The 115,343-nt window shown below is 37.1% G+C and carries 103 protein-coding genes and 9 pseudogenes (1 of these 112 only partly in view); 91 read left to right on the plus strand and 21 right to left on the minus strand.

Annotation, left to right across the window (positions count from 1 at the left end):
• The 8 genes from yneA to HNQ85_RS06040 form a co-directional block, all read left to right on the plus strand.
• On the plus strand, positions 1 to 204 hold the 3' portion of the coding sequence (gene yneA / locus HNQ85_RS06005) for a cell division suppressor protein YneA (protein ID WP_181536848.1). It extends 102 nt beyond the left edge of the window; 204 of the gene's 306 nt are visible here — the last part of the coding sequence; its start codon lies off the left edge, out of view; the stop codon is at positions 202 to 204.
• Between the two features lie 14 nt (positions 205 to 218).
• Entirely contained in the window at positions 219 to 893 is a 675-nt protein-coding gene (locus HNQ85_RS06010) for a YneB family resolvase-like protein (RefSeq protein ID WP_181536849.1), read from the plus strand.
• A gap of 48 nt (positions 894 to 941) precedes the next feature.
• Positions 942 to 1,172, plus strand: coding sequence for a DUF896 domain-containing protein (locus HNQ85_RS06015; protein ID WP_181536850.1), 231 nt, complete (start codon positions 942 to 944; stop codon positions 1,170 to 1,172).
• A gap of 234 nt (positions 1,173 to 1,406) precedes the next feature.
• A complete protein-coding gene (gene tkt, locus HNQ85_RS06020; RefSeq protein WP_181536851.1) occupies positions 1,407 to 3,416 on the plus strand; it encodes a transketolase in 2,010 nt (669 codons plus the stop codon).
• A gap of 179 nt (positions 3,417 to 3,595) precedes the next feature.
• Positions 3,596 to 4,042 carry a sporulation inhibitor of replication protein SirA gene (gene sirA, locus HNQ85_RS06025; RefSeq protein ID WP_181536852.1) on the plus strand — a complete coding sequence of 149 codons (447 nt, stop codon included), beginning with the start codon at positions 3,596 to 3,598 and terminating at the stop codon, positions 4,040 to 4,042.
• Between the two features lie 85 nt (positions 4,043 to 4,127).
• On the plus strand, positions 4,128 to 4,340 hold the full coding sequence (locus HNQ85_RS06030; protein WP_111643833.1) for a YneF family protein: 213 nt from the start codon (positions 4,128 to 4,130) through the stop codon (positions 4,338 to 4,340).
• A gap of 164 nt (positions 4,341 to 4,504) precedes the next feature.
• On the plus strand, positions 4,505 to 6,253 hold the full coding sequence (locus tag HNQ85_RS06035) for an ABC transporter transmembrane domain-containing protein (RefSeq protein ID WP_181536854.1): 1,749 nt from the start codon (positions 4,505 to 4,507) through the stop codon (positions 6,251 to 6,253).
• 3 nt (positions 6,254 to 6,256) lie between these two features.
• A complete protein-coding gene (locus HNQ85_RS06040) occupies positions 6,257 to 8,044 on the plus strand; it encodes an ABC transporter ATP-binding protein (protein WP_181536855.1) in 1,788 nt (595 codons plus the stop codon).
• 39 nt (positions 8,045 to 8,083) lie between these two features.
• Here HNQ85_RS06040 and HNQ85_RS06045 read toward each other — a convergent pair whose 3' ends face one another.
• Positions 8,084 to 8,263, minus strand: a complete 180-nt coding sequence (locus tag HNQ85_RS06045) for a Spo0E family sporulation regulatory protein-aspartic acid phosphatase (protein WP_181536856.1) — start codon at positions 8,261 to 8,263, stop codon at positions 8,084 to 8,086.
• Between the two features lie 244 nt (positions 8,264 to 8,507).
• Between HNQ85_RS06045 and HNQ85_RS06050 the strand changes: the two genes are divergently transcribed.
• The 3 genes from HNQ85_RS06050 (at position 8,508) to HNQ85_RS06060 (ending at position 10,233) form a co-directional block, all read left to right on the plus strand.
• Positions 8,508 to 9,215 carry a cytochrome c biogenesis CcdA family protein gene (locus HNQ85_RS06050; RefSeq protein ID WP_181536857.1) on the plus strand — a complete coding sequence of 236 codons (708 nt, stop codon included), beginning with the start codon at positions 8,508 to 8,510 and terminating at the stop codon, positions 9,213 to 9,215.
• Between the two features lie 133 nt (positions 9,216 to 9,348).
• Positions 9,349 to 9,711 carry a response regulator gene (locus HNQ85_RS06055; RefSeq protein ID WP_181536858.1) on the plus strand — a complete coding sequence of 121 codons (363 nt, stop codon included), beginning with the start codon at positions 9,349 to 9,351 and terminating at the stop codon, positions 9,709 to 9,711.
• Between the two features lie 60 nt (positions 9,712 to 9,771).
• Positions 9,772 to 10,233 carry a CcdC family protein gene (locus HNQ85_RS06060; RefSeq protein WP_181536859.1) on the plus strand — a complete coding sequence of 154 codons (462 nt, stop codon included), beginning with the start codon at positions 9,772 to 9,774 and terminating at the stop codon, positions 10,231 to 10,233.
• Between the two features lie 60 nt (positions 10,234 to 10,293).
• Here the strand turns inward: HNQ85_RS06060 and HNQ85_RS06065 are convergent, their stop codons facing one another.
• Entirely contained in the window at positions 10,294 to 10,728 is a 435-nt protein-coding gene (locus tag HNQ85_RS06065; RefSeq protein WP_181536860.1) for a DUF2621 domain-containing protein, read from the minus strand.
• Between the two features lie 440 nt (positions 10,729 to 11,168).
• Here HNQ85_RS06065 and HNQ85_RS06070 point away from each other — a divergent pair, with 440 nt between their 5' ends.
• The 4 genes and pseudogenes from HNQ85_RS06070 (at position 11,169) to HNQ85_RS06080 (ending at position 13,703) form a co-directional block, all read left to right on the plus strand.
• Complete coding sequence (locus HNQ85_RS06070; protein ID WP_181536861.1) at positions 11,169 to 11,810, plus strand: cell wall hydrolase; 642 nt, start codon at positions 11,169 to 11,171, stop codon at positions 11,808 to 11,810.
• A 527-nt stretch (positions 11,811 to 12,337) separates the two neighbouring features.
• Complete coding sequence (locus HNQ85_RS17805) at positions 12,338 to 12,472, plus strand: hypothetical protein (protein WP_281363424.1); 135 nt, start codon at positions 12,338 to 12,340, stop codon at positions 12,470 to 12,472.
• Positions 12,468 to 12,777 (plus strand): annotated as a pseudogene (locus tag HNQ85_RS06075) (IS1595 family transposase); the annotation flags it as partial. The gene HNQ85_RS17805 and the pseudogene HNQ85_RS06075, both read left to right, overlap by 5 nt.
• Before the next feature lie 176 nt (positions 12,778 to 12,953).
• Positions 12,954 to 13,703, plus strand: a complete 750-nt coding sequence (locus HNQ85_RS06080; RefSeq protein WP_343046484.1) for a CPBP family intramembrane glutamic endopeptidase — start codon at positions 12,954 to 12,956, stop codon at positions 13,701 to 13,703.
• Positions 13,704 to 13,892: 189 nt separating this feature from the next.
• On the opposite strand, the gene HNQ85_RS06085 is transcribed toward HNQ85_RS06080, so the two are convergent.
• Positions 13,893 to 14,276, minus strand: a complete 384-nt coding sequence (locus HNQ85_RS06085) for an Hsp20/alpha crystallin family protein (RefSeq protein ID WP_181536862.1) — start codon at positions 14,274 to 14,276, stop codon at positions 13,893 to 13,895.
• 167 nt (positions 14,277 to 14,443) lie between these two features.
• On the minus strand, positions 14,444 to 14,590 hold the full coding sequence (locus HNQ85_RS06090; protein WP_181536863.1) for a small acid-soluble spore protein P: 147 nt from the start codon (positions 14,588 to 14,590) through the stop codon (positions 14,444 to 14,446).
• A gap of 121 nt (positions 14,591 to 14,711) precedes the next feature.
• On the opposite strand from HNQ85_RS06090, the gene HNQ85_RS06095 reads away from it, so the two are divergent.
• Positions 14,712 to 14,972: a hypothetical protein gene (locus HNQ85_RS06095; protein ID WP_181536864.1), complete on the plus strand. Its 261-nt coding sequence runs from the start codon at positions 14,712 to 14,714 to the stop codon at positions 14,970 to 14,972.
• Between the two features lie 113 nt (positions 14,973 to 15,085).
• Here the strand turns inward: HNQ85_RS06095 and sspO are convergent, their stop codons facing one another.
• Positions 15,086 to 15,235 (minus strand): small acid-soluble spore protein O, encoded by a 150-nt coding sequence (gene sspO / locus HNQ85_RS06100; RefSeq protein WP_181536865.1) that lies wholly within the window; start codon positions 15,233 to 15,235, stop codon positions 15,086 to 15,088.
• A 220-nt stretch (positions 15,236 to 15,455) separates the two neighbouring features.
• Between sspO and acnA the strand changes: the two genes are divergently transcribed.
• A complete protein-coding gene (gene acnA, locus HNQ85_RS06105) occupies positions 15,456 to 18,185 on the plus strand; it encodes an aconitate hydratase AcnA (protein WP_181536866.1) in 2,730 nt (909 codons plus the stop codon).
• A 55-nt stretch (positions 18,186 to 18,240) separates the two neighbouring features.
• Here the strand turns inward: acnA and sspL are convergent, their stop codons facing one another.
• Positions 18,241 to 18,378, minus strand: coding sequence for a small, acid-soluble spore protein L (gene sspL / locus HNQ85_RS06110; RefSeq protein WP_181536867.1), 138 nt, complete (start codon positions 18,376 to 18,378; stop codon positions 18,241 to 18,243).
• A 99-nt stretch (positions 18,379 to 18,477) separates the two neighbouring features.
• On the opposite strand from sspL, the gene HNQ85_RS06115 reads away from it, so the two are divergent.
• Together HNQ85_RS06115 and HNQ85_RS06120 are read left to right on the plus strand one after the other, a co-directional pair.
• The gene (locus tag HNQ85_RS06115; RefSeq protein WP_181536868.1) at positions 18,478 to 18,939 is read left to right on the plus strand and encodes a divergent PAP2 family protein; all 462 of its coding nucleotides are present in this window, start codon (positions 18,478 to 18,480) and stop codon (positions 18,937 to 18,939) included.
• Positions 18,940 to 19,016: 77 nt separating this feature from the next.
• Complete coding sequence (locus HNQ85_RS06120; protein WP_181536869.1) at positions 19,017 to 19,292, plus strand: DUF6123 family protein; 276 nt, start codon at positions 19,017 to 19,019, stop codon at positions 19,290 to 19,292.
• A 30-nt stretch (positions 19,293 to 19,322) separates the two neighbouring features.
• Here the strand turns inward: HNQ85_RS06120 and HNQ85_RS06125 are convergent, their stop codons facing one another.
• Together HNQ85_RS06125 and HNQ85_RS06130 are read right to left on the minus strand one after the other, a co-directional pair.
• Positions 19,323 to 20,249, minus strand: a complete 927-nt coding sequence (locus HNQ85_RS06125) for a DMT family transporter (RefSeq protein ID WP_181536870.1) — start codon at positions 20,247 to 20,249, stop codon at positions 19,323 to 19,325.
• A gap of 15 nt (positions 20,250 to 20,264) precedes the next feature.
• Positions 20,265 to 20,654: a reverse transcriptase-like protein gene (locus HNQ85_RS06130; RefSeq protein ID WP_181536871.1), complete on the minus strand. Its 390-nt coding sequence runs from the start codon at positions 20,652 to 20,654 to the stop codon at positions 20,265 to 20,267.
• 390 nt (positions 20,655 to 21,044) lie between these two features.
• Between HNQ85_RS06130 and HNQ85_RS06135 the strand changes: the two genes are divergently transcribed.
• Entirely contained in the window at positions 21,045 to 21,710 is a 666-nt protein-coding gene (locus HNQ85_RS06135) for a reverse transcriptase-like protein (RefSeq protein ID WP_181537011.1), read from the plus strand.
• A 10-nt stretch (positions 21,711 to 21,720) separates the two neighbouring features.
• Positions 21,721 to 21,933: a zinc-finger domain-containing protein gene (locus tag HNQ85_RS06140; protein WP_181536872.1), complete on the plus strand. Its 213-nt coding sequence runs from the start codon at positions 21,721 to 21,723 to the stop codon at positions 21,931 to 21,933.
• A 271-nt stretch (positions 21,934 to 22,204) separates the two neighbouring features.
• Here HNQ85_RS06140 and HNQ85_RS06145 read toward each other — a convergent pair whose 3' ends face one another.
• Both HNQ85_RS06145 and cspD read right to left on the minus strand, forming a co-directional pair.
• A complete protein-coding gene (locus HNQ85_RS06145) occupies positions 22,205 to 22,465 on the minus strand; it encodes a DUF2564 family protein (RefSeq protein WP_181536873.1) in 261 nt (86 codons plus the stop codon).
• 121 nt (positions 22,466 to 22,586) lie between these two features.
• Positions 22,587 to 22,787, minus strand: a complete 201-nt coding sequence (gene cspD, locus HNQ85_RS06150; protein ID WP_003398931.1) for a cold-shock protein CspD — start codon at positions 22,785 to 22,787, stop codon at positions 22,587 to 22,589.
• A 352-nt stretch (positions 22,788 to 23,139) separates the two neighbouring features.
• Between cspD and HNQ85_RS06155 the strand changes: the two genes are divergently transcribed.
• The 7 genes and pseudogenes from HNQ85_RS06155 to HNQ85_RS06185 all read left to right on the plus strand — a co-directional run bounded on the left by HNQ85_RS06155 (position 23,140) and on the right by HNQ85_RS06185 (position 29,219).
• Positions 23,140 to 23,391 (plus strand): hypothetical protein, encoded by a 252-nt coding sequence (locus HNQ85_RS06155; protein WP_181536874.1) that lies wholly within the window; start codon positions 23,140 to 23,142, stop codon positions 23,389 to 23,391.
• Positions 23,392 to 23,764: 373 nt separating this feature from the next.
• On the plus strand, positions 23,765 to 24,166 hold the full coding sequence (locus tag HNQ85_RS06160) for a sporulation protein (RefSeq protein WP_181536875.1): 402 nt from the start codon (positions 23,765 to 23,767) through the stop codon (positions 24,164 to 24,166).
• 152 nt (positions 24,167 to 24,318) lie between these two features.
• Complete coding sequence (locus HNQ85_RS06165; protein WP_181536876.1) at positions 24,319 to 25,257, plus strand: alpha/beta hydrolase; 939 nt, start codon at positions 24,319 to 24,321, stop codon at positions 25,255 to 25,257.
• A 74-nt stretch (positions 25,258 to 25,331) separates the two neighbouring features.
• Positions 25,332 to 25,895 (plus strand): glycerol-3-phosphate responsive antiterminator, encoded by a 564-nt coding sequence (locus tag HNQ85_RS06170; RefSeq protein ID WP_181536877.1) that lies wholly within the window; start codon positions 25,332 to 25,334, stop codon positions 25,893 to 25,895.
• A gap of 191 nt (positions 25,896 to 26,086) precedes the next feature.
• The gene (locus HNQ85_RS06175) at positions 26,087 to 26,911 is read left to right on the plus strand and encodes an MIP/aquaporin family protein (protein WP_181536878.1); all 825 of its coding nucleotides are present in this window, start codon (positions 26,087 to 26,089) and stop codon (positions 26,909 to 26,911) included.
• Between the two features lie 39 nt (positions 26,912 to 26,950).
• Complete coding sequence (glpK, locus tag HNQ85_RS06180) at positions 26,951 to 28,441, plus strand: glycerol kinase GlpK (RefSeq protein ID WP_181536879.1); 1,491 nt, start codon at positions 26,951 to 26,953, stop codon at positions 28,439 to 28,441.
• 222 nt (positions 28,442 to 28,663) lie between these two features.
• Positions 28,664 to 29,219 (plus strand): annotated as a pseudogene (locus tag HNQ85_RS06185) (GNAT family N-acetyltransferase).
• A 260-nt stretch (positions 29,220 to 29,479) separates the two neighbouring features.
• Here the strand turns inward: HNQ85_RS06185 and HNQ85_RS06190 are convergent.
• A complete protein-coding gene (locus HNQ85_RS06190) occupies positions 29,480 to 32,023 on the minus strand; it encodes an EAL domain-containing protein (RefSeq protein ID WP_181536880.1) in 2,544 nt (847 codons plus the stop codon).
• A gap of 261 nt (positions 32,024 to 32,284) precedes the next feature.
• On the opposite strand from HNQ85_RS06190, the gene HNQ85_RS06195 reads away from it, so the two are divergent.
• The 3 genes from HNQ85_RS06195 to HNQ85_RS06205 all read left to right on the plus strand — a co-directional run bounded on the left by HNQ85_RS06195 (position 32,285) and on the right by HNQ85_RS06205 (position 34,610).
• Entirely contained in the window at positions 32,285 to 32,782 is a 498-nt protein-coding gene (locus HNQ85_RS06195) for an RNA polymerase sigma factor (protein WP_181536881.1), read from the plus strand.
• 6 nt (positions 32,783 to 32,788) lie between these two features.
• The gene (locus HNQ85_RS06200) at positions 32,789 to 33,715 is read left to right on the plus strand and encodes a hypothetical protein (RefSeq protein ID WP_181536882.1); all 927 of its coding nucleotides are present in this window, start codon (positions 32,789 to 32,791) and stop codon (positions 33,713 to 33,715) included.
• A gap of 262 nt (positions 33,716 to 33,977) precedes the next feature.
• A complete protein-coding gene (locus tag HNQ85_RS06205) occupies positions 33,978 to 34,610 on the plus strand; it encodes a LysE family translocator (RefSeq protein WP_181536883.1) in 633 nt (210 codons plus the stop codon).
• Between the two features lie 487 nt (positions 34,611 to 35,097).
• Here HNQ85_RS06205 and HNQ85_RS06210 read toward each other — a convergent pair whose 3' ends face one another.
• Positions 35,098 to 36,168 carry an AbrB family transcriptional regulator gene (locus HNQ85_RS06210; protein WP_181536884.1) on the minus strand — a complete coding sequence of 357 codons (1,071 nt, stop codon included), beginning with the start codon at positions 36,166 to 36,168 and terminating at the stop codon, positions 35,098 to 35,100.
• Positions 36,169 to 36,333: 165 nt separating this feature from the next.
• On the opposite strand from HNQ85_RS06210, the gene HNQ85_RS06215 reads away from it, so the two are divergent.
• The 4 genes from HNQ85_RS06215 (at position 36,334) to HNQ85_RS06230 (ending at position 41,360) form a co-directional block, all read left to right on the plus strand.
• Positions 36,334 to 38,268, plus strand: a complete 1,935-nt coding sequence (locus HNQ85_RS06215) for an electron transport protein (RefSeq protein ID WP_181536885.1) — start codon at positions 36,334 to 36,336, stop codon at positions 38,266 to 38,268.
• A gap of 34 nt (positions 38,269 to 38,302) precedes the next feature.
• A complete protein-coding gene (locus HNQ85_RS06220; RefSeq protein ID WP_181536886.1) occupies positions 38,303 to 38,557 on the plus strand; it encodes a DUF1292 domain-containing protein in 255 nt (84 codons plus the stop codon).
• A 177-nt stretch (positions 38,558 to 38,734) separates the two neighbouring features.
• Entirely contained in the window at positions 38,735 to 38,872 is a 138-nt protein-coding gene (locus HNQ85_RS06225; protein ID WP_181536887.1) for a hypothetical protein, read from the plus strand.
• Between the two features lie 370 nt (positions 38,873 to 39,242).
• Positions 39,243 to 41,360, plus strand: coding sequence for a GDYXXLXY domain-containing protein (locus HNQ85_RS06230; protein WP_181536888.1), 2,118 nt, complete (start codon positions 39,243 to 39,245; stop codon positions 41,358 to 41,360).
• A gap of 250 nt (positions 41,361 to 41,610) precedes the next feature.
• Here HNQ85_RS06230 and HNQ85_RS06235 read toward each other — a convergent pair whose 3' ends face one another.
• Complete coding sequence (locus tag HNQ85_RS06235; RefSeq protein WP_246326789.1) at positions 41,611 to 41,790, minus strand: hypothetical protein; 180 nt, start codon at positions 41,788 to 41,790, stop codon at positions 41,611 to 41,613.
• Between the two features lie 335 nt (positions 41,791 to 42,125).
• Between HNQ85_RS06235 and HNQ85_RS06240 the strand changes: the two genes are divergently transcribed.
• The 4 genes from HNQ85_RS06240 (at position 42,126) to HNQ85_RS06255 (ending at position 48,659) form a co-directional block, all read left to right on the plus strand.
• Positions 42,126 to 44,183: a BglG family transcription antiterminator gene (locus HNQ85_RS06240; protein WP_181536889.1), complete on the plus strand. Its 2,058-nt coding sequence runs from the start codon at positions 42,126 to 42,128 to the stop codon at positions 44,181 to 44,183.
• Between the two features lie 31 nt (positions 44,184 to 44,214).
• Positions 44,215 to 44,481: a PTS sugar transporter subunit IIB gene (locus HNQ85_RS06245; RefSeq protein ID WP_043904352.1), complete on the plus strand. Its 267-nt coding sequence runs from the start codon at positions 44,215 to 44,217 to the stop codon at positions 44,479 to 44,481.
• Between the two features lie 162 nt (positions 44,482 to 44,643).
• On the plus strand, positions 44,644 to 45,906 hold the full coding sequence (locus HNQ85_RS06250; RefSeq protein WP_181536890.1) for a PTS ascorbate transporter subunit IIC: 1,263 nt from the start codon (positions 44,644 to 44,646) through the stop codon (positions 45,904 to 45,906).
• Between the two features lie 791 nt (positions 45,907 to 46,697).
• Positions 46,698 to 48,659, plus strand: coding sequence for a DUF2075 domain-containing protein (locus tag HNQ85_RS06255; RefSeq protein ID WP_181536891.1), 1,962 nt, complete (start codon positions 46,698 to 46,700; stop codon positions 48,657 to 48,659).
• 636 nt (positions 48,660 to 49,295) lie between these two features.
• On the opposite strand, the gene HNQ85_RS06260 is transcribed toward HNQ85_RS06255, so the two are convergent.
• A complete protein-coding gene (locus HNQ85_RS06260; RefSeq protein WP_181536892.1) occupies positions 49,296 to 49,490 on the minus strand; it encodes a hypothetical protein in 195 nt (64 codons plus the stop codon).
• Between HNQ85_RS06260 and HNQ85_RS06265 the strand changes: the two are divergent.
• A pseudogene (locus HNQ85_RS06265) lies at positions 49,476 to 49,801 on the plus strand (DDE-type integrase/transposase/recombinase); the annotation flags it as partial. The gene HNQ85_RS06260 and the pseudogene HNQ85_RS06265 overlap by 15 nt on opposite strands.
• Positions 49,802 to 49,871: 70 nt before the next feature.
• Here HNQ85_RS06265 and HNQ85_RS17910 read toward each other — a convergent pair.
• Positions 49,872 to 50,198 (minus strand): transposase, encoded by a 327-nt coding sequence (locus tag HNQ85_RS17910; RefSeq protein ID WP_343046490.1) that lies wholly within the window; start codon positions 50,196 to 50,198, stop codon positions 49,872 to 49,874.
• A gap of 198 nt (positions 50,199 to 50,396) precedes the next feature.
• On the opposite strand from HNQ85_RS17910, the gene HNQ85_RS06270 reads away from it, so the two are divergent.
• Positions 50,397 to 51,455: a zinc-dependent alcohol dehydrogenase family protein gene (locus tag HNQ85_RS06270; protein WP_181536893.1), complete on the plus strand. Its 1,059-nt coding sequence runs from the start codon at positions 50,397 to 50,399 to the stop codon at positions 51,453 to 51,455.
• Between the two features lie 57 nt (positions 51,456 to 51,512).
• Here HNQ85_RS06270 and HNQ85_RS06275 read toward each other — a convergent pair.
• Positions 51,513 to 51,715: pseudogene (locus tag HNQ85_RS06275) on the minus strand (transposase); the annotation flags it as partial.
• A gap of 637 nt (positions 51,716 to 52,352) precedes the next feature.
• Between HNQ85_RS06275 and HNQ85_RS06280 the strand changes: the two are divergent.
• The 6 genes and pseudogenes from HNQ85_RS06280 to HNQ85_RS06305 all read left to right on the plus strand — a co-directional run bounded on the left by HNQ85_RS06280 (position 52,353) and on the right by HNQ85_RS06305 (position 58,823).
• Positions 52,353 to 52,547: a hypothetical protein gene (locus HNQ85_RS06280; protein WP_181536894.1), complete on the plus strand. Its 195-nt coding sequence runs from the start codon at positions 52,353 to 52,355 to the stop codon at positions 52,545 to 52,547.
• A 195-nt stretch (positions 52,548 to 52,742) separates the two neighbouring features.
• Positions 52,743 to 53,880, plus strand: a pseudogene (locus tag HNQ85_RS06285) (IS256 family transposase).
• 288 nt (positions 53,881 to 54,168) lie between these two features.
• Positions 54,169 to 54,543 (plus strand): hypothetical protein, encoded by a 375-nt coding sequence (locus tag HNQ85_RS06290; RefSeq protein WP_181536895.1) that lies wholly within the window; start codon positions 54,169 to 54,171, stop codon positions 54,541 to 54,543.
• 33 nt (positions 54,544 to 54,576) lie between these two features.
• Positions 54,577 to 56,826: a hypothetical protein gene (locus tag HNQ85_RS06295; protein WP_181536896.1), complete on the plus strand. Its 2,250-nt coding sequence runs from the start codon at positions 54,577 to 54,579 to the stop codon at positions 56,824 to 56,826.
• 218 nt (positions 56,827 to 57,044) lie between these two features.
• Positions 57,045 to 57,925: pseudogene (locus HNQ85_RS18140) on the plus strand (transposase).
• A 55-nt stretch (positions 57,926 to 57,980) separates the two neighbouring features.
• The gene (locus HNQ85_RS06305) at positions 57,981 to 58,823 is read left to right on the plus strand and encodes a HindIII family type II restriction endonuclease (protein ID WP_181536897.1); all 843 of its coding nucleotides are present in this window, start codon (positions 57,981 to 57,983) and stop codon (positions 58,821 to 58,823) included.
• Between the two features lie 36 nt (positions 58,824 to 58,859).
• Here the strand turns inward: HNQ85_RS06305 and HNQ85_RS06310 are convergent, their stop codons facing one another.
• Positions 58,860 to 61,019, minus strand: a complete 2,160-nt coding sequence (locus HNQ85_RS06310) for a DNA methyltransferase (RefSeq protein ID WP_181536898.1) — start codon at positions 61,017 to 61,019, stop codon at positions 58,860 to 58,862.
• 486 nt (positions 61,020 to 61,505) lie between these two features.
• On the opposite strand from HNQ85_RS06310, the gene HNQ85_RS06315 reads away from it, so the two are divergent.
• From HNQ85_RS06315 to HNQ85_RS18015, 20 genes and pseudogenes are all read left to right on the plus strand, one after another.
• On the plus strand, positions 61,506 to 63,038 hold the full coding sequence (locus tag HNQ85_RS06315; protein WP_181536899.1) for a hypothetical protein: 1,533 nt from the start codon (positions 61,506 to 61,508) through the stop codon (positions 63,036 to 63,038).
• A 403-nt stretch (positions 63,039 to 63,441) separates the two neighbouring features.
• Positions 63,442 to 64,356, plus strand: coding sequence for a DUF6414 family protein (locus HNQ85_RS06320; protein ID WP_181536900.1), 915 nt, complete (start codon positions 63,442 to 63,444; stop codon positions 64,354 to 64,356).
• A gap of 15 nt (positions 64,357 to 64,371) precedes the next feature.
• Entirely contained in the window at positions 64,372 to 64,890 is a 519-nt protein-coding gene (locus HNQ85_RS06325) for a hypothetical protein (RefSeq protein ID WP_181536901.1), read from the plus strand.
• Positions 64,891 to 65,418: 528 nt separating this feature from the next.
• Positions 65,419 to 66,744, plus strand: a complete 1,326-nt coding sequence (locus tag HNQ85_RS06330) for a DUF6035 family protein (RefSeq protein WP_181536902.1) — start codon at positions 65,419 to 65,421, stop codon at positions 66,742 to 66,744.
• A gap of 309 nt (positions 66,745 to 67,053) precedes the next feature.
• Positions 67,054 to 67,788: a DUF2971 domain-containing protein gene (locus HNQ85_RS06335; protein WP_181536903.1), complete on the plus strand. Its 735-nt coding sequence runs from the start codon at positions 67,054 to 67,056 to the stop codon at positions 67,786 to 67,788.
• A 405-nt stretch (positions 67,789 to 68,193) separates the two neighbouring features.
• Positions 68,194 to 71,193, plus strand: coding sequence for an SIR2 family protein (locus HNQ85_RS06340; RefSeq protein ID WP_181536904.1), 3,000 nt, complete (start codon positions 68,194 to 68,196; stop codon positions 71,191 to 71,193).
• A gap of 427 nt (positions 71,194 to 71,620) precedes the next feature.
• The gene (locus HNQ85_RS06345) at positions 71,621 to 73,933 is read left to right on the plus strand and encodes a HelD family protein (protein ID WP_181536905.1); all 2,313 of its coding nucleotides are present in this window, start codon (positions 71,621 to 71,623) and stop codon (positions 73,931 to 73,933) included.
• Between the two features lie 116 nt (positions 73,934 to 74,049).
• Positions 74,050 to 74,940: pseudogene (locus HNQ85_RS06350) on the plus strand (transposase).
• Positions 74,941 to 75,156: 216 nt separating this feature from the next.
• Complete coding sequence (locus HNQ85_RS06355) at positions 75,157 to 75,672, plus strand: hypothetical protein (protein WP_181536906.1); 516 nt, start codon at positions 75,157 to 75,159, stop codon at positions 75,670 to 75,672.
• Positions 75,673 to 75,716: 44 nt separating this feature from the next.
• On the plus strand, positions 75,717 to 76,334 hold the full coding sequence (locus tag HNQ85_RS06360; RefSeq protein WP_181536907.1) for a hypothetical protein: 618 nt from the start codon (positions 75,717 to 75,719) through the stop codon (positions 76,332 to 76,334).
• A complete protein-coding gene (locus HNQ85_RS06365; protein WP_246326790.1) occupies positions 76,334 to 76,825 on the plus strand; it encodes a hypothetical protein in 492 nt (163 codons plus the stop codon). The genes HNQ85_RS06360 and HNQ85_RS06365 overlap by 1 nt, the downstream gene beginning before the upstream one ends.
• A gap of 399 nt (positions 76,826 to 77,224) precedes the next feature.
• Entirely contained in the window at positions 77,225 to 78,019 is a 795-nt protein-coding gene (locus tag HNQ85_RS06370) for an NERD domain-containing protein (protein ID WP_181536908.1), read from the plus strand.
• Between the two features lie 307 nt (positions 78,020 to 78,326).
• Positions 78,327 to 79,046, plus strand: coding sequence for a tubby C-terminal domain-like protein (locus HNQ85_RS06375; RefSeq protein WP_181536909.1), 720 nt, complete (start codon positions 78,327 to 78,329; stop codon positions 79,044 to 79,046).
• A 450-nt stretch (positions 79,047 to 79,496) separates the two neighbouring features.
• A pseudogene (locus HNQ85_RS18145) lies at positions 79,497 to 79,847 on the plus strand (type III restriction endonuclease subunit R); the annotation flags it as partial.
• Positions 79,848 to 80,318: 471 nt separating this feature from the next.
• Positions 80,319 to 81,323, plus strand: coding sequence for a cytochrome aa3 quinol oxidase subunit II (gene qoxA, locus HNQ85_RS06380; protein WP_181536910.1), 1,005 nt, complete (start codon positions 80,319 to 80,321; stop codon positions 81,321 to 81,323).
• Positions 81,313 to 83,289 (plus strand): cytochrome aa3 quinol oxidase subunit I, encoded by a 1,977-nt coding sequence (gene qoxB / locus HNQ85_RS06385; protein WP_181536911.1) that lies wholly within the window; start codon positions 81,313 to 81,315, stop codon positions 83,287 to 83,289. The genes qoxA and qoxB overlap by 11 nt, the downstream gene beginning before the upstream one ends.
• Positions 83,279 to 83,884, plus strand: coding sequence for a cytochrome aa3 quinol oxidase subunit III (gene qoxC, locus HNQ85_RS06390; protein ID WP_181536912.1), 606 nt, complete (start codon positions 83,279 to 83,281; stop codon positions 83,882 to 83,884). Before qoxB ends, qoxC begins: the two co-directional genes overlap by 11 nt.
• On the plus strand, positions 83,885 to 84,190 hold the full coding sequence (qoxD, locus tag HNQ85_RS06395; RefSeq protein WP_181536913.1) for a cytochrome aa3 quinol oxidase subunit IV: 306 nt from the start codon (positions 83,885 to 83,887) through the stop codon (positions 84,188 to 84,190).
• Between the two features lie 471 nt (positions 84,191 to 84,661).
• Positions 84,662 to 84,982 (plus strand): IS3 family transposase, encoded by a 321-nt coding sequence (locus HNQ85_RS06400; protein WP_181536914.1) that lies wholly within the window; start codon positions 84,662 to 84,664, stop codon positions 84,980 to 84,982.
• A 166-nt stretch (positions 84,983 to 85,148) separates the two neighbouring features.
• Positions 85,149 to 85,271: an IS3 family transposase gene (locus tag HNQ85_RS18015; RefSeq protein ID WP_409994121.1), complete on the plus strand. Its 123-nt coding sequence runs from the start codon at positions 85,149 to 85,151 to the stop codon at positions 85,269 to 85,271.
• A gap of 137 nt (positions 85,272 to 85,408) precedes the next feature.
• Here the strand turns inward: HNQ85_RS18015 and HNQ85_RS06405 are convergent.
• A pseudogene (locus tag HNQ85_RS06405) lies at positions 85,409 to 86,127 on the minus strand (AAA family ATPase).
• A gap of 495 nt (positions 86,128 to 86,622) precedes the next feature.
• Here HNQ85_RS06405 and HNQ85_RS06410 point away from each other — a divergent pair.
• Positions 86,623 to 87,288 (plus strand): HAD family hydrolase, encoded by a 666-nt coding sequence (locus tag HNQ85_RS06410; protein ID WP_181536915.1) that lies wholly within the window; start codon positions 86,623 to 86,625, stop codon positions 87,286 to 87,288.
• A 425-nt stretch (positions 87,289 to 87,713) separates the two neighbouring features.
• Positions 87,714 to 88,718, plus strand: a complete 1,005-nt coding sequence (locus HNQ85_RS06415) for a phosphotransferase enzyme family protein (protein WP_181536916.1) — start codon at positions 87,714 to 87,716, stop codon at positions 88,716 to 88,718.
• 272 nt (positions 88,719 to 88,990) lie between these two features.
• Here the strand turns inward: HNQ85_RS06415 and HNQ85_RS06420 are convergent, their stop codons facing one another.
• On the minus strand, positions 88,991 to 90,115 hold the full coding sequence (locus tag HNQ85_RS06420; RefSeq protein WP_181536917.1) for an NAD(P)/FAD-dependent oxidoreductase: 1,125 nt from the start codon (positions 90,113 to 90,115) through the stop codon (positions 88,991 to 88,993).
• Positions 90,116 to 90,355: 240 nt separating this feature from the next.
• Here HNQ85_RS06420 and HNQ85_RS06425 point away from each other — a divergent pair, with 240 nt between their 5' ends.
• The gene (locus HNQ85_RS06425) at positions 90,356 to 91,201 is read left to right on the plus strand and encodes an aldo/keto reductase (RefSeq protein ID WP_181536918.1); all 846 of its coding nucleotides are present in this window, start codon (positions 90,356 to 90,358) and stop codon (positions 91,199 to 91,201) included.
• A gap of 204 nt (positions 91,202 to 91,405) precedes the next feature.
• On the opposite strand, the gene HNQ85_RS06430 is transcribed toward HNQ85_RS06425, so the two are convergent.
• Positions 91,406 to 92,233, minus strand: a complete 828-nt coding sequence (locus HNQ85_RS06430) for a C40 family peptidase (protein WP_181536919.1) — start codon at positions 92,231 to 92,233, stop codon at positions 91,406 to 91,408.
• 604 nt (positions 92,234 to 92,837) lie between these two features.
• On the opposite strand from HNQ85_RS06430, the gene HNQ85_RS06435 reads away from it, so the two are divergent.
• The 4 genes from HNQ85_RS06435 (at position 92,838) to HNQ85_RS06450 (ending at position 97,291) form a co-directional block, all read left to right on the plus strand.
• The gene (locus HNQ85_RS06435; protein ID WP_181537013.1) at positions 92,838 to 93,608 is read left to right on the plus strand and encodes a DeoR/GlpR family DNA-binding transcription regulator; all 771 of its coding nucleotides are present in this window, start codon (positions 92,838 to 92,840) and stop codon (positions 93,606 to 93,608) included.
• A complete protein-coding gene (locus HNQ85_RS06440; protein WP_181536920.1) occupies positions 93,605 to 94,930 on the plus strand; it encodes a four-carbon acid sugar kinase family protein in 1,326 nt (441 codons plus the stop codon). Before HNQ85_RS06435 ends, HNQ85_RS06440 begins: the two co-directional genes overlap by 4 nt.
• Entirely contained in the window at positions 94,914 to 95,930 is a 1,017-nt protein-coding gene (pdxA, locus tag HNQ85_RS06445) for a 4-hydroxythreonine-4-phosphate dehydrogenase PdxA (protein ID WP_181536921.1), read from the plus strand. The genes HNQ85_RS06440 and pdxA overlap by 17 nt, the downstream gene beginning before the upstream one ends.
• Positions 95,931 to 96,037: 107 nt before the next feature.
• On the plus strand, positions 96,038 to 97,291 hold the full coding sequence (locus tag HNQ85_RS06450) for an MFS transporter (protein WP_181536922.1): 1,254 nt from the start codon (positions 96,038 to 96,040) through the stop codon (positions 97,289 to 97,291).
• A 236-nt stretch (positions 97,292 to 97,527) separates the two neighbouring features.
• Here HNQ85_RS06450 and HNQ85_RS06455 read toward each other — a convergent pair whose 3' ends face one another.
• The gene (locus HNQ85_RS06455; RefSeq protein ID WP_181536923.1) at positions 97,528 to 98,742 is read right to left on the minus strand and encodes a threonine synthase; all 1,215 of its coding nucleotides are present in this window, start codon (positions 98,740 to 98,742) and stop codon (positions 97,528 to 97,530) included.
• Between the two features lie 710 nt (positions 98,743 to 99,452).
• On the opposite strand from HNQ85_RS06455, the gene HNQ85_RS06460 reads away from it, so the two are divergent.
• The 17 genes from HNQ85_RS06460 (at position 99,453) to HNQ85_RS06540 (ending at position 114,776) form a co-directional block, all read left to right on the plus strand.
• Complete coding sequence (locus HNQ85_RS06460) at positions 99,453 to 101,510, plus strand: BglG family transcription antiterminator (protein ID WP_181536924.1); 2,058 nt, start codon at positions 99,453 to 99,455, stop codon at positions 101,508 to 101,510.
• Positions 101,511 to 101,543: 33 nt separating this feature from the next.
• Entirely contained in the window at positions 101,544 to 102,011 is a 468-nt protein-coding gene (locus HNQ85_RS06465) for a PTS sugar transporter subunit IIA (protein WP_181536925.1), read from the plus strand.
• Positions 102,012 to 102,025: 14 nt separating this feature from the next.
• Positions 102,026 to 102,310 carry a PTS sugar transporter subunit IIB gene (locus tag HNQ85_RS06470; protein ID WP_044747640.1) on the plus strand — a complete coding sequence of 95 codons (285 nt, stop codon included), beginning with the start codon at positions 102,026 to 102,028 and terminating at the stop codon, positions 102,308 to 102,310.
• Between the two features lie 84 nt (positions 102,311 to 102,394).
• A complete protein-coding gene (locus HNQ85_RS06475; protein ID WP_181536926.1) occupies positions 102,395 to 103,657 on the plus strand; it encodes a PTS galactitol transporter subunit IIC in 1,263 nt (420 codons plus the stop codon).
• Between the two features lie 41 nt (positions 103,658 to 103,698).
• Positions 103,699 to 104,730 carry a zinc-binding dehydrogenase gene (locus tag HNQ85_RS06480; protein WP_181536927.1) on the plus strand — a complete coding sequence of 344 codons (1,032 nt, stop codon included), beginning with the start codon at positions 103,699 to 103,701 and terminating at the stop codon, positions 104,728 to 104,730.
• Positions 104,731 to 104,858: 128 nt separating this feature from the next.
• Positions 104,859 to 105,050 (plus strand): hypothetical protein, encoded by a 192-nt coding sequence (locus HNQ85_RS06485; protein WP_181536928.1) that lies wholly within the window; start codon positions 104,859 to 104,861, stop codon positions 105,048 to 105,050.
• A gap of 21 nt (positions 105,051 to 105,071) precedes the next feature.
• The gene (locus HNQ85_RS06490; protein ID WP_181536929.1) at positions 105,072 to 106,124 is read left to right on the plus strand and encodes a galactitol-1-phosphate 5-dehydrogenase; all 1,053 of its coding nucleotides are present in this window, start codon (positions 105,072 to 105,074) and stop codon (positions 106,122 to 106,124) included.
• A 344-nt stretch (positions 106,125 to 106,468) separates the two neighbouring features.
• Positions 106,469 to 106,882 (plus strand): BlaI/MecI/CopY family transcriptional regulator, encoded by a 414-nt coding sequence (locus HNQ85_RS06495; protein WP_181536930.1) that lies wholly within the window; start codon positions 106,469 to 106,471, stop codon positions 106,880 to 106,882.
• 3 nt (positions 106,883 to 106,885) lie between these two features.
• A complete protein-coding gene (locus tag HNQ85_RS06500; protein ID WP_181536931.1) occupies positions 106,886 to 107,734 on the plus strand; it encodes a M56 family metallopeptidase in 849 nt (282 codons plus the stop codon).
• Positions 107,735 to 107,816: 82 nt separating this feature from the next.
• Positions 107,817 to 108,221, plus strand: coding sequence for a DoxX family protein (locus tag HNQ85_RS06505; RefSeq protein WP_181536932.1), 405 nt, complete (start codon positions 107,817 to 107,819; stop codon positions 108,219 to 108,221).
• Positions 108,222 to 108,350: 129 nt separating this feature from the next.
• On the plus strand, positions 108,351 to 109,043 hold the full coding sequence (locus HNQ85_RS06510; RefSeq protein WP_181536933.1) for a DsbA family protein: 693 nt from the start codon (positions 108,351 to 108,353) through the stop codon (positions 109,041 to 109,043).
• A 2-nt stretch (positions 109,044 to 109,045) separates the two neighbouring features.
• Positions 109,046 to 109,459 carry a disulfide oxidoreductase gene (locus tag HNQ85_RS06515; RefSeq protein ID WP_181536934.1) on the plus strand — a complete coding sequence of 138 codons (414 nt, stop codon included), beginning with the start codon at positions 109,046 to 109,048 and terminating at the stop codon, positions 109,457 to 109,459.
• 476 nt (positions 109,460 to 109,935) lie between these two features.
• Positions 109,936 to 110,355: a hypothetical protein gene (locus HNQ85_RS06520; protein WP_181536935.1), complete on the plus strand. Its 420-nt coding sequence runs from the start codon at positions 109,936 to 109,938 to the stop codon at positions 110,353 to 110,355.
• A gap of 625 nt (positions 110,356 to 110,980) precedes the next feature.
• Positions 110,981 to 111,628: a cupin domain-containing protein gene (locus HNQ85_RS06525; RefSeq protein WP_181536936.1), complete on the plus strand. Its 648-nt coding sequence runs from the start codon at positions 110,981 to 110,983 to the stop codon at positions 111,626 to 111,628.
• A gap of 778 nt (positions 111,629 to 112,406) precedes the next feature.
• Positions 112,407 to 113,282, plus strand: a complete 876-nt coding sequence (locus tag HNQ85_RS06530) for an ABC transporter ATP-binding protein (RefSeq protein WP_181536937.1) — start codon at positions 112,407 to 112,409, stop codon at positions 113,280 to 113,282.
• 14 nt (positions 113,283 to 113,296) lie between these two features.
• Positions 113,297 to 114,094, plus strand: coding sequence for an ABC transporter permease subunit (locus HNQ85_RS06535; RefSeq protein WP_181536938.1), 798 nt, complete (start codon positions 113,297 to 113,299; stop codon positions 114,092 to 114,094).
• Positions 114,095 to 114,098: 4 nt separating this feature from the next.
• Positions 114,099 to 114,776 (plus strand): TetR family transcriptional regulator, encoded by a 678-nt coding sequence (locus tag HNQ85_RS06540; RefSeq protein WP_181537014.1) that lies wholly within the window; start codon positions 114,099 to 114,101, stop codon positions 114,774 to 114,776.
• Positions 114,777 to 115,343 lie beyond the last annotated feature (567 nt).

Below are 115,343 nucleotides of genomic sequence, written 5' to 3' on the forward strand. Positions count from 1 at the left end.
ATCGAAATAACGGTGTCAGCGGGCGATACGCTATGGGAACTAGCGGAAAAATACAGCGGTTCACACAATTTATCAACACACGAGTTCATTGAATGGGTCATCGATGTTAATCGCTTAACGAACGAACAAATTATTGCAGGTGAAAAAATTGTTATTCCAGTGTTAAAATCAGAGAGAGAAGAACTAGTAGCAAGCAATCAATAAAATGGGTGATGATGGTGAAGGCGATTATTTATTGCCGTGTTAGCACGAAAAAAGAAGCGCAAGAAACGTCTTTAGAACGTCAGAAGGAAGAGCTCAAGCGTCTTGCGCAACAATACGGATTTGAAATTGTCAAAGTTATTGAAGAGCAGGCAAGCGGATACGACATTGAACGCGATGGAATTTTGGAATTGTTGACGTTAATAAAAGAGGAGCGCATTGAAGCGTTGCTCATTCAAGACGAAACACGTTTAGGCCGCGGGAATGCAAGAATTGCCCTTTTGCACTGCATTCAAAAAGAAGGAGTAAAAATCTATACCGTCAGCCACCATGGTGAAATTCAATTATCTGAAGCGGATTCCATGGTATTAGAGATTATAAGTATTGTTGAGGAATATCAACGAAAAATTCATAATTTAAAAATTAAGCGCGGAATGCAAAGGGCGGTAGAAAGAGGTTATCGCCCGGAGCGTAACTTGAAAAACGTCGGAGAAAATGCCGGTAGAGAACGGCTTGAATTGCCGGTCGAAGAGATTGTACGGTTGCGCAATAATGGCTTGACTTTTGCGGAAATTGCTGCTACGCTGCGCGGATTTGGCTATCAAGCTTCCAAAGCGACGGTACATAGACGTTACCAAGAATATGTAGAAGCAAACGTGAGCGAAACGCTTGTCAATCCGAATGGACTCTAGTAATATGTACTGTACATGGCAGTTATTCAACAAAGGAGTTATATAGCGATGTTATCACAAGAAAAAATTGCAAGAATTAATGAATTGGCAAAAAAGGCAAAGACAAGCGGATTGACCGCTAAAGAGGCAGAAGAACAGCAACGTCTTCGTCGTGAATATTTAAAAGCGCTACGCGAGTCGTTTACAAACACGCTTCATTCCGTGAAAATTATCGACCCTAACGGAAACGATGTCACACCGAAAAAATTAAAAGAAAGTAAAGCAAAACGAATTCATTAATGAAGCTGATCCATAAGTATCTGACCTCACGCGTATTTCACGATATATAGTTCATTTATCCAATGCGATGTCCTATATATTGTGCTGTGGGGCGGACACTTGGCCTGGGGATCAGCCTCTTTTTTACAACGAATTTTCGATTTTTTGATATGAATGCTTGTGCATAATGCTAGCTTTTCTATATGATAATGATGATAATGTAAATAGAATGTTTTTGTGAAAGGATGAAGCTTAATGTCACATTCGATTGAACAATTGTCGATTACAACAATCCGTACACTTTCGATTGACGCGATTGAAAAAGCAAATTCTGGACACCCAGGAATGCCAATGGGTGCAGCACCAATGGCATATACGCTTTGGACGCAGTTTATGAATCATAATCCGAGCAATCCAAAGTGGTTTAACCGCGACCGCTTTGTTTTATCTGCTGGACATGGTTCCATGCTTTTATACAGCTTGCTTCATTTAAGTGGCTATGATGTTTCAATGGAAGACATTAAAAACTTTCGCCAATGGGGAAGCAAAACACCTGGACATCCGGAATACGGACATACACCAGGTGTAGAAGCAACAACAGGTCCGCTTGGACAAGGAATTGCAATGGCTGTCGGAATGGCGATGGCAGAAAGACATTTAGCAGCTACATATAATAGAGACAACTTTGACATTATTGACCACTACACATACGCCATCTGCGGTGACGGCGATTTAATGGAAGGGGTAGCGTCTGAGGCAGCTTCACTCGCTGGTCACTTAAAGCTTGGACGCTTAATTGTGCTTTATGATTCAAATGATATTTCGCTTGATGGTGAACTGAACTTGTCGTTCTCTGAAAATGTAGCAGAACGTTTTAAAGCGTATGGATGGCAGTATTTACGTGTTGAAGACGGCAATAATATTGAAGAAATTGCTAATGCGTTAAAAGAAGCAAAAGCAGATACATCTCGTCCAACGCTCATTGAAGTAAAAACAACGATTGGCTACGGTTCACCGAACAAAGCGGGAACTTCCGATGTTCATGGAGCTCCGCTTGGTGCTGATGAGTTGAAATTAACGAAAGAAGCTTACAAATGGACGTTTGAAGAAGATTTTTACGTGCCAGAAGAAGTGTATGCACATTTCCGCAAAGCCGTTAAAGAAGCAGGCGAGAGAAAAGAACAAGAGTGGAATGAATTATTTGCGGCGTATAAACAAGCATATCCAGAATTAGCGCAGCAGTTGGAGTTAGCGATGGAAGGCAAGCTGCCAGAAGGCTGGGAAGCAAGCTTACCTGTATACGAAGAAGGAAAAAGTTTAGCTACTCGCGCTTCTTCAGGTGAGGTATTAAATGCAATTGCGAAAGCCGTACCACAATTGATTGGCGGATCTGCTGACCTTGCAGGCTCCAACAAAACGTTAATTAAAGGCGGAGAAAACTTCTTGCCAGAAAGCTACAATGGCCGTAACATTTGGTTTGGTGTACGTGAGTTTGCCATGGGAGCAGCAATGAATGGAATGGCGCTTCATGGCGGTGTGAAAGTATTTGGCGGAACGTTCTTTGTCTTTTCTGATTACTTACGTCCGGCTATTCGTCTTGCTGCATTAATGGGACTACCAGTTACTTATGTACTAACGCATGATAGTATTGCTGTTGGTGAAGACGGCCCGACACATGAACCGATTGAGCAATTGCCGTCGCTTCGAGCAATGCCAAACCTTTCTGTCATTCGTCCGGCTGATGGCAATGAAACAGCAGCAGCATGGCGCTTAGCAGTAGAATCAACCGATCAACCGACAGCGCTTGTACTTACAAGACAAAATGTTCCAACATTGCCTCATACAGCAGAACGTGCATATGAAGGTGTGAAAAGAGGAGCTTATGTCGTATCTGAGGCAGCAAATGGCGCTCCACAAGCATTGTTACTGGCGTCCGGTTCTGAAGTGAGCTTAGCTGTAAAAGCGCAAAAAGTGTTAGCGGAGGAAGGAATTCATGTTTCTGTAGTGAGCATGCCTTCGTGGGATCGTTTTGAAAAACAATCGCAGGAATATAAAGAAAGCGTTCTTCCAAAGACCGTAAAGAAGCGTCTTGCTATCGAAATGGCAGCTTCACTTGGATGGGAGCGTTATACAGGAGAGGAAGGAGATATTTTAGCCATCGACCGTTTTGGTGCTTCTGCTCCAGGAGAGAAAATTATGGAAGAATACGGATTTACCGTTGAAAATGTTGTTGAGCGCGTAAAAGCATTGCTGAACAACGCATAATGATTTGAAGAGTATTAAGGGGCAGACCTCCATACGACAAAAGAGGTCTGTCCCTTTTCTTTCTATACATATGTGATAAATCGACAAAACTAGTCGATATATTTTCCGTTAATAGACAAATATCTTCCCTATACTTTTCCTATAATACATATAACTAGGAAAAGAATGGGGGACGAACCATGATTGGATATTGGATTTATTGGATGAATCATGAAATCGCTGCGCATTATGCAAACCGCACGGAAAAAATTGTAGAGTTGTTTCGGGAATATAGCGATGCAAAGGCACCACAAAAAGAGTTAATCGCGAGGCAAATCCGCTATATAACGGAACCGATTCCAAGTGCGTTGATTGACGAAGCGCTTCATAAGCAATTTGGCAGACGGCTCGACTATCGCTCGGAAAAAAGTATATACATGATTCAAACGAGAAAAGCTGAAGATGAAGCAACATTAATTCTTCAAAACCGTCGCCTTATGTTAATGGTAGAAAATAATGAAGAGACGGTTGTTTCGCAAATGTTTGAAGCGCTATCAACAATTACGCCTCACTTTTTAGCGGTTGATTTCCGATTCAACGGGGCGCAATGGATTGCGCAAAAAATAGAAAAAAGAAAATTTGCGTAAATGAGAGATTTTCTGGACGAAATATTGTATAATAGCTCATTGTTTAGTACACTGTTAGGTAGACAACATGAAGGAGGAAAAAAGTATGTGGACAACGATTCTAGTTGGCATTCTAGCTCTTCTTGCTGGAACGGCGCTAGGATTTTTCATCGCTCGTAAAACGATGATGAATTACCTAAAGAAAAATCCGCCGATCAATGAGCAAATGATTCGCATGATGATGATGCAAATGGGAATGACTCCATCACAAAAGAAAATTAATCAAATGATGAAAGCAATGAACAACCAATTCAAATAAAACATTGGACAGGCACTCAATTGAGTGTCTTTTTATTTTGTTAAAACATTTTTAAGATAAGGCAATGGATAAGATGACGGATGAATAAAACTTTCATAATTTTTCTATTTTTGTTACAATAAAGAAGCGCATTTCGCTAATGTGTGGATATTGGAGGAAGGTTTATGAGCATATTTAAAGATTTAATGTGGTTTTTTAAGCAGGAGAAAAAAGCCTATGTAACTGGAACATTGTTGCTTATGTTTGTGGCATTGTTAGAACTTGTTCCCCCGAAAGTCATCGGGATTGTAATAGACCATATTAAAGACGAGACATTGACAACCGCAATTCTTGGGAAATGGATGTTGATTTTGCTTGTCGTTGCTGTCATATTATACATTTTACGATATGTATGGCGGATATTAATTTTCGGTTCTTCCGTTAAACTAGCAAGGCAGCTGCGCAATGAATTGTATACCCATTTTACCAAAATGTCCCCGGCGTTTTATCAACGAAAGCGAATCGGAGATTTAATGGCGCATGCGACAAACGATTTACAGGCGATTCAGCAAACAGCCGGTTCCGGCGTATTAACGCTTGTTGATTCGCTTACATTAGGAAGTTTTGTCCTTGCGGCGATGGCGCTTACGATTAGCTGGAAATTAACACTTATTAGCTTAATTCCGATGCCGTTTATGGCAATCGCCACGAAACATTATGGAACACTGTTGCACAAACGATTTTTAAAAGCGCAAGAGGCGTTTTCTTCATTAAATGATAAAGTTCAAGAAAGCATCAGTGGTATCAAAGTCATTAAAACGTTCGGTTATGAGCGCGATGACATTGAATCTTTCCGTAAGAAATCTGATGAAGTAGTAGAAGAAAATATGGCCGTCGCTCGAATCGACGCTTTATTTGACCCGACGATTTCGCTTATTGTCGGTTTATCGTTTTTCTTAGCTGTTATTTTTGGGGCACGAATGGTGCTGGATGGAGAGTTGACACTTGGTCAGCTTGTTTCGTTTACAACTTATTTAGGAATATTAATATGGCCGATGCTTGCATTTGGCTGGCTCTTTAATATCGTTGAGCGAGGAAGAGCTTCTTATGATCGGATTCGTAGCTTGCTGGCTGAAAAAGAAGATATCGTAGAAAAGACGGATGCGATTCAAACTTCGCCGACTGGAGATATTACTTACGATTTGTGCGAATTTACATATCCAAATGAAACAACGCCAGTGCTGAAAAACATTCATTTTACATTGAAGCGTGGAGAAACGCTTGGAATTGTTGGGAAAACAGGTGCCGGTAAAACAACATTGTTAAAATTGCTTATACGCGAATTCGATCAATATGATGGAAAAATTATGTTTGGTGAACATGACATTCGTGAATATTCCCTGCAGGCTCTCCGTTCTTCCATCGGCTATGTTCCACAAGATCACTTTCTCTTTTCTGCGACAGTAAAAGAAAATATTGCTTTCGCTTGTCCGAACGCTTCGGATGAAGACATTATCAAAGCAGCTGAAATTGCCAACATTCATGAAGATATTTGTCAGTTTACCGATGGATATGAGACGATTGTCGGTGAAAGGGGAGTCTCGCTTTCTGGAGGACAGAAACAGCGGATTTCTATTGCCCGGGCATTGTTAATGAACCCGGAAGTACTCATTCTCGATGATTCATTATCAGCGGTAGATGCGAAAACGGAGGAGCGAATTCTTACCGCTTTAAGGGAAAATCGTGCTGGTAAAACAACTATTATTACATCGCATCGTTTAAGTGCGATTCAACATGCCGATCTCATTATCGTTGTTGAAAATGGGGAAATCGTGCAAAAGGGAAAACATGATCAACTAGTAAATGAAAAAGGCTGGTACCGTGAAATGTACCACAGGCAGCAACTAGAATCATTAGTGGAACATGGAGGATAAAAAATGACAAAATCATTAAGTCCAAAGGAACAGCGACAAATATTATGGAGATTATTGTCATATATTCAATCCTATAAAAAAGAAGCCATCACAGCTTTCATTTTACTCGTTTTAGCGACCATAGCCGAACTTGTCGGTCCATATTTAGTAAAAGTATTTATCGATGATTATTTAATGCCGAGGAATTTAGAGGCTCGACCGTTAATTTGGCTTGCGGCCATTTATCTTGGGATATTAGTAGTCAAAACGTTTATCACTTATTTTCAGCTTGTTAAATTTCAAGAGTTGGCGTTAAAAGTGATTCAAGCGTTACGAATTGATATTTTTACAAAAGTACAGCAGCTTGGAATGCGCTACTTTGATCAAACACCGGGTGGAAGCATCGTTTCACGCGTGACAAATGATACAGAAGCAATTAAAGACATGTTTGTGAATGTGCTTGCAAGCTTTATCCAAAACGGAGTATTTATTATCGGTATTTTTATTGCCATGTTTTTATTAAATGTGAAATTAGCCGTTTTCTGTTTATTTATTCTTCCGGTTTTACTTTTGATTATGAAAACGTATCGCCATTACAGCTCGATTTATTATAAAGATCTGCGTGAGCGTTTGAGCCAACTGAATGCTAAATTGAACGAATCGCTGCAAGGAATGGCCATTATTCAAGTGTTTCGTCAAGAAAAGCGCTTGCGCCAAGAATTTGCTCATATTAATGAACAACATTATCAAGCGGGAATGAAAAATATTAAAATAGATGGATTGCTGTTACGACCAGCCATTGATGTTGTTTATATTTTATCGATTATCGTTGTATTAAGCTTCTTTGGTATCGATGCGATGGAAAGCCCAATCGAAATTGGTGTTTTGTACGCATTTGTCAACTATTTAGAGCGATTTTTTGAGCCTGTGAATCAAATGATGATGCGTCTTTCGATGTATCAGCAGGCAATTGTTGCAGGATCGCGCGTTTTTGCTCTCCTTGATCATAAAGAGCTTGCCCCAGCAGCAATCGAAAATGAAAATCCAGTTATTTCCGAAGGTACGATTGAATTTAGAAATGTCAGTTTTTCTTATGATGGTAAACGCGATGTATTAAAAAATATTTCATTTACGGCGAAACGCGGGGAAACGGTGGCACTTGTCGGTCATACAGGCAGCGGAAAAAGCTCTATTATCAATTTATTAATGCGATTTTATGAGTTTGAACGCGGAGATATTTTAATCGATGGCATCTCGATTCGAAACTATCAAAATGAAGAATTGCGCCGAAAAATCGGACTTGTGTTGCAAGACCCGTTCTTATTTTATGGAACGATTAAAGACAACATTAAAATGTATAACGATAACTTAACGGATGACGATGTGATCAAAGCAGCCGAATTTGTGCAAGCAGATTCGTTTATCGAAAAGCTGCCTAAAAAATATGATGATCAAGTCGTAGAGCGTGGAGCGACATTGTCAAGCGGACAGCGCCAATTAATTGCCTTTGCCCGCACGATTGCCCTTAATCCGAAAATATTAGTATTAGACGAAGCAACTGCTCACATTGATACGGAAACGGAAGAAGCTATTCAAGAGGCGCTTTCGAGAATGAGAAAGGGGCGGACGACGATTGCCATTGCTCATCGTTTGTCCACGATTCAAGATGCGGAACAAATTTTGGTACTTCATCGTGGTGAGATTGTTGAGAGAGGAAACCATCAAGAACTTCTTGCAAAAAAAGGACTGTACTATAAAATGTATTTGCTGCAAAACGGTTTAGTTGGCGAAGTGGAAGATGTGAGCGTATAGGCATGAATGAAAAAAAGAAACGCCTCTTTTTGGTGTCGTTTAGTGTAAGGGGAGGCGTTTTTTTTCTTTGTACATGTATTCATTATATTGATTGAGTAGAGAGTCTAATTCTTGGCTTAATTGAATCGTAAGAGATGAATTTAAACCGTTTTTTGCGACAATTTTAATTAGCTCACTACGCTTTCGTTCGATAAGTAGCAAAATTTCTTGTTTTGACACTTGAGTAAATCCTTTCTTTTAAATTATATTGCTATTATATACTAATATGGTAATAAATTCAAAGATAAACGTGCGATAAATGTATTAGTATGCGCACAACAAGCATATACTATACAATTTGGAATTTGATTTTAATTATAGAAAAATTTGAAATAAAAATCAGGGATAATTATGAACAAATTGTGAACTATTATTCACCTTTGTGTTTTTTTGCTAGAATAAAGTGGAGAGGAGTGAACAATGAATGACGGATGTTAATATTTTTCTTGCGTTTGGTGCTGGATTTTTGTCGTTTATTTCTCCGTGCTGTTTGCCTTTGTATCCGGCATTTTTGTCATATATTACAGGCGTATCTGTCGGGGAGTTAAAATCGGAAAATGCGATGCTCCAAAGAAGGAGCTTACTTCATACACTCTTTTTCTTGCTTGGTTTTTCGCTTATTTTTATTTCGATTGGATTCGGCACGTCGTTTATCGGGGAGTTTTTTAATGATTATCAAGATTTGATTCGCCAAATCGGCGCCATTTTGATTGTCTTTTTTGGGTTTGTCGTCATCGGCGTGTTTAAACCTAGTTTTTTAATGCAAGATCACCGCTTATCATTCCAAAATCGCCCTACTGGTTACATAGGATCGAGCTTAATCGGCATGGCTTTTGCCGCAGGATGGTCACCATGTATGGGACCGATTTTAGTGTCGGTCATTGCACTAGCAGCTACGAATCCAAGCTCAGGGGTTTTATATATGATCGCCTATTCGTTAGGATTTGCGATTCCATTTTTCGTCTTGTCGTTTTTTATCGGGAAAATGCAATGGATCCGCAAGCATAACGTTAAAATCATGAAAGCCGGCGGTTATGTAATGATTGTCATGGGAATTATTTTATTCTTTGATTGGATGACAAAAATTATTGTTTATACTTCCAACCTTTTTGGAGGATTTACAGGGTTTTAACGTCGAAAAAGTGGCATATTTGTCATTATGTTTATATTGAAAATGTTCTGGTAATTCGTTACATTTTTTTTGAATGAATCTCGGGCCTTCGGGTGAATTTGATTTCATCGGGGACAAGTAGGGGGAAGAATGGATGGCCAAAATATTGATTGTTGATGATGCGAAATTTATGAGAATGACATTATCCAATATTTTAAAAAAAGCAAATCATGAGATTGTTGGTGAAGGAGAAAACGGTAAAGAAGCAGTGGAACTGTACCGGGAGCTTCGACCTGATGTTGTTACGTTAGATATTACAATGCCGATTATGAATGGGTTGGAAGCGGTAAAAGCGATTAAACAAGAAGATTCACATGCGAAAATCATTATTTGTTCAGCAATGGGGTATCAAAAAATGGTTGTCGAGGCGATTGAAGCAGGAGCGTTGGATTTTATCGTGAAACCGTTTGACGAAACGCGTGTGATTGAGGCTGTGAACCGTGTGCTGTCATACTAATAGACAATGTTCATTTTCTTTAAAAAACATAATCCAATATGAGGAAAAGGATGGATTCTCTTGGTTATAGCAACATCGATTATGGCTGTAATGATGGCGTTTGTTGCCATGTTTATCCGAATGAAAGCGGCAGAAAAACCAACAAATGCCAAAAAAATTATTCTACCACCTATTTTTATGAGCACAGGGGCGCTCATGTTTTTACATCCAATGTTTCGTGTCACGGTAACTGAGCTGATAGAAGCATTGGTTCTTGGTGGAATTTTTTCGATCTTTCTCATTAAAACGTCGCGTTTTGAAATCATCAATAATCAAATTTATTTAAAGCGTTCTAAGGCATTTATGTTTATTTTAATCGGATTACTTGTAATTCGGCTTGCTTTGAAATCCTATTTAAGCAACAAGATTGATTACGGTGAATTAAGCGGTATGTTTTGGCTGTTAGCGTTTGGGATGATTGTTCCGTGGAGAATCGCTATGTATCTATCTTATAGAAAGTTGAAAAAGCAACTCCACCGTTGAGAGAAAAGGAAAGGCAGAGTCCTATTTTTTGACTCTGCCTTTTGTTATGAGGGAAAGCTGTCATTTTTTTTGCAAAAGATGTTCATATGGTGTAATATCAATATTTTTTTCTTTTAATGCTTTTAATAGAAATTTATGGTCGCGTTTTGGTGTGGCGATAATGTAGCCGCGAATCACTAAATCCTCTGTGATGTGCTCAGCCTTTTCTTTTAGCGCAAGTTCGCCGATTTTTCCGGCAATTTTTTGTCTGGCGACATCACGAAACAATTCAGGTACTGGTTTCACTAAATCTTCAAGAAGCGCTTTTTCTTTGTCATGCCATAAGTGCCGTGTCTGTTCAATATAATAATCCTGCCAATCAAGTTCAGACTTTCCATCTTCTTTTGGTAGCCGCTTTAAAAATTTACGAAACATAAAAAATCCACCAATTGACATCATAACGAGCAAAAAAACGACCCAAAACAAAATAAACCAAAGAAACCAACCACTTAACATCTCTACTCCACCTCTACAAAAACTTCCATAATTATCATTATGGATGAAACGGATTTTTTTCGCAAGAAATGATGTTATTGGCTAATGATGTTGTGTAATAGAATGATTTTACAATCATAAATGGTTTCGACATACAACTATTTTAATACTCTCTACTACAAATGTTTATTTAATAGAATGTGAGGTCGATAAAGGATCAGGGATACTAGCATCATTTGGTTATCTATGTTTATTTAGGCTATTTTTTGAAATTTTAATATTGTTATAGAAATGTAACATAAATGTAAATAATAGCGCTTATCCCTTATTTATCAAGGGATTCACATGTTACTAGTATTGTCAATGGAAAATCGAACCAGTGATATCCTCTAGTAAACATGTTATCTTGTTAATTGCCATGTTAAACGACGAAGCCAAAAAGCAACTATGAGGAGGATATTATGTTTAGGAGAATTTTTATTACACTCGCAGTAGTTTGCTGTATGGTCGTAGCGTTTACATCACCATCAGAAGGGCATGCCGCAATAACGTATACATATTACAAAGTTCAAAAAGGAGACTCATTGTATTTAATAGCGAAAAAATATAAAACGACTGTGGCTAAGTTAAAAGCAATAAATCATAAACGTAATGACATGGTTATTGTCGGTGAAAAATTAAAAGTTCCTCAAGTACAAGCTGTTAAATCGGCTACAAAGAAATCTGTAACCGCTGAGGAACGGAAATTGATGGCTCAGCTTGTCCACGCAGAAACAGGTTATAGTGAGCCATTCGCCGGAAAGGTGGAAGTAGCGTTAGTCATTTTAAATCGCGTCAAACACCCATCATTTCCAAAAACCATTAAAGGTGTCATTTATCAAAAAACGAAATCTGGCTATGCATTTGTACCAGTGAAAACAGGAAAATTAACAAAGATTCAACCGACGAAACAAGATTGTGCCGCTGTAGATCGAGCGGTTGTATTACACCCAAATGATAAGCGTGGCTCATTGTATTTTTACAATCCGAAAATTACAAAAAACAAATGGATATTATCGAGACCAGTAACGATTCGGATTGGTAACCATGTTTTTGCCAAATAATAAATGGCTTTGTGTATGTCAGAAAGAGACTAACATGGCAAAAAGATTATTCTAGTTAAATTCAAAAGCACCGCATCTAAATGAAGATGTGGTGCTTTTTTGTAAGTAGATGATATTCAAGGAATTATGAAAATATTGTAAACTGAATAGCAGCAAACGGTTTATGGTGGGCTATTTAATGGATGTTGGTTGTCAATCCTTTTGACAGGAATGGTTGCTGTGGGATTATGGATGATATATAAACGAAGGCAGCAGGAAGAAATTCGTTTAGGCTGGAAATGACTTAATTACTATCTTCTTCGAACTATTCATTTTTTATTGAAAGTGAGGGTGAGAAGATTCGCTATGCCATTGAAGGATACAAAAAATTTAAAATAATGGATCATAAAATGATCACCATTAATAATTCGGAACAGGATACAATTTTACTCTGTTTCACAATGATAAGATATGGCTTAGCACATGGCAATTATGTTTTTTGAAATGGTTGAAGAGAAAATACTAATTAACCGCTTGGAGGGATGTTAATGGAATATTTGCTCGTTTTAGTCAGTTTCTTTATTCTCTATGAACTTATAAAAACGAAAAATGAAGTTGCTGAATTAAATGAAGTGGTGAAAGAGCTGAAGGATCTATTATCAAGCATTGAAAAGCGCCGTTAAGTCCAAAGTAGATAAAGTAATCGGCTCGAAACCTCTCGAAACTTAGTAGTGAGAATGTGTTTGTTACAGACGCTTGGAGAGCCTACAAGACGTATGTTAAAGAAAAAGGGCTGGAACATTACCGAATTAAATCCGATGATGATAAACACGTCATTAAAGGCATCTATCATATTCAAAATGTCAATGGCTTCCACAGCCGTCTGAAACAATGGATGGACCGCTTCAAAGGAGTTGTAAGTAAATACCTTGAAAACTACTTCGATTGGTTCTTGTTCGTAGATAAACGAGGATATGAAACCACAAAGTAGAATATTAAAGACATGCTTTTATTTTCTTTCTTAAAATGAATGAATCTAATCGTTCATTGAGGAAATCTTCATTTAAAATTTCATAGTCAAAGAATAGCCAAGTTTGAGGGGGGCTAATTATAAATATTATAAATAACGTCTTACTTAGAAATGTGGTTTCATTGTGTTTATTCGTGTCACTTATTATCTTGCTACAAACGAATAACTACCTATTTATGAGCATATGGGGATTTTGTGCTATTTTTCTTTTTGTTACTTCTGATAAGTTTATGAGATTATTTATTCTCACAAATATATTATTTGGCATCGGATTCTTTATTTATTTGTATGTGACTTCTCATTGGATTTTAAATTTTCAATCAAGAGAATCGCATATATTTTTCAACAGGTTGTCGTTGCTTTTTATTCTGATTCCGTTATTCGCATTATCTCTCTTTTACAAATTTCCGTTCGTACGGTATTGGGAAAAACCACAATGGAACGAGTTCATTTATTTCCCATTTATATGGTCAGGTTTTCACCAAACAAAAGTAAAATTTTTTCTTCTCATAGCATTAACAATCAACGTCTTTACCTTTATGCCATTTGCTATTCGAAACGGATGGTCCTTAATCCAAGAAGTTTGGTTATTAACTATTATATTTTCAATTACAAACGCAGTGCTTGAAGAGGTAATTTGGAGAGGAACTCTTTTAAGTCGTTTTTCAGAGCAATTAGGTGAAAAATGGGCAGTTGTGATAACAAGTTTGGGATTTGGATTGCAGCATTATTCACTTGGATTCCCTTGGGGTATTTGTATTGCTTTCTCTCTGGGAGGATTGTTTTATGGAGGAATTACTATCCAATCTAGAAGCATTATTCCTTCAATGATATGGCATATGGCTCTAAATATCCTTATGGTTTTCAGTGGTTTAATATTTTGAAATAAAAGATTGATAAAAAAGAGTTTTATATACGAACTCTTTTTTATCAAAAATCAACATTATTCATTAACGGAGCTATAGAAATAAAGAATAGTTTTATAAACAATAAAAATATTATGTTAACAAAAAATAAAAATAGTGCTTTTTATGCACTATAAGATTATGTTCTTCTATATGAATATTTTTTACTTAATAACCTTCATGGCTGACCCGAATGTTTCTAACATTCTCTTTGCATTTGTCAATGGTATCTTTACTGATGCGGACTTCTAATATATCATTTTCAAAATATGCTCGAACGTCTCTATCTGTCAATGTAAAAGGCAGTTGAACACTCCTTTCTTTATAATCGTTATTTTGTTCGTATGCTTGAATAATCGCTGTGTTATTATGACATTTTACTTTAATTTGATTGACTGTGCAAAGAGGGAGGTTTGCCTCGATTATATAATGTTCCTCGGTTTCAAAAACGTCAACTCGGAATATTGTTTCATCTAAATAATCGGTAAAAGGGTCGGCGAGCAAAATTTCTAGCCATTTCTCGAATTCATTTGGTTCTTTTTTACTTCCCATTATAAAAACTCCCTCCGCATGATTGAAAAAGCTTTGCTATTAGCTATCATATGCGGAATGCTCTTACATGGTTCGCGGCGGGAGTCTTATTTTTTGAAGTCTGTCATATAGCATTTTTTCCGAGAAGTCTCCTGCCTCTAAATGGAGTGGAGGTGGGAGAGGTTCATTTACATATCATGTCCAGAATTATGTTTCTGTCGAGTATGGTTATGGTTCTTCACTTTTTTTGAACCGCTTAACGGCTCAGGCTGTCCCGGATTATCGCCCTTTGGCGCGTTTTTACGTATATCCTTGCCGGTGTTTTTGTTTGACATAGAATTATTCCCTCCTTCATTTATTAGAATGATGTATTTTAAAGGAATTATTCGTGTATAAATCTTCTTTTGATTTGAAACGATATAAATGCGACATGCCACGATGAAGGAGTGAAAAACTGTGCCATATCATAAAGACAAACAACAGGCGTTTCAAGCGGCGCAACAAGGAACAATGGAAGCGAAAGAATGGTATGAGAATCTTGTACATGATCGTGCCGATTATGGAAGCCAATTGAAGCATTTAAAACAAGAAGTGAACGAAGCGTTTGAACAAATCAATAACGCATTAGAAGTGGCTTCTGAAACACAACGGGCTCAGCTTGAACAATTTCGCAGCGATTTAGAGGCAATTGTCTCTGAAGTTAATCAAACTGAATAGAGGTAAGAAGCAAATGGCTGACCGATAAGTGTCTGACACTTTTCTTTTTGGTCAGCCTTTTTGTTGTTCCTTCTATGAACTTTAAAGCAGCGCTGGATGTCTAAACCGCTTGATTATTGGTTCTTTTTTCTTTTTTTATTGTTTTGGCGTTGTTCTTCTGTGAGCGGCTCATTGGCAAATTCTTCGTTATAGCCTGCCCCCATTCCTTGTGCGCTTGCATCATTCATTCCAGGAATGACGTGATTTGCTTTACGTTTTGCCATATTGATCACCTCCTACTTTTATTGTGTACCTTCATAAGAAAAATTTATCACTATTTATAAGAAAATTATGCTGGAACAATCTCATGATAATTATTTACATATGTAGAGCATTGTAATAAGATAAAAGCGTAGGAATTTTGTGGGTTTTGGGAGAATTCATTCTATTTTTTCGACTTTGTAGCGAAAAAATAGTATAGTATTAAATGAGGGGGTAATACATATGGCAAAACAAGATGTTTTTAAAGCGCGTGCCTCTTTTGAAGTAAACGGTAAAAAGTATAACTATTACCGTTTACAAGCTCTTGAAGAGGCTGGTATTGGAAAAATTTCACGTCTACCATATTCTATTAAAGTATTACTTGAATCTGTATTGAGACAAGTAGACGGCCGTGTCATTACAAAAGAGCATGTTGAAAATCTTGCAAAATGGGGGACAGATGAATTAAAAGATATTGATGTTCCTTTCAAACCATCACGCGTTATTTTGCAAGATTTTACTGGCGTTCCGGCTGTCGTTGACTTAGCGTCTATGCGTAAAGCAATGGCAGATATAGGCGGAGATCCATATAAAATTAACCCAGAAATTCCTGTCGATCTTGTTATTGACCACTCTGTTCAAGTTGATAAAGCGGGAACAGATGATGCGCTTGAGTACAACATGAACTTAGAATTTGAGCGCAACGCAGAGCGCTACAAGTTTTTAAACTGGGCACAGAAAGCGTTTAACAACTATCGTGCTGTACCTCCTGCAACAGGTATCGTTCACCAAGTAAACTTAGAATACTTGGCAAACGTTGTACATGCTGTTGAAGATGAAAATGGTGAGTATGAAGCGTTCCCAGATACGCTTGTTGGTACAGACTCCCATACAACAATGATTAACGGTATCGGTGTGCTTGGATGGGGTGTCGGCGGTATTGAAGCAGAAGCTGGTATGCTTGGACAACCTTCTTACTTCCCGGTACCTGAAGTCATCGGCGTGAAATTAACAGGTAAATTGCCGAACGGTACGACAGCAACTGACCTTGCGTTAAAAGTAACGCAAGTGCTTCGTAAAAAAGGTGTTGTCGGCAAGTTCGTTGAATTCTTTGGTCCAGGTGTGGCAACATTGCCTCTTGCAGACCGTGCAACGATTGCGAACATGGCTCCGGAGTATGGTGCGACATGTGGTTTCTTCCCGGTTGATGAAGAAGCGCTTGAATATTTACGTTTAACAGGTCGCGATGAGCATCATGTTCAAGTTGTTGAGGCATACTGCAAAGCGAATGGCTTGTTCTATACACCAGATGCGGAAGAGCCAATCTTTACAGATGTCGTAGAAATCAATCTTTCTGAGATTGAACCAAATCTTTCAGGACCAAAACGTCCGCAAGACTTAATTCCGCTTTCTAAAATGAAAGCAGCATTCCGTGAAGCTGTAAAAGCTCCACAAGGAAACCAAGGCTTCGGCTTAACGGAAGCAGATCTTGACAAACAAATCACTGTGAAGCTCTCCAGCGGAGAAGAAGTTACGATGAAAACAGGAGCAATTGCCATTGCCGCTATTACAAGCTGTACAAATACATCAAACCCATTTGTATTAATCAGTGCAGGCTTAGTGGCGAAAAAAGCGGTTGAAAAAGGTTTGCAAGTTCCAAAATACGTAAAAACATCATTAGCTCCTGGTTCAAAGGTTGTCACAGCATACTTACAAAATTCCGGCTTGCTTCCATATTTAGAGCAAATCGGCTTTAATATTGTCGGTTACGGTTGTACGACATGTATAGGTAACTCAGGACCGTTAGCTCCTGAATTAGAAAAAGCAATCGCAGAGAATGATTTGCTTGTGACAAGCGTGCTTTCAGGTAACCGTAACTTCGAAGGACGCATTCACCCGCTTGTAAAAGGTAACTACTTAGCGTCACCACCGCTTGTTGTGGCATACGCTTTAGCGGGTACAGTTGACATTGACTTATTAAATGAGCCAATCGGTAAGGACAAAGACGGTAATGACGTATACTTCAACGATATTTGGCCGTCAATGGATGAAGTAAAAGAAGTGGTGAAACAAACAGTAACACCTGAATTATTCCGTAAAGAATATGAGCGCGTGTTCGATGACAATCCTCGCTGGAATGCGATTAAAACGACAGATGAACCGCTCTATCAGTGGGACGAAGATTCCACATACATTCAAAACCCGCCGTTCTTTGAAGGTTTATCTCCAGAAGCGGGCGAAGTTAAGCCGCTTAAAGGCTTGCGCGTAGTTGGAAAATTCGGTGATTCTGTAACAACAGACCATATCTCACCAGCAGGTTCTATCGGTGTGAACACACCAGCTGGTCAATATCTCATCTCTAAAGGTGTAGATCCAAAAGATTTCAACTCTTACGGTTCTCGCCGCGGTAACCATGAAGTGATGATGCGCGGTACATTCGCAAACATCCGTATCCGCAACCAAATTGCACCAGGAACAGAAGGCGGCTATACAACATACTGGCCAACAGGAGAAGTGTTGTCTATTTACGATGCATGCATGAAATATAAACAAGAGGGCACAGGTCTTGTTGTAATTGCAGGAAAAGACTACGGAATGGGAAGCTCACGCGACTGGGCAGCAAAAGGTACGTTCCTGCTTGGCATTAAGACAGTCATCGCAGAAAGCTTCGAGCGTATCCACCGTTCGAACCTTGTGCTCATGGGCGTGTTGCCATTGCAGTTTAAAGAAGGCGAAAACGCAGATACGCTTGGTTTAACTGGTAAGGAAGTATTCGAAGTGCACATTGACGAAAATGTAAAACCGCGTGATTATGTCAAAGTAACAGCGACAAACCCAGAAACAGGTGAAGTGAAAGAGTTTGAAGTATTAGTTCGCTTCGACAGCGAAGTGGAAATTGACTACTATCGCCATGGCGGTATTTTACAAATGGTATTGCGCGAAAAACTAAATACGGTAACAAGAAAAGCGTAGTCGCCGCAATTAGCGCTCGTATAAAGAATAAGCAGGCATGTTTTGACATGCCTGCTTATTTCGTGTTGCTTCGTTTCGCTTCGTTTTCTAATTCGCTTTTTGGATCAGGCGTAAATGTTGCATCTTGCCCAAATCCTTGTGGATTCACACCTGGAGCTTTTGTGCCGCGGTTTGTTCCACCGTTTTTCGCCATATTACTCACCTCAGAAAATAGTGTTGCCTGATTAGAGAAAAATATGTTTTGTATAGTGAATTTTATTAAGCGAAACACTATTCATGAGGTGAAAAATCAATGAATAAAACTCTAAGGACCGCATTGTTCACCATTGGACTAGCACAGTTTTTGAAAATACCAATGAAACAACTAAAAACGGGAAAATGGGATTGGAGCCTGTTTTTCGAAACAGGGGGAATGCCGAGTTCGCATTCAGCTGGAGTATCATCACTTGCCACGTACATTGCGCTTAAACGGGGAATTCGTACCATCGATTTTGCGCTTGCTACTTTGTTTGGCTTAATTGTCATGTATGATGCGCAAGGTGTTCGTCGCCAAGCAGGGGAGTTGGCGATTCAATTCAATAGTTTAGCTGAGGAAGTAAAAAAACTTGAAAACGATCCGAAACAACATGTATATGAGCGAAAGAAAGAACGAATTCGTGAACGGCTCGGGCATCAGCCGATTGAAGTCATTGGTGGAGCGCTGTTAGGGATATTGACTGGAGCGATCGCCTATTTCCTCGACCGAAAATTTTAAGTTTATATAGCGATAACGGCGAAAATGCGTTAAGATGAGAAAGGGAGAGAAGACATTGTAAGAGCGGGGAATGACTAGTGAGACAAAAGAGACAGACTCTTGATGAATACATCGCTTTTTTAGAAAGTAAAGGGTTTCATTTTCGCGAGGATGCTCTTGGCTTTATACAATTCGGGAAACAGTATACGGGTGCGGAAGATGGTCTTGCTGCTATTGCACTTGAAATGACTTTAAAGGCACAAAAGCAATTCGATGGCAGTTTTTATATATCATTATTAGAGCAGCTGAAGCAGCAAAAAATAGCAACACGAAAACAGGCAATCGCATTTATGAAAGAAAAAGGATTATTATAAGAAAAAGGCTGACCTATAAGTGTCAGCCTCTTATTGTGTCATTTGCCGGTTGGAAGAAAACTTTTTTCGAATCGAAAAAGAAATTGGCAACTCAGCTAAAATCATCCCAAGCAAAATCAATAAGCAGCCGATAAGAGCCGATGTTGTCAATCGTTCATTTGCCCATATGTAAGCGGTTAATGCCGCAAATACTGGCTCCATTGCGAAAATCAGGGCAACGCGTGTCGCTGTCGTATATCTTTGAAAATTGGTTTGCACTAAAAAAGCAAACGCTGTAGCAAGCAATGAAGTAATTAATAAGGCTGACCATACTTCCGCTTTTTGCAATACGGCTCCATTCAACATTTGCGTCCAGTCTTCAAAAAAGAAGGCGGAAATGACGCAGAATATAGCCGCGGTAAAAATTTGTGTGATGGTTAATAATAAGGTTGGAAACTGAGAAGAATATTTTCCTGTCATCACAATGTGCATGCCGAATGAAACAGCACATAAAAAAACAAGTAAATCCCCTTTGTTCACCGATAGCTCGCCGTTCATTGTCAATAAATACAGCCCGATGACAGCAATAAGTACACCGAATATGGCATTGGCTTTCGGTTTTTGTTTCAATAGGAAAAAAGCGAACAAAGGAACTAAGACAACACTCAGTCCGGTGATAAAAGCTGCTTTTGATGAAGTGGTGTACAATAAGCCAATCGTTTGAAATGCATAGCCGCTAAAAAGCCAAAAGCCCATAAATGCACCGGAAAGCAGCAATGAAACGTTCCACATTTTTAATTGCGGACGATGAAAGATCAGAAGCCATGTCAGTAAAAACAAACCGGCGAGCAAAAAGCGCACGCCGTTAAACGAAAGAGGTTCAAGAAACGAGATAGCGTTTTGCACAAGGACAAATGTTGCCCCCCATATAAAGGCAACAAACAAAAGACACGTATCCGCAACCCATTGTTTTTTCATCATCGATCCCCTTATTTATTGATTTAGTTGTATCGCTTTGCGCGCCAACTCATCAGCAACATGATTTTGCTTGCTTGGAATCCATTTAAGGAAAAATAAATCAAGCTGTTTTGCCAATGTTAATGCCTCATCAAGGAGAGGAGCATATTTTTCATTTTTCATATACTCTTTCTCTACTGCTCGGTCAACCAATTGCGAATCTGTGCGGAATGAAACCATTCGATATCCTTTTTTTAAGCAAATTTCTAACCCTTTAATAAGGGAATATAGTTCTGCTTCATGGTTGGACATCGTGCCGAGCGGAATTGAATAACGCTCTACCGTCCCGTTTACTTTTATAAAAACGCCGGCACCAGATGGACCAGGGTCTCCAGCACTTGCACCGTCAATATATACCTCAATCAAACATCGATTCCCCCAATAGATGATATTTGTGTTAATGCTAGTTTAGCATATTTGTAGAAAAATGAATATCTCTCTTTTTGGAAATCTTTTGTCAATATACACAAAAGGTGTACCTAAAACGGTGATGATCCATTTCAATCTATAAGCTATAAGGAGCAAAAGAAAATTTTCCAAAAAACACCTAGAAAAGAAGGCGTTGTTATGAATCTAAGCCATTCGTTAAACATCTATTTCCCACTTGTGTAGTATAATAAAATATACTGGATGCCGCGTTATACTTCGTTCTGTTGTAAGTGGCACGAATAATGAAAGGGAAACAAGGAACAATGAGGATAAGTTGCTAATGATGGTAAGTAAAATTCGAAACTATGGCGGAAGGATGAACCAATGGTGAATGTTATCATTCAATGGAAATATGTTAGCCGGAAAAAACAAGAAATTGTGCTTACATCCGATTTGTTGCCGGCAGAGAAAGCATTGATTCTTGCCGAAGACTTTGAAAAAACCGGGCGCGTTAAAGAATTATTGTTTATCGATGAACAGAAGACGAGCTGGACGAAAAAAGAATTAACAAAGTTATTGAAAGAGTTAGAAACAGAGCCTCATGATATTATTGCTTATTTTGATGGCGGTTTTGATAAACAGACACAAAAAGCTGGAGTCGGCACGGTCATTTATTATAAGCAAAATAACCAGCGCTACCGTTTGCGTGCCAATCGGATGCTTGATGAAATCGAATCCAATAATGAAGCCGAATATGCGGCGTTTTGGTTTACTGTTCAGCAATTAGAAGAAATGGGTGTTCATCACTTGCCTGTTACGTTTCGCGGCGACTCCCAAGTTGTACTAAACCAGTTATCCGGTGAATGGCCTTGTTTTGAGGACAATTATAATGCGTGGTTGGACAGGATTGAAGCAAAGCTTGCCGAATTAGGAATAAAAGCGATGTTTGAGCCAATTTCGCGCAAACAAAATAGTGAAGCTGATAAGCTTGCAACTCAAGCATTAGAAAACATTTTGATTACAAGTACACTTGAGCTAAATGAGAAAGGGTAGAGAACATTTGATGGATAAAGGACATAAAGCAAATGAACGAAAAGAAATATTAGCGAAATTAAACGAAATTCATGATCTGTACTGTGAAGGATGCTTTTTGAAAGCAACGTTTCGGAAAGAGTTTGGAAAAACGTATGCGCAGTCATTTTGTATCAATCAATGTACGATAGGAGAAATGATTAAGCGATATGGGGAGAAACTGACAGGAGTTTCGCGAACATAAAGTAAAACTTCATCAGTGGGACTCCATCCCTATGGATGTAATTTATCGTACTTCTAGCGTCCGTAAGACTCCTACCTGTAGAGGTGGGGGTCTTACGGGCGATTAGAACGGGATAAACAACGGGCTCCCTTATAAATGTCTGACCTCACACCCATTCCACAATCGGTCGTTTCGTTATTTATCATTGTGTTAGGGGAATCTGACATTTTTGCTTTAGGGTCAGCCTCACTGTTTCTTAATCGATTTCAAAAAGCCTATTAAAAAAGGGTATTTATTTAAGTGCTTCATTTAACTGGTGCTCTGCCTGCTGCAATTCCTGTTCACAGCGGCGTAAAAATTCTTCATCAACCCCAGTTGCTTGATGCCGCGCTTCAGCAAGACGTGCATGAGCATCAGAGACCGCTTGTTTTGCTCCATCCAACATATCTTTGTCAAGGCTCATCGTTGCCGAACCGACCATCTTTTGTGCTGTTTTTATTGACATTTCCACTTGCATCAAATCGTTATAGCCGGAATGAATCTCTCGTTTCATCTGTTTCCACCTCCTGGTGAATAGTGTTTGTCAGCCTATACAGGAATATGCTAAAAATGCAAAAAGAGACCGGCGAAATGCCAGTCTCTTGTAAAGCTACCGATTATATATGAACGTTTGATTATAATTTTACAACGTTAGCAGCTTGAGGTCCACGATTTCCTTGAACGATTTCAAAAGAAACAGCTTGGCCTTCTTCTAATGTTTTGTAACCTTCACCTTGGATTGCTGTGAAGTGAACGAATACATCGTCTCCGCCTTCAACTTCAATGAAACCGTAACCTTTTTCATTGTTAAACCATTTTACTTTACCGTTTTGCATAATACTGAATCCTCCTAATACCTTTAGCACCTTATTGCTAATTTGAAATTTTTATCAAATAACGGAATATATTTCACAACAATCTAAGGTGAATGAAACAGGATGAGTTGTAAAGATATATTCTGTTAAATGATGTTTTTACTATACACTAATAAGGCGTTGACGTCAAGTCGAAGAGGCAAGTTTTTACAAAAAAATAAAAACATTCATGACAATCTGTAACAATCGGATGAGGATGAAGGCAGGATTCTCTCCTTGTATTGTCTAATTTCTTATTGAAGGATAAGAAGTACGTATGCATAAACAGAAACGACCATACATTAATCATAGGAGAAAAAAAGGGGGAAGCTGCATGTACCGTGGGGAAATCGGAGGAAAAGAAGTGATTATTCGTTTAGGAAAAAGAGTGGCAAAGAGCGGTTTAGATCATAAAAAAATATATCAAATGGTGCTTTCTTACGGTGAGGCCGTTTTTGAAAAAGGAAAAGAATCATTTTGTATCTATAATGATAAACTCGGTGTCATCGTTGCTGAAGTGGAACAAAATGATATTCCTGTTATTCGTGTCGATTACTTCATTCAACATGAAAATGTATATGAGTGATACTGAAATGCGACTTTTTACAATAAATTTCCGCACTAGGTCTTTTATTGGTTGACAAATCTTCTTGAATTGAATAGATTGTGAAGCAGATAAATATTATGCAATATCAAAGGGCGTCGGGTGTTGTTCCCGAAACAAAGTCGTTTTTCATCGGCGTTGTTGACATGAAACGCATCTAGCAAGACCTTTGCCTATGAGGGAAGGCATAGGTCTTTTTTGTTCGATAAAGTGCAACTTCATCAGTGGGGGTCTCCATCCCCACAGATGTTTGTTGAACTTATCGCCCTTCTAGCGTCCGTTATCTCCGGCCTGTAGAGCCGGGAGTCTCATAGACGGTTAGAACGGGATAAAAAGCAAGGAGAGGAGTGGGGATATGCTATTAAGGAGAATGATGTCCAAATTAGGAGTCGGTTCGGCGCATGTTGATTTAATTTTAAATAAGAAAGTGTATAAAGCAGGGGATTTCATTGAAGGGAAAGTGCAAATTCACGGCGGAACAGTGGAACAAAAAGTAAATAAGCTTGATGTTGATTTGATTCGAAAAACGATTTTCGATGGCAAAGAAGAAACGGATATAGTAGCAACCATTCCCGTTAGCGATGAGTTTATCATTCATGAAAACGAAAAAAAGGTATTGCCTTTTCGCTATCAATTGCCTGAAAACATCGTTCCATCACAAACGGGAATTTCTTATCGCTTCGTGACACGACTTGATATTGAAGACGGTGTGAATACGCTGGACTTTGATTATATTCAAATTGTCAATGAATCATGAGGCTGACCTAAAGCAAGTGTCAGTCCCCACAATCGAGTGACGTATGGAGGGGAGACACTTATAGGTCAGCTCTTTTTGTATTCTGAAAGAGGAAAAAAACTTTGTTTAGTGAATAGGATTAGACAATGAAATGTTTGTAGGAGGGGAAATCTGTGAGCGAAAGGTTTATTGATGTATACCGAACATTTTTACAATTAATCGAAAGAAAAGAATGGACAAAAGCGTTAACGATTGCTGAGCAGGCTGAGATTTTCTATCCGGATAAAAGCCACTATACAAGTTTTTGGAAGTCGTGTTTGTTGGCAAAACTTCACCGCCTGAAAGAAGCGTTAGCGCAGTTAAAATCAGCCATTCAGGAAGGCATCTGGTGGAACCCGGAAACGTTATTAAACGAAGAAATGTTCCATTCGATTCAACAGGATGAAGAATTTCAACAAATCGTACAAATTTGCAAGCAGTGTTTTCACGAACAACAAAACAAAGCCCAACCCGCACTTTACGTAATCGGAAACAACAAAAATAGGGAAGCGATTTTTTCATTACATTGGCGTGGAGATAACGCATTCGATTTTGCGGAATATTGGAAAGACGAAAAATTGCTTGAACAACATATCTTCGGTTTTCCGCAATCGTCGCAAGTCCGTGGTTATCAAACCTTTTGCTGGGATGATAAGAAAACGGCAATGAAAGATATCGAATCTTTATATCACCTTTTTCAAAACCGTTATTTAACGAATGAAAATGAAGTGATATTAGCTGGTGCTTCACAAGGCGGTAAGCTTGCAATCGAGTTAGCATTAGCTCATCCGGCTATAAAAGTAAAAGGATTTATCGCAGTTGTTCCAGCCATAAAGGACTTAGATGAATTTATTCAACTATTTGCCGCAAGAGAAATTCGCAACGTTCCCGGCTATATCATTACGGGGCGGAAAGATCGGTTTTATGATAACACAGAAAAGCTATGCCGTTTGTTCCAGCATCATCACATCCAATGTGAATTATATGTTGATGAACAAGAAGGGCATATGTTTCCAAAACAGTTTCATAGTCTGCTGATGGAGGCAATTCATTTTATTAGAATAAAAGGTTGAAAACTGGAAAATGATTTTGTATTTTCAATAATATGAAAGTATCACTCATATGGTTAAAATGAGAGGAGATATAGATGAGTTTTCAAGGTCAAAAAATATTGCCAGCCGTTCGTTCGATGAAAGATTTTGATAAATTGTTAAAAATGAATTATCGTTATGGCGTCTTTTTGGATATACATATCAGCATGCTAAAAAGCGTCTATCAGTATGCGAAACAACATGAAAAGAACATGTTTCTTCATGTTGATTTAATTCATGGTTTGAAAAGCGATGAATATGCTGCAGAATATATATGTCAAGAGATCAAGCCATACGGTTTAGTTTCAACAAAGACCAACGTCATCACAAAGGCAAAACAAAAGGGAGTTTTGGCAATTCAGCGCGCTTTTATCATTGACTCAAGCGCGATGGAAACAAGCATTAAATTAGTGGAAAAAACGAATCCAGATTATATCGAAGTACTTCCAGGCGTTGTGCCGAAAGTCATTCAACAACTACGTGAGAGAACAGGAAAACCGATTTTTGCCGGCGGTTTAATTGAAAGAGCGGATGAAGTGGAAGAGGCAATCGCAGCCGGAGCATCAGCCATCACAACATCGAATGTGGAACTATGGAAATATTTTGAGCCAAGACAATAAATTTTTTCAATGACGTAGAAAAGTGATAAAAAATTCAAAAAAATATTGACAACGCTTTCAAATTCTATTATTCTTTTAATCAAGTTAATATGATTCGGGATGGAGAACGGGAGACTCATGCATTTTCCTTTATTAGGATATGTGTGAGTCTTTTTTGTTTCACTGTCCCATAAAACAAAGGGGGAAAAGAAATGACACCATTTATGGCTGAGCTTATCGGAACGGCTATGTTAATTGTTTTTGGTGCCGGAGTATGCGCGGGAGTCAGTTTAAAAAAATCGTTTGCGCAAAATTCAGGCTGGATTGTGATTACAATGGGATGGGGGTTAGGTGTAGCGGTAGCTGTCTATGCAGTTGGGCAATTTAGCGGCGCGCATCTGAATCCTGCTGTCACGCTGGCACTAGCGTTTAACGGTGATTTTCCGTGGGCCGATGTACCTGGGTATGTTTTGGCGCAGCTGTTGGGGGCTGTGATTGGAGCTGTGATTGTGTTTTTGCATTATTTACCGCATTGGAAGGAAACAGATGATGCCGGAACGAAATTAGGAGTATTTGCGACAGGTCCTGCTATCCCTCATTATTTTGCTAACTTATTAAGTGAAATAATCGGAACATTTATTTTAGTTGTTGCCATTTTATCGATAGGTGCTAACAAGTTTACGGAAGGATTAAATCCTCTCGTTGTTGGCTTTCTTATTGTTAGTATTGGTTTGTCATTAGGCGGTACAACAGGATATGCAATTAATCCAGCGCGAGACTTAGGTCCACGTATTGCTCATTTCTTGCTGCCGATACATGGAAAAGGGTCGTCAAACTGGAAATATGCATGGGTTCCAGTAGTGGGCCCTCTGCTTGGAGGTTCGTTTGGCGGATTATTTTACAAAGCGATTTTTCTCGGAAAAATAACGCCATCTTTTTGGTACGTATCAGCGGCTATGCTTATCGTACTTGCAATTACGTTTTCATACGAACGAAAAACAAAATCGCATTTACAATCGAAACGTGTAGCGCTGTAGCATTTAGCTACTAATATAAACTCAAAGGAGGAAGATAAAATGGAACAGTACATTCTTGCGTTAGACCAAGGTACGACAAGTTCACGTGCGATTTTATTTAACAAAAAAGGGGAAATCGTTCATATTGCACAAAAAGAGTTTACACAATATTTTCCAAAACCAGGATGGGTCGAGCATAATGCCAATGAAATTTGGGGCTCTATTCTTGCGGTGATTGCTACTGTCTTATCAGAAGTATCGATTAAGCCTGAACAAGTCGCGGCAATCGGTATTACAAACCAGCGTGAAACGACGGTTGTTTGGGATAAACATACCGGTCAGCCGATTTACAACGCGATTGTTTGGCAGTCACGGCAAACAGCGGACATTTGTGAACAACTAAAGAAACAAGGCTACGATGAGTTGTTTCGTGCGAAAACGGGTTTGTTGATTGATGCCTACTTCTCAGGAACAAAAGTGAAATGGATTTTAGATCATGTAGAAGGTGCCCGCGAAAAAGCAGAAAAAGGAGACTTGTTATTCGGGACCATCGACACTTGGCTCATTTGGAAGCTATCGGGCGGACGGGTTCATGTGACAGATTACTCGAATGCGTCAAGAACATTAATGTTTAATATCCATGAATTAACATGGGATGATGAATTGCTTAATATTCTTGGCGTGCCAAAAGCAATGCTTCCGGAAGTCCGTCCATCTTCGGAAGTATACGCAAAAACGGTTCCATACCATTTCTTCGGACAAGAAATTCCAATCGCTGGAGCGGCCGGCGACCAGCAGGCAGCCTTGTTCGGGCAAGCATGTTTTGATGAAGGTATGGCGAAAAATACGTATGGCACAGGCTGCTTTATGTTAATGAACACAGGCAAACAAGCTGTACAATCCAAGCATGGACTACTTACAACGATTGCCTGGGGAATCGATGGACAAGTGGAATATGCTCTTGAAGGAAGTATTTTCGTAGCGGGCTCAGCGATTCAATGGCTTCGTGATGGTTTGCGGATGATGAAGGAAGCGAAAGATAGCGAAGCCTATGCGGAGAGAGTGGAATCGACTGATGGTGTCTATGTTGTACCGGCATTTGTTGGGTTAGGCACTCCGTATTGGGACAGTGATGTACGTGGCGCTGTGTTTGGTTTAACACGTGGAACAACAAAAGAGCACTTCATCCGGGCTACATTAGAATCTCTAGCTTATCAAACAAAAGATGTATTAACAGCGATGGAAGCCGATTCAGGTATCGCTTTAAAAACGTTGCGTGTTGATGGCGGTGCGGTGAAAAACAACTTCCTTATGCAATTCCAAAGCGACGTATTAGGTGTACCTGTTGAACGCCCAGTTGTTAATGAAACGACTGCGTTAGGAGCAGCCTACTTAGCGGGGTTAGCGGTCGGCTATTGGAAAGATAGAAAGGAAATTGCAACCCAATGGAATTTAGATCGTCAATTCGAACCGAAAATGGAAAAAGAAACGCAAACAAAACTATATGAAGGTTGGAAAAAAGCTGTAAAAGCGGCAATGGCGTTTAAATAACGACATATCGTGCACTAGATGATGAAAAAGCCTTATCACCTAGTGCACAATTTATTTTCGGAAAAGAAAAAAGTTTTGAAATATCATTATATAGATGGTAATATTTAGATGGTGGAACAAGTATTACCATAAGAGAGAGTTATGCTGGTCATCTATGTTTACAAAATGGGTGCGCTAATATAGAAAAATTATGCATCTTGTCAAAAGTGGAGGAGAAACACAATGTTTTCGTACAAAATAGATGATGAAGTTTCACTACATTTATTGGAGAAGCATCATGCAGAAGAAGTGTTTGAGCTAGTCGATCAAAACCGAGCTTATTTGCGAGAGTGGCTTCCTTGGGTAGACAACATGACTTCACCGGAAGAATACCATACGATTCTTCCCATGTGGCTTCGGCAATTTGCGGATGGTAACGGATTTAACGCAGGGATTCGTTACAAAGGCAAATTAGTTGGCATGATTGGACTTCATGCGATTGATAGGGCAAACCGCAAGACAAGCATCGGTTAATTATATCACCGAAGAGGCGCAGGGGAAAGGCATTGTAACAAAAAGCGTAAAGGCGATCCTTGATTATGTGTTTCGTGAACTCGGACTTAATCGGGTTGAAATTCGCTGCGGTGTACATAACAAAAAAAGCCGTGCTATTCCTGAAAGGCTTGGTTTTGTCCAAGAAGGAATCATTCGCGACGGTGAATGGCTGTATGACCATTTTCATGACCTTGTTGTCTATAGCATGTTAGCGAAAGACTGGCTTGCCAACTCTGAGAAATAAATAGGCATCTATACATTTGCTAAAGCAAACTATCAAAAACGATCCAGTTTGTCCTTCTTTTTCTGCGTGGCGAAGCGGTACTTCAAGCACAATCGAAATGATGTCGACAACAGTGCCCAGCTTATGAATGCTTTGCACATGAATGGAGCCATTGTTCAAAAATAGGTTTCATTTGAAAGGCTGTCTCATGAGGAGTGACCTTACACATCACAAGATGAGGACCGCTTTGCTTTTGAGACAGCCTCTTTTACAATATGATTCTAGTTGATTCCTTTTTGTAACAACCGCTTTGCTTCCTCGCTTTTTAATGGTGGACTGATGAAGTAGCCTTGCGCTTCAACACATCCTCTATTAGCTAGATACTGCAGCTGTTTGTCATTTTCAACACCTTCAGCGATGACGTTCATATGAAGGTGTTGTGCCAGCGCAATAATCGTATCGGTAATCGCCCGACCATCGTGAGAATGCGGACAATCGCGGATAAACGATTGATCAATTTTTAATGTATCAACATCTAATCGTTTTAAATAGCCAAGCGACGAATATCCTGTGCCAAAATCATCGATGGACAGACGAACGCCTAAATCTTTGATGCGGCGCAAATTATTTAAAATGGTTGGTTCATTATAAATCATCATATTTTCAGTAATCTCAAGCTCCAGCCATTCCGGAGAGGCTTTTAGATCTTTCAATGCCGCTTCCATTCTTTTTGCAAAATCTTGATCTTGCAACTCTTTGACGGAGACGTTGACAGCGATGCGAATCGGCTCCAATCCTTCTTGTATCCAAGCTTGTTGCTGTTTCAGCGCTTTTCGCACAATCGACTCGCCAATGGGAACAATCAAACCGCTTTCCTCAGCAAGCGGAATGAACTGATTTGGCGGGATCACACCCTGCTCAGGATGATACCAGCGAACGAGCGCTTCCATAGCGACGATCTTTTTTGTTAATACATTAATAATCGGTTGAAAGACAATCGAAAGTTCATTGTTTTTAATCGCTTTGCGCAAATCGCTCAGCAAAACGATATGTTCAACCGTTGGACGAGCGACTTCATTGGAATGGACATAATAGCCGTTTTTCCCGTTCCGCTTTGCTTCATACATCGCTACATCTGCGTGTTTCAGTAATGTTTCCGCATCGATTCCGTCATCTGGATAAAAAGCGATTCCGATGCTTGGAGTAATCAATAAATCGATATCGTTTATTTGAATCGGTTCCTCAAATATACGTAAAATCCGATGGGCGATATCGGTCGCTTCTTCCTTTGCTTGAATTGGCGTCAAAAGAATCGCAAACTCATCTCCACCCATTCTAAAAACGATTCCTTTATGCTGCATTTCTTCTTGTAAAATGGCCGCTACTTGCTGGAGTACGATGTCCCCAACCGTATGCCCAAGCGAATCATTCACATGTTTAAAGCGATCTAAGTCCATATACAATAAAGCGAATTTGCTTGACATTCGTTTCGCTTCTGAAATAGCTTTAGAAATATGTTCTTGAAACATTCGGCGGTTTGGCAATCCGGTTAACGCATCATAATAGGCCATTTCCCGGATGCGCTCACCATGTTCAACACGCTCAGTAATGTTTTTCGCAATGTTGAAAACGCCGGTGATTTGATTATTCACAACAATCGGAACAGAAGTGACAGTTAGATATAATAAATCATTATTTTTTGCGCGAATGCGGATATCGTAATGTTGTGAATCCCCTTTTGCTGCCTTCTTAAATAATTCGAGCGATTTATCTAAATCCTCAGGAATGACTAACGGTTGAAAATTCATTGTTAATAACTCTTCGCGGCTGTATCCGGAAATGTTGATGGCCGCTTGGTTGACGGAAGAAACCGAGCCGTCTAACTCTAATGAAAAAACCGCATCTTGATTATGTTCAAACAATGATTGATAGCGTTGTTTACTTTCAAGGAATTCCCTTTTCATTTTTGCTTGTTCAAGCGCAAGTCCTGCCCAAAGAGAAAAGGTGCGAATGAATTCCAAATCTTCTTCTGTCGGTTCGTATGCGTGGCGATGATAAATCGCAAAAGTACCAAGCACTTGTTTTGTCGACGAAAAAATCGGCATTGACCAGCAGGCGTATAACCCGTGTGCCAGCGCGAGGTGTTTAAAATCGTGCCAGCGCGGATCGGTTTCAATATTAGAGACAATAACCGGCTCTTCGTAAAAAGCGGCTGTTCCGCATGAACCGGCATTCGGCCCGATGGAAGAACCGTCAATCGCTTCAATATATTCTTTCGGCAAACTTGGTGCCGCTTTATGATAGAGACGTTTCTTATCTTCATCCAATAATAAAATCGAACAAACGACATCAGGATGAATCGTTTCGACGGTGCGTGCAAGTTCATGCAAGACGAGCGTTACGGAGATGCCTTGAGTGATTTTTTCAAGAATTCTTTTGTGCGCAGCTAACATTTGCTCATTCCTCTTATGCTTGGTAATGTCATAACAAGTAATAAGAAGGACGCTCTTTCCTTCTTCTGTTTGCGTAACGTGGACAAATTCTTTCATAAATAGCGAGAGTCCGTTTTTTGCCACTGTGCGAAACTCTAGTATATGCACGTTATTCGATTTAGTTTGTGAGAGATATTGCAGCTGTTTATGTATATCATCTTGATCTTCTTCATGTACAATCTTAAGAATCGAAAAGCCAATTAACTCCTCACGCTCATAGCCGAGACAATCTAAAGCAGAATCATTCACATCTATAATAATGCCTTCACAATCTAAAACAAACTGCATCGCAGGCACGAAAAAATGGTAGTCCCTATGGTTTGAGAGAATCATTACATACAACCCCAATCTAGCCAAAACGATGTTTTAGCTGTAGAAAAACAAATTTATAAAAAATATTGCACAATTATGCAAATGCAGGTAGGCATGACTATTTTATCATCATTTTTCGATTTTTGTAAAAAAAGTCGAAAATAATCATCAAAATGTTGGAAAGTGTATTTAAGTTTTTAGAATGGTTTTTATGAAAGATTGTAAGATTTTCATTTTTGATTCGTCTAATTGAGTAGAACAAAGTGAAAAAGAGGAGAAACCATGGATAAGAAGGAACGCATGGAAGAATGGTTTTTGCGCTATGCCAAAGATATTAAAAATTTCCTGATCTATTACACAAATCAGAGCGATGTCGAAGATTTTGTACAGGAATGTTTTTTACGAGCGTGGAAAGGGTTTGATCGTTTTGCGGAAAAATCTGATCCGAAAACATGGCTGATTGCGATTGCTCGAAACGTCGCAATTGATGCAGCGAGGAAAAAAGCTTTATGGCGCTATCTTCCTGCTCCATTATGGAAGAAAATAAAAAGCAATGCACCGGCACTCGAGACATCGCTTATTTTGCAAGAAGAAATGCAGGAATTGTATAGAGCGATCCATCAACTAAAACGGTCGTACCGTGATGTGGTCATTTTGCGCGGGATTATGGAATTATCCGTGGAGGAAACAGCGCGTATTTTAGACTGGAGCGAAACAAAAGTAAGCGTGACGTTTCATCGGGCGCTTGCAAAATTACGGACGCAAAAGAAAGGAGAGTGAAAAACAATGGATGAAAAACAACACGAACTATTCGGAAAGATGCGCCGATTTCCAAAATATGATATGACATTCAACGAGCAGCAACGATTATTAGCAAACATTAAAAGGGAGATTGCCCATGCAGAGCGCCAAAAGAAAAGAACATCTATCATAATTAGTATGGCTGCAGCTCTCTTTGTACTATTTTTTCCGATATATATTTTTACACAAACGAATATCGAATTTCAGCAGAAAGAGAAAGCACAAGACTGGACGCTGAGTCCAACGTTCGATTTGTTAAATAAAGACGGGTCAGTTGTGTATCATAACGCTGTCAGAGGAGTAAAGGGGAAAATCGGTTTTTTGGAAAACGGAATGAAAATCGTTGCGGGCGACCAGGAGTCTGTTGCGAAAATGTTTTGGTACGTATGGGGAGAAGAACAGCAACTGATTGGAAAAACATTGCGGGCAACAGCTACGCATAAGGAAACAGGCGAATCATTTTTATTAAATGAAACGACATTGCAAGCGCCACTTTACGGGGAAAATGCCTCAGCGTTAACAAGTTTTCAGCCGTTCCCGAAAGAAGGCATTTGGAAACTTGATATTCACATCGATGGGAAATATTTTGCCTCTATTGTGATTGATGTGCTGCCGGAATATATTCAAACGAAACAGGCAACGTTTTACTTAACCTCTGATGAGCTTTACACCGGTTTAAAGCAAAACATTATGCTGAAAGTTGATGGAAAGCGGCAAGAAGATAAGCTGACAGTAAAAGCGGTGTACAATCGCACTCATCAACTTTCATTTACTTATAAAAAATCAGCGGTGTACTATACGACTTCCCGTCAGCCCGTTACGCTATATGAAGGAAAATTAACGTTAGACCGCGCCGGTGAGTGGAAAATCACGGTATTAAATGAAACGGTCAAAGTTCACGTGAAAAAATAAGAGACGAACAGCAACACAACCGGTCCAATTGCCGTGATGGAATAGGAACACGACTAAACAAAATGCCGCGTTTTTAGAAACACTCTGTTAAATATATTATAGTTGAATTTGTATATAAAAAATGGACTTCCAAATGCGGAAGTCCCTCTATGCTTCTTAAACAACGCCTCCGCGTTCAAGAAGTGTACTTTTGAAAATTCTATTTTTGTTAACTGGAAATTTGTGTATAATTCAAATATATCCATTTTTTGGAGGTTTGGCTATGAATGTAGAAACATGGTTAACCGTTTTGGGTGTTGGTATAATCATTGTTTTATCACCTGGTCCACAATGGGCGATCACGATTAAAAATAGCTTGTCTTCAAGAGAATATGGTTTTTATACGGTTTTTGGTATGTGTACTGGGAGTATTGTTCATATTACGTATTGTTTATTAGGAATCGGTGTGATTATTTCCCAATCAATTTTATTATTTAACGTTGTGAAATGGATCGGGGCGGTTTATTTGATTTATTTAGGATTGAAATCACTCTTTACCAAAAAACAACAGAACGGTTTTCTGACTAAGAATGATCATGTTTCTAATCAATTAAGTAGGTGGAAATCCTATCGTATGGGCTTGCTAACATGTTTGTTGAATCCAAAAGCCACTTTATTTTATCTGTCTTTGTTTACTCAAGTTGTACAACCTGGAACTTCAATCTTTGCACAGTTGTTTTACGGTTTTTCGGTTGTAGGAATAGAAATGATATGGTATTCACTCATCGTTATTTTCCTTACCCACAATGATATACGAAAAGGATTTATGGCGATTTCCACATGGGTGGAACGCATTTCTGGTGCCATTCTTATCTTATTAGGAATTCGTCTTGCCATTTCGAAACCAAGTAACTAATCATTGTTTGGTTTTGAAACAACTTTTTTGTTACTCGTTGCCCCGTTTGTTCAATAAAGAAGGGCGTATCATTTATGGAAGCAATGCCTTCATTCGTATTTGTAAAGGGAATCCATTATTTTTATGAAATCCGATTCAGTTCTATTTTAGTCGAGCCATCTTTGACACCATACGCTCTCCTTCACTTATAACCAGAATTCCTTGTAGTTCACGAATTTCATTATTGTACTAATCTGCTCCATCATCAACCTTAAACTTTAATAGAGCATTTAGAAAAAACAACAGCGTTAGATGAGGAAGTGAACCAAGGAAGCGGCAAAAGAATGAGCTTCCGATGTTATCAACGATTATGTGATTTTAATAGAATACTTAAACGTTTTCTAATGGTAGAACGGCTGTTTATCGATGAAGAAAAAGAAGAACCTGGCTGACGGCTCCATGTTTGACCTCATATACGAAGGCTGACACTTGTTTGCGGTCAGCCTTTTTAGCTGTTTTTTATGTGTTTTTTCTCTTTTTGAAAAAACCATTTTAATACGCTTGGAACGACGAGGATAATAAAAAGCAGGCGGATGAATTGCAACGAGCTGACAATGGCCGGGTCACCACCAACAGATTGGGCTGTCAATACCATTTCGACAAGCCCGCCCGGCGCCATACTTAAAATCGCCGTTGGCAATGAGAGATGAGTCATTTTCGCAAACAGGTAACCGCACCCGAACGAAACGGTAATTAAAATCAATGCCAACAAGAAATAAATCCAGCCAAATTTTCCCCCAAGTTTCAAATCTTCTATTGTCATGCGATTGCCCATGCTCATCCCGACACTGATTTGCGCAAAAATCAACAGCCCAATCGGAATCGAGAGTAATGGTACACCAATGACATTCATGATGGCCGTGGCTGCTAAAGGTCCGATGACAAAGGCGGCAGGAATGATGTTTCGAAGCAGCCAGCCAGCAGCGATACTCACCGCAAACCAAAGATAATGGCCGCTGGACTCACGAGCGCCGAGAGAAAAAAGAGCATTCCGCGAAGAATGGCCATCAAATAAACGAACAACAACAAATGGCACAACGAACACAACGGTAAGCAGGCGAATCGTTTGAAAAATGGTGACTAACGCTGTATTTGCTTTTAACGATTCACTCGCCGCAACCATTTCCGATAATCCGCCGGGAATTGAGGCAAACACGCTCGTCACGCGGTCGATGCCAATGAATTTTATCACGAACAGGCTGTTTAGTACATTGACACTAATAATGACAATCGTAAGCGCGAAAAACGGGAGGATATACGGTCCAACAGCGATAAATGTTTCTTTTGTAAACGACAACCCGAAATAAATTCCTAAAATGATAAGCCCAAGATTCGTAAGAACGTTCGGCGCCGTTAACGTCCGCTTCGTCCACGTCTTCCATAACAACATTCCTGTAATGGGCCCAAGCATCCAAGGGATGGGGAAGCCTAAAGCATAAAACAGCAGCCCACTCAATCCAGCAATGAGATAAGTTTCGATGATTTTAAAAAATAGGTGATTTTCTCTTGCAGGCAACATCCGTATAAGCTTCCTTTCTATTCGCTCTAACTTGTATTGTATGTGAAAAATTTGGAAGAGAAAAGGAGTTTGCTTTATTATCGGTCAATGATTAGTCATTCATACAAAAGAACACAATATGTAAGGTAATGTTATTATTCAAATCATTCTTTTTAGGTGGGGGTTATGAAGAAAGGGTATCTTGTCGTCGCAGCTTTCATTTTGGCGCTCGGAATAGCGGCAGCGTTATATTTCAATGATTTTGAATACGCTCTTATCCCTGAAAAAGAGGATGTAAAAACCTATCAGGCCAATCATCAAGAGGGATTGGATGTTTGGGGAAAGTACATTCCTTTTAAACAAGAGGGACTACAAAAACTAGCAACGGAAAATAAAAACGAAAAATTGCCTGACGGATTCATCAAAGTAGATGAAGACCTGCTCAAACTAGGAAGAGAAGTTTTTTATAAAGAAACATTCGGAAACGAAGTCTTTTTAACCGATGTTATGGGAATCATTGATGGACCGCTGACTATCGGAAACATTGCCAAAGCAATTGCCGCCCTTAGAGGCAAAGGAACAACAAATTTACGAGTGGAGCTGGCCGAGGACATAAAAATAGGCGATAGGCTCTATCAAAAAGGGGAGAAAATTGATACGGGAATCGATGTGCCGAAAGGAGCTTATGCTCCATTAGGAATGCCGGTTTCTTGGAAAAATGGAAAAGTTCGTGTTGGCATTAGCTGTGCCGCCTGCCATGCAACCGTTGATCCAGAAACAAAAACGGTCGTGGAAGGCGCTCCTAACAATGATTTGAATGCAGGGCTTATTATGGCTCTTGCTACGAATTCAACGGCTTATTTTACTCATACGAATGTAAAAGGATTGCAAAAGTATATTCGTGATTTAGACCGCAAAATCACGGATTCAACGGGAAAACAAACGTCATTGCCTGACCCAGTTGCCTTAGAGGAAGATGTTGACAAGGTATTGGCAAGCTGGCCGCGAGGAAATTTTGATTCGACGATTGATTTAGAAGCCAATCCTGCGCAAATTCCGGATTCTTTTACATTGGGAGATCATCCATATGGATGGAGCGGCTTTGCTGCGGCAGGACCATTTAACGGATTGACAACATTTAGTAATAATGTACATGCCCAAAATGCCGATGCTTTATCGCAATCGGAAATAAGCAAGCCTTTATTTGGAATTGATAAGGAAGTATATTTAGGTGTTATTTTACAAAATGCAGCGAATCCAAAATTTCGCTATAAACCGAATCTCGACGTAAAGCCGTCGGAGTTTTTTAACTCGGTTGACCCAACGCCGGGTGTCGTGGGAATCAACAAACTAGTTGCACCTCCGCAGTTTCCAAAAGTGTCGTTAGTGGCGCCGGACGGTTTAATTGTGAGTGAAAAAGGATTTAAATTTAATGAGCAAAATAATGCAGTAGCCGCTTGGCAAAATACGATAAATCCGCCGAGACGAAATCACCAAGCCGATGCGGACACAATTCAGCGCGGCCGTGAAGTGTTTGCAAGGGCAGGGTGCATCCGCTGTCATGCAGGAAATGAGTTAACGAATCATAAAGTCATTTCCGCAAAAGTCATCGGGACAGAACCGTCGCGGGCGAAAGCATTGAAGAAAACAGAAAAGGTTTTTGGAGAATCTGTTTTGTACTCGCCAGACACACCTGTTCCGATACCAAAAGATGCAAAAGTATTGAAAGTACCGACCGAACACTTAGACCCGGAACAAGTGAAGCTAGCTTTCGCTCACGGAGATTCACCGGGCGGATACAAAGTGCCAAGCTTGATTGGACTTTCTTGGACAGCTCCTTATCTTCATGATGGCGGCGTTGCCGTAGGTCCGAATAACGAATTAGGAGTAGCGGGCACGCTACTGAAAGGGATTGTTCCCGATCCAAGAAACAGTTTGCGTGCGTTAATCGATAAAGAACTTCGTAATAAAGTCATCCAAGCAAACGCTTCAAGCAAACCGTTACAAAGTGTGCATGTCAGCGGTATCGGTCATACGCACTGGATTGATGAAACAACCGGATTTACGAAAGAAGAACAAGATGCGGTCATAGAGTATTTGCTTTCATTGACGTCTCCGTAACGATGCGGTTTTATAACGAAGTGAGGTGAACGAAATGAGACACAATGAGCCACGGGATTATGTAACGATTGAAGACGAGCAAGGCAATCAGAAAGAGTTTGCTGTTGAAGCCTTGTTTGATATTGAAGACAAGTCATATGCTTTACTGCGCAGCGAAGATGAAACAATCGTCATGCGAGTCGAAGGAGAGGAAGGAGATCAATACTTAGTCGGCATCACCGATCCAGAAGAAAGCGAAGCCATTTTAGATGCTTATCAGATCGCGGTGGAAAATGCTCCGGTGGAGTAATTTCTGTTCGGAATGTGCTTAACAAAAGGCAGCCAAGGGGCTGTCTTTTGTTATATTGGAAGGCATTATCATTTGAAAGTTTAAAAAGAAGTTAGTCGTTATCTTCGTCGCTTCTGTCTTTTCAATGGCAACGTTATCAGGATTTTTATTCTATGTGATTTGAAGGAGGTGAAAAATATGTTCAAACGTTTATTTGCGAAAAAAGAGAACAACGAACCGTGCTGTGATGTGCAAATCATCGAAGTAAACGATGAAACAAACGACGAACGTAAAGAACCTTGTTGCGAAGACAATTGTTGTGAAGGCTGCTGCTGAAGTAATGGACTGGACCACATCTGTTTGCGGGTGTGGTTTTTTCTCTATTCGTACCGATTCGATAATCGTACATGTGTTATCGCGCTAATATTTTCGTAACCATTTTCATACATTCATAGTAAGACGAATCATTCATTGTTGATGGGATGATGAGGATTTCCACTCATAGACCCCGCTATCGCAATAGCTCCTCTCAAACGAAAAACCGTTCTTGCGTATGTCGTTCCCTCGATTTCAATAAGCATCGATAACATAACGCTACTCAAATACATCAACGACGTTTACAATCCAAATGTGCGACGATCGTTACTACAGGAACAAAAAGAATACTTAATTGAGGCATATTCTCAATAAGGAAGAAGGGGAGAGCATGACAGAGCGCTGGGTGAAGACCGGATACTTCATGGGTGTGGCATTAACGTTAGCCTCCATCATTTATTTTTTTGCCGCCAATTGGCAAGGATTTGACCGATTGACGAAAGTAAGTTTAAGCGTCGGTTTTATGTGGTTGTTTTATGGTGCGAGCGCTGTTCTTGCGTATGTCATGAAGCGGCATGATTTTTTAAGCAAATGGCTGTTTGTTGCTGGAGCGATCGGGTTTGGGATCACTGTAGCATTAGTAGGGCAAGTTTATAATTCCCATGCCGATAGCTTTTGGTTATTTTTTATTTGGTTCATTCCAAGCAGTGTATTGGCATGGATCACCCGATACGAACCGCTTCGTGTATTAAGTGTTGTACTGCTGCAACTTACTTTCTGGTTTTATTATTTTCCATCCTCGTATCAGGCGGAGCGAGGAGAGTGGGAATCGTTTGTTACCTTATTCGTTTTTGCGCTCATAAACGGAATCATTTTTGTACTCCATCGTTTTACTGTCGTTTCTTATCTCGCATATGTAGCGATGCAAGGATGGTTGTTTGTCATCTTCCAAATCGGTGTCGTGTATGACCAATTTCCGTGGTGGTCGTATGTCTATGTCCTTATTCTCGCCGGTTTCTTTTATTATTTTTTCCATATCGCCAAAAGGCGTTCCTATCTTCTGATTACAGGTATGTTTGCCGGTGCTTTCATCATCGTTCAATATTTCCGTTTTGTTGCTGAATATTTTCAAGAAGGTGTTTTACTAGCTGGGCTATTGCTTGCTGGAGGACTTGTTTATGGAAGTATTCATTTTCTGAAACGATTGAGAAAAATGTCGAGTGAAGGGGCAAAAGGGCACGCTTTTCTATTGGCATTTCAAGCGATTGTTACGGTTGTTGCCTCTCTTATAGCTGTGTCGAGTATTATGGGACTTATTACGATATGGACGAACGATTTTTCACCGAACTTGTTGTTCATCTTATCCATTGTCGGATTTGTCCTGCCGGCGATTTTTCTATGGAAATGGAATGACATTGTTCGATGTACGTTATTGGCAATCGGGTATGCGATAGGGGTCATTGTTTCGTCTCAAATTTCTACTTTTGTTTTAGTTAGCTACAGTACTGCATTACTTTTCTTTTACTTAAAGTCATCCAATGTCGGCATGCGAATTCTTACGAACATCGCGTTATCTGTTTACGGGTTTATCGCCGTGTTTGATTGGACAAACGAATCTCGCCTTTCCCTCATGTTTGTTTTGCTATTGAATGGATGTTTGTATTTGTTTTCTGGGTTGAACAAGTATGAACGTCTTTCCGCACTTTCATTAGGATTAGGGGCATTTCTTCTGTTAACAAGCATGGACCTTTTTACCGTTGACTATTGGTATGTGTTATCCAATCTTTCGTTTGTGGTCATTGTGGTGGGCTTTATCTTTTTTCAGACAAAGCATAACGAACGATTCGGACTTGGGATTGCTTGGTTTTATTGGTGGCTGTTTCTTGTTTTAAAATATCATGAATTCGCTTGGGACCTTCTAGATAAGTCGATCAGTTTACTGATTTCCGGCATTTTCTTTCTTTTAGGAACGGCGTTGTTGGAGAAGCGAAGAGGATTTTTTATTCAAACAGGACAGACGAATTGGCTTCAGCAAAAATGGCTGTCTTTACTAGCTGTTGTAGTGATTCAAACCATTTTTATCGGGTACGTTGTCTTTGATAAAGAACAACATTTACAACATGGAGAGGTCGTGAAATTACAATTAGCTCCGGTTGACCCTCGCTCTTTGCTTCAAGGAGATTACGTTCGCCTTCGTTATGAAATTTCGGATGTTGGAAAACGGGACGGTCAAGGGAACGTTCAAGTCATTTTGCGAAAAGATCAAGAAGGCGTCTATCGATTTGCGGGGATTTATTCCATCAATGGAATGAGAGATAAGCAATACGTGCGTCAAGAAGGAGATGTTCTATTGAATGGAAAGATGAAAGGGGGGCGCATTATTTACGGAATTGAATCGTACTTTGTCCCAGAGGGAACAGGGATGAAAGTGCAAGAACGGGCCCGCTATGCATACGTTCGGGTGAGTAAAACAGGCGATGCCCTTTTGGAGAAAATAAGTGATCGGTAAGTGCATTGCGATCCTAAAAGTAGACAGTATAAAATCGGTTAAATAGCGGGAATCAGAGTTGAAACGGCTCTGGTTCCTTTTCTCTTCTTATCTTTTTATAGCGTCTCAGAATCCCGAGGCTGTCAAGGAAAGAACTTGACAGCTTCTCGGAATTCGGAGAATCGGTGATTAAGATGAGAAGGAGAAAACATAGCCCTCCATGTGCTCTTTCTTTAATTAGCTTGTGCGTATTGAACCGGTATTTGATAACTTATGAAATCGTTTCTTTGCTCTTTGCCAAATCAGCTACTTCAGCAACTGTCAAACCTGTTCGTTTTGCAAATTCTCCAATTGGAAGTACGTCTAACAAGTTTTTCGCAATCTCAAAAGCCTGATGCTTTTCCGTTTCCTTAATATCTTCTTTTTTTCTCTTGCTTGGAAATTCGACCAACTTTAGTTACTTTTAACCACTCCCTTATCTGTTTTGCATACTCTCCATCAAAGGAACGGTGGTGAATATCGACAGACAAGCTGGGGAATAGAAAAATAGTGAAGAAAACAAAGAAGCCTCCAAAATGCTTGAAATTGTTGTGAAGACGCTTGTTGCCACATCTATTTGCGGGTGTGGTTTTTTATTGTACATCAGTCTAAATTTTGCACAAATCTGCTCACAATATTTGGGCTTATCTTTGGTCGAAAATTCAGTATAATGAACAGTAAGAGGAGTCTAGATTCCATCTAATGAGTATGATTGTTTGCACAAAGGAAGTGAAGGAGCGCTCCAACATGATACTTGATGCTCGTTGTGTCCGAATTGTTAATATGTTGCTTAGTTCTTCTACTCATGTAACTGCAGACAAGTTGGCTCAGGCCTTACAAGTCTCAAGGCGAACGGTCTACTATGATATTCAAAAAATAAATGACTGGCTGCAAAGTCAAGGTTTCTCACAGCTGAAACATGTGCGCACAATCGGTTTTTATTTGGATGATCAAGTCAAAAAACAAATTACGAAAACCTTGCAAACGTTACAACCGATTCGACATTACGAGTATTCTTCAGAAGAAAGAAAAGCTTGGATTGGATTATTGATTTTTATTCGTAATCACTCGATCTTTTTACGTGACTTTTTAGAAAATCTTCAAGTGAGCCGAAGTACTTTATTAAATGATATTAAGGAACTCAAATCAGAATGGCAGTCGTTTCAATTGCAACTAGAATTCCATCGTAAACAAGGATATTTCATCAAAGGAGAAGAAACGCAAAAGAGAAAGGCAATCGTACATCATGTAGCACAGTTTTTGGCAACGGTTGGCTATGAACGACTATGTTCTGAATTGTTTGGCGAGCACTCATTACTTATTAACGACATGATTCGCCAATCAGAAGCATTTTCTTCCATTTGTTATACGAATGACGTTATTCATACATTAACCATTTATCTTTCTATTTTTATGAAACGATGGATTCGTGGCAAGTACATTCAAATGGATGCTCAAGAAAAAGAAGTACTGCAGTCGACTAGGGAATACCAAGCGGCTCACTATATAATTACTCAAATTGAAAACGCTTTCCTGATCAATGTTCCTAAAGATGAAATTTGTTATCTTACAACCTATCTTTTAGGTTCAAGAGTCACAGACGATAAGCAAATCGATCAAAGTAATCAAATCACGATTTTAAAACAAATGATTAAAAACATGGTCGATGATTTTCAAACATACGCTTGTGTACAATTCAAACATCGTGAAGAGTTGGAAAAAAATTTATTGATTCACATGAAACCAGCGTATTATCGCTTAAAATATGGTCTTCATTTGCAAAATGAATTAACCCAATCTGTCAAAGCAAATTATCACGATATCTTTACTCTAACGAAGAAAGTTGTTCATCATATTGAGAACGTCGTCGGTCAATCCGTAAGTGATGATGAAATTGCTTATATCGCCATGCATTTCGGTGGATGGCTTGACAGAGAGGGAGTATCTGTTCCGGCTCGAAAAAAAGCGCTCATTGTGTGCGAAAGCGGCATTGGTACATCGCGAATTTTACAAAAACAAATTGAAGAATTATTACCAACAGTGGATGTCATTGACATCATCTCGGTAAGAGAATATCGAGCTTATTCTCTGGAGAATGTTGATTTTGTTGTTACAACGATTCCATTACCATCGCGAGATGTCCCAATGTATATGGTTCGTCCCATTTTAACAGCTGCGGATAAAATGTTGCTTTTAAGAGAAACAAATCAACTTTCTGAAACGAGAACTTTATCAGTCGAAGCATTATTGGAAATTGTTAAAAAGCATGCAACGCTCATCAATGAAAAAGCATTAATTCAAGAACTACATGAATATATTAGTCAAAGTAAAAGAAAGGAGGTTTTTAAAAAACCCATGCTGAAAGATTTGCTTACAAAACAACACATTCAAATGGTTGAAGAGGTAGGTGATTGGAAAGAAGCGATTACACTTGCTGCTAAACCGTTATTGGCCAACGGTTATATTACAAATGAATACATTCAAGCGATGATTGATAATGTTATGACATTGGGACCTTACATCGTGATTGCACCAGGAGTGGCTTTACCACATGCTCGACCAGAACATGGAGTAAAGAAAATTGGGATGAGCTTTCTTAAAATAAAAAACGGTTGTCTATTCTCTGAAAAGGAAGAACACCGGGTATATGTTTTAATCGTTTTAGCTGCGATTGACAATGAAACACATTTAAAAGCGCTATCACAACTGTCAAAATTGTTATCAGATAAAGAAAATATGCGTGTATTATTGTCGACCCATTCGATAGAAGAAGTACTCACATTAATCGAAACATATTCTCATTAAAATAAAATATCAAATCATGGAGGTAAAAAAGATGAAAAAAATTCTTGTCGTTTGCGGAAATGGACTTGGAAGCAGTTTTATCATCGAAATGAATGTCAAAAACGTGTTAAAAGAGCTAGGCATTGAAGCCGAAGTTTCTCATACTGATTTAGCTACAAGCAAAACAGAAAAAGCAGATTTATATTTAGGGGCAAAAGATTTAGTCGAAGTGCTTGATGACGGTACACGAAATGTGGCCAAACTGACAAATATTCTCGACCTTGATGAACTAAGATCCGTGTTAGAGAAACATTTGTGAATAAAAAGCAGCAGGCGATCGCCTGCGTAAAAGAAAAAACTTTTCCTTTTAGAAGTATACGAAAGAATGAGAAAACAATAAAGAGATTTTTAGATAAAAAGAAAAACATTCTGAATGTGATGATACTCCTAAAACTGACGATAAAGAGAAGGAGAATGCACGATGTTTGATTTCATTATGAAAGATGTATTAGGCTCACCGGCGATTCTAGTAGGCTTATTTGCCTTCATCGGCCTATTACTGCAAAAGAAAAGCTTTCCTGATATCGTTTCCGGCACGTTAAAAACGATTATGGGATTTGTGATTCTCGGTGGCGGAGCCGGAATTTTGATTGGATCACTAAATATTTTTGGGAAAATGTTTGAAAAAGCGTTCCATATTCAAGGGGTCATTCCGAATAACGAAGCGATTGTTGCCATTGCTCAAAAAACGTTTGGAAAAGAAACAGCGATGATTATGTTGTTTGGAATGGTTGTCAATATTCTTATTGCGCGATTTACTCGTTTTAAATATATTTTCTTAACCGGGCATCATACGTTATTCATGGCGTGCTTAATTTCTGCTGTATTTGCTACAGGCGGGGTCACCGGCATTCCACTCATCATCGTTGGTTCTATTATTCTTGGAAGTTTAATGGTATTTATGCCAGCGATTCTTCAACCGTATATGCGTCAAGTTACAGGAACGGACCAAATCGCCTTAGGCCATTTTGGATCGATCGGTTACTTTACTTCAGCGTGGATCGGGAAGTTGCTTGGAAACAAAGCGCAATCCACAGAAGATATTAAAGTGCCGAAATCACTAGGATTCCTTCGCGATACATCGGTTGCGATGTCACTGACAATGGTCATATTATTCTTCATTGTCGCGCCATTTGCCGGAAAAGAATTTATCGAGAAACAATTAAGTGGCGGCGTGAACTTCCTTGTTTTCTCCCTTATGCAAGGGATTACGTTCGCCGCAGGGGTATACGTCGTATTAGCGGGAGTACGGATGCTTATTGCGGAAATTGTTCCAGCATTTAAGGGGATTGCGGATAAAGTGGTGAAAGACGCAAAGCCAGCCCTCGATTGTCCAGCGGTGTTTCCATACGCTCCAAACGCCGTCATCATCGGATTTTTATCGAGTTTTGTGGCGGGGATTATTTCCCTATTCATTCTTCCGCTCGTCGGCTTAAAAGTGATTGTCCCTGGATTAATTCCACACTTTTTCACTGGAGCAGCAGCGGGAGTATTCGGCAATGCGACAGGTGGTAGACGAGGCGCCATTTTCGGAGCATTTGCCAATGGAATTTTGATTTCTTTCTTACCAGCGCTCTTACTACCAGTACTCGGCTCGCTCGGGTTTGAAGGCACAACGTTCGGAGATTCGGATTTTGGGATTGTTGGGATTTTGTTGGGGTATTTGATTAAGTTGTTTTCATAACAGAAGAGAACCCCCCTACCTTGACAGGGTAGAGGTCGCTGGTTCGATCCCAGTCGGAATCACCCAATCGAGAAGCTTGAAGTCCTTGTGTATCAAGGGTTTCAAGCTTTTTGTATTAAAATGAGCTAGGGGGTAAAACCAGATTTTATTCTATGTAACTATTTAGGCGAGTGTTTAGGAGTTATTGACACAAAGTATAAGCATACGGGGGAAGGCCTCAATCGTCTAAGCTGAATATCCCGTGAAAATCTTTATCAAATCCATGCCTATAAGAGTGCATTTTCATCACATTTAGAAAAGAATTATGCAGCTTTGATATACCGTTTAGATTTGGGGAAGTATAGTACGTTTAAAAAAAGGAAACCCTTGGTTCTTGACTGATAAATCAGGAAAGGAATTATGTTTTTTTTGGGGTATCTCCTGATGGCGAAGGCGGAGATAAATTTAGCCGATCGAAAATGGCCCTTATTTGAGCTGTTAAGCAATGGGAACGAAGTAGGTGGAATAAGACAAAGCTTTTAAAAGATTTAAAGTCATTATTCTTTGGTGAGATATGGTCTTGTTTTGCACAGCGATAAGCACCTTATTAAATCAAGTAACAAATTTAGCGTTCCTCTATACAAAAGAGAGCCGTAATAATTCGCCTATAGAGGTGTTACCGTGGGCTGTATCATAAGTAAATGAGTTATTTAATGTTGATGAATATAGGATAATATTAATGATGATTGATAAAATCAATAGTTAATTATGTTTGTAAATATAATAAATAACTTAATCGATAGGGTGGTTATATGAGCAGGTCTTATTATTCAGAATCAGTTTCAAGTTTTTTAAAAGAATCAAATGAAAGCATCCTAGGAAAACTTGCTAAGAACAATACATTTTCTCTTAAAGAAAAACAAAGAAATTCATGGATACAACAGATAGAGATTTTAAAGGAAAATTTAACCTTTTGTCCGGAAGCTCATCTGTTATTTGAATTTACGATACCTCGCATGGGAAAACGTGTTGATAATATTTTAATTTGGAAGGGGATTATTTATGTTATAGAGTTTAAAGTAGGTGATAGTACATATTTTAAAGGTGCAAGAGACCAGGTAATGGATTATGCATTAGATTTAAAAAACTTTCATGAAGAGAGTCATGATAAGATAATAGTTCCTATTTTAGTTTCTACTCAAGGTTTAGAAGAAGAGAATGAATTACATGTAGATTCGGATTATATATACAGCCCTCTTCTTGCTAATAGGAATAATTTAGGTGAACTGATTAATGAAGTAAATAAAATGACTGTAAAACATGCTTCAATAGATCCAGTAAAATGGGAAAATGGTGTGTATAAACCTACCCCTACAATTATTGAGGCTGCACAAGCGCTTTATCAAGGGCATAGTGTTGAGGATATATCTCGTTCTGACTCGGGTGCTATTAACTTAAGTAAGACCTCAACAAAAGTTAATCAAATTATTGATTATGCCAAAGTGAATAAAGAAAAAGTAATTTGCTTTATTACAGGTGTTCCTGGTGCTGGAAAAACATTAGCCGGTTTAAATATCGCTAACTCAAGACATAATTTTGTCGAGGAGGAACATGCAGTATTTTTATCAGGTAATGGTCCATTGGTAAATGTTTTAAGGGAAGCTCTAGCTAGAAATGAGATCACTAATCATCCTGAGATAAAAAAATCGGAAGCGAGGAAAAAAGTTGGTGCTTTCATACAAAACATACATCATTTTCGTGATGAATATTTAAAAACAGATCGGGCACCTATTGAAAAAGTAATTATATTTGATGAAGCTCAACGAGCATGGAATCGTGAACAAACTTCTAAATTTATGAAAGAGAAAAGAGGAATAAATGGTTTTAATATGTCTGAACCAGAATTTCTGATTTCAGTTATGGATCGACATTTAGATTGGGCAGTAATTATCTGTTTAATTGGAGGAGGACAAGAGATTAATACCGGGGAAGCTGGATTGCCAGAGTGGTTCTTTGCTTTACGACATAAGTTTTCTAATTGGAAAGTATATGTCTCTGATCAAATAACTGATAATGAATACATGCGTGATTACTCATTCTATGAGATTACTAAAGGATTAAATTTCCATCTAGAAAAAGAGTTACATCTGTCCGTATCCGTTCGATCATTTAGAAGTGAGAAATTATCTCATGTTATTAAATCATTACTAGATTTAGAATTAAATAATGCAAAAGAAACCTACAAACTTATTAAAGAAAACTATCCAATAGTTGTAACAAGAGATCTTAGTAAAGCAAAAACATGGCTTAGGAAGCGGGCAAGAGGTACGGAACGAATTGGAATTATTGCATCTTCTGGGGGATTAAGATTGAAGCCATATGGAATATGGGTGAAAAATTCGATTGATCCAGCTAACTGGTTTTTAAATGATAAGGATGATATACGTTCTTCTTATTTTTTAGAGGATGTGGCTACGGAGTTTGATGTTCAGGGGTTAGAATTAGATTGGGTATGTCTTGCATGGGATGCTGATTTGAGGCTAGTCGATGGGACCTGGTCATATAACAATTTCTCAGGGACAAAATGGAACAATATTAATAAGGCAGAAAAACAAGTTTATCTTAAAAATGCATATCGTGTATTATTGACAAGGGCACGGCAGGGAATGGTTATTTTTGTACCTGAGGGAGATATAAACGATCAAACTCGATTACCTTTATTTTATGATGAAACATACGAATATTTGAAATCCATCGGATTTGATGAAATATAGAATACTTATTTATTTTGACTTTTTGATTCAAATTATAATCCTTCGTCGTAATAAACCTCATTTAAATTACTTACGGTGAACAGTATCACAAGTAATGACGAAATATTAAATAATATAAATTTAGTAAGGTTACACCATGCCATTGTGAAGCAGGTTTTGATCTTTAGAAGTGGAGGGGCTATAAACAAAGCCGGGGGATTATTGTATTCCTCGGCTTTTTAAGATTTGAATAAAGTAGAGTGAAAAGATTTTTTCGAGGAAACTTTTGTGTTTAAGTCAAAAAACCATTGTTACGGTTGTTGATGGATAATACCTATTTACGCGAACAGGTGTTGGAATGTTGAAGGGGTACCAAGGGAAGGTGTTCCATTATTATGCGTATGTACGATAAATAAGCTGGATATTACCATAAGTGACTTAGACATTTTTGCTAAGTGTTAACATCTATTTTTCGATTGATTTCAGGACAGAAAATTACTGTCCTGAAATCAATGATTATTGTGAATGCAAGTATTTGTAATGTGATAATCTATCTACTTTTCATTAACTGAAAAATTAAATATATCCTAATCTTATCGAAAACAGAAATTGCTGGGCATTAGATTTAAATAGTACAATCCTTATTGTTTAGGACTTTTATTTTAAGCCATTTAACCGCTCATTAGAAATATTAATTCTTAGTTCACGATGTCGTTTTCTTTGACCTCTTGTTTTTCTTCCACCATATTTTGCTATCGGAGTGATAATTTCAATAGTTCGTCCTTTAAGACGAACTTGGTACCCTTTCGCTAGTAACTCATTAACATTTACCCCCAACTTGTCAAACTTCATGTTTCGACTCCTCGTGTCATCAACAGTGGATAAGAATCCGGCTTATCCTGTAGCAATGGAAGAGTTGAAGAAAGCAAAAAGATGCCAGTAGACATCCAAATAAGGCAAGTGAAATATCTGAGTAGAACAGATCATCGGTTTATTAAAAAGAGAGTTCGTTCAATGTTAGGATTGAATTTCGTACAGCTAAATCCATTATTTTGGGAATAGAAGCTATGCATATAGTTAAAAAACGGCAACTTGTTTTACAGGACCGGTCTATCCAAAATCAAGTGAAGTTCATCCACCAACTATTTGGAATGGCTGCTTAAGGTCAGATTTCATTGGAAATGTATATGTTTCTTTCAAACAAATACAATTTTTGCACTATATAGGTTCAGATTAATTTTCCGACATAACTACCTGTCCGATGCGTTGGAGTACTTTTTCTGGAAACTCAGAGAGGTATTCTAAGAACGAAACAATCGATTCTCGCAACTCTTTTCGATTGGCATGAAATCGATTGGCAATGACACTGTCTTTTAGCCGGCCCCAAATCCTTTCGATCAAATTTAAATTCGGCGGGGGGACGAATACCAAAGTCAATCGTTCTTCGTGTTCATATTTTATCTGCTCGTTCTGTTCAACATGAAGCAGACATTCACTTAACCGTATTGTAAAAAAACAATAGATGGAAATACAATGACAACTCCCCGAACAAAAGGGGATTTTTTATTTTGTTTTTAAAATTGAGGTCATAAAAGAAAGAGTCGCTAATCCCTTAAAAAAACAAGCAGACATAAGAAAAAACGAGAAACTAAAAAATGCAGAAATAATTGTCTATTCTATCATTTTTGTTAAATTAAAATCATAAATATTTGAATAGTCTGACTATTATTAATACACACGAATGAGGAGGAAGAGGTAATGAAGACTGCGAAAATTATTCAGCACAAAAAACCATTGGAGATTTTAAAAGTCTCTGATCCTAAACCGGGGCCGGAAGATGCGGTGATAAAAATCGAAGCTTGCGGGGTTTGCCGCAGCGACTGGCATGCGTGGCAAGGGGATTGGTCGTGGATCGGTTTGTCACCGGAATTACCGATAACACCTGGACATGAATTTGGAGGTGTAATCGAAGAAGTTGGTAAAGATGTGAAGTCGTTTCGTCCGGGAGATCGTGTCACAGTTCCGTTCCATTCCGCTTGTGGACGATGTGAATACTGCAAAAAAGGTGTGCCAAATTTATGTGAAAACCTCCAAATTTACGGATTGGTTTCCGGTCTAGAAGGTGGATATGCGGAATATGTATTGGTTCGCAATGCCGATTTTAACCTGATCAGACTCCCTGAAAATGTTGACAGTGTAACAGCTGCTGCTTTAGGCTGCCGTTACATGACTGGATATCACGGTATTGTCAGAGGAAATGTCAAGCCTGGTGATTGGGTGGCTGTTCATGGAGCAGGTGGTGTAGGTCTTTCTGCCATTCAGGTAGCGAATGCTTTAGGAGCTCAAGTCATAGCCGTCGATATTGATGATCAAAAACTTGAAATTGCAAAGCAGGAAGGCGCTATTGCGGTCGTAAATGCTAGAAAAGAGAACGTTGTCGAGGCAATTAAAGAAATCACAAAAGGTGGTGCACATGTCGGACTAGATGCTTTAGGAATCAAGGATACCGTTCTTAATTCGGTTCTGTCCTTAAGAAAAGGAGGAAGACATGTTCAAGTAGGTTTAACTACATCAGAAGAAGGAGGATTTGTATCGCTTCCTGTTGACTTGATTACCGCAGCTGAAATTGAGTTTGTTGGAAGCATCGGTAACCCTCATCCTGACTATCGCGGCCTACTGAGCTTGATTTCTTCCGGACGATTGAATCCGAAACGATTGGTCGAACGTGAAATCAGCTTGGAAGATGTAAACGCTGTATTTGAAAATATGTCGCAATATAATACGAAAGGGTTTAACGTGATCACTAAATTTAATTAAACACCAAGACCCTTCTGGAATTTTTTCCAGAAGGGTTTAGACTGCAGGAAAAATAATCTAGTAAATAAAAAAATGAAGAGCCTTGATCATAGCAGCACAAACAAGCATCGTCTGCATTAAAACTTTTTCCAGCCATCGATAGGCCGTCCAACGCAGACCATGCTTCTCTTTCATATCGGCAAACACTCGTTCAATCGTTTCTTTTCTCCGAGCATAGATCTCTTTGTTTTCTGAGTATGCCTCAACTGTTCAGCTTCTTCTTTTCGTAGACATGTTTATTGGCTCCTTTTTATCTTCTGTATGGGCATCTTTTTCCCGATTTATACATGTCTACTTTCGAGGGCTCACTTTAATGGCACTCCCCGAAAAGGGCAAGAAAAATTAGAGATGAGTAGTTTAAAATATAGAGATTATCAACTTTGATTAAATTGTGTATGATTTGTGTCCGAAAAGGTGTTTGTTTCCTTGAAGTTTAACGACAGAAGCTGTATTGGCTTCTGTTTTTTGTTTTTATGACATGATTTGAGGTTTTCACATGAAAAGCAGGTCTTGCTAAAAGAACACCATCTTATTCAAACGATATTATGATCTTATTTAGTTTCAGGCTGGGTGTATGCTGAAATTGCGTAGATTGAAAATCGGCTTCAATATATTTCTTCTATCCCTCAACCGTTGCTTTATTTGGATGAAGCAACTTTAATAATATGTCTCATCACGATAACTTGTAGTTGATTTTTTAATGGAAACATGTTGATCAGTAATCCGTTTTTCTTTCTTGTAAAAAAGTTCAAACTGCGAAGTATTCTAACCTGTTCAGCACAAAAAAGATCGTTTGTCTACACTTTACAGTGAAGAACTAATAATATACTATATTGGTAAAAAAAGGGTGTTAAACTTATGAACAAATATCAAAAAATTTCCATTGGCGTAATGATTGGTTTTCCAATATTTTTTCTAGTAGTGAGCCTGTTTACTGGAAAGTGGGGTTTCTTCCTTTGGAGTTTAGCACCAAGTTTTATCAGCGGTATGACGGGGTTTTTTGCTTCTAAAAATACAAATAGAAATACCTACAATTACAATAACAAACAATAACAGAGTTTATCAGAACGCTGTGAAAAAGGCGTTCTTTTTTATGTTGACCTTCAAATGGATGATGTATAAATGTAAAGCATTTTGCTAGATCAAAAGAAAAAGGTAGGGTATTCTCTGATGGGTCATAACACATTCCAGAGAAAGGAGTACCCTACCTATGTCTAAAGTATAACGAATGTAGACTGAGCTCATCAACTGGAAAGTGCTATTCGCCAGTTTTTATTTGTAAAGGAAAAATTAGAACTGATTATGCGGGAAGAAATAAAAAATTTCCTCGAAATGGAACAGGCTGGAACACCGAATATGAGAAACGGTTACTATCAGTGAAATCTAGATACGCAATATGGTCGGATTGAAGGTCTTTTGGTCCGAAGAGACCGAAATGGGGAATTTCAAACGCAGTTGTTTGCCCCTTACCAACGACACACCGGCTGGCTTGGGGAAGCGATCATCAAGATGTATCAAAGTGGTATGAGTACGCGGGAAATTGGCAAGTTTATCGAGCAAATTCTAGGAAATGCCTATTCTCCCACGACGATCAGCCGTATTACCGATGTCGTGAAAGAAGACATCGAAAAATGGCGCAATCGTCCACTGTACAAACGCTATTCGGTTTTATATTTAGATGGTCTCTATGTGAAACTTCTCCGGGATACGGTAGAGAAAGAAGTCATTTATGTGGTGTTAGGGGTGAATGAAGAAGGATATCGTGAAATTCTTGATTTCTTCGTGGGAGGACAGGAAAGCGCCTATGTATGGCAGGAGATTCTTCAACAACTATACAACAGAGGCGTAAAAGAAGTGCTTCTGGGCGTATTCGATAGACTACCGGGGCTGGAGGAAGCCTTTAAGGCGATTTATCCGAAAGCCGACGTGCAGCGTTGTGTCGTTCACAAAGTCCGTAACACACTCAGTCGTGTTCGGAAAAAAGACCAATTTGAAATGGCGGAGGATCTGAAACTCATTTATCGTTCTCCAAATAAAGAAAAGAATCGCATGGGAGATGTTTCGACAGTTTGAGTCGAAATGATTGAGCAAGTACCCGAGAGAAGTCCAATCTTGGGCGAATGAGTTGGATGCCCTCCTAACCTTTATGGACTATCTAAGCAGCATTCGAAGTGTGATTTATACAACTAATGCCATTGAACGAACGATCAAGGAGATTCGGAAACGTCTAAAGCCGATGAACAGTTTGAGTTGTTTAGAAGCCGCTGAAAAAGTCGTATATTTGACCATTCAAGATTATAACGAGAAATGGGCAGACCGAAAGTTACGAGGATTTGCCGAAGCGCAGGAAGCCCTTCAACGAATGTTTGAAGAACATTATAATTAACCAAATAATGTAAAACGATGAGATAAGGAGATTCTCCCATTCCACTCAGGAGACTGAATATTCAGTCTCCTGAGTGGAGGAAACTCATCCTCTATCCATTCCAAATCCATTCCAGAGATACCCTACTATCTTACATTACACAAAATTCTTGACGGTACCACAAAAAGAGATTTCTTTTGATAATTCTTATTAAAGATATAATTATGATCAAAAAAATGGTGTTGAACAATATAATATTGACACGATATGAGTATTTTTTTTATGATTTTTTTAGGGAGGATTGATACTATGCCTATACAGTGGTTCTCACCTAATACTCCAATACCGACACTAACAATTGCTTCCTATGGAATAAGTTTTAACTCTGGAAGTACATATTATCTTAAGGACGTAAAGAAAATAATGTTAGGATGTGACACTGAGAAAAAGAAACTTTATATCAAATTATTGAAAGGGGATAATGAACCAGGATTTTCGGTACCGACTATTAATGAGAATACCAAAAGTGTAAGGATTTCTTGCAGGGAATTTGTTCAGTATTTGGACGTGAAATGTAAGATCGATACATCAAAAGCTTCAAAATATTTTATTGATATTGTAGGAAATGAAATGATTGTAGATTTAAATACACCAATCCCCATTGAAAAATCCATAAAAAAATAATCTTATTCTTGGAAGTATGGAGGATGCTTAAGCATGGAGAGAGAAAATCTCTTTGAAAAGTGGTTAAATGCTATTTCAGTTAGTCATGTTTTGGATTTAATTACAGAAATACAGAAAGTTCGAGATATTGCTTGGCGGCCTGTTGGAGATAGGGAAACTAACCTTGCCACAATTAATTTAGGAAGCGATCCTGCTGCTGGTGTAATTGAGAGGGTAACAAATGCATTAGATTCTATTCTGGAAAGAAAGTGGATAGAGTTAGGAAAACCTAATGACATTGATAATCCTAGACAAGCAGTTGAAGAATGGTTTGGAATTGAAAGCGGAAGATTAGCTAATATAAATCCCCGTAGTAAAGAAATTAAAAGTATTGCCGAAAAAGTAGTCTTAACTTTATTAGATTCAGGTGATCGAAATCGTCCGACTCTTGATGTAAGAGACTTTGGAACAGGAATAAAGTCCTCTGAATTTAAAAATACAATATTAAGTCTTAATGCTAGCAGGAAATTAAATAAGCGGTTTTTAGCGGGAGCATTCGGACAAGGTGGTTCTACTGCTCTATCTTATTCTGAATTCACTATTATTATTTCGAAGTCAATGTTTGAACCTCAAGAAGTTGCTGCAACTGTTGTACGTTTTAACCAAGGAGATTTAAGAAACGATAAGTATGGTCTTTATGAGTATTTAGTAGATCAAGTAACAGGCGATCCAATTACATTTATACTCCCTGATAATGTTTTTGAAGTAGGAACACTAGTAAGACATGTAGCGATGGATTTAAAAAAGTACAATAGTGGAGCAACTAATCTAACAGGCTCTCTTTGGTATTTAACACATCATTATTTATTTGATCCTGTTCTCCCATTTACGATTGAGGATCGAAGGGAGTCAACATCTTATCATGATAAGTACGGAGTTGTGGGTAGAACTATTTTTGGTAACAATAAGAGATTAGTTAATGGGGAGCATGTTGAATATCAGAGAAGTGCTATCCAGACCTTTAAAAATGGAAAAGTAAAAATTTCATGGTGGGTTTTATCTAATAAGGGTGACAATGCGAGTACTAGAATTAAATTGTATACCTTACCATCGAAACCTATTATTATTACTTTTAATGGACAAAAACAAGGGGAATTAACAAACACTATTATAAAAAACGATTTAAAACTTCCTTACCTGGATAAATATTTAATAGTTCAGGTTGATTGTGATAACCTAGATAACGAATCAAGGCGTCAATTATTCACGACTACTCGTGAATCTTTACGTGAAACATCTATTATGGATGAATTAAAACAACTTGTATTTGAGTGTCTAGCGGGTGATGAGAATCTCATAGAGATAAATAATGCTAGAAAAGCGAGATACTTTAAATCTGCAAGTAATCATACCATAGAGAATATTAGGAAACGTTTAGCTGATAGATTAAAAACTTATGTTAAATCATCATCGGGAGGGAAAATTCCAAGAGTTACACCTCCAGATACTAAAAAAATAAGAGAACCGAGACCAATTATTCCAGTTTCATATCCACCTACTTTACTTGAGATAACTAACAAAAATCCTAGAATGGTTTATGCAGGAAAATCGTTCTATTTAAACTTCCGTACAAATGCTGATCCTTCTTATTTTGAAAGTGATGAATATTTTACCGCTATAATAGATCCTAATTTTGGGGTCTTTAAGGGGATAACCACTTTAAAGGATGGGTACGGTATAGCTTATTTTGAAGTAAACGAAAGTTGTCAGATAGGTGATCAGACAGAGGTTACACTTGAACTGAGACCTAAAAATGCAAAAACATTGTCAAGCTCAATAAATGTGATTGTAAGAGATTTACCTAAAGTAGATGATTACCCGCAAGGTGATTTAGCAATTACTACAAATATTAATCCAATATGGGTAAACGAAGGTGATGAGTATTGGATTGATAATAATTGGGATGAAAATTCAGTTGCGAAGGTAGAACAGCAGGAAGACTCTATTGATGTATATGTATCAGGTGGCAATAAACATTTAAATATGCTAATATCAAGGGCTCGACGTAAGGATGAGCAATTGGTAAGTGTAATTAGAGATATGTATTTAGAACACATTTGTTTTCATGCTCTATTAATACAAGCTAAAGAAGTTCCAAAAGATATATTTAGTATTACAGATGAGGAACACGAACCTGATAAATTATTTGAGGAAGAGTTAGCAAGGGTATGTGAAACAATATGTGGTATGATAAATCAAATTTATGAACTACTCTTAGTTGAAGTTGCAGCAACTAAAGAATAATAAATTTTAATAACATGACCTTAGAGGGCTTGAAGTAAAACAGCTAGGTTGATCAACAATCTAGCTGTTTTTTTAATCTTGTGGATTTTTACTTTATTTTGTAAAATAAAGCATGTTGCAAAAAGCATAATCCATGCATAATGTACGCAAAAAAATCCATCGCTTTGGAAATTATATACAGTGACCAAAATACTTAATCCCAAGGGGTGGTCACTAACATGATTTCCAATATTGTGATCAAACATGCACTGTCTAGCGAAAACGCCCCTCTTTTTAGAGGCTTTGTTTCAATACATCGACCAACTTATCTTTGTTAGAAACACCTTATTTGACAGGAAGACCACCGGTTCCAAGAAAATCCTTGTTGAAATGTTTTTTTAAAAACTATTTTTCCATTGATTTTTTACGACAGCTAGTTGAATTACTCCATCGATTTGTCGACTTCCATCGTATTTGCGGACTTAGAGAGATTACACATCTGTCAATGGTTTCACGCGCAAGTAAATGGTTTCGAGAACAAGAATTTTCTGCTTTTAATGCCAATTCTCTAAACGATTTAGGTGTTCGGTATACAAAAGTGGTGATCATCGACATTACCGCTCTCCGAAGAAGTCTTTAGATTGGCAAGCTAGATGGGGAATATCGACTCGATAAACTATTTTAAAGAGTATATAAGTTATATCTTTGTACAACGGCAGAGGGAATCATTTTACCTTATGTCTTCATAACGGTAAATCGAAATGATGCGGCGGTTGCGATTGAATTTAAAGGAAAGAGATATTGAGTTTGCACTGGGAGATGCTGGTTATGGTAGTGATAAAGTCCGTCAAACGGCTGATCAAATAGGAATCTTTTTTGTTTCAACAATTCTTCCGCCAATATTGATGAACGAAAAGATGCCTACGGTCGTGTGATTCCTCAGTTTCTAGAAACAAAATTCGGAAAGTGGTTATTTCGTTTCCACGACTCGATTGAGCAGACATTTAACCAATTAAAGAATGATGGTCTAAGACAGCTACGTTGGTATGGTTTTTATCACTATTATTTACTACATGTACAATTATGCATGTTTATGCGAAATTTTGAGTTTTCACTCTAGTTTTGCAACACCATCAAAATATTGAATACAACATAGTTAGATTGAGGGATGAGCGATGAAATATAATGAGGTCCTAGAAGTAGTATTACAATTATGCGCTGATGAATCACTTTCTTTTGTACAAAAAGGAGCAGTGCTGGAGCAAGAATTAAAAAAGTGTACTACCGAAGAAATAATTGAACATCTTTTATATGCAGGAGTAATACCAGAGAAGATAGGTCATGATTCAACTGAAGAAAAGGTATTTGCAAAATATTGCGATGCCCTTTTATCAAGATCTCTGAGTGAAATAGGAATCCCTTCAAAAACATTAGAAGCTCGTGGTGATGCTGCTGACGTTATTGGAAAGACAGATAAGTATTCTATCGTAGGAGATGCAAAAGCTTTTAGATTAAGTAGGACGGCTAAGAATCAAAAGGATTTTAAAGTAGAGGCTTTAAATCAATGGAGGCAGGGAGCCGATTATGCATGTCTTTTAGGTCCAATTTACCAATATCCTAATTCTAGTAGCCAAATTTATAAGCAAGCTATTACATATAATGTAACTCTTTTATCTTATACTCATATGGCTTTTTTAATTGTAAACAGGCAAAGAATTACGGATTTAACTCCTTTATGGGAAGTAGGTAAAAAACTACAACCAAGTAAAGATGCAAATACATATTGGAATGCAATATTAGCTGTCATATTAAGTATCACAGGTAAAACAAAAGATGATTGGAATAAGTTAGAGGCTTTAACTATGCAATGCTTGTCTGAACAGGTAGGGAAACAAATTGCTTATTGGGTGGAACAAAAAGAAGTTATTGCCTCCTATGACCGCGAGAAGGCTATAGAAGAGTTAATAAAAGCTTTAAAAATCGATAATAAAATAAATATAATAAAAAAATATCGTTAAAGATAGGTGGACTATTGATTAGTCCACCTAAAATAATTATAATGACTTTCTATTTTTTACTGAGAATTTAGGAAACCTTTCATGAACCTTTTTTGCGATTAGAGTTAAAGACTCATTATCATCTTTAGTGTCTTCTATTTTACTGATATTAGCCAGCATTCCCACTCCATTAGCAAACACAGTAAGTCCAACATCTTCCTCACTCCAACCAGAATCCAATAAATCTTTAGCAAATGAATTAGATATTTCTTCGATTTTCTCTAAAACTTCAGCAATTTTAGCAGGCTTTTTAGTATCAAATGACTTGTGAGCAACCAGCGTAATACAAGTATTAACTGCTTCTGATGTCATAGCTCTTGGTCTTTGTTTTCTTTCGATACTCAACGGTTGGATACTGGTTATAACCAGATTTGAATTTCTATATGCTTTTACAATAGCTTCCCAACCGTTAATAGAACTATGAGAATACACTAAAGAAAAAGTGCCATCATCTTTTAAAACGCGAGCAGCTTCTTTAATTGCATGGGAAAATTGGTTACAGTAATCCTCGTGTGCTTGTTCAGCAGTATTACTTCTGAATTTGGACGCTACCAATTCGTGAGAAGTGTCTGTTTGTTTTACAGAAAATAATTGTTCATCAATCAACTCTAGAGCTAACCGCTTCCAAGCATAGAAGAAATCAGCTAGCACTGTATAATAAATGTTGTCATAGTAAGGTGGGTCTGTAACAATTGCATCAAAAAAGTTATCCTCAAATGGCAACTTTTGTGCATAAGCATGATAAATTTTGGGTTTAACTTGAAATTTATTAATAGAACTTATACCACTAATGATTCGTTCAAGTTTTCCAAAAAGGTTAGCGGGTCCATTTAAAACAGGATCAATTTCAATGTAATCCCAATACATAGAAACACCAGGACCACAAAATGCTCGACCTACTTGTTCATTTTGGGAAATCCACATAGAAAGTCGACAATTCCAATCAACTAGTTGATCTATCAAACTAGATAAAAGTGCTATGACATATTTTGCAGTAGATTCATTCTGTAAGGACTTTAAATTCTCATATTCATTTCTTAATGCTTTTATCAGTAATAATAGTATTATTCTTTGCCTTAAATTAACAAAATCGGAATGTGTCTCTATTCCATAAAGAGCTGGGTTTACAATTCCAGACCATTTAGGTAATTTTGAATCTGGGAGAATTATATTTAATTCCCCTAGTAATCGTTTTTCAAAATTTGTCATATACTCTAGACTAGGGATTGCATCTTCCACTACATCAATAAATTCTTTACCTTTTCCCTCGGCAGGTCGGACTAAGGCTACTATTTCATCGTTACAATCTTTTATGCTTATATTTTCATATAATTCCCCGCAGTTTGGACATGCTAATTTACTACTTGTTCTTCCTAACCAAACTGTTTCGTTTTCAAATTTTGTGTTTCCTGGAACAGTACCAATTGTAAATACTTGTTCTTGAGTTTTGTTCTCTATAAGAAGTGCGATATTCTTATCTTTCTTTTTTGATAGCCATCTACGTTTAGATAAGTAAAATTTGTAATTACACTTTTGACAGTTCATAGAATATGTCCAAAAATACCCAAACGGTGGACGTTCCATTGAATTTCTTAAAGGGAATAGGGTTTCAGATTCATTTCTTAACTGTTCTAATATCCTATATCCAGATTCTCTTACTATACCAATTATTTTTTTATTATCAACCTCTTGAGAGTAATATAAATTACATTTTTGTATAAAAACAGACAGTTCATTCGCATCAATGGAATAGGAATCCGCACCGATATTAGCTACTTCAAAAGGAATTGTTCCACCTCCTCCAAACATATCTAGGACTTTAGGTGGATAAGAGTATTGTTTTTTTAGAAGGTTAGCTGTGTAATCTAGGATTGATTTGTCAGAGCGTTCGGTTAAATCTTTTAACAAATCATATGATTCAGATGTTGTATCTTTACATAGAGATGCAAAAGCTAGGGCCCTCATTGAACTATGAGGTCTTCGAGCCCACCAAACGTGTATGGTATGAGAAGTTTCTCCTCTCGTATAACGTTCTGCATTACCTGCCAGAGATGCTTCTAAATGTAAAGTACCATTATCGATAAGTCTTGGTTCTACATTAGAAGGCAAGGGAGCGATTTGTGGACTTTGTGAAATTTTTATATCATTGAACAACATGGGTAATCACCTTTTCAAGAAAGAGTATAATTAGGATTAACCTACTTAATTATAATATCATATAACAAAAAAAGGAACAAGTGTTCTTGTTTGTTTGAGTAGCTTATTATATTTTACTAAAAATTATCCATAAATTCTTCAACTAAGTTGAAAAGGTTTTATCTTAATTTTAGAAGTACGGATAGACATTGTTTATTGACACCTGTTCTTCATGTCCAATTTTTAGACTAACAATCAATTTGGAAAAAATCAAAATGTAATTATTAGTCTATTGCCAACTGAACGCTATCGTTCTTTTTTTGGATTAAAACAAATGAATTTTTATTATGATGGGATTGAAGAGTATGTTGAAAGAAGAATGTAGTCAATAGAGATTAGGAAATAGAAAGGGTTCTTTTAAGTAAAGTCTTCAATCATCATGTGCCCATGCATTTTATAAAAGGATAGGGAAGAGTAGGAATGAGTACGTTAGAAGAGAAACTTTTTTTGGATAGATGGCGTAGCTTGGATTTTAGTGATTGGAATGAATCTGATATTAGAGAGGAATTTATCGCTCCTTTGCTGAGAATTTTGGGATATAGTAAAGGAACAGTTAATAATGTCATTCGTGAGAAGTCTTTGCGTTTGGCGCAGCCTTTTCATCGAATTGGACGCAAACGAGTGACCATTGACTACATTCCAACTGTTCGTTTAAAAAATTTTTGGATTATTGAAGCTAAGCCGGGAAACAAAAGGGAAATGGATTACGGTGATTTATTACAAGCTCATCTGTATGCCATTCATCCAGAAATTCAGTCCCGGTTTATTGTATTAATAAATGGATGGGAAATCCGTGTTTATGATTCATTAACAGTAAATAGCTGGGAAGAGCCGTTGTTTATTTGTTCACAAAATGATTGCCATGATACTTTTCCAAAATTAAAGTCGATGCTAGGTGCGAAAGAGATGTTAACATATATACGACAACGTGTGTTGACATTATTAAAGGATAGCTTTGAAGTTGAGTTAGATGAGAGTAAACTTAAGTCTTTTACGTCCGAGATTAACAAACTAGCCAATGACATGTTGCCGATCGTCAGAAAAAATGCTCGGGAATTTCAATTGGCAGCGTGGAAAGAATCGACTAAAAAGGAACTAGAAGAACTGAGAAATAAAGATATAAAATTATTACTAGTCAAGATGGACATTCCTACAGATGCAAGACCTATGATTGCTGAAATCTTTGTTGAAAGAGTTCTTTCCGCTAATAAAAAAGAGAGAAAGCAAATGGTAGAATTACTTGCTATGAAAATGAGAGGACGTCCACATTCTGTATTTCGGGTGTTAGCTGTCTATGTTTTCGTAAGGTTGCTGGAAGAAGGAATTGAAATAGAGAGAGCAATATATGTAAAAAGTGTGAAAGCAACATTAGAAGAGCTTGTGAAATCGAATCGTACGTATTGGTCTTCCAATCCATTAAGTAATGCATTATGTCACCTAGACAATACAACATTACGCTTAGCGAAAAAACTTAGTCTTCGTCTTGCTATGGATGACCTAACCAAGTTTGTGAATGAACGGAAAAGAACACTTCCTATTGAAGATTTGTTAGTTGAACAGCCGTCAGTCGCTAGACATATGGTTTCATTGATTGGATTATTGGCCGAACTACTATGGAGAAAAGTTTGTAACGCCACGAATCATCATGATATTTGGGAAGCGATCTGGCATTACGAATTTATAGAAGAAATAATAGAAAAGGTACCGTTGAAACCTTATCCCGATGGTGATTCGGACCTTTTGTTTTTTGAATATTACGGCAAGGGATATGATATGCTTTGCATGGGAACATGGGATGTACTTCATCGAAAGTTGGATGTACTAAAAACGGTCGGTGTTGATGAAACAATCATAAACTTTGCATCGCTTACAAGAGATGAAGCCATCGCTTCCATTCCTTTATCAATACCGAGACCCGACAATTGGACTCCTAAAGAAGAATATTTAATGAAGATTTCCGGTATTATAAATGGCCGATAAATGGGTTCCTGTGGACAACGTGAAAATTGTATTTTTGACATTATAACAGTATACGATGGAAGTCGTTTGTGCTTCTGTTTTTACTTTTATAATTTTTCAAAGATCCCTCTACTTAGTCATCATTTCTGTGAAAATAACTGTGGACATAATCTGGCTTGTAATGGGAGTAAAGCTCATGGATGTGTTATATTTGTTAGAAGAATAAAGCCTAATGTTTGTATATCACAGAAATAAACTTTATTTTCTGAATAAAAAGATAGTTTGTTTGATTTTGTTTTATTATTAAATATAATGAGTACTACTAAAACTATTGAGAATTAAAAAATGTAAAATTAGATCTAAAGGGAGCATTAAGCTCTCGAAATAAGAATTATATAATTTTGTCTGAATGAGGGAGAAGACTATGGAAAATTTATTCAGGGATTTTATTTATATGGACATTGAAAGACTGAAGTCTATTGTAGCTCAATTAAATGAAGGATTAACAGAAGCAACGACCAAAGTTTACACAGAAGGTGATCAGAATAAATATAATGTAAATACTAGTTTTTTAAATTTTTTAAAAGCTGGCGGGGAAAGTACATATTTATGGCAAAATCAATCTACTGAAAGTCAAACGCTACATGATTATATCTATAACTTAGCTGAAAAATTATTACTTGAAAAGAAATTATTAATAAGAATTCCCGAAGAACTTACTGAAGAGGAAATTAATAATCCAAGTGAGAAAAATTATAAAATAACACCTACGTCTTTTATTTTAGTGAGAGGCAAATCAATTATTAATGACTATATTTATATGCAAAGAATATTAGAAAACTATAATGATATTGTTAAAGCTGTAGTTTCAGGTCATATTTCCTCAAATCCCGAGTATGCTAATTATTCACCAAAAGATAAAGAAAAATTAATAAAACAACAAGCAAGGGAAAATGAACTTCCAAAAGAAATAAAAGACTCATTACTAACATTTATCAATAATTTTTTTCAAAATAGAATTGTTTTTAAATGTGTCCCATTTATAAATAATCCAGATTTTAGATTTGCTGGTCCATTAAACCCTTCATTCTTAAGAGAAAGAATTGAGGATCTGATTTTCAAGTATGGTACTGCTCCGAAAGATGAATGGTATATGTTTGCTCAAATAGCTTCTATTCCTCATAGTGCAGAAAATACAATAGATATTTCAGAACATCAGAATGAAATTGAAAAAGGTTTGCAACAAGTTTTTGATGCTCTAAGGGTAATGGAAAAATCCGGATTATCAATTTCGTTTCCTGAAATATCTGTAACTCCAATTGCAATTTATAGACAGTAAGAGAGGTAGTAAGCTGTGAATTATAATCCTTTCTTTCATTATTTAATGGAATTAAAAGATTATGTTAATAAAAAAAGATATGGAAATACCCTAGGTTTCACTGTTAATGATTTAAAGAGTAGATGGGATAACTTTTTCAACAATCTTAATAATACTTCGCTTTTAATTAAAAATGTTAAATTTACTGAAGCACAATTTTTTCAAATGGAGATTAACAATAATATAGTGTTAATGGGGAAAACGGATAGTGATATTGAAGGATTGGTAAACGAAATAACATTAATAGGTACAGGAAATGGGACAATTGAATCAGGAGCAAATATCATTTTATCTATTGGTGCTCTAGTTTTTGTTGTTAATCCTTATAAAGATGTTATATTCAGGAAAAAGATTATAGATAATCTAGGAATTTTAAATAATGAAATTATAAATCTAAATAATACTGTAATCGTTGATGATTTAAAATATAGTTTAAAGTACTCTCAACAATTAGGGCTTTGGCTAACAGTTTCTAGGTTAATGCTGAGAAATTAGTTCCTTCAAAGCAGGATCAAATAGAACTATATAAATATAGATTGATTTTCCGATATATATAAAATATTTCGACCGCTCTTTCACCTAACTAAAAAGTCCTACCTATGTCGATTTTTCATTCTGAACTTATATATATAAAGTTTAACTTAAAGATTCGAATTTTATATTATAAGAAACATCAAGCCTTCATTCTATACGAAAATATTGAAACGGACACGGTGCCCCCACTCTCTTTTACAACAACGAAAAGTCAAGTTGCATTTATTATATAGTATCTGTAACCACTTGAGTTTTATTAATTTTAATTGCCAAACAGTATGCAATCAATGACAGAAATATTTACTTTATTAGTTTGTTTATTCTAAAATTGCCAAGTAACTCTTTTACCACAGAAGCCATTGTTGCTTCTTTTTTTGTTTTTACGTCGCGTTTCGACAACATTTTTCATCAAATTTAGCTATGATGAAAAAAGAAATCTTTTAGTATTGTTGAAAATTATCAGTTTCAAGATGAGGGGAGAGAAGTCATTTGCAGGAAGCTTTATATGAAGGGAAACTTTTCTACCTGAAATCATATCTTGACACAGTAGATAATATAAAAGCTGAGTTGGAAAGACTTAAAAAGAGAGCCGATAAAGGCGCATTTCAATGTCCGTATTGCCACGATACGTTAATTTTGAAATCTGGTAATATTCGAGAGGAACATTTTTCACACCGTCATTCTCGCTCCTGTGAAATTTCTGAGGCGAGTGAAGTGTATCATCAGCAAGTCAAACGAGAGTCTAAAGCACATTCTGTTATGAAGGAAATTATATACAATGAACTAAAAGGTCAAGAGAAAATGAATGAAAGTATGCAAGTAGACTATGGGTATATCGCGAAAGGAAAAGAAAAATGGCGTTATTACCCAGATATTATTGTGAAAAATGCGGATAAGGAAATAGCTATTACTATTCTAACTAATGTAACAGCTAATAAAGATGAGAAACTCGTAAGACAAATACGAAATCGTAATCGTTACTATCAAAATAAAGGAATGCAGACGATTTGGTTTGTTGAAGATGCGGAAATGTCAGTAGATATGAATCATCACGTCATTCATTTATGGGAAGCGGAGTTGGATATTGCGATAAAAACTGAAGAGGATTTGAAATGGGAGAATGTACTAAACCATTTGCCAATTGAAGAACCACTGTTTAAGTTGTTTGATTATCACCATCGTAAGGCTCCGCAATCATTTGATGTTCGCAGTTTATATTATGTACATTCAACAGAAACAGAAATTGTTTTTACTGTTCACCGTTTTATTGTCGATGAGATGGAATATCCGTTTCGAGCTTTTGCGCTAAATGAAGGTTATCGCATCAGCTTGTCAAAAGCACTTCTCACAAAACAAACAATTCAATTAAGTGACCCGGAAGTTGAAGAAAAAAATCGAGAACTTTTTAAAGAAATCGTAAAGCAAAAAGCATTGGAAAAGACAGAGAGGGGTAGAAAAGGAAACATCATTGGTGAAAAGCAAAACGTAAATATATCCTCGCACACTCCCCCACAGAAATCAAGGAAGTATTTTTCGCAAAAATTAAGCAATAACGAACAGAGACTTTTTCCATTACTTGATGAATTTTTACAAAATGCCATTTTTGATTATGTACAGTCAGCATCTATTATCTCAGCTAGTAATCTTAGTAGATACTTAGTAAACGAATGTGGTGCTCCTAGTGAAACCTTTTCAACAGGTAGATTTAAAATATACTCTGATGTTTGTAATTTTCTTGACTATTTAGCTGAACAAGGGATTATACAACTGTTACGAAAAGATGGGGTCAATGATCGAATTTATGGTAGTTGTTGAAAAAATCCGAAAGCAGAGTTCCCATAGCAAACAACCTCAGGAATTGTTCGTGATTATATGAAAGGATAGAAAGTTAGATATTGATTATGCAGTATTTGGAATATCTGCTATTAAGAGGTCAGTAACTAGTTTCAGAAAAGTATAAATGTGATATCTCGGTTTTTATTGCTCAAAAAAATAAAAAATTTTGAGAAGGTGAATTTTAATGAATTTGGATTATGGTAAGTATTTAGCTTAATTAAGAATGAAAAGTTCGACGATGCGCAAAAATTTAAAAATTTATCTATACCTCAAAAGCTTTATAAATATATGTTTCTTTATGACGATAAATTCCTGAATTGGGAATCAGAAAATAATAAGAGATTAGAGAGTATTGAAAATAAAAAACTGTGGTTATCAAGATTCGATAAATTAAATGATCCCTTTGAATTTAAATCTCTTTATTTAGACAGAAAAAGGCTAGAGGAACATGGCTGGGATATAGGCTTTTTAGAGCAGATAATAAATAACATAAAGATGCATATGTTAGTGACATGTTTTAGCGATAATTTTAATAGCAATATGCCTATGTGGGCTCATTACTCAAATAACCATAAAGGTTTTTGTGTAGAGTATAATATAATAAATCCGAATTTGATTTTTCCTGTATTGTATGGAGAAAAAAGGTATGCAACAGCCTCAATTATTACTAACTTAGTATCAGAATTGACAAAATTAGAAAATCAAGATAAACGAGCAGATTTGAATAAAATTAATCATTACTTTACAGTACTATACTTATCGAATATGGTAAAACATCGTTCTTGGGAATACGAAAAAGAATACAGAATATTGTATCCAGAGTATACTCAAGTTCCATACGGCAAACTAATAGATAATTCTGAATTAGGAATTGAGATATCAGCAATATATTTAGGCATAAATTGTAATGAAGATAATAAAAGAAAACTGAAAAAGATCTCAGAAAAACTAGAATGTCCTCTGTATCAAATGTATTTAGATGATCATTCAGATAACTATGAACTAAAACATGTTTTGTGCTGAGACTAGATAGTGTTGTAAAACTAAAACTCAAAGTTGTGAATAATCATGTATAATTGTACATGCAATAAATAATAAAACTAATACTAATGTGGTTGCTTCGATCCGGCATTCTTTAACTGATTGAATGTTTGCTCAATGGTGTGAAGGTCAAGCGCCTGTCACGCCCCGAAGCCAACTTGTCGTATTAGGTTCGATTAGTATTAGTGGAGCCATTAATAAAGTAGAAGAATTAGCAAACGTACTTCAAGTTTGCTTTGATGCTCGAGCCAAACGTATTTTGCTACCAATGGCATCGGCGGTAGATATTCCAACCGTTCCACCGAAGTTATTTGCTAAATTTCAAATTTCATTCTATCAAAGCGCTAGGGGTAGAATAACGACTCATTTTTAAAAGGAGGGATTACATTGGACAATTCCTTTATAAAAACAAGTATTAGGAAAATTAAAGAGGCTAGTGATAATAATAAACTAGTTTTATTTGTTGGTGCTGGAGTTTCTGCAAATTCAGGTGTTCCTATTTGGAAACAAGTAATAAAGAAGATGGCTGAAGATTTAGGAATTAAAGAAATCGAAGATTCCATAGAAACTTATTTAAAAATTCCGCAGTATTATTTTAATGAAAGGGGAGAAAAGGAATACTTTGACAAACTTCATGAAATCTTTCTATCAAAACAATATACACCTAATCCAATCCATAAAGAGTTATTTAAATTAAATCCAATTCATATTGTGACAACTAACTATGACAATTTATTAGAAAGTGCGGCAAATGAAGGAGGGTTATTTTACCATATAGTAAGAGAGGACAGGGACTTGCCGTACAATAATGTAAATAAAACTATTATCAAAATGCATGGTGACTTCGTGAATAGAAACATTGTTTTAAAGGAAGATGATTACTTATCGTATTCTAAAAACTTTATGCTAATAGAAAATTATTTGAAATCATTAATCGCAACAAATACAGTTTTATTTGTAGGTTACTCTGCAAGTGACCCAAATTTTAAACTTATTTTTCAATGGGTAAAAGATATTTTAAAGAGTCATTTTCAACCTGCATATTTAATAGAAATTTCTAAACCCCCTTCAAGAATGGAGTATAATTATTACAAAAATAGAGGTATTAACATATTATATTATGCTGAGATCGAAGGAATAATAAAGAAACATAATATATTTACAGATGAAAGAGGAAATAAGTTGTTTGATATTATAAACTATATAGTTAACTTTAATGAGTATAATGATTTAGATGATGTTAATTATATATATAACAAAATTAAATGTTTTGAAGGTTTAAATTTTATAATGCCAGATGAAATAATAAAGAAACTTGAATTAAAAAGTGTACACTATGACTATGGAGATAATATGTTGGATTTGTCTGATGAAGATAATCCATTAGCACGTATCTTTTCAAAAGAAAGAAACGATGAAAAAGAAAAAAATGAGAATGATGAAAAGGAAAAAAATGAGAATCTAGAAAAATTAATAGATTTGTTTAAAAAGGCGAACATAAAAGGTATAAGACTAAATGATCAAACATTAGAAGAATGGGAAATTTCCGATACGCTGTTTATAGATGAAAAATTAGACAAGCTATATAGTTTTAACTATCTCAATGAACCCCTAACAAATATATATGATAATCAAAAGTATTTCCCCCTAGATTATTATAGAATGTTAGAAAATGCTTACTTACTTTACAAGAGTGAAGAATATTTAGAAGCATATAACCTATATAAACAAATATCATTTCATTCTTTTCAAAGACGGGAATATCTAATCTATTTCATTTCGGAATTCAATAGAAAGCATGTTGGTGAGTTGCTAAAATATTCATTCAGATATAGAATAAATGGAGAAATATTAAACGAGATAGAGAAAATAGACTTAGAAAGCATTTATATAAAAATGCCTCATCAAGAAAAAATAAGTTTAGAATTTTTAAAAGACATTCCTAATTTTCAATTCATTTATAAAAATAAAATGTCTTTAGATAAAGAAATAGAAACAATAAAGAAAAGTAAAGCCCTTTTTGAAAATGGTGGGTTTTCAATTAACAACTCAATTATTAAATCTATTAACTTAACAAGAAATTTATGGTCATTTATTAATTTAAATTATTTATGTATAGAACATTATAGAGAGGTGCAATCTTTATATAAAAGTTTTATCGAAGGAGTACTAGTCAGCTATAGTACTAATAATAAATCAACGGATAAATTTTTTTCATCAATACAGCCAACTAAAGTAACAAGCCTTGATAAGTTTACAATTCATTTAATGATTGAACATATAAAAGATGATGAATTAGAAAAATTATTTAAGTCTTGTAATCTATCTGAAGTTGAAGTAGAGACAGAGGCTAAGAACTATTTATTAGACTCATTTGTAAATGTAATCAATGCTATTTTAGGTGGTAAAAATAGAAATCGAAACCAAAGTTATTTATATAATATTCTGATGATTTTCTCGAAAATCAATATAGATTTTAACGATTACAAACAAATTATAAGTGATTTATTATCCTTATTTAAAGAAAATTTACTTTATTTGAATGAGTTAAAATATATTAATCGCTTTATTGTCAGTACAGCAAAGAAAAAAATAGTTGAAAAAGAAATGTTAACACAAATGTTAATCGAATATCTGAAATTATGTGTGAAAGATAATAAATTTATCGAATTTGATAGAGTAGGTTTTTACAATAATTTGATTAATATTATTAAAAATGAATTTGATTATACTTTTGAACACGACTTGATTGCTGAAATTATTTACAACATCGATATGAAGGTTAAAAACGGCGATAAAAAAATTAACTATTTATTATTTGAGCGTATTCTTATTCCAATATATTCACTATTACCAGATGAACAAAAAGAAACAATACAATCTTTGATTAAATCCTTTGTGAAGTCCCTAAAGAATAACGAAAAATTAAGTGATACTGAAATAGACATATACTTTCTCGCATTAATTCATCATATTATTCGTTCCGACAAATCTATTAATAAAATAATTATAGAAACAATAGTTAATGAGATAAATAATACAAGTACCGCAATGTCATTTCCCGATCCGATAGAGCGGAAATTAACTATTCTCACAGATTTATACAGGAAAAAACACATATACGAAGAAGAATTTTCTAATTATATTGATTTATTTAAAGGGAGATGTGAATATTTCGATCTATTTTTTGTTGGAGATGGTGAAGAAATCAACTTTAACGATTTGGAAATATTAGGATATTTAGATCAAGAAGAAATAGATAATATAATGAAAAATAATGAGGTTAAAAATAAAATTTACGAGTTGTTTGAAAAAGAACTTTTGCAAAATCACCCTAATCCGATTTTCAAAGAAATATTTGATAAATATTATGTCAGAAAATATTAGGGAGCGTGCCTGTGCATTGTAATCCCAAAAGTAGACAGTATAAAATCGGTTAAGTAGGAGGAATCAGAGTTGAAACCACTCTGGTTCCTTTTCTCTTCTCATCTTTTCGTGAATTGTGATCAAGATTTGAAGGAGAAAACATAGCCCTCCTGTGCTCTTTCTTTAACTTGCTTCTGCATATTGAACCGGTGGATAACTTAAAACTCTTTATATACGTTTGGGATTATAATACCGAATGTAATCATGATCTATACTCTTCACTGTTTGTTGCTATCTTTCTTCTTCTGTATCTCATTAATTGTTAACAAGCCTTAACTTCTACTAAGAAAATATGTAAAATAATGCTTATAATAGTCGAAAATTTACACTTTATTAAATTTATTTCAGAATAATTCATTACCACCAATGATTTCGGGGGAATATTTCCATGGATAAAAAAGAATTACAACTAGAGCAAAAAAAATTAGATGAGACCATTCAACGGATAGAAGATCAAACATATTACATATGGGAGCTTCTTGAAAGAAAGAATACGTTATTGAAAGAGAGAGCGAATTTAGCAGGAGATGAAATAGCATATCGAAGAGGTATTAAGGATCAAGAATTATTAAAGAAGGCGAAAGAAGAACCTTACTTTGGACGTTTTGATATTGTTTCAGATGAAGAAGGAGAAGAAACCTTTTATATTGGAAAGCAAGGGGTAAGAGACAAGGATGAAAACCTCATTGTCGTGGACTGGCGAATGCCGATGGCCTCTGTTTATTATAACTTTACTCCTGGACAATCTAGGCAATCATATACTGTAGAGGATGAAAAGACAAGGCGTAAAACAAAAATAACTGTAGATGTTGTAAGAAAAAGAGAGTTTACAATTAAAAATAAGAAAATAAAAAAGATCGTTCAACAAGTTGCTGAACCGAATAGTAGCCAGAATGTGACATTTACAGAAACGGGTGAAGAGCTGACAATCACTGACGATTTTTTAAGAGAGATATTAGAACAAAGTGAGACAACAGGATATCTTAAGGAAATTATCGCTACGATTCAAAAAGAACAAGATAAGGCTATTAGACAACCGATTGATCGTAATGTGATTATTCAAGGGGTTGCAGGTTCGGGGAAATCTTCCATAGCGCTCCATCGTCTGTCATTTTTGTTGTTCAACAATAAACATATCAAACCTGAAAATGTGTTAATTTTAGGACCGTCCAAATTGTTTATTAGTTCCTTTAAAGGATTGCTTCCGGAATTAAACTTGGAAGGAATTCAACAAATGACTTTTCAACAGTTATCTTTAAATATTTTAGAGACTATTTTAAAAGATAAGGTCGATTTATCATACAATTGGTATTTTGAAAACGTTTTATTTACTAGAGATTCAGATGATGAACGGAAAAGGATAGAGTTTAAAGGTTCTGAATCATTGGCTCTTTTGTTAGATATTTTTGTTGAAGAAATGAAGGATCAATATGAAAATCGGATTCAACCTATAACGATTTTTGATGAGCGTTTAGATAAAGAAAAATTAAAGAAAATATTTGATGGGTACAACTATTTACCTTTTGGAAAAAAAGTAGAACGCTTTCTACAACATGTAGAAAATCATTTCAAAAATGTAATGGAAAACAAAATCGATGAAATTACAAAACAATACGATTTTATCGTATACACGTTCTTAAAAAATGGCGGTTTAACACAAAACGAATACAATCAGTTAACTGAACAAATGAAATCTATATATCAATATAAAGTTCGTCAGCTACAAAAGCAATTTAAAGAAACATTTTCTCTTTGGAAAGAGAAAATGACGCTGCCAGATCCAGTGTCGATTTATAAACAAGTACTTTCTTTTGAAGTGTTGGCTGCGTTTCAACATGAAGTTGGTTCAGATATTCCTAATTTATTTAAAAACTATACGTTGGAAAAAATAACATACTTCGATTTACCTCCACTGTTGTATATTTATTTGTTGCTATATGATAGACCGATTCAATATGCTCACATTGTCGTTGATGAAGCGCAAGATTTTAGCTATTTACATTTTGCTGTTCTGAATAAAATCACGAAAACGATGACAATCCTTGGGGATAAAGATCAGTCTATTTATATGGGGTACGGTCAATATGATTGGGACGAATTAATGGATTCTCTTTTTGAACGAGATCGGGATACCATTTTAACATTAGAAACTAGCTATCGTTCTACCAAGGAAATTATTGAAGTGGCTAATACAGTATTAACCAATCAGTACGGTACGTCACATCAACCGATAACACCGATAAATAGAAATGGGGCCGCTGTTCAGTTTGTTGAAGTCAAGTCAGGACAAGACTTAATTGACAATATTGTCTCAACCATTAAAGAATGGAAGAAACGATATAAAAGAATTGCCATTATTCATAAAGATGAACAGAAGGCGATGAAGTTAGCCCAATACTTAAAACAAGAGTATAAAAGTGATGTTGTGTATATTAGTCCAGATCAAGAGGTTGCTAAACAATCCATCTCAGTCCTTACATCTTACTATAGTAAAGGAATGGAGTTTGATGCAGTAATATTAGTCAATATAAATGAAGAAAGTTTTCCAAAAGATGATTTACATGCTAGATTACTATATGTTCTAGTTACTCGTGCCCAACAAGAATTAAGAGTGTTTTATCAAAATACTCCTTCTCCGTTGTTAGAAGGGCTAATTCAGTCGGCACCAAAGGTAGTATCGAAATTTGATGATATTTTATAAATATGAACGTGTTGCAAAACGCATAGTGAATGCATAAATGTACACAAAAAATCCACCCGTCTTGGAAATTATATACAGTGACCTAAAAAACACATTTCCAAGGGGTGGACACTATCATGATTTCCAATTTTGTTATCGAACATGCAATGAATAGCGAAATGGATCCTCTTTTACGAGCTTTATTTCAATACATCGACCAACTTTCTTTACCAGAAACACCTTATGTGACAGGACGACCACCGATTCCGAAAAAATCATTGTTAAAATGTTTCTTTTTAAAAACCTATTTTTCCATTGATTCTTTACGTCAGTTAGTTGACACACTGAATCGCTTTGGCTACTTCCGGCGTATTTGTGGACTTAAAGAGGTTCCACATCTTTCTACGTTTTCACGTGCAGGTAAGTGGTTTCGAGAACAAGGATTTTCCGCTTTTAATGCTCAACTTCTCAAAGATTTAGGCGTTCGATATCCAAAAATCGTCATGATCGACAGTACAGCGCTCCGAAGCAGTCTTTATGATTCTCAAGCGAGATGGGGAATTTCCACTCGGTATAACTGGTTTAAAGGTTATAAATGACATCTTTGTACAACGGCAGAGGGAGTCATTTTATCCCATGTCTTCACGACTGCGAATCGAAATGATGCAGCCGTTGCGCTTGAATTATTTCCATCTTTAAAGGAATGGGAGATTGAGTTTGCCCTTGGAGATGCTGCCTATGACAGTGAAAAAGTCCGTCAAATGGCGGAACAAACAGGGATCTTTTTCGTTTCACCGATTAATCCTCGAAATGGTGATGAACGAAAAGATGCCTACGGCCGGGTGATTCCTTCGTTTTTGAAAACAGAATTCGGAAAGTGGTTGTTTCGTTTCCGTAACTCGATTGAGCAGACATTCAATCAATTAAAGAATGATGGACTAGAACAGCCACGTTGGTATGGGTTTAATCGCTATTTACTGCATGTACAATTATGCATTCTTATGCACAATTTTGAGTTTTTACTCTAGTTTTGCAACACCATCAATATGAAAAGCAGAAAATGATTGTAAGAATTAGAAACTCTAAACAGAAGCTTTTTGCGCTTCTGTTTTTTCTTTTTATAACACCATTCGACAACATTTTCTTACAAAATTAGCTAAAATAAGTATAATAAAACTTCGCTTAATTTTTAGAAGAACATTAATAGACTAGTTACGAGAAAGAATGGAAGGGGAAATAAAACAATGGGCGTACTTTGCAAGGCCGATTATTATTATGGAGCATTACTCTCTGTACTCATTAACGGTGGTTTGGCGCCGGCATTATTTGAAAAAGAGAGTGAAAGTCGTCAAATTTATAAAGTATCGACCAATAATGATGATTACATGATTTATACGAAATATCACACTTCACCAACAGGATCAAAAGATTTTACATGGTCATTTACGTTTTCAGATCGCGAGCTCGTAGAGATTAATAAATTAAAAGATGAGAATAAAGACAAGACACTCGTTTTTGCATTTATATGCAGTCAAAAGCAACTAAGCGATTACAATCAAGAAATTGCTGTCGTGTACTGGGACGAATTCACGGAATGTATCGATATGAACAAAAAAGACTATCGGGGAACCGCGCGCCTTTCTGTCAAATTGATGAAAGGGGCCAAAGCGTTGCGAATTTATGGCAGCAAAAGAGCTGACGTCCTGGATGGAAAAGATAACACAATTAAAATAGAAAGAAATCGGTTAAGTAGTTTGTAGTATGAGATTGGGACCATTTAGAAAGTACAGGGAGAGGAATAAACATGTTTTCTATTAAACAGGAAATGAAAAAATTAGCACAAAAACATCCATTCTTTTCTTCAAAAGAAGCTTTTAAAAATTCATTCAAACATCAGCTTCAAGAAAAGTTTCGCGTGATTGAAAACAAGGATTTTCATGGATGTGTAGTCGATCTTTGGGTAGAAGATCCGAATTCTGAGCAACAACATGCGATATATTTAATGAATAAACTCGCCGGACTAACAATTAAGCAAGAAAATCAATTCATAGAATTAAAACATCACGGTGCAGAAGATTGTGGCCGCTATGATTTTCTTAAACAAGTCGAGAAACTTGAAAAGATTACCATAGGCCGGTACAATATCAACGGAATTGCAATATTATTAACGAATGACCATTTATATTGGAATCCGCCAACCAAATCACATACTGTTGACAGCTATTTTCGAATTCATGAAAACCGCGTTTTGACTGGAGAATTGAAATGGCTGGAACATGCTTCAGCCGGAACGATAAAAGACCGTGAAAATCCGATCGTTATTAAAGGAACTTATAAATTACAATGGCAACATTATTCAACTGTTAGTAATGAAAAACATGGAGAGTTTTGTTACTTAGCCGTTCATGTAGGAGTTGATTGATGATGAAAACAGACATCGGAGAATACATAGTCGGTGGTTATTTAAAAGTGATTAAGCAATGCGACTTTGTCGATTATAACGTCCGTATTCCAGGAGGCGGGCTGAAAGGATTGAGTGAACTCGATGTTGTCGGATTAGATTTTAAAACAAAAACAGCGTATTTATGTGAAGTGACAACACATATACGTGGTCTGCTTTATGGCAATAATCAAATGACGGTCGAGAAAATTAAACAAAAACACGAGGTACAAAAGGAGTATGCCGAATTATTATTAAAAGACTTTCCGAATCGTGTTTACATGTTTTGGTCACCTTATGTGCCAGAAGGATATATCACTTCAGAGTTGGGAAAGATCGAGACGCTTCAATTAGTGATTAATAAAGATTATACTCGCTGTATTGAAGAGATGAGAGAGTTTGCGGCTAAAAATACTAATGATTTAGGGAACCCTTTCTTAAGAGTACTTCAAATTCTCGAACATTTAAGATAAAAACGTGTAAAAAAACTAAACAAAATACCTGTTACCTCCAAGTTTCATTTTCGCTATTCGGACATTCAGGAGGTGACAGGCGGCTTTTATGTTCAAATTATTGTAAATAGTCGTCTAATAACCCTACATATATTCCCTTAACATTCATGGCAAATTTGATTACTTTCATTTGTTGATCTGTAGTAAGTTGTTTAAATCGTTTAACATGTTTAAAAAAGGTAGTCAGGAAATTTTCGCTTTTCTTCTGTTAGTTTCTAGGGATGATTTTGGAGGAGTCCAGCTCGTTCGTATAGAAAATGTGTTACTATTGCTCTGAGTGATAAATCACTAATCTAGTTTATTGTTTTTTCAGTCGTAATTTTATTAGAGGAGAACAAACGGGGAGGGGAAACATTAAATATGAATCTTTCCTTTTTCTATCCACTTCTTCTTTTATTCTTGTTTGCCTTATTTATTAAATGGATAAAATCGAAAGAGTCTAAATGGATTGGCTCAATAGGGGAATATCGAGTTCGCAAGGAGATTGAAAAATTAGAGAAATCTTCGCCTGGTATGTACAAGGCTTTTCATGACCTTTACATTCCGAAGATGGACGGCTCTTCTTCGCAAATCGATCATATCATTCTGTCTGAACAAGGTCTGTTTGTTATTGAAACGAAGAATTATAGCGGTTGGATTTTTGGAGATGAAGCATCAAAATATTGGACTCAAGTGATTTACAAACGAAAAGAAAAGTTTTTAAACCCGATTTGGCAGAACAAGGGCCATATAAAAGCTTTAAAGGAATGGCTGGGAGGAGAGTTTGTGCATATTCCTATTTACTCTATCGTTGTATTTATGCCGCGAGCTAAATTGAAATCGGGCATTCATTTCACCCAATCCCACGTCATTTACCCTAAACAGTTGAAACAAATACTTGAGCAATATCGAACAAAAGTGATCGATAATGAAAGAAAACAATATTTAGCTCAAAAATTAAAGGCACTGCTTGTTAAGGATAAACAACAAGAAAAAGACATGAAAAAACAGCACATTCAATCGATTCAAAAGAAACAAAAGCATATAAAAGAACATGTACAACAAAATCGCTGTCCCAAGTGCGGAAGTACTCTTGTTTTGAAAAAAGGAAAATATGGAAGTTTTAAAGGTTGTAGTAACTATCCAAAATGTAGGTTTACGCAAAATGTTTCTTGAACATGCATATTCCCTTGGAGCTTTGAAGATCCAAGGGATTGTTGCCATTTATGTATCAAGATTTCATCTTTTCTATTAATCTAGTTCACGAACCGTAAAATATTGCACATGACTTGTGCATATTACTAAATCTCCACCTATTATTCAAATTTTCTTCTCTAATTGGAATGCGTGCGCTGGCACCTGTCGAAAACATTAGAAGATTGTATGTTCAATTAAGGAACAACTGTCCTCTATTTTTTAAAACATGGATTTTGTATAATATTTACAAAAAAAGATTAGGGAATCCAATTGGAGAGAGACGATTATGATTCATCTTTTCTTTCTTTTTATCATTGCGTTAATAGGGATGGCTTTACGCTATTTCATTTTAGGACAATTTGAATGGATACAATTTCTATATGCTAGTTTGTTTTTGCTTGCAGCATTTGCCATTGGGGTCATTGAAAAATGGCAACAAAGGAAAGACGCGACTTATGAACCGGTTCAACCCCATGATCATACATGGTATATAAAAATAATGGATCGATTCTCACCAAAACTGAAAGTTCTTTTTAAAGGAAATGAAAAGATAGGAGAGTATCACCGATTTTATAAGCGTAAATGGCACCATTGGTTGAGTGAGATTTTTTTAACCCCAAGTATGTATTTACATATGAAATTTACCTTTTATCACAACCATACGATAATAGTAGAAAAGCAAAACAAGAAAAAAGGTTTTGTAAATGATGTATGGAACATAGTGGAAGATGGCGATGTGATTGGGACGTTGCGAACCGATATTACGTGGAAAAACGCTGCTAAATTAAAAGAGGGGTTAATACTATCCATTCACGACAAAACGTTTTATTTTCGTTCCTTAAGTGTTCAATCGAAAGTAAATGTTTTGAAAGAAGACGAAGTCATTGCAACTGGAAAAAGGGCGTTGCACCGGTTTCAATATGAATTTGAAGTAGAAAAAGGATACGAACAAATCGAACCTTATTTGGTCATTACATATATTTTGTTTCATTATGTGTTTAAATGATCGGTTTAGGGCCATTTTGAATGGGGATGAAAAAGGTTGAGTTCAAAGGAAAGGGAAACTCCTACGGATTGAGAAGTTCTCTTTTTTCGATGACATAAAAATCATCTCACTAATGGTTTCTGATAAATATTTTTCTAAGAATGAATGTTGTTAACATAGTCCGACGAAATGTAATTGTATAAGTGCCTATCACCGCCCGAGTTTCGTCAAAGATTGATAGTATAGAAGTGAAGGAGAGTTGTGCTGTAATGACAGTCATCTCTCTTTCTTTATGCCTACATAGTGCCTCTTACTCTCATTTCAAACCATGCCTGGCACCACCCGAAAAATCTTGTTTCACAGAATTGTTCTGCAAGAAAAGGTAAAGCTTAAGTTTTACCTTTTTCCGATCTTTTAATTGATTCTTTAAATTGGTGTAATGTCACACTCTGAACGTTATCAAAGTTCGACAAGATAAGAGAAAAGAGAACTGTAATGTCAGAGCCGCTATGCTTTATTTTCCCCATTGTGCGCTCCGCAAAGGCTGGGATTACCTGAATGTGTTTTAAATTCTTACATTAAAAGATTCAGCAGGGACATATGTTTCCGGACGAGGAGATTGCCCGCAGCTTGCGGGGAATGTGTCCAAGACTATAACGTCAACAATGGCCAACGAATCGCATTTTGCAAAAGGAAATCGAAGAGGAAACAGGCGTGACGTTTGGCAAATACGAAAAACACGTGTTTGCGAAGCTGGTCTATATCGATCAAGATACGGAAGAAGCTGTGCAAATGGACTATGATTTATCAGTCAAATTATATAGCTAAAATTTGTATAATCATCGAAACAACTGAACATTGATGGAGGTGAATGTGGCTTTCTAATTGATTTTGAAATGAATTCTAATTCAGGTACAAAAATACCTGATGATGGCTTTTTTTCCAAAAGTAAATTTATGAACATTTCATGAAAAATTTTTGGATAAAATGTGACAGCCTTTCGTGTGAAAGGCTTTTTATTATGGTTTTTTCCATTATTTATGTATTTTTTTGGGGGATAAAGGCCTTTTGAATGGATGAAATGTATTTCGTCAAGTATTTACCTGCTTTTTTTGGGATTTTTCATTTTCTTCCTTTCTTTTTTTGTCACAATTAAATTTATAGGACATGTTAAAATCATTTCGATAGTGGTAATACTAAAAAATTTTTTACTGAATAAGTGGATATTTGTTTGTGCATTTTCTCACAATTTTAAATTTTATTCCAAAAGATTTTATAAAGAGGTGAAATCGTATGAAGCTCAAAAAGGTGTTTGCTTTATTAGGGGCAGTCATCTTTCCTCTATTGAGCGGTTGTGAGACGAACATGGTTGTATTTGAGCCGCAAGGGCCGGCAGCGAGAAGTATTACGCAGTTGATTAATTGGTCGCTCATTTGGATGCTTCTTGTTGTCGTAGTCGTATTTGCACTGTTTGCTTTTATTGTTTGGAAGTATAGAGAAAGACCTGACAATATGGACTATGAGCCGCCAGAAGAGCATGGCAGCACAATTCTTGAAATTGTGTGGACGGCTATTCCGATTCTCATTATTGTCGCGTTAACGATTCCAACGGTAAAAGCTTTATATGATTTAGAAAAGCCGCCGAAAGGATATGAAGATCAAGACCCGCTCGTGATTCATGTCACATCAGCGGATTGGAAATGGATTTTCAGCTATCCTGAGCAAGGAATTGAAACCGTCAACTATGTAAACATTCCTGAAGATCGTCCGATTCTATTCAAACTTACATCGGCGTCTACGATGCAATCATTTTGGATTCCTGCATTAGCAGGCCAAAAGTATACGATGAATAGAATGGAAACGGAGCTTTACGTTGTGGCCGATCATCCAGGTTCTTATCTAGGCCGAAATACGAATTTCAATGGACGCGGATATGCACATATGGAGTTTGAAGTGTTAGCTCAAACGCCGCAAGAATTTGAAAAATGGGTGCGTGAAGTGAAAGAAACCGCTCCTAAGCTGACGGAAGAAAAGTACGAAGAAATTTTACTGCCGACGCATTTAGGCAGATTGACGTTTTCAAACACTCATTTACAATGGGTGAATCATGCGGATGCAAATTCGAAGACATATACAAATCCGGAAGCTTACAAAACACACGGATATCAAGGAAAGATTTTTGAAGAAGAAGATAACTACAAAAATGATGTATGTACGCCGAAGTCTAATCATGGACACCATGAACATGAGGATGTAAACGAGAACGAATCACATGGAGGTGGACATCATGGGCATTAAGTGGAATGAAATACTCATTACAGGAGATCCATTAATTGTTGGTTCGCAAATTGCGATTGTGATGACGGTCATTGCGATTGTCGGAGGATTAACGTATTTCAAAAAGTGGGGCTGGCTTTGGAGAGAATGGCTCACAACAGTTGATCATAAAAAAATCGGGATTATGTATATTCTATCAGGCGTTTTAATGTTTTTCCGCGGCGGTATAGACGGATTATTAATGAAGGCGCAAACAGCAAGACCGGAAATGAATTTTTTGGATGCGCAACATTACAATGAAATCTTTACGACCCATGGGGTCATCATGATTTTATTCATGGCGATGCCGTTTTTGATCGGTCTAATGAACGTTGTGGTTCCGCTGCAAATCGGCGCGCGGGACGTTGCTTTTCCACAGTTGAATGCGTTAAGCTTCTGGCTGTTTTTTAGCGGAGCGATGTTGTTTAATATTTCGTTTGTTGTCGGAGGATCGCCGGATGCCGGATGGACATCTTATTTCCCACTTGCGGGGAAAGAATTCAGTCCTGGTGTTGGGAATAACTATTATGCGATTGCGCTTCAAATTGCGGGTCTAGGTACATTAATGACGGGAATTAACTTTATTGTTACGATTTTGAAAATGCGAACAAAAGGCATGACATTAATGAAAATGCCGATGTTTACATGGACAACATTGATTACGTCTATTATCATTGTAGCGGCTTTCCCAATTTTTACGGTCGCCCTTGCATTAATGACATTTGACCGATTATATGGTACGCATTTCTTTACGCTTTCTTCCGGTGGAAGCGATATGCTTTGGGCAAACTTGTTCTGGCTATGGGGACATCCGGAAGTGTATATTGTTGTTCTTCCTGCGTTCGGTATTTTTTCAGAGGTTATCGCTACGTTTTCACGGAAGTCGTTGTATGGCTATAAATCGATGGTAATTTCTATTGTTGGAATTGCCTTGTTAAGTATGTTAGTTTGGGTTCACCATTTCTTTACAATGGGTGCGGGTCCAGCTGTAAACTCAGTATTTTCCATTACGACGATGTTAATTGCGGTACCGACTGGTGTGAAAATTTTTAACTGGCTGTTTACGATGCGAAAAGGAAGAATTAAGTTTACGACAGCGATGTTGTGGTCGTTAGGGTTTATTCCTAACTTCGTCATTGGCGGTGTCACAGGAGTCATGCTGGGGATGGCTGCCGCTGACTATCAATATCACAACACATTGTTCTTGGTCGCACATTTCCATTATGTATTAATTCCAGGTGTCGTATTTGCGGTCTTTGCGGGGCTATATTACTGGTGGCCAAAAATGTTCGGCTTTATGCTTAACGAAAAGTTAGGTAAATATCATTTCTGGTTATTTAACATCGGCTTTAATGTTACCTTTATGCCAATGTTCTTCCTTGGCTTACAAGGTGCGGTTCGACGCGCTTATACGTATTCGGCTGAGTCCGGCTTTGCGCCGTTGTTCCTTGTTTCCGCAATTGGATCCATTATTTTGGCGCTCGGCTTTGCGGTATTTTGTTATAACATTTATTGGAGTTTCCGATATGCGAAGCGCAATGTGTCCAGCGATCCGTGGGATGCGAGAACACTAGAATGGGCAACAGCGTCTCCTGTCCAATTTTATAACTTCGCTGTATTGCCTGAAGTGAAAGAACTCGATGCATTTTGGCATATGAAAAAGCGAAACAGCGGTTTGGTTTTGAAAGAAGAAGAGATTGAAGAGATCCATATGCCAAGCAATTCTGGTCTGCCGTTTTATATGGCTGTAGTGTTTGGAATTACAGGGTTTTTCCTCGTGTTTGAATGGCATATTGCTGCAGCTGTTGCTGCGATTGGTATTGTCATCGGACTAATCATTCGATCATTTGATTACGACGATGGCTACCATGTTACTGTTCAAGAGATTAAAAACATCGAAAGCAAATGGAGAAAGGTTGAAGGAGGGGTGAAACATCATGTCGGCTAACGTCAATACTTCATTGCCGCTTGAATATCAAACGGAGCAAAGCCGGTTAAATATTCTTGGTTTTTGGATTTTTTTAGGTGCTGAAATTGTATTGTTTTCGACGCTGTTTGCGGTATACGGCGTTTTAGGTGAGCGTTATGCCCATGGTCCGACCCCAAATGATATTTTTAAGTTGAAAGATGTGATGATTGAAACGTTATTGTTATTAACGAGCAGCTTTACGTGCGGGTTAGCTGTCTTTGAGATGCGCCGGCATCGCTTAAAAGGTTTGCTTACATGGTTGATTGTGACTTTGCTGCTAGGATTCGGATTTTTGTTCATGGAGATTAATGAATTTATTCATTATGTCCATGAAGGAGCGACGATGCAGACAAGCGCATTCTTGTCCAGCTTTTTCATCCTTCTTGGTACACATGGAGCTCATGTGACGTTCGGGATTTTCTGGGCGGTGATGATTATTATTCAGTTAATCCAAAGGGGATTAACGCCTGTCACTGCGAGAAAAACGTTTATTATTAGTTTATATTGGCATTTTCTTGATGTTGTTTGGATTTTTATCTTTACATTTGTGTATTTAAAAGGGATGGTGGGGTAAGTGGAACATAAGGCAAACAGCAAATATCCAATTAGCCATATCATCGGTTTTTTACTTTCGCTTTTGTTGACATTTGCTGCAGTTTTCGTGGCACTAAAAACACGACTATCATTTACCATTGTTATGTGGATCATTGGATCTTTAGCCGTTTTGCAGGCTGGTCTCCAACTTTTTATGTTTATGCATGTGACAGAGGGAGAAGACGGGAAGGCGAACATCATTAATATGGCGTACGCCGCTTTTATGGCAATCGTCATTGTTGTCGGATCAATTTGGGTGTTGACTTCAGGCCATGCGGCGCACTAATCGAGAACCGTCCCTGTTCACGCTCGAAAATTTTTGTTTCAATAAAAAATTGGTAAGGTAGTTGACTTGAAGAATTACCTTTAAAATTGACGCCAGCGCGGCGGGAAGAATATACCGAGGTGCTGTGATATCAGGAAAGAGAGACTTTAGCTGATATGATCCCCTTATAGTAGACAGAAAAAAGAAAGGGATGTACGGTCTACTATGGAGGGGATTTTTTTATGGACAAAATCAGAAAAACATACAGTAAAGAATATCAATTAGACGTTGTGAAGAAAGATTTATATGAGGGATAGACGAAGCGTGAAATCATGCATCCATTTCACATCTCTTCTTCCGTGTTACATAGAATAGATGGGTGACTCACTATAAAGAAGGAAGGAATTCAAGGATTAGAAGAGAAACCAAAGAAAAGATTCAGGAGTGTTACCAAGCTGTTAACGGAATCTATGGTTATCCTTGAATGACAGCTTGGCTCAAGAAAAATACAACCTAACCATCAACCACAAACGAGTATATCGGTTCATGAAAGAACTAGGGATTCAAGCAAACATTCGGAGAAAGAGAAAGGATTTTGGAAAGAAAGAGGCATATGTTGTATCTGATAACCATTTGAATCGAGAATTTCTAGCCAAAAAAACAAATGAAAAGTGGGTGAAGGATATTATGTATCTTTCAATGGAATACGATGATATGTATCAGCCATTAAAGATTTATATAACAATGAGATTGCCGCTGATCAAATCAGTCATCGAAAGGATGTCAAGTTCGGCATCGACACCGTTCAGTTAGCTATCAAACGAAAAAAAGATGTGTTGACCAATGATTTCAGTATAATACTACACACTACTTAAACAATACAATATAAGGGCCAGCATGTCTAGGAAAGGGAATGGTTTCGAGCATGCTTGTATGGAAAACTTTTTTAGCCATTTAAAGGCAGAATGTATCTATATGTATATGGGAAACAGCTGAAGAATTGAAGCAAACCGTTTTACAATACAAATTCTACAACGATGAGCGGATACAAATAAAATTAAACAGCTGTAGCCCTAGAGAATATCTAGCTACAGCTGCTTAATAAGCCCCTTTTTATTTACTGTCTACTTGACAGGGAGAAGTTCAAAGAAGGAGAATCTATGTTTTTAAAATAAAGTTTGCCGAATAAGGGGGGATTAATTGTAAAATTCCTTTTTTCAGATAGATTAACTGCCCATTTCATTCCTCTAGTAGCTCTTTCAATAATTTCTCTCTATGCTGAAGGAAATACTTTGTAATTTGATAGTGGTCTGTCATTTCATAGTCTACTTCTCTAATTTTTCCATCATCAAAACTCCATATGTCGCGTGAGGATATCCTAGCAAAATAGGGGAATGTGTGGCGATAATAAATTGACACTCGGCGCTTGTTGTAAGATCGTGTAATATCTTTAAAAACGTCAATTGTCGTTGAGGAGATAACGCAGCCTCAGGCTCATCTAATAAATATATCGCCTTGCCTTTGAAACGGTGTAAGAAAAGGGATAAAAACGATTCCCCATGTGACTGTTGATGTAACGAGCGACCACCATAATCTCTAAAGCCTGTGTCATCCACTTCATCAATGTGTGTGGCAAAATGATAAAAGGACTCTGCACGAAGAAAGAAGCCATTTATCACTTTTGGTAACCAAGATAGTCGAATGTAGTCCCCAAGATCCGAGGAAGCGGCGTGAACTTGATAGGCATTATTTCTGTTGCCGCCTGCCGTATTGAAATTACATTGGTACGCGATCGCTTCTAATAAAGTTGATTTTCCAGATCCATTTTCCCCAACAAAAAAGGTGACGTCACTCTTAAAATCGAGTTGTTCGAGTGTTTGAATCGATGGAATGGAAAAAGGATATCTATCAAATGATGGAATTCGGTCACGCAAAAGAGTAACTCTTTTTAAAAACATAAATTTCACCTACAGAATGTTTTACACGTAGTTTATCATTCTTTACTTTAATAGACTAGATAATTTTATTGGCTTGTAATCATTTCGCAATTTTCACTGTTACTACTTTTTATCCTTAGTGGCTAACGGCAAGATGACACTATATGTACTTTTAAAGCTTGTTTGTTGCTTTAATCATTCATTTCTGACTTTCATGCTGAATGCAGTCGACACCATGTAGACGTAAAGCAATGGAATATATTGTACCTAAACCGAACGCAATATAGGTGATTCAAGAACTTAGTGCTTCTGTATTTATAGAAACATTTAACGTCATAATTATAAATCTAATAAAAGGATTATTTTTATGATTTATTGAAATATCTTAATGTTAAATTTCATAAATTCAGGTGATGGACTTTACCGATTGTTTTATTTTCGGGATGGAAACAGCAAAGCCCTATTAAGAACGTAAGATAATACTTAGTAAATATTATAAAGCGGAGGAATTTGAAAATGATTAAAGCGATTGTCTTTGATTTTGATGGATTAATTGTCGATACAGAGTCAGTTTGGTTTGAGGTGTTTAAAGAAGTCATGGTCGAGTACGATTGTGATTTAAAGCTCGAAGACTTTGCGATTTCTATCGGAACAACGGACGATGTATTGTTTGAACGACTTGCCCAAATTGCACGAAAGCCTATAAATCGTACTGAAATTAAACGAAAAACGGATGAACGATATCAACAAAAAATGAGTCAATTGCAGCTTCGTGAAGGAGTATTGGATTACTTACAAACCGCAAAAGAGTGCGGCTTGAAAATTGCCCTTGCGTCAAGCTCTAGTAGAAGATGGGTAGAAGGATTTTTGGGGAAGTTTGGAATAAAAGAGTTTTTCGAAGTTATGAAAACATCAGATGATGTAAAGAGAGTAAAACCCGATCCAGAGCTTTATTTGCGCGCGATACAGGACCTAGGAGTTGAAGTATATGAGGCTTTAGCATTTGAAGACTCGAAAAACGGTCTCACCGCAGCCATTAAGGCGGGGCTGCATTGTGTGATTGTACCGAATCCTGTTACTAGCTTTCTAGACTTTTCTGGACACGTACACCGTCTATCATCAATGGCAGAAATCAAATTACAGGACTTATTGGCCTTAGTAGAAGCAAAACTAGTCAAATAATGAAGGAGTTAAAAAAGGAGATGAAAATAAGGTTAGCAAAGGTAGAGGACTTAGATTAAGTTTTATTTCATTAGTGTTTTTAAATTTAACTAAAAATCACTTTTTGAACTCCTGTTAGAAGAACGAATGAACTTCCATCATCTGTGGTGAAACTTGCTTCTTGATTGGCTATGGGGGAAGATCGGAATAGAGAATAGTATGAAGCAGCTTCTTTTCCTTGGTGAGCTAACGAAGGAAAGTGGTTAAAGAAGAATTGAAACTTTATTGACCTCAGATAAAAAGAGATGAAATTTTAACATGTTCACCGAGAAGTCTTCCACCTCTAAACAACGTGTAGGTGGGAGAGGTTCATGAAAGACTTCCTCAAAGAACGATACAACGTTAGATTCATTCGTATAATATTAACCTCATCAAAGGAGACTGAAATGAATCTTAGACAATCCACGTTAGTTGTTAAGCTTACGCCATTATACGGAAACCAAGTTGCCGATTTTCAACTCGTAACGGAAGGATACCAAAATATTGTGTTTCGCTGTACCCATCAAGAGGAAACGGTATTTATTCGGGTTGCGGAGGCAAGGCGGAGGAGCGTTTCAATGATTGAAGCTGAACTGGAATGGCTTCGTATTCTCCGGGATTCAGGAATAATCGTCCCTTCACCAAGGAAGTCAAATAAAGGGAATTGTATTGAAACCATTTCACTAGGAGAAGACACTTTCTACGCAGTAGCTTTTTCCAAAGTACATGGACGACCAATGGATGTGACAAACTCGCAGTTATGGAATCCGCAATTGTTTGAAAAATGGGGTGAAACATTGGGACGTATTCACTCCGTCGTTCCTAAACGTCAAATTGCACGGCCTTACTGGGGAGAGCCGCTTACTTCCGCTTCAGAAACAATGGCTTTTTTTGAAAAAAATGAAGATTGTATATTAAAGGTCCGCTTATTTGAAACGGTTGCACAAATTGAGAACCTTCCACGTTCAGCTGACACATTCGGTTTCATTCATAACGATTTTCATCAAGGGAATGTCCTAGTACACAATGAGGGGATCGGGATTATTGATTTCGATGACTGCGTGTATGGTTGGTACGCACAAGATATAGCAGCGGCACTTTATCATGCTTTTTGGCAAGCCACTGCGCTCGGTGGCTCCGACCTTTCTTTCGGCTTTTCTTTCCTGCAATCCTTTCTCAAGGGATATAGGAAACCCCATAACCTGTCATCTGAAATTGTTAGACAAATCCCCATTTTCTTGCGTTGGCGAGAGTTTTTCTTATATGCCGTGTTTATGAAGAATTGGCCGCTCGATTCTTTGGAAATATGGCAAACTTACACTCTAGAATGTTTAAGAAAACGAATCAAAAACGGTGAGCCGTATATCCCTTTATCCTCTAACGAACTAATGCTTCTGTCTGAAATTCGTTGAGGACTTGAGACAGATTTCGCTTTTCATCCGATATTTTTGGGCAGACAGTACCTGTGACATCCGAAAAGTATGTCAGGGGAGCGGCAGAATACTAGAAAAGAGAGCATTGGACATTCAAAAAAATCATCCGGCTCTCTTTCCGTTTTCTACTAGTTTATAGTAAGTTTGTGTGAAATTCAAACTCACTACTTTTTCTAAAAAGCCCCCTCTACATGATGCAATATAGGCGGGAGAGGTTGATTCGGCACGCTTCCTTATTGACTCCGGGTGTTTTATTCTATTTTTTTAATGGCACCAGCGACATCATAGTCAAGAGGGTCTAATTCTGTTGGTTTTCCGAGCACGAGCTTTGCCAGTTCAGAACCTAAGTAAGGACCAGCTGTCAGTCCTGATGCACCTAATCCGTTGGCCACATAGATGCCTTCGAACCCTGGAATCGCTCCAAAGACCGGAAGAAACCCAGGTGTGTATGGACGAAAACCAACTCTTGTTTCAAGATGAGTACAATTTGTCAGCCCTGGTGCTACGGTTAACGCTTTGTCTAATACTTCATGCAATCCACCAGCCGTTACTCTGTAGTCGAAGCCAACCTCATCTTCATGAGTCGCACCGACAACGATCCGGCCATCTTTAAAGGCAAGTAGATATTGGTTATTTGGCGGCATGACAACAGGCCAGTTATCTGTATCTCCTTCTGGCCTTTCAAGGTGAACGATTTGAGCTCTTTGCGGCACCACTAAAAATTCAATGCCTAACGGTAGAAGCAGTTCTTTTGACCACGCACCAGCCGTTGCAATGACGGCATCTCCGACATATTGTCTTCCTTCTACTTCGACGCCGATTACTTGAGAACCTTCGTGAATAAGTTTTGCGTTTCCTCTAATATATGTAGCCCCAAGCTTTTGCGCTACCTTAACTAAAGAGTCGCGAAGTGCTCTTCCATTAACGCGAGCGGCGCCGCTGACGTGAATGGAGCGATATTCCTCTGCCAATGGTGGAAATAATGCCTTTGTTTCCTCAGGAGACAGTCGGGTAATTTCGCCTATTTCTGGTGCGTCTTCACGACGTTGTAATACTCTTTCCTCTATCTTTTGAAGCTTCTCTTCATCTGTATGAAGACAGATTGCTCCTACACGCTCATATCCTGTTTCAGTTTCACCATAGGATTTAAGTTCTTCTATTAAAGTAGGATAAAATCTCGCTCCTCCTTTCGCTAAGCGATACCAAATTTTATTGCGGCGCTGGGAAGCCCATGGACAAACAATCCCGGCCGCGGCATCCGTTGCTTGGCCTTTGTCACCCCTGTCTATTAACGTTACAGCAGCTCCTTCTTTTGCTAAGTGATAAGCAGTAGATGCTCCTAATATTCCGGCTCCAACAATGATGTATGATTTCATAAAAAACACCTTTTCTATTTTTTGTTTTTCCATCATAAGAATAGCATATGATTAAGCATTTGCGAAAAGAAACAAGACAATAGTTACCAAAAAGTATCTATGGAACTTTTAAGTATCTATGGCACTTTAAAGTGCGTACTTTTTTTAATGATTCATATATTCCATAATAACATTTGCCAGCTGGTTTTCACCACACTCTTTCAGTTATACAGAAATCATAACGATTAGGAGGTCAATCTTATGGTTGCGAAAAATTTACAGGATACAACAACTTTACATAACGGTGTAAAAATGCCTTGGTTTGGTATCGGGGTATTTAAAGTAGAAGAAGGCCCTGAGTTAGTTCATGCTGTAAAAACAGCTATTAAACATGGTTATCGTAGTGTTGATACAGCCGCTATTTATGGAAATGAAAAGGGAGTCGGACAAGGGATTCGTGAAGGGATTAAAGAAGCTGGTATTTCTAGAGAAGATCTATTTGTGACATCGAAAGTTTGGAATACCGATTTAGGATATGAATCTACAATCGCAGCCTATGAAACGAGCTTAAATAAACTTGGTTTAGAGTATCTAGATTTATACCTCATTCACTGGCCTGTCGAAGGTAAGTATAAAGATGCATGGAGAGCCTTAGAGACTCTTTATAAAGAAGGACGAGTAAAAGCGATTGGGGTAAGTAATTTTCAAATCCATCATCTTGAAGACTTGATGAAAGACGCAGAAATTAAACCAATGGTGAACCAAGTGGAGTACCATCCACGTTTAACCCAAAAAGAACTTCATTCGTTTTGTAAGGAACATGGAATTCAGCTTGAAGCTTGGTCTCCATTAATGCAAGGTCAATTACTAGATAATGAGGTTTTACAAGAGATCGCAAAGAAGTATAACAAATCGGTTGCTCAAGTTATTTTACGTTGGGACTTACAAAATGGTGTTGTAACCATTCCAAAAACGACAAAAGAACATCGAATTGTTGAAAACGCATCGGTATTTGATTTTGAGTTAACGGAAGAAGATATGAAACGGATTGATGACCTGAATCAGAATCATCGAGTCGGTCCAGACCCAGATAATTTTGACTTTTAATAAAAAGTTGAAGGGTTAACTTATTTTACTTAAATAGGCAGAGTTTTGGAATCCTTTGAATAACTAAGACGGAAGGGAATAAGAATCCCCCTCTTTTACTGGCGTTAGCCGGTAAAAGAGGGGGAAATTCAATATACAAAACTTTTTTACGGCTTAAAAAGAGAGTAATGAAAAAATTCATTTAAACCATTGCTTTTTCATAGATTAATTGATGACACGTACTGCTTTCACCAAGCGCTCTTTCCAATAAGAAGAACCAATTGATGCATAAGAAACGCCTTTGGAAGTTGAAACATTTAACATTTGGCCGTTCCCCGCATAAATTCCAACGTGATTGATCGTTCCATTGAAGTCTGTATCAAAGAAGACTAAATCTGCTTTCTGAAGACGATTGAAAGAAACCGGTGTGCCCACTTGTGATTGTGCTGCTGAATTGCGTGGCAAAGAAATTCCAGCTTCACTAAATACCCGCATAGTAAAGGATGAGCAATCAAATGCATCTGTGCGAGATGGACTAGCACCATATAAATATTTAGCACCTAAATATTTTTCTCCAATTTGAATGATCCGATCAGCCAAAGAAGAATTCACAGCTTTTGTGCTATTTTCGGAAGGAGTGGCAGATACCGTTGAAACCGAAGATGTCGTTTGCTTTTGAACAGGAGTTGTAACCGATCCAGATAAATAAATGGTTTGACCGACCTTAATAAAATTTGGATTAGAAATTTCGGGATTCATCTTTAACAACGCATCAACAGTCGTATTAAATTGCTTTGCAATTTTACTTAAGGTATCACCAGATTTCACTACATATGTATCTTTTTTTTCGTCAACTTTTAATATTTGGCCAGGAAAAATCAGATCAGAAGTTAAATGATTCATTTGTTTTAATGTTTCTACAGTCGTGTTGTATTTTTTCGATATTCCCCAAAGCGTATCGCCTTTTTGGACGGTATAATTACTAGCGAAAGCAGTTTGGCCTGCTAATAAAGAACTTATAATTGTACCTGTAAGAATAAATGATTTTTTCATGTTGTGCCCCCCAGGTGTATTTTGGATATTTCTCTCTATTTTTCTATTAACACCAATCATTATATTTAAAAAAAATAGATAATCTATAACAAAAAGAATAAGAATTGGTTACAAATATATTACGGTTATATTACAAATGAAAAATTTCGTTCGCAGTATCTTTTTCTCGTATTATTTTTTTTGGATTGAATAGAAATTTTATTATTTTAGCCAAGAGACATTCACCTCTAACCGGAGCGTAAGTGGTGGATGAATTGTGCAGAAACCTATTGAAAAAAACTCTTATTTTTGAAAATAGAAATGAAAAGAGAAGGATCGGATCCCCTACAGGTAGACCGGAAAAAAGAGGGCACTTCATAATGATGTTCTTTAGAGTCTACTTGAGAGGGGATTTTTTATGGATAAGAAAGGACAATCTTTTCACTCCTATCCTAGAAGCCATTTGTTTGAAATTTGAGGAGGGCTGGTTATACAGGCAGCTCCGCAAACATTTTTCCAGTTTAGAAAAGGAAAAAAATATGAACTAAAACGAACAAAGGTAACATATATTGAACATATAACGATGTTAAAAATGAACAAAAATAAAAATGAAAGGTTGAAACAGATGTTGCTTTTTGAACGCCGTCAATGGATTGAAAAGCAAGTAATTACTAAAGGAAAAGTAGATATTGAGGAGCTTTCGAAGCAATTAAATGTTTCAAGTATGACCATTCGGCGTGATTTAGCTGAGCTTGAGAAAGCCGGAAAAGCCATTCGTATTCATGGCGGAGCTGTATCGCCAAAATCGTTTATTTGGGAAACTCCTTACGCATCAAAAAAAGAAAAAAATATCCAAGAGAAACAGATGATTGCCAAAAAAGCGATTACCCTCATTCCTGAAAATGCAAGCATTCTTTTAGACTCAGGTACAACGACAATGGAGGTTGCCAGGCTAATCAAAGACAGAGACGATTTAACCGTTATCACAAATGATATTAAAATAGCTGCTGAATTAATTGATAGCAAATTGAAAGTGATTGTGACAGGAGGTGAATTGCAAAACAGGGTGGGGGCTTTATACGGCTGGCCGACACAAGAAATGTTGAAAAATATTCACGTGGACATTTTTTTCTTAGGAGCACATGCCGTTGATATTGATTCAGGCGTGACAGCTCCAACCTTCGAAAAAGCGTTAATTAAGAAACTCATGATCCAAGCGGCTAAAACAACATGGCTGCTTGCAGATTCAAGCAAATTTGATAAAAAAGCTTTTTCGTCTGTTTGTCCAATTAAAAGTTTAGAAGGAATTATAACGGACGCAAAATTAGATATTCTTGATAGAAAAAAATATGAAGAACAGACAGTGCTGCTTTTGGGAGAGGGGGAATCATCATGAAAGTAGGGGTAATCGCAGATGATTTAACAGGAGCAAACGCAACAGGTGTGAGGCTGGCAAAACAAGGCTTTACAACTGCTACTGTTGTACACAATGTACCATTACCAGCATCAGATAAATATGACGCGATATGTATAGATACAGACAGCAGATATGCCAAAAAAGAAATTGCTGTGAATCGCGTGAAAGAAGCTATGGATAGCTTTAAACGATGGAAGGTAAAGGTATTTTGCAAAAGAATTGACAGCACTATTCGCGGAAACATAGGGGTAGAGATTGACACTGTGTTGAATGAACTTGGCGAAAATTCCATTGCCGTTGTGGTTCCATCTTTTCCGGATTCGGGAAGAGTCATAATCGGTGGGTACCTATTAGTAGAAGGAACACCTGTTCAAGAAACCGACGTAGCAAGGGATCCGGTAATACCAATCAAAAAGTCGTTTGTACCGGCCATCATTGAAGAGCAAAGTCAGTATCCTGTCACACATATTGGCTTAGATATTGTTTTATCTGGAATAGAAGCCATAACAAAAGGATTGAAAACAAAGTTAGAAGGAGGAAAAAGAATTATTGTTTTTGACGCTGTAAATGATGAACAAATTGAAGCCATTGCCGTAGCGATGACGAACATTCATGATAAAATCATGGTTCCTGTCGATCCGGGTCCGTTGACGTCTTTTTATTCAAAAGCATATTTACAGCAAGTGGTAAGTGAACCAAAACTGTTAGTTACGGTTGGCAGTGTAACTTCCCTAACTGGCCAACAGCTTCAATATTTATTTGAGAAAACAAAAGCGACTCCGGTGTATGTTGATCCTGAAAAACTCGCTAGTTACAGTGAAACTTGGCAAAAGGAAATAGACCGTGCCGTAGATGCAGGGTTAGATTCATTAAAAACAGAAAACATTTTAATCGTTACTACATACCATCCGGGTCATAAATTGATTAACTTGAAAGCGCTGTCAGAAATTGAACATGTCACCGAAGATGCATTAGCCAAGCGTATTACAGATGGTCTTGCGGTGATAAGCCGGAAAATTATTGAACAGTCTGAATATCCAATTGCCGGATGCTTCTCAAGCGGAGGAGATGTAACAGCCTCTCTTTGTGCGGTCGGGCGTGCAAACGGAATTGAGCTGGAAGATGAAGTTCTTCCACTAGCAGCGTACGGACACTTTATTGGTGGATATTTTGATGGGCTTCCCATCGTAACTAAGGGAGGTATGATAGGAGATAAAAGAGCTATTTACAAAAGTGTGAGATTTTTACAAACAAAAATTTCCAAATCCAAAAGGAGTGTTTTACATGGTAAATCAAGCTAAAAATATCATCGCTATCCCAATGGGAGATCCAGCTGGTATAGGTCCTGAAATTACGGTAAAAGCATTAGATAAACCGGAAATCTATGAGGTTTGTTCACCACTTGTCATTGGTCATTCAGAAGTGTTAAAACATGCAATGAAATTTACAAATACGTTTCTTGAAATGAACGAAATCAATGATCCATCTGAAGGGATATACGAACATGGAACAATAGATGTGATTTCATTAGACAATCTAGATGTCGATCAACTTGAAATGGGTAAGGTTCAAGCGCAATGCGGGAAGGCGGCCTACGAATATATCGAAAAATCAGTTGCGTTAGCTCTAGAAGGAAAAGTCACTGCTCTAGCAACAACCCCAATTAACAAAGAATCATTAAAAGCAGCAAAGGTCCCATTTATCGGGCATACTGAAATTTTAGCGGAGCTGACCAAATCAGATGATCCGTTAACCATGTTTGAAGTGTTAAATATGCGTATTTTCTTCTTAACGAGACATTTATCTTTAAAAGATGCGATCGCTGCGATTACAAAAGATAGAGTATGTGATTATTTAATTCGTTGTGATAAAGCATTACAACAACTTGGAGTGGAAAATCGAAAAATCGCAGTTGCAGCATTAAACCCACATGGTGGTGAAAATGGTTTGTTTGGTTATGAAGAGATCGATGAAATCAGACCAGGAATTGAAGCGGCCATTGAAAAAGGGATTGATGCGGTTGGACCTGTTCCTGCTGATTCTGTATTCCATCATGCACTGAACGGCAGATATGCTGCGGTATTATCTCTTTATCATGACCAAGGACATATTGCAGCCAAAATGACCGATTTTGAAAGAACGATTTCGGTGACAAATGGTCTTCCATTTTTACGAACATCTGTCGATCACGGAACTGCTTTTGATATTGCGGGTAAAGGAATTGCAAGCAGTGTCAGTATGGAAGAATGTATTAAGCTAGCGGCAAAGTATTCAAAACATTTCCAAAATCAAAAAGTATAAATGCTGAATGACTGTTTTAATAAAAACGGGTTCTTAGTAGTGTGAGAATTAACGATGTTCATAGGGGAGGAAAGGGATTTTACCATACTATAAGGGGAGGAATTTTTGTGGGGGCATCGAAATGGCTTAGAATTATTCCGGTTGCGTTTATTATGTATATGTTGGCTTATATCGATCGTATTAATGTAGGAATTTTAATGCCTTATATACAAGAGGATTTAAAGATTAATGCTTCAGCAGCAGGGGATATTGCAGGAATATTCTTTGTCGGGTATTTAATTTTCCAAATTCCTGGGGGGATACTTGCTGCTAAATGGTCAGCGAAAAAAACGATTTTTATTCTTATGTTGCTATGGGGAATATGTGCAACAGCTGCTGGTTTTGTTCAGACAGAGGGACAACTGAAAGCTGTAAGGTTTGCTCTTGGAGTAGCTGAAGGAGGAGTTTGGCCAGCCGTTCTTGTATTATTAGCAAATTGGTTTACCATTAAAGAACGTGCACGCGCCAATGCCTTTTGGATGGCATGTTTACCAGTTTCAGCTATGTTAATGGCCCCTTTATCTGGATTTTTGTTAAAATTTTTCGATTGGAAGATGGTTCTTATCATTCAAGGTATACCACCTATTATCTGGGCTTTTGTATGGTATGCAATGATAAAAGATAAACCTTCAGATGCAAGATGGATGAAGCAAGAAGAAAAAGAGAAATTATTAACGGAACTAGCAGCAGAACAAAATAAAAACGTTCAATCAGAGGGATATATGGCTGCTTTTAAGAATAAGACGGTTTGGGGACTGGTTATCATGTATTTTCTATGGATGACCGGATTCTATGGTTATACTTTATGGGTACCAAGTGTAGTTGGAACATTTACAAAAGATCCTGTTACGTTAGGGTGGTTAACAGCAATTCCTTTTACTTGTGCATTGATTGGAATGTTAATAAATTCATATTGGTCAGATAAGAGAATGAACCGTGTTCAACATGTTGCTATTCCTTTAGTAATTGCTTCCATTAGTATGATTATAGGACAATTTGTAACGTTACCAGTTCTTCAAATGGTTTTATTATCCATTACGGCTATAGGTGTATATGCTCCATATGGACCTCTCTGGGCGATCCCAACAGCTATTATTCCAGCCGGAGTTGTCGGTGCAGCTCTTGGTTTGCAGAATGCGATTGGTAATCTAGGAGGATATAACGGACCAAAATTTTTTGGCGTATTAACAGACATGACAGGTAATTATCATGCCGGATTTTATTTTTTAGCTGCTGCACTATTTTTAGCTGCTATCATGACTTTCATTTTAGGAAAATTTATGACAAGTAATGAAGATTCGAGGTTGAAATCAGCTAATTGAAAAATGCATTTCATAACTTAAAAGGGGATCATATTATTCATTATCTAAACCGTTTCTTTTTCTGGACATACTCGCTTTTATCTTTATATGTTGTATTGTTTTAAGTAGTTGTGGTGATTTTTTTGAGATTATATTGGAATTCTCGCTCACCGTGAAGGAAGATTCCCTTGCTGACTTCCTTCACGGTATCTATGACCAGTTTGAGACTGATTTGGTAAGAAACCCTTTCTCATTTTTTAAGACTCAGGTAAATGATCACCTGGTTGGAGGATTGGCACTTCGATACTCACGGTATGTGTATATTTCAATCCCATTCCTGTATTAAGAACAACAACTCTTTCTCCCTTGCGAATCCATCCTCTCTCGCGCAGGCGACGGGCAGCTAGAAATGCCGCAGCCCCTTCCGGACAAATAAAAGCCCCCTCGAGACTAGCAACGTTTCGTTGCTCATTCATAATGGCATCGTCTTCTACAGCAATTGCGCATCCATCTGTCTTGTACAGAGCATCCAATACGAGGAAGTCCCCCAAAGCTTTCGGCACATTAATCCCGAAAGCAACAGTCGAAGAATTTGGCCAGAATTCCGATACCTGTTTCTTTTCGTCCCAGGCTTTTACAATTGGAGCACAGTTTTGCGCCTGTACAGCCACCAGCCTTGGCATCTTTCCTTGCACCCATCCAAGATCCTGCAATTCTTTCAGTGCTTTATAAATCCCTATTAGCCCGACACCCCCTCCAGTCGGATATAAAATCACATCAGGGAGTTCCCAGGAGAATTGCTCCGCTATCTCCAATCCCATCGTTTTCTTGCCTTCAATACGGTAAGGCTCTTTGAGGGTAGAGGCGTCATACAAGTTTCGCTGCTGGATTGCTTTGCTGACTATGGCTCCTGCATCGCTGATTAAACCGTTTACCAAGTAAAGATCGGCTCCAGCGATGGCGCATTCGTTCCTTGTAATCGTAGGAGCATCCACTGGCATGACAACAGTCGCTTGAATCCCTGCCCTAGCTGCATAAAGGGACCATGCTGCTCCTGCATTTCCATTCGTCGGCATAGCCAACTTTTTGACTCCCAGTTCTTTTGCTTTTGATATGCCAACGGCTGCTCCTCTCGCTTTAAAGGTTCCTGTCGGAATCACCCCTTCGTCCTTCATATATAACTGCTCGATATCCATGTCTTTACCAAGTCGAGGCATAGGAAGAAGCGGTGTCATGCCTTCTCCTAAAGAAACGATATGCTCAGGATTTTCTACGGGTAATAATTCGTGGTACCGCCATAAGTTAGGCTCTCGGTTTGCGATCATTTCAGGAGTTAGGTCTTTATGTAATGCGTCAAGATTGTATGCGACAAGCAGAGGCGAACCGCACTCACATAGCTGATGCTTTTGATTTGTGTCATATGTTTTTTGACACTTCGGACAGTGTAAATGGGATACATAACTAAATGGCATGATACACTTTCTCCTTCGGTTTATTTATGTAAATAAAATTCTTCTAATCTTGCTTTTTTCAAGAATAGACGCTTATCAAAGGAAAGGTTGCTGAGCGTTCCTTTATTTCTATCATGAGATTACAAATTTTATATTTTTTAGAACGTAGAACGTGTTACAAAGCACATCATTCATGTATAAATGAACATAAACAGCTATCTAAATTGGCTTACTGGCTTGTAATAAAGATTTATTCTATTGATTTCATTCCGTTAAATCTTGATGTCTTGGAGAAGGAGTTCTGTATAACTACTTTTCTTTTTCCTATATGATTAATTTAACATAAAAACATATAAAACAGATAATTCATACTTGAATAGTATGTTTTTTGTTCGTAATCATATCATCATATTTATTGACTGTCAATATCTGAATGAAAAGGTTGTTATTGGACGGATTGACTAACACAGTAAATGACTAAAGCCCCGACCTAACTCGTTTTTCAAGGCGACTTTACTAGTAAAAAACTTTTTGAGTCTGTTTGTGATTCAATCGATGGTATGTTCTTTCTTCTGAAGGATAATTGGCGAATAAAAAAATCCTTATTGGCATATTTCTTTTTCAAAAGTAAATCACAATTTTGTATCGCACAAATTCAAAAAAAGGAATGAAAGCGTATCCATGGAATTGTTTACTAATGCTACAATGAACGTAAAGAAAGGAGGGATACCATGATGCTTGATGTCAGAAGTATCCATCTCTTAAGAGAGGTGATGCAGAATCCGAATATTAGTAGTAAAGAATTAGAAAAGAAATATCAGTTAAGTCGTAGACAGATTGGATACAGCTTCGAAAAAATAAATTTATGGTTAAAAAGTAAAAATATACCTAAAATTGAACGAACGAATAATGGTTACTTTCTTATCGATAAAAGTTTAAAATCTAAACTTGGTCTTGAAGAAGAATTTAGAGATGAGGATTTAAGCGAGTTATCCAAAATGCAACGAGTAAACATAATTTTGCTCATGTTATTAAGCAAAAATGAAGAACTTTCATTAGCTCATTTTACGAGTGAATTAAAAGTAAGCAAAAATACCGTGATGGATGACTTGAAAAAAGTAAAGAAAATGGCTAATCATTCTGGCCTTGAGCTTCGGTACTCGCGAAAACATGGATATCTAATAGAAGGAAAAGAGTTCAACATTCGCAAGTTATTGATATCCACAATAGACAAGGTTTTGAAAATGGATCGAGGAATCGAAAGAGTAAGACGAATTACTCAGTTATCAGATAAAGAAATAATGGAATTTAGAAGAAAGATTGAACAGGTGGAAAAATCATTAAATTTGAAGTTTACCGACGAAAAGATTGAAATCATGCCTTATATTTTACTTCTTATGTTAAGAAGAATTAAGCAAGGGATGCAAATTGGATCATTTTATATCAATTATAAAGAAATTTCGGATACAAAAGAGTATTTGGCTACTGAGGAAATTCTTCATGATGTTAAAGATGTTCCAGAAGAAGAGCGTCTCTTTATCACGCTACATTTACTCACAACGAATGTACATTGGTCAGAAGGATTGACAGAAGCAACGATTCCCAATTTAGTGCAAGCGTTGGATGAAATGCTTGTACTTTTTGAAAAAAATACATGCATTTTTTTGAAAGAGAGAGATCAGCTACTTCATAAGTTGCTTCTTCATATGAAACCAGCATATTACCGGATTAAGTATCACTTAACAGAAGCTAATGATATGTATGAAATGGTTAACCAAGACTTTAAAGAGCTTCATCATTTAGTGAAAAAGTCTATTCAACCATTGATTGACTTAATTGGATGTGAAATTCCAGAAAGCGAAGTCGTTTACTTAACGATATTAATCGGGGGATGGCTTACAAGGCAAGGAGAAAATATAAGTAAAAGAATGAAAGCAGTAGTTGTTTGTCCTAAAGGAGTTTCCATTTCCCGATTAATGTTCAGTACGTTAAGAGAATTGTTTCCAGAGTTTATATTTCTAGATTCATTATCAATTAGGGAATTCCAAGAGTATTCAATGGACTACGACATTGTTTTTGCACCAGTGTTTTTAGAAACAAAGAAAAAATTTTTTCTCGTGAATTCCTTTCTCGGATACGAAGAGAAAAAAAGATTACGTAAACAAGTAATGCTCGAATTATATGGATATGTGCCAAATGAATTAAACATAGAGGATATATTAGAAATTGTCGAAAAGCATTGTGTAATAAAGGATAGAAAAAACTTATCAAAACAGTTATTGGAGTACATTAATCAAAATCAGACAGCGGAGTTTAGCTACGGATTTAGTATAAAAAATCCAAATTTATATGAATTAATAACGCCTTCGATGATTACTTTGCGCCACTCGGTTCATTCTTGGGAGGAGGCGATTGAACTTGCCTCACAGCCATTATTAAAGAGGAATCATATTACAAAGCATTATATAGAGGCCATGATTCAGCGCTGTCATTATGATCCATATATTGTCATTGCTCCAAATACCGCGATCCCTCATGCTGCACCAGATGAAGGAGTAAACGAGATTTCAATGAGTTTGCTTCGGTTAAGGAGAGGAGTAACCTTTGCGACGGATTATTCGATACAGTTAGTGATTATTATCGCAGCGTTAGATAAAGATCGTCATCTTCGTGCCCTTACGCAGTTAATGAGGCTAGTAAGGAATGATCAAGATCGTCAGCAAATGATAAATGCAAAATCTGTTTATGAGATACACGAAATCATCAAAAAATATGCCGTTGATCAATAAATGTGCGTTTGAAAATATTGAGGTGAAAAATAGGTGTGTGAAATATACTTTGATGAATCATTAATTTTGAAGGACATAGATGTAAATAGTAGAGAAGAATTATTAAGAACAATGGCTACCAATCTGTTTAGAAAAGGATTAGTAAAAGAAAGTTTTATCGAAGCGGTTATTGAGAGAGAAAAAAATTTTGCTACGGGTCTACCTACAAGTAGCATATCTGTTGCGATCCCTCATACAGATTCAGAGCATGTCAATAAAAAAGCAATAAGTGTAGCGATATTAAAAGAACCAGTGAATTTTGGGGTTATGGGAGAGATCAACGTAGAAACTCCTGTTCAAATCGTCTTTATGCTTGCCATCGATAAGAAAGACTCTCATCTCGTTCTTCTTCAGAAACTAATGGAAATCTTTCAAAACGCAGAGGAATTGCAGTTTCTAATATTAGAAGAAAATAAGACAAACATAAAAAAACGCTTAACTAACCATTTACAAATACGATAAAAGGGGAGATTGACATGAAGAAAAAACAAGTATTAGTGGCATGCGGAGCAGGGATTGCCACATCTACAATTGTGAATAAGGAAATCGAAGAGATTTGCAAAGAAAACAATATTGAATGCGACATTGTTCAAATTAAAATCACTGAAGTAGGTTCATATGTCGATACAGCCGATCTATTAATTAGCACAACGATTGTTCAAACGGAATACCCGTTCCCAGTCATCAATGCACGAGCGTTTTTAACGGGAATTGGATTAGATGAAGTAAAAAAAGAAATATTGGAACAGTTAAAAAAATAATCTAGAGAATTTGATATAACACAATTTGGATTCCGTGATTTCCACATGGAATCCAAAAGTTCATCTTCGGAGGGGTTTAAAACGATGAAGGAATTTGTTCATGCGTTGCAATCATTTTTAGGTTTAGGTGCAACTGTTATTTTGCCAATTGCTATTTTCTTACTTGGTTTGCTATTTGGTCAAAAACCTGGAAAAGCTTTTAGAGCGGGTTTAACGATAGGTGTGGCATTCGTTGGAATTTTCTTAGTGGTAGATTTACTCGTAAGCAACTTAGGTCCAGCGGCCCAGGGGATGGTTGAGAGATTTGGAATTCAATTACATGTAATTGATGTTGGTTGGCCAGCAGCAGCTTCTATTTCGTGGGCTTCTCCCGTTGCGGCATTTATTATACCGCTTGGGTTACTAGTAAATGTTTTAATGCTGATCACCAAAACAACGAAAACAATGAACGTGGATATTTGGAATTTTTGGCATTATACGTTCATGGGGGCCATTGTTTATGCTTTATCAGGCAGTATCATTCAAGGATTAATTGCTGCGCTTTTATTCCAAATTGTATGTTTAAAAATTGCCGATTGGACAGCTCCGATGTTAGAGAATTACTTTGGATTGCCAGGAATATCGGTTGCTACCGGAAGTACGGTTTCTTATGCCGTTCTTGGAATTCCACTGGTGAAATTGATGCAAAAGATTCCTATCATTAAAAACTTAAATGCTGATCCTGAAACAATCCAAAAAAGATTCGGAATATTCGGGGAACCAATTTTTATGGGGCTCATTCTTGGTTTAGCTTTAGGTTTACTTGCCGGTTATTCCGTTGGCGATACGATTAAAATTGGTATGTCAATGGCAGCCGTTATGGTTCTTATGCCTAGAATGGTGAAAATTTTAATGGAAGGGCTTATGCCTATTTCGGAATCAGCACGTCAATTGCTTCAAAAGAAATTTGGTGCTCAAAACATTTATATTGGACTTGATGCGGCTGTTGCCATTGGTCATCCAGCCGTTATTTCAACAGCGTTAATTCTCGTTCCGATCACAGTGGTTTTAGCTGTAATTTTACCAGGTAATAATGTGCTTCCATTCGGTGACTTAGCAACGATTCCCTTTATTGTTGCATTTATAGTTGGCGCTTCACGAGGGAATATTGTTCATTCTGTGATTGTTGGCACCGTTATGATTGCTTTATCCCTTTACATGGCCACAGATCTTGCGGATCTTCATACACAAATGGCTATAGATGCTAAATTCCATATGCCTGAAGGAGCAAGCGAAATATCTAGTATCGACCAAGGTGGTAACTTCATTAACTACGTAATCTATAAGTTTTTTGCTTTAATCAATTAATCTTTTTCATCGTATATCCAAAATGGAGAGGAGGACGTAAAATGAAAGCTTTAGTCAAAAAAGAACTAGGATTTGGCAATCTAGAGATTGTAGATGTGGAAGAACCGAAAGTAGGCAAAGACCAAGTTAAAATATTAGTGAAATATAGTGGGATATGTGGCACCGATATTCATACGTATGAAGGACATTATAAAGTGAAGGCGCCTGTTATTTTAGGGCATGAATTTTCAGGGGAAATAGTAGAAGTCGGTGAAAATGTGACAGAATTTAAACCAGGAGACAGAGTAACGTCAGAAACGACTTTTTACATTTGTGGAACATGCATTTACTGTCGATTAGGAGATTACAATTTATGTAGCAGTAGAAAGGGATTAGGAACACAACAAAATGGTAGCTTTGCTAAGTATGTAATTGCTAGAAAAGAAAGCATTCATAAGCTTCCTGAACATGTAGATTATGTATCGGCTGCTATGACTGAGCCACTTGCATGTGCGCACCATGCAGTTGCGAAAGCGACCATTAAGGAAGGAGATGTTGTTGTTGTTTTAGGTCCTGGACCAATTGGGTTGCTTACGGCTCAAATAGTAAAAACGTATGGAGCGACCGTTATCATTACTGGATTGTCTACGGATCAACTTCGTCTAGAAAAGGCGAAAGAATTAGGAATGGATTATGCTGTTAATATTCAAGAAGAAGACATAAGCAGTGTTGTAAAAAGCTTAACAGATGGGTACGGTGCTGATGTTGTTTTTGAATGCACAGGGGCTGTTTCAGCGGTGAATATGGGGCTAGATTTATTGAAAAAGAAAGGGCAATTTATACAGGTAGGTATTTTTGCAAAATCTGAGATTCCTATTGACTCGGAAAAGATTATTCAAAAAGAAATCACGATGGTCGGATCGAGAAGTCAAAAACCGAGTGACTGGGAACCGGTATTAGCATTAATGAATGAAAAGAAAGTGAATGCCAAAGCGCTTGTTACGCATCAATTTAGTATTGCCCAATGGGATGAAGCGTACAAGGTAATTAAAAGTGGAGAAGCCATTAAAGTGTTGTTAACACCTATCGATTAATGGAAACAACAGTAGTGTCTTTGAATATCAATGACGGGATATATGAAATCCAAACAGATATGTATAAAGGAATCGTCATTTTTATAGCTGTCTAGGAGTTAAATGAGAAGGGGAGGCGGGCGGCATTTATGATTGAAAAGATTCTTGATGTTGTACTTGGACCGTATGGGAGAATGGTGGGGGATTTTTATGTTCAACATCAGATGCTGATGAATACTATTGTTGTAGGTTTAGCATTAGCCTCTAAATTTTATTTAAAACATAAAATATCTACCCAATCCAATCTTTCTGTTAAGACGACAGGAGGTAAGGAACGATAAACAGAAAGGATGTAAAAGGTAATGAAGGCATTAACGTTGCATGGAAAAAGAGATTTACGATACGTAGAGTTAGAGGAACCAGTTATTGAGAAAAGTGATGAAGTGATAATCAAAGTAAAAGCGGCAGGTATTTGTGGTTCTGACTTATCAAGATATGCCAAGTTAGGCCCTTATGTTGAAGGAATGATATGGGGACATGAGTTCAGCGGTGAAGTCGTTGCGATCGGATCTGACGTCAGCCATGTTAAAATCGGTGACCGTGTGGCAGGATGTCCGACACTTTATTGTGGAAAGTGTGATAGTTGTAAAAAAGGATTGCTGTCGCAATGTGAAAAATTAACCGTAATTGGAGCTAGGCATCCTGGAGCGTTTGCCGAGTATGTAAAGCTCCCTGTAGAAAATGTACTCCCTATACCCGAAACGATTGATTTTGATACTGCTGCATTTATAGAGCCATCAGCTGTAGTGGCACATGGGTTTTACCGAACTACCATACAGCCTGGCGCGGATGTTGCCGTAATGGGATGTGGAAGTATTGGATTATTAGCTATTCAGTGGGCTAAAATTTTCGGTGCTAGTAAGGTGTATGCAATCGACATTGATCATAAGAAATTAAACATGGCAAAAGAAGTCGGTGCAGATGCTGTTATCCATTCAGTAGAAAAATCGGCTTATGAACAGTTAATGGAATTAACGCATGGAAATGGGGTTGATTTAGTCATTGAGTCAGCTGGTTCTCCTGTTACATCTGCTCAAGTGTTTGCGCTAGCGAAAAAAAGAGGGCAAGTCTTGTTTTTGGGTATCCCCTACTCAGACGTAAACATCGAACGATTTTATTTCGAAAAAATCGTAAGAAATGAGTTAACTGTACTAGGATCTTGGAATGCGATCTCAGCTCCATTTCCAGGTAAAGAGTGGAGTACAACCATTCAATGCATGGACAAGGGACAAATTAATGTAAAACCATTCATCACTCATCGTGTTTCTCTTATAGAGGGACCAGAAATTTTTGAAAAAATCATAAACAAAAACGGATTTTTCGGAAAGGTTCTCTTCTATCCAGAAATATCATAATAAATAGTTATTAATAATCGAACTGACCATCGCTAGTAGGAACAAATCGTTCAATAATTAGTGATAAGATCAATCAAGAATCCTAGTAGAAGCAGTCCAGCAATAGTATCATTCATCCCATCTTCTCGCCTCCAGCTTTTATTTTATTATATTTTCTCACGCCATTGATCAATCATTCCATTTCTTTTTAAGAATCATTTAAACTTAGATTTCGAACAGAAAGTTCTAAGTTAATAGAGATTTTATCCAGGCAGCTACCTTTTTTCTTTTGAGATGTTTTTAAGATGAATCCTTGACTGCATAAACACCTTACACTACAATGATTAGTGTGAGGTGTTTCTATGATGAAAATACAAAAATTCAAATTTCATGAGAGGGGTTTGAACCGCTTTTTTGGTCCGCTTGAAGCAAAGATTATGGATGTTTTGTGGAACGGTGCGGAAATGACTATTAAAGATGTTCAACAGGTGTTAGAGAGAGAAAAGCCTGTTAATTTTAATACGGTTATGACAGTAATGAATCGTTTAGTCGAAAAGGGAATTCTGCAAAAAAGAGTAGAAGGTAGAACATCTTTATATCAACCTGTTCTTTCAAAAGAAGAGTTTTTTGACATACAATCAAAAGAATTGACTCATGAGCTCATTGACGAATTCGGTTCTCTTGTTGTGAATCATATGCTGGACGCTTTAGAAGAAGTCGATCATGAGCTTATTGAAAAGCTGGAACAAAAAATAAAAGAATTAAAAAAGGAAAGATAATGTATGTCGAAAAATCCGTCAAAAGTAATTTTTATAACGTGTACATTTATTGCAGGAACTATTCTTTTTCAAATGGGAATGTACATACTGTATGTTTTGTTGGACTGGGACCTAAAGTTTAACCTTATTCAAGTATGCCACAGTGTGGCGAGGTCTCTTGGACTATCTTCCATTGAATATATGTTAGATGCTCTAGTTTTTTATACTGTATTTTTATCTATCTGGAAGATTGGAAAGCAGCTTTTTACAGCTAACAAAATTTATAAAAGGCTTGCTATATACCGACACGAACAGCTGACTCAAGAAATTAATCGTAAATACAACGAGGGAAATCAAGATTTTACGGTAATATCTTGCTCTGCTCCAATCGCGGTTACAATGGGATTTCGAAATCCCAAAATGATACTTTCAACAGGTCTGGTGAATCTTCTGGATAACAATGAGTTAGAGGCGGTCATTTATCACGAGTTGTATCATAAAAAACATAGGGATCCTTTAAAAATATTTTTATTATCCCTGTTTGCATCGATTATGTGGTATATTCCGATTTTAAAGTGGCTTCACCAAAAGTATAAAATCGTAAGAGAAGTTTTGGCTGATCACTATGCCATCAATAGGCAGGGAACTTCAGTAGATTTAGGCAGTGCCTTATTAAAGATGCTGAAAACAGGAAATCGAGCAAACATGCCTTTTTCATATGTCTCGTTTGCAGATACATCAATCAATTACAGGATTAAATATATACTTGATCCTCAAACCGAAATTCCTTTAAAGCTTCCGTTTATGCTAACCATTACATCCATCTATGTATTTTTAATGTTATGTATCTTGTTTCTCATTACTTTAATTTAAATTTTTTTAATGTGTTACACTACATAATGTAGTTTAATATAAATTTCTAATTGATCTTTATATAAAAGAGGAGGAAATAAAATTGATTAAAAACTTAGAATTAGGGTCTTTCATTATCCGTCTAGTGTTAGGTATAACTTTTTTGATTCATGGACTTACGAAATTTCAAGGCGGTATCGAAAATACGGCAGGCTTTTTTAGTAGCATAGGATTACCGGGATTTTTGGCTTATCTAGTAGGAGGAATTGAACTTATTGGTGGCATTCTTTTAATGCTTGGATTAGGGATACGGATCATTGCGGGTACCTTTGCCGCAATTATGGTAGGAGCGATCTTTACGGTAAAACTGAAGAGTGGTTTTGTTGGAGGGTATGAATTCGACTTGGCTTTGCTAGCTATGTCTTTACACCTTTTGTTAAGCAGTAATCAGTTCCTTGCGATGGATAATGTGTTCGTGCGTCGCGAATCCGAAAGTCAGAGTACGTAATTTTACCAATCTTTCATTATTATTTGTTCCGTTTCCAAACGAATAAACTTCTAGATTCTGTGTTGGAATTAGGAATTACCTTATGACTAAAAGTCATGGTCTTACAAAGTATATTAAAGGGGTGAATACATGACAAAGTCGAAGAAAAAATCAATATCTACATCCAATCAATCATCCAAATGGATTTTCTGGGTTGTTGGTTTATTTAGTGTATGTGTGCTCGGTTTCATTTTTTTAGGGAATTTACCTGAAAAGGAAGCAGCCATTGATTATGAAGGTCAGCCTTACTTAGGAAAAAAATCGGCTCCGGTTCAAATTGTCGAGTTCGGCGATTATAAATGCCCTGTTTGTAAGAACTTTAACAAATCATTCTTTCCTCTGATTAAGAAGGAATTCATTGATACGGGTAAAGCTAAATTTTATTTTATGAACTATTCGTTTATAAATGTTGACTCTATTCGTGCCGCTCAATTTGCAGAAGCGGTCTATCAAAAACTTGGAAACGATGCATTCTGGAAATTCCATGAACTTTTATATAGTAAGCAACCGGAAGATGCTAAATATGAGAAAATGGACATTTTTACGGAATCTTTCCTTGAAGACACTTTAAAAGAAGTTGCCAGCGATGAGGAAACGGAAAAAGTGGTGAGGGCCTTCCAAGAAAACCAGTCTAAAGACGCTTGGGATAAAGATATGTCTTATGTGAAAAAACTGGGAGTTACTGGGACACCCACATTATTTATTAATGGAAAAAAGTTTGAAGGAGAGACGATCGAGGATTTTAAAGAAATGGTAGAAGAAGCGGCAAAGGAGAATTCGTAACGATGAATAAGCCGTTCATTTTTGCTTGGATTACAGCCATCGTAGCTACATTAGGAAGCTTGTTTTTTAGCGAGGTTATGCACTTTGTCCCCTGTACTCTTTGTTGGTACCAGCGGATTTTAATGTACCCGTTGGCGATTTTACTTGCAATCGCCTTTTATCGTAACGATCAAGCCGTTTATAAGTATGTGCTTCCTTTTTCTATCATAGGAATGATCGTGTCAAGTTACCATTACGGCCTGCAAAAAATTCCTTTTCTAAAGAAATTTGAAATGTGTACAAGTGGAATTCCATGTTCGGGACAATATATTAACTGGTTAGGATTTATTACGATTCCGTTATTGGCATTCATTGCTTTTACTATTATTACGATCATGATGCTAATACTTCGGAAACAATCTTTAAAAAACAGATGAAATGAAGAAGGGTCTGATCCAAAAGTTTTATGTGTCTTTTGGAGTCAGACCCTTTCTTTTGATAAATAGGCTAGTTGTCAAGCCTTTGTAAAAATCGATTCCTGATACACTGTATATTTTATGAACGTCTAATGAAAAAGGGTCGGAAAGATAGAGTTTTTAATCACAGGAATTGTTTAGAGATGGGAAAAACGGCATTAACCAAAGACCGGAAGAGTGGTTTCTACTTTTCAACATAACATCTATTTTGTTACATTCAAAAGAACCTTATTTCACTTTATCTTTGTTTGGTAAAAAACTTTTTACATCGATGGTTAATATGTACGACGAAGGTCATGACGATGAAATTACGACACGAATTCAAATTATCGGCAGTTAATTGGTGGTCATTTAGGCTATGGATAAGTTTCATATAAGGACAGTACAACATACTAATAATTTAGGTATTTATTAAGATGAAGGAGGCGATTTTTTGAATGTATAATCAGCCACTGTATGTTTCATATATGAATCATTATCAGCAACCATATTATTATAATTTACAAAATTCTGGTTATGAATTATTTGATGAAATAAGAGATGTTGATGATGATGTGTATCGACCTGATGATGCTGAGGATGCTCCAACAACACCACCACCATCACAAATGCCATCCTTACCAGCAACGTTTTCTGCTACTGTACAGACTGAGCAAATGAGGACGCGGATGTGTAATTGTTTAGGTAAATGGGGATTCTTAGGATTAAGACTGCCAGGACCTCTCGGAAGGGATTTTTGGTTTTACCCAACTGAAATTAGAAAAAATGGAGTATCTGGATATATATGGAGGGGAGGGCGTCGCCGAAAAGTAAGTTACAGATATTCACAAATAAGAAACTTTATGTGTTTTGCTTAAAGGAATGGCCAGATAAATTATTTTTAAAGAAGAGGACATCCTTCTTCTTTTTATATCCTCTTGAATTAACATAAATATCTTATCAGCAATCAAAACCCCTCAGATTTCTAGAATTTGAGGGGTTTTCTGCAAAGATATAGAAATATAGAAAAACCTCCCTCCTTAGAAGCTAATCTAAGGAGATTAAAATCGATTTTAGAGTGTATACTATAACCATTCTTTTCGGAAGTTGCTCATCCCCTCCCCCTTGGTGCCCAAGGGGTTTCAGCTTATTGCCATATATCGTATATGCAGGATTTTATCCCTTGTTGATCCATCAATGTTTTCGTCCTCTGAAGAAGCTTGGTGGCTGCATAAAAAAAGGGTTTCATACAATAAGTCATTTGGTTTGGAGGTACAAAACTGAGGAATACAACAGCAAATTCAACTTGTTATCTCACATTAAATAGCAATAAAAAACCATAGTGGAATGAACATACAATGTGGTCATATTTTTACTTTTTCTATCTTGGCGAACCGCGTACTAATTCATTTTTAATAACTACAGCACACCGAACTAATTGTAAGGAAATAACATACCTATAAAGTTTATTTTTATACCTAATAAAAGAGGTGAAGAAAATTTATGGTTTCATATATGGATTACACATCTCCATCAACTCAATACACTTTTGACGTAAATAAAAGTCCCTTGTTCAAAAAAGATAACAAAAACTATATTAACATATTAGGTGTGAGACAGTTGAATACATTGGAAAATGTGTCTCTGCTAGACATTTTCCTAAGTGCTAATAATGTCGTAGAACCGCATTATCACCAAAATGCAGCCGAGCTAGTCTATTGTATTTCTGGTGCTGCTACTGTATCGATGCTGAACCCATTTACAAAACAAATTCTCAGTTATTCTATTACACCCGGACAAGTGGCAAACGTTCCAAGAGGTTGGTGGCATTATGAAGTAGCTGAAGTTGATAACACTCATCTTTTGGCCATTTTTGATGCACCAACTCCAGAAGTGATTTTAGGTTCTGACATCTTAACATTTACTCCTGCAAATATTATGTCGCATACCTATTGTCTCGATGAAAATCAATGGAAACAAGCAATTGCACCAGTTCAACCCACCACATATATAGGGCCATACAAGAACTGCGACAGAGCAAAGGAAAATATACCTCATCAATATTTAAATCAACAGTATCAACAGCGTCAATATATTCAACCACACCAACAACTCCCTTACATCCCTCAGTATCAGCAATATTGGGGCTAACAGATAAACCAGTACAACGATTGGCATGGAAAATCCATGTCTTTTTTGTGTCACCATTTGTGAAAGAAAAAGAACGATATTTCCCTGATAATGTTGTCATATGAAAGACGAGGGAGAAGAATCAGCGGCAACTTATAAAAATTCTTTTTCGCAGGAGTTGGTAGAAGCGATACGGCGCGAAGAAGAGAAAAGTGATTAAGCGAAATTTTATAAAAAGCCTCTTCAGGTTGCACTGGAGAGGTTTTCACGTTTTTGCTTTTATGTAAATCCAAAATGATAACGGAAAATGGTGAGCCAGTTGTTCTTAAAGTATGGGGTGAATAAAGTAAAACAACGTCTGAAACATATGAGATGAGTAATTATTTTGCGTAAGATAAGAAAATTACTTCAGGATAACAATGGAGTTTCTTTTCCAAAAAGAAATTTTGGAACAGAGCGGGGGAAGGTTTGGAAGGGTTGGAGTGCATGATATATGTGGGGCTTCATCGGTCCAGACCATACGTTGACAGGTTATCTACTATCATTGTTACAACTAGGACTTATCCTGTTACTGATGAAATAGCACTTGCAGTTGTGGAAATTATTTTTAATGATGTGTGCCTCGCGTGAAAGCACATTGAGGGATGAGAACGAATGGATTATGTCATGTTCTTAGTAGGGATTGCCTTCAATCATGTCGCTTTTTTATAAAATATATTGACTTAATAGTCAATATTTCTATATAATGGAGTTGACTCGTAAGTCAATTGATACAAAGCCGCCCAAAGGAGGGGAATGTATGAAAATTGTAGACATCAAGAATTTGACCAAGACTTATAAAAAGAACCGGGGAATTATTAACCTCACATTTTCGATTGAAGAAGGAGAAATTTTTGGGTTTATTGGTCCGAACGGAGCAGGGAAAAGCACAACCATTCGGACGCTTTTAAATTTCATTTATCCGACCAGCGGGAGTGCGACTATTTTCGGAAAAGATATCGTCAAACACTCAAAAGAAATCAGACAAAACGTGGGTTATTTGCCGTCTGAAGTTCATTATTACGATGATATGAAGGTGATCGACTTATTAAAATACTCCGCTGGATTTTACAAAAAATTCAATTCGAAGAGAATGAAAGAGCTGGCGGAAAGACTTGACTTGGATCTTCATAGAAAAATTGAGGACCTTTCATTTGGAAACCGAAAAAAGGTGGGGATTGTTCAGGCGCTGCTGCATGAGCCAAAACTTCTTATATTGGATGAACCAACAAACGGACTCGACCCACTGATGCAAAACACCTTTTTTGAACTTCTTACAGAGGAAAGAGAGAAGGGGACAACGATCATTTTCTCCTCCCATATTCTTTCTGAAGTACAAAAGATGTGTGATCGGGTCGCCATTATTAAGGAGGGGGAGCTTATTAAAGTAGAAACGATTGAAAATCTTACGAAGAACAATTTGAAAAATATCACGATTACTTTTGAACAATCGGAGCCAATCGACTTCGATCTGGAAGGAGTAGTTAAGAAAGAAGTGAACGGGAACGAAATGACATTGCTTTACAGAGGAGATATGAAGGCGCTTCTAAATAAATTAAATACCCTGCCGGTTCAGGATCTAATAATCGAAGAGCCGACTCTCGAAGAAGTATTTATGCATTACTACGAGAAGTGAGGGAGGGATCAATAATGATTTTCAAAAGAGAGCTTAAACGAAATTTAAAATCTTTGATTATTTGGAGCATCGTGCTCAGCGGTCTTATTTTAATGACGTTAAGTATTTTTCCTCAGTTTGCCGAGCAGCAAAAAGAAATGACAAAACTGCTTGAGGCCTATCCGGAACCCATTAAAAAAGCGTTTGGAATGAATGAGTTAAACATGGGGGATTTGATGGGTTTTTACGGGGTAGAAATTTATATGATGACTACTCTATTAGGAAGCATATACTCGGCCATTCTTGCATCCAATATTTTGGCGAAGGAAGAAAATGAAAAAACGATCGAATTTTTACTTTCAAAGCCTGTCACAAGAAGCCGAATCGTAACAGAAAAACTTCTAGCCGTTTTTGTAAATATTTTGATCTTGAATGGGGTTTCGACGATCACAAGCATGATTGGATTTCAATTTGCAAAAGAATCAGATGTTCCGATAGACACATTTAGTTTACTAATCGTCGCAACCATTTTGCTTCATTGGACATTCGGTGCTATTGCGTTTATGTTGTCATCGATCTTGAAAAAGACAAGAAGCATCCTTTCCGTCTCACTTGGGGTTGTCCTAGCTGCCTACTTTATGAATGTGATGGCAGGCATATCGGAAGACTTAGAGTTCCTGAAATATTTCAGCCCGTTTAAATATGTGGACGCTGCTGCCATTATTAATGATAACGCGATTGAGCCTCTATATATTTTTATAATGGCTGCGGTCATTTTGATTAGTATATTCACTTCATATATGGTATATAAAAAGAAGGATATTGCAGTCTGATTAAATAAAATTAGAGGTGTTCGAATTGTATTCAGCTTTTGAAAAGCAACCCCAAGAAAAAAAAGACTTGATTATCAAAGTGGCCATTGAGGAATTTGTGAAGAATGGTTATGAAAAAGCCTCTACAGATGTCATTACGAGGCGGGCGGGAATTTCCAAAGGGATTCTTTTCCATTATTTTAAGAGCAAGAAAAACTTATACCTTTATTTAGTGAATTATGTGAAGGACCATCTGACGGAAATATCAATGGAAGAGTTAAGAGAAATTCAATGTGATGATTTCTTTGAAAGAATCAAAGAAATCGTATTATTGAAACAAAAGGTGACGGCTCAGTATCTCCAAGAAACGCAGTTTATTACAGATGCCTTCACCAATCCTCCAGTGGCAGTAAAGAAGGAAATGGAAGAAATCATTAAGAAATACTACGAAACATACCAAGAAGACTTTTTGCTAGAGCATGTTTATGTTAAAGACCTGATCCAAACGGAAAAACTTAGAGAGGATATTTCCGTTGATACTGTGATCAGCATGACAATGTGTATCGTTGAACAGCTGTCTAATAAGTATTTAGCGCTATACAAAAATAAGCAAATCGATATCATGAATAGTACGGAGTCTTTGATAAAGGAACTGAATGAATATCTTAAGATTGTGAAATATGGGATCTATAAACCGGAATAACATTTTTTGTGCCTTTTTCCCGTAGCGAAAAGCTGCGGGATTTTTGCATATTAGTGGTAGTTTTTGGAGAGAAATCAGTTAATTGCCTTGGAACATGGACTTACAAGTGTTGAAGCTGATGTAAGGCTTGTTGACGATGATAATGGAGAATTACGTCCCAACATTAAAGTCCTTTTATCTTGATTGTTGAGGGTAAGAATCAAGCGATGGTTATGAGCAGGATTTTCTTTTATGGGTTGAAATTAAATCCAAGGGCGAGATTATATTATCAAGAAATGCTTACAAAATTTACACCTTCTATAGTAAAGCCCTATGAGGTAACTGTTTGTAGTTCGGGGAATCGTTCACGAACTTTGATGGAGAACCAGCTTATTATGGATGAAAGAGCTCTCTTAGTTCATTCTCTTCTGAAAAACTTATTTCCAGTCATCAGTAATAACTTGAAAAAGCATTTTACCTAGATGGGTGATGGTGAGATGTCGAAAGAGGAACGTGAGAAACTTGTAAACAATCGTTTTAACCGCTCATGCCAACGTTAAAATAGTTCGCTTTCTGGCTACAAGTAAA

This window comes from [Anoxybacillus] calidus, from assembly GCF_013760845.1.
GTDB classification, from domain to species: domain Bacteria; phylum Bacillota; class Bacilli; order Bacillales; family Anoxybacillaceae; genus Paranoxybacillus; species Paranoxybacillus calidus.

Excerpts from the sequence above, each read along its gene's own strand:
- HNQ85_RS06085 (WP_181536862.1), bottom strand. The coding sequence starts at position 14,276 with ATGGGAAGTAAAAAAGAACCAAATGAATTCGAGAAATGGCTAGAAATT.
- HNQ85_RS06035 (WP_181536854.1), top strand. The coding sequence starts at position 4,505 with ATGAGCATATTTAAAGATTTAATGTGGTTTTTTAAGCAGGAGAAAAAA.
- HNQ85_RS06145 (WP_181536873.1), bottom strand. The coding sequence starts at position 22,465 with ATGAAACGAGAGATTCATTCCGGCTATAACGATTTGATGCAAGTGGAA.
- HNQ85_RS06335 (WP_181536903.1), top strand. The coding sequence starts at position 67,054 with ATGTTTCTTTATGACGATAAATTCCTGAATTGGGAATCAGAAAATAAT.
- HNQ85_RS06030 (WP_111643833.1), top strand. The coding sequence starts at position 4,128 with ATGTGGACAACGATTCTAGTTGGCATTCTAGCTCTTCTTGCTGGAACG.
- pdxA (WP_181536921.1), top strand. The coding sequence starts at position 94,914 with ATGGTAAATCAAGCTAAAAATATCATCGCTATCCCAATGGGAGATCCA.
- qoxC (WP_181536912.1), top strand. The coding sequence starts at position 83,279 with ATGTCGGCTAACGTCAATACTTCATTGCCGCTTGAATATCAAACGGAG.
- HNQ85_RS06155 (WP_181536874.1), top strand. The coding sequence starts at position 23,140 with ATGTACCGTGGGGAAATCGGAGGAAAAGAAGTGATTATTCGTTTAGGA.
- HNQ85_RS06490 (WP_181536929.1), top strand. The coding sequence starts at position 105,072 with ATGAAGGCATTAACGTTGCATGGAAAAAGAGATTTACGATACGTAGAG.
- HNQ85_RS06415 (WP_181536916.1), top strand. The coding sequence starts at position 87,714 with ATGAATCTTAGACAATCCACGTTAGTTGTTAAGCTTACGCCATTATAC.
- qoxA (WP_181536910.1), top strand. The coding sequence starts at position 80,319 with ATGAAGCTCAAAAAGGTGTTTGCTTTATTAGGGGCAGTCATCTTTCCT.
- HNQ85_RS06480 (WP_181536927.1), top strand. The coding sequence starts at position 103,699 with ATGAAAGCTTTAGTCAAAAAAGAACTAGGATTTGGCAATCTAGAGATT.
- HNQ85_RS06435 (WP_181537013.1), top strand. The coding sequence starts at position 92,838 with ATGTTGCTTTTTGAACGCCGTCAATGGATTGAAAAGCAAGTAATTACT.
- HNQ85_RS06210 (WP_181536884.1), bottom strand. The coding sequence starts at position 36,168 with ATGTTGCCTGCAAGAGAAAATCACCTATTTTTTAAAATCATCGAAACT.
- HNQ85_RS06310 (WP_181536898.1), bottom strand. The coding sequence starts at position 61,019 with ATGTTGTTCAATGATATAAAAATTTCACAAAGTCCACAAATCGCTCCC.
- HNQ85_RS06485 (WP_181536928.1), top strand. The coding sequence starts at position 104,859 with ATGATTGAAAAGATTCTTGATGTTGTACTTGGACCGTATGGGAGAATG.
- HNQ85_RS06230 (WP_181536888.1), top strand. The coding sequence starts at position 39,243 with ATGACAGAGCGCTGGGTGAAGACCGGATACTTCATGGGTGTGGCATTA.
- HNQ85_RS06470 (WP_044747640.1), top strand. The coding sequence starts at position 102,026 with ATGAAGAAAAAACAAGTATTAGTGGCATGCGGAGCAGGGATTGCCACA.
- HNQ85_RS06280 (WP_181536894.1), top strand. The coding sequence starts at position 52,353 with ATGAACAAATATCAAAAAATTTCCATTGGCGTAATGATTGGTTTTCCA.
- HNQ85_RS06260 (WP_181536892.1), bottom strand. The coding sequence starts at position 49,490 with ATGAAGTTTGACAAGTTGGGGGTAAATGTTAATGAGTTACTAGCGAAA.
- cspD (WP_003398931.1), bottom strand. The coding sequence starts at position 22,787 with ATGCAAAACGGTAAAGTAAAATGGTTTAACAATGAAAAAGGTTACGGT.
- HNQ85_RS06355 (WP_181536906.1), top strand. The coding sequence starts at position 75,157 with ATGGGCGTACTTTGCAAGGCCGATTATTATTATGGAGCATTACTCTCT.
- HNQ85_RS06475 (WP_181536926.1), top strand. The coding sequence starts at position 102,395 with ATGAAGGAATTTGTTCATGCGTTGCAATCATTTTTAGGTTTAGGTGCA.
- HNQ85_RS06015 (WP_181536850.1), top strand. The coding sequence starts at position 942 with ATGTTATCACAAGAAAAAATTGCAAGAATTAATGAATTGGCAAAAAAG.
- HNQ85_RS06525 (WP_181536936.1), top strand. The coding sequence starts at position 110,981 with ATGGTTTCATATATGGATTACACATCTCCATCAACTCAATACACTTTT.
- HNQ85_RS06065 (WP_181536860.1), bottom strand. The coding sequence starts at position 10,728 with ATGTTAAGTGGTTGGTTTCTTTGGTTTATTTTGTTTTGGGTCGTTTTT.
- sspO (WP_181536865.1), bottom strand. The coding sequence starts at position 15,235 with ATGGCAAAACGTAAAGCAAATCACGTCATTCCTGGAATGAATGATGCA.
- HNQ85_RS06320 (WP_181536900.1), top strand. The coding sequence starts at position 63,442 with ATGGAAAATTTATTCAGGGATTTTATTTATATGGACATTGAAAGACTG.
- HNQ85_RS06070 (WP_181536861.1), top strand. The coding sequence starts at position 11,169 with ATGTTTAGGAGAATTTTTATTACACTCGCAGTAGTTTGCTGTATGGTC.
- HNQ85_RS06375 (WP_181536909.1), top strand. The coding sequence starts at position 78,327 with ATGATTCATCTTTTCTTTCTTTTTATCATTGCGTTAATAGGGATGGCT.
- HNQ85_RS06140 (WP_181536872.1), top strand. The coding sequence starts at position 21,721 with ATGGATAAAGGACATAAAGCAAATGAACGAAAAGAAATATTAGCGAAA.
- HNQ85_RS06245 (WP_043904352.1), top strand. The coding sequence starts at position 44,215 with ATGAAAAAAATTCTTGTCGTTTGCGGAAATGGACTTGGAAGCAGTTTT.
- HNQ85_RS06270 (WP_181536893.1), top strand. The coding sequence starts at position 50,397 with ATGAAGACTGCGAAAATTATTCAGCACAAAAAACCATTGGAGATTTTA.
- HNQ85_RS06495 (WP_181536930.1), top strand. The coding sequence starts at position 106,469 with ATGAAAATACAAAAATTCAAATTTCATGAGAGGGGTTTGAACCGCTTT.
- HNQ85_RS06090 (WP_181536863.1), bottom strand. The coding sequence starts at position 14,590 with ATGTCAAACAAAAACACCGGCAAGGATATACGTAAAAACGCGCCAAAG.
- HNQ85_RS06190 (WP_181536880.1), bottom strand. The coding sequence starts at position 32,023 with ATGATTCTCTCAAACCATAGGGACTACCATTTTTTCGTGCCTGCGATG.
- HNQ85_RS06175 (WP_181536878.1), top strand. The coding sequence starts at position 26,087 with ATGACACCATTTATGGCTGAGCTTATCGGAACGGCTATGTTAATTGTT.
- HNQ85_RS06195 (WP_181536881.1), top strand. The coding sequence starts at position 32,285 with ATGGATAAGAAGGAACGCATGGAAGAATGGTTTTTGCGCTATGCCAAA.
- HNQ85_RS06050 (WP_181536857.1), top strand. The coding sequence starts at position 8,508 with ATGACGGATGTTAATATTTTTCTTGCGTTTGGTGCTGGATTTTTGTCG.
- HNQ85_RS06430 (WP_181536919.1), bottom strand. The coding sequence starts at position 92,233 with ATGAAAAAATCATTTATTCTTACAGGTACAATTATAAGTTCTTTATTA.
- HNQ85_RS06170 (WP_181536877.1), top strand. The coding sequence starts at position 25,332 with ATGAGTTTTCAAGGTCAAAAAATATTGCCAGCCGTTCGTTCGATGAAA.
- HNQ85_RS06215 (WP_181536885.1), top strand. The coding sequence starts at position 36,334 with ATGAAGAAAGGGTATCTTGTCGTCGCAGCTTTCATTTTGGCGCTCGGA.
- qoxB (WP_181536911.1), top strand. The coding sequence starts at position 81,313 with ATGGGCATTAAGTGGAATGAAATACTCATTACAGGAGATCCATTAATT.
- HNQ85_RS06530 (WP_181536937.1), top strand. The coding sequence starts at position 112,407 with ATGAAAATTGTAGACATCAAGAATTTGACCAAGACTTATAAAAAGAAC.
- HNQ85_RS06510 (WP_181536933.1), top strand. The coding sequence starts at position 108,351 with ATGACAAAGTCGAAGAAAAAATCAATATCTACATCCAATCAATCATCC.
- acnA (WP_181536866.1), top strand. The coding sequence starts at position 15,456 with ATGGCAAAACAAGATGTTTTTAAAGCGCGTGCCTCTTTTGAAGTAAAC.
- HNQ85_RS06295 (WP_181536896.1), top strand. The coding sequence starts at position 54,577 with ATGGAGAGAGAAAATCTCTTTGAAAAGTGGTTAAATGCTATTTCAGTT.
- HNQ85_RS06460 (WP_181536924.1), top strand. The coding sequence starts at position 99,453 with ATGATGCTTGATGTCAGAAGTATCCATCTCTTAAGAGAGGTGATGCAG.
- HNQ85_RS06115 (WP_181536868.1), top strand. The coding sequence starts at position 18,478 with ATGAATAAAACTCTAAGGACCGCATTGTTCACCATTGGACTAGCACAG.
- HNQ85_RS06290 (WP_181536895.1), top strand. The coding sequence starts at position 54,169 with ATGCCTATACAGTGGTTCTCACCTAATACTCCAATACCGACACTAACA.
- tkt (WP_181536851.1), top strand. The coding sequence starts at position 1,407 with ATGTCACATTCGATTGAACAATTGTCGATTACAACAATCCGTACACTT.
- HNQ85_RS06440 (WP_181536920.1), top strand. The coding sequence starts at position 93,605 with ATGAAAGTAGGGGTAATCGCAGATGATTTAACAGGAGCAAACGCAACA.
- HNQ85_RS06425 (WP_181536918.1), top strand. The coding sequence starts at position 90,356 with ATGGTTGCGAAAAATTTACAGGATACAACAACTTTACATAACGGTGTA.
- HNQ85_RS06370 (WP_181536908.1), top strand. The coding sequence starts at position 77,225 with ATGAATCTTTCCTTTTTCTATCCACTTCTTCTTTTATTCTTGTTTGCC.
- HNQ85_RS06255 (WP_181536891.1), top strand. The coding sequence starts at position 46,698 with ATGAGCAGGTCTTATTATTCAGAATCAGTTTCAAGTTTTTTAAAAGAA.
- HNQ85_RS06420 (WP_181536917.1), bottom strand. The coding sequence starts at position 90,115 with ATGAAATCATACATCATTGTTGGAGCCGGAATATTAGGAGCATCTACT.
- HNQ85_RS06250 (WP_181536890.1), top strand. The coding sequence starts at position 44,644 with ATGTTTGATTTCATTATGAAAGATGTATTAGGCTCACCGGCGATTCTA.
- HNQ85_RS06360 (WP_181536907.1), top strand. The coding sequence starts at position 75,717 with ATGTTTTCTATTAAACAGGAAATGAAAAAATTAGCACAAAAACATCCA.
- sirA (WP_181536852.1), top strand. The coding sequence starts at position 3,596 with ATGATTGGATATTGGATTTATTGGATGAATCATGAAATCGCTGCGCAT.
- HNQ85_RS06040 (WP_181536855.1), top strand. The coding sequence starts at position 6,257 with ATGACAAAATCATTAAGTCCAAAGGAACAGCGACAAATATTATGGAGA.
- HNQ85_RS06455 (WP_181536923.1), bottom strand. The coding sequence starts at position 98,742 with ATGCCATTTAGTTATGTATCCCATTTACACTGTCCGAAGTGTCAAAAA.
- HNQ85_RS06515 (WP_181536934.1), top strand. The coding sequence starts at position 109,046 with ATGAATAAGCCGTTCATTTTTGCTTGGATTACAGCCATCGTAGCTACA.
- HNQ85_RS17805 (WP_281363424.1), top strand. The coding sequence starts at position 12,338 with ATGGAATATTTGCTCGTTTTAGTCAGTTTCTTTATTCTCTATGAACTT.
- HNQ85_RS06220 (WP_181536886.1), top strand. The coding sequence starts at position 38,303 with ATGAGACACAATGAGCCACGGGATTATGTAACGATTGAAGACGAGCAA.
- HNQ85_RS06055 (WP_181536858.1), top strand. The coding sequence starts at position 9,349 with ATGGCCAAAATATTGATTGTTGATGATGCGAAATTTATGAGAATGACA.
- HNQ85_RS06305 (WP_181536897.1), top strand. The coding sequence starts at position 57,981 with ATGAAATATAATGAGGTCCTAGAAGTAGTATTACAATTATGCGCTGAT.
- glpK (WP_181536879.1), top strand. The coding sequence starts at position 26,951 with ATGGAACAGTACATTCTTGCGTTAGACCAAGGTACGACAAGTTCACGT.
- HNQ85_RS06410 (WP_181536915.1), top strand. The coding sequence starts at position 86,623 with ATGATTAAAGCGATTGTCTTTGATTTTGATGGATTAATTGTCGATACA.
- HNQ85_RS06520 (WP_181536935.1), top strand. The coding sequence starts at position 109,936 with ATGTATAATCAGCCACTGTATGTTTCATATATGAATCATTATCAGCAA.
- HNQ85_RS06200 (WP_181536882.1), top strand. The coding sequence starts at position 32,789 with ATGGATGAAAAACAACACGAACTATTCGGAAAGATGCGCCGATTTCCA.
- sspL (WP_181536867.1), bottom strand. The coding sequence starts at position 18,378 with ATGGCGAAAAACGGTGGAACAAACCGCGGCACAAAAGCTCCAGGTGTG.
- HNQ85_RS06240 (WP_181536889.1), top strand. The coding sequence starts at position 42,126 with ATGATACTTGATGCTCGTTGTGTCCGAATTGTTAATATGTTGCTTAGT.
- HNQ85_RS06160 (WP_181536875.1), top strand. The coding sequence starts at position 23,765 with ATGCTATTAAGGAGAATGATGTCCAAATTAGGAGTCGGTTCGGCGCAT.
- HNQ85_RS06500 (WP_181536931.1), top strand. The coding sequence starts at position 106,886 with ATGTCGAAAAATCCGTCAAAAGTAATTTTTATAACGTGTACATTTATT.
- HNQ85_RS06345 (WP_181536905.1), top strand. The coding sequence starts at position 71,621 with ATGGATAAAAAAGAATTACAACTAGAGCAAAAAAAATTAGATGAGACC.
- HNQ85_RS06205 (WP_181536883.1), top strand. The coding sequence starts at position 33,978 with ATGAATGTAGAAACATGGTTAACCGTTTTGGGTGTTGGTATAATCATT.
- HNQ85_RS06365 (WP_246326790.1), top strand. The coding sequence starts at position 76,334 with ATGATGAAAACAGACATCGGAGAATACATAGTCGGTGGTTATTTAAAA.
- HNQ85_RS06125 (WP_181536870.1), bottom strand. The coding sequence starts at position 20,249 with ATGAAAAAACAATGGGTTGCGGATACGTGTCTTTTGTTTGTTGCCTTT.
- HNQ85_RS06535 (WP_181536938.1), top strand. The coding sequence starts at position 113,297 with ATGATTTTCAAAAGAGAGCTTAAACGAAATTTAAAATCTTTGATTATT.
- HNQ85_RS06225 (WP_181536887.1), top strand. The coding sequence starts at position 38,735 with ATGTTCAAACGTTTATTTGCGAAAAAAGAGAACAACGAACCGTGCTGT.